This window comes from Maridesulfovibrio zosterae DSM 11974, from assembly GCF_000425265.1.
GTDB classification, from domain to species: domain Bacteria; phylum Desulfobacterota; class Desulfovibrionia; order Desulfovibrionales; family Desulfovibrionaceae; genus Maridesulfovibrio; species Maridesulfovibrio zosterae.
In genome coordinates, this window is the sequence record NZ_KE384342.1 from 815588 (window position 1) to 930930 (window position 115343).

Annotated in this window: 101 protein-coding genes, 1 tRNA gene and 1 riboswitch (2 of these 103 running past the window's edge); of the genes, 41 read left to right on the top strand and 61 right to left on the bottom strand. The window is 40.4% G+C overall.

What is annotated here, in order from left to right; translation table 11 throughout:
* The 3 genes from H589_RS0115370 to H589_RS19915 all read left to right on the top strand — a co-directional run.
* Nucleotides 1–698, top strand: partial view of an ankyrin repeat domain-containing protein gene (locus H589_RS0115370; protein ID WP_027722849.1) — the 3' portion only. 46 nt of this gene lie to the left of the window's left edge; 698 of the gene's 744 nt are visible here — the last part of the coding sequence; its start codon lies off the left edge, out of view; it ends in the stop codon at nt 696–698.
* Between the two features lie 8 nt (nt 699–706).
* Nucleotides 707–958 carry a CopG family ribbon-helix-helix protein gene (locus H589_RS0115375; protein ID WP_027722850.1) on the top strand — a complete coding sequence of 84 codons (252 nt, stop codon included), beginning with the start codon at nt 707–709 and terminating at the stop codon, nt 956–958.
* 81 nt (nt 959–1039) lie between these two features.
* The gene (locus H589_RS19915; RefSeq protein ID WP_051249767.1) at nt 1040–1900 is read left to right on the top strand and encodes a Fic family protein; all 861 of its coding nucleotides are present in this window, start codon (nt 1040–1042) and stop codon (nt 1898–1900) included.
* A gap of 18 nt (nt 1901–1918) precedes the next feature.
* Here H589_RS19915 and H589_RS0115385 read toward each other — a convergent pair whose 3' ends face one another.
* On the bottom strand, nt 1919–3886 hold the full coding sequence (locus H589_RS0115385) for a DUF2075 domain-containing protein (RefSeq protein ID WP_027722851.1): 1968 nt from the start codon (nt 3884–3886) through the stop codon (nt 1919–1921).
* Between the two features lie 83 nt (nt 3887–3969).
* Entirely contained in the window at nt 3970–5076 is a 1107-nt protein-coding gene (locus H589_RS0115390; RefSeq protein WP_027722852.1) for a Fic family protein, read from the bottom strand.
* Between the two features lie 368 nt (nt 5077–5444).
* On the opposite strand from H589_RS0115390, the gene H589_RS0115395 reads away from it, so the two are divergent.
* From H589_RS0115395 to H589_RS19920, 4 genes are all read left to right on the top strand, one after another.
* Nucleotides 5445–5726, top strand: coding sequence for a peptidylprolyl isomerase (locus H589_RS0115395; protein WP_027722853.1), 282 nt, complete (start codon nt 5445–5447; stop codon nt 5724–5726).
* Nucleotides 5727–5876: 150 nt separating this feature from the next.
* The gene (locus tag H589_RS20955) at nt 5877–6041 is read left to right on the top strand and encodes a hypothetical protein (protein ID WP_169433126.1); all 165 of its coding nucleotides are present in this window, start codon (nt 5877–5879) and stop codon (nt 6039–6041) included.
* A gap of 174 nt (nt 6042–6215) precedes the next feature.
* Complete coding sequence (locus H589_RS0115405) at nt 6216–6461, top strand: CopG family ribbon-helix-helix protein (protein WP_027722854.1); 246 nt, start codon at nt 6216–6218, stop codon at nt 6459–6461.
* Entirely contained in the window at nt 6448–6636 is a 189-nt protein-coding gene (locus H589_RS19920; RefSeq protein WP_035076187.1) for a type II toxin-antitoxin system RelE/ParE family toxin, read from the top strand. The genes H589_RS0115405 and H589_RS19920 overlap by 14 nt, the downstream gene beginning before the upstream one ends.
* Here H589_RS19920 and H589_RS0115415 read toward each other — a convergent pair.
* The 3 genes from H589_RS0115415 to H589_RS20825 all read right to left on the bottom strand — a co-directional run bounded on the left by H589_RS0115415 (nt 6633) and on the right by H589_RS20825 (nt 9394).
* On the bottom strand, nt 6633–8411 hold the full coding sequence (locus tag H589_RS0115415; protein ID WP_027722855.1) for a DUF2326 domain-containing protein: 1779 nt from the start codon (nt 8409–8411) through the stop codon (nt 6633–6635). The genes H589_RS19920 and H589_RS0115415 overlap by 4 nt on opposite strands.
* A gap of 226 nt (nt 8412–8637) precedes the next feature.
* Nucleotides 8638–9213 carry an ABC-three component system protein gene (locus H589_RS0115425; protein WP_027722857.1) on the bottom strand — a complete coding sequence of 192 codons (576 nt, stop codon included), beginning with the start codon at nt 9211–9213 and terminating at the stop codon, nt 8638–8640.
* 4 nt (nt 9214–9217) lie between these two features.
* A complete protein-coding gene (locus H589_RS20825; RefSeq protein ID WP_156891753.1) occupies nt 9218–9394 on the bottom strand; it encodes a hypothetical protein in 177 nt (58 codons plus the stop codon).
* Between the two features lie 137 nt (nt 9395–9531).
* Here H589_RS20825 and H589_RS20515 point away from each other — a divergent pair, with 137 nt between their 5' ends.
* Entirely contained in the window at nt 9532–10020 is a 489-nt protein-coding gene (locus H589_RS20515) for a hypothetical protein (protein WP_051249768.1), read from the top strand.
* A gap of 451 nt (nt 10021–10471) precedes the next feature.
* On the opposite strand, the gene H589_RS0115440 is transcribed toward H589_RS20515, so the two are convergent.
* Entirely contained in the window at nt 10472–11503 is a 1032-nt protein-coding gene (locus H589_RS0115440; protein ID WP_027722858.1) for a hypothetical protein, read from the bottom strand.
* A gap of 550 nt (nt 11504–12053) precedes the next feature.
* Here H589_RS0115440 and H589_RS0115445 point away from each other — a divergent pair.
* Nucleotides 12054–12335: a peptidylprolyl isomerase gene (locus H589_RS0115445; protein ID WP_027722859.1), complete on the top strand. Its 282-nt coding sequence runs from the start codon at nt 12054–12056 to the stop codon at nt 12333–12335.
* A gap of 282 nt (nt 12336–12617) precedes the next feature.
* On the opposite strand, the gene H589_RS0115450 is transcribed toward H589_RS0115445, so the two are convergent.
* The 5 genes from H589_RS0115450 to H589_RS0115470 all read right to left on the bottom strand — a co-directional run bounded on the left by H589_RS0115450 (nt 12618) and on the right by H589_RS0115470 (nt 18409).
* A complete protein-coding gene (locus H589_RS0115450) occupies nt 12618–14186 on the bottom strand; it encodes an ABC transporter ATP-binding protein (RefSeq protein WP_027722860.1) in 1569 nt (522 codons plus the stop codon).
* Nucleotides 14183–15013 carry an ABC transporter permease gene (locus H589_RS0115455; protein WP_035076192.1) on the bottom strand — a complete coding sequence of 277 codons (831 nt, stop codon included), beginning with the start codon at nt 15011–15013 and terminating at the stop codon, nt 14183–14185. Before H589_RS0115455 ends, H589_RS0115450 begins: the two co-directional genes overlap by 4 nt.
* A gap of 9 nt (nt 15014–15022) precedes the next feature.
* Nucleotides 15023–15952 carry an ABC transporter permease gene (locus H589_RS0115460; RefSeq protein ID WP_027722862.1) on the bottom strand — a complete coding sequence of 310 codons (930 nt, stop codon included), beginning with the start codon at nt 15950–15952 and terminating at the stop codon, nt 15023–15025.
* A 75-nt stretch (nt 15953–16027) separates the two neighbouring features.
* Nucleotides 16028–17560, bottom strand: a complete 1533-nt coding sequence (locus H589_RS19930) for an ABC transporter substrate-binding protein (protein ID WP_051249769.1) — start codon at nt 17558–17560, stop codon at nt 16028–16030.
* 111 nt (nt 17561–17671) lie between these two features.
* Nucleotides 17672–18409, bottom strand: a complete 738-nt coding sequence (locus H589_RS0115470) for a class I SAM-dependent methyltransferase (protein ID WP_027722863.1) — start codon at nt 18407–18409, stop codon at nt 17672–17674.
* 541 nt (nt 18410–18950) lie between these two features.
* Here H589_RS0115470 and H589_RS0115475 point away from each other — a divergent pair.
* The gene (locus H589_RS0115475) at nt 18951–19754 is read left to right on the top strand and encodes a MerR family transcriptional regulator (RefSeq protein ID WP_027722864.1); all 804 of its coding nucleotides are present in this window, start codon (nt 18951–18953) and stop codon (nt 19752–19754) included.
* 193 nt (nt 19755–19947) lie between these two features.
* On the opposite strand, the gene H589_RS0115480 is transcribed toward H589_RS0115475, so the two are convergent.
* The 7 genes from H589_RS0115480 to H589_RS20520 form a co-directional block, all read right to left on the bottom strand.
* Nucleotides 19948–20493 (bottom strand): hypothetical protein, encoded by a 546-nt coding sequence (locus tag H589_RS0115480; protein WP_027722865.1) that lies wholly within the window; start codon nt 20491–20493, stop codon nt 19948–19950.
* A gap of 221 nt (nt 20494–20714) precedes the next feature.
* Nucleotides 20715–21941 (bottom strand): glycosyltransferase, encoded by a 1227-nt coding sequence (locus H589_RS0115485; protein WP_027722866.1) that lies wholly within the window; start codon nt 21939–21941, stop codon nt 20715–20717.
* Nucleotides 21942–21946: 5 nt separating this feature from the next.
* Nucleotides 21947–23362, bottom strand: a complete 1416-nt coding sequence (locus H589_RS19935; protein ID WP_051249770.1) for an HlyD family type I secretion periplasmic adaptor subunit — start codon at nt 23360–23362, stop codon at nt 21947–21949.
* Nucleotides 23346–25502 (bottom strand): type I secretion system permease/ATPase, encoded by a 2157-nt coding sequence (locus tag H589_RS0115495; RefSeq protein WP_027722867.1) that lies wholly within the window; start codon nt 25500–25502, stop codon nt 23346–23348. Before H589_RS0115495 ends, H589_RS19935 begins: the two co-directional genes overlap by 17 nt.
* Before the next feature lie 97 nt (nt 25503–25599).
* Nucleotides 25600–27636, bottom strand: coding sequence for a calcium-binding protein (locus tag H589_RS0115500; protein ID WP_027722868.1), 2037 nt, complete (start codon nt 27634–27636; stop codon nt 25600–25602).
* 430 nt (nt 27637–28066) lie between these two features.
* The gene (locus H589_RS0115505; RefSeq protein ID WP_027722869.1) at nt 28067–29551 is read right to left on the bottom strand and encodes a calcium-binding protein; all 1485 of its coding nucleotides are present in this window, start codon (nt 29549–29551) and stop codon (nt 28067–28069) included.
* 269 nt (nt 29552–29820) lie between these two features.
* Nucleotides 29821–31542 carry a calcium-binding protein gene (locus H589_RS20520; RefSeq protein WP_051249771.1) on the bottom strand — a complete coding sequence of 574 codons (1722 nt, stop codon included), beginning with the start codon at nt 31540–31542 and terminating at the stop codon, nt 29821–29823.
* 308 nt (nt 31543–31850) lie between these two features.
* Between H589_RS20520 and H589_RS0115515 the strand changes: the two genes are divergently transcribed.
* Both H589_RS0115515 and H589_RS0115520 read left to right on the top strand, forming a co-directional pair.
* Nucleotides 31851–33269, top strand: a complete 1419-nt coding sequence (locus H589_RS0115515) for an NAD-binding protein (RefSeq protein WP_027722870.1) — start codon at nt 31851–31853, stop codon at nt 33267–33269.
* A complete protein-coding gene (locus H589_RS0115520; RefSeq protein WP_245577168.1) occupies nt 33242–34456 on the top strand; it encodes a cation:proton antiporter in 1215 nt (404 codons plus the stop codon). The genes H589_RS0115515 and H589_RS0115520 overlap by 28 nt, the downstream gene beginning before the upstream one ends.
* Before the next feature lie 132 nt (nt 34457–34588).
* Here H589_RS0115520 and H589_RS0115525 read toward each other — a convergent pair whose 3' ends face one another.
* Complete coding sequence (locus tag H589_RS0115525) at nt 34589–35488, bottom strand: LysR family transcriptional regulator (RefSeq protein WP_027722872.1); 900 nt, start codon at nt 35486–35488, stop codon at nt 34589–34591.
* Between the two features lie 288 nt (nt 35489–35776).
* On the opposite strand from H589_RS0115525, the gene H589_RS0115530 reads away from it, so the two are divergent.
* The 5 genes from H589_RS0115530 (at nt 35777) to H589_RS0115550 (ending at nt 41394) form a co-directional block, all read left to right on the top strand.
* The gene (locus H589_RS0115530) at nt 35777–37186 is read left to right on the top strand and encodes an SLC13 family permease (protein ID WP_027722873.1); all 1410 of its coding nucleotides are present in this window, start codon (nt 35777–35779) and stop codon (nt 37184–37186) included.
* Nucleotides 37187–37240: 54 nt separating this feature from the next.
* Nucleotides 37241–37549: a thioredoxin family protein gene (locus tag H589_RS0115535; RefSeq protein ID WP_027722874.1), complete on the top strand. Its 309-nt coding sequence runs from the start codon at nt 37241–37243 to the stop codon at nt 37547–37549.
* Nucleotides 37550–37564: 15 nt separating this feature from the next.
* Nucleotides 37565–39448, top strand: coding sequence for an aryl-sulfate sulfotransferase (locus H589_RS0115540; protein WP_027722875.1), 1884 nt, complete (start codon nt 37565–37567; stop codon nt 39446–39448).
* Between the two features lie 73 nt (nt 39449–39521).
* The gene (locus H589_RS0115545) at nt 39522–40448 is read left to right on the top strand and encodes an NAD(P)/FAD-dependent oxidoreductase (RefSeq protein WP_027722876.1); all 927 of its coding nucleotides are present in this window, start codon (nt 39522–39524) and stop codon (nt 40446–40448) included.
* Between the two features lie 28 nt (nt 40449–40476).
* Nucleotides 40477–41394: a transporter gene (locus H589_RS0115550; protein WP_027722877.1), complete on the top strand. Its 918-nt coding sequence runs from the start codon at nt 40477–40479 to the stop codon at nt 41392–41394.
* A 177-nt stretch (nt 41395–41571) separates the two neighbouring features.
* On the opposite strand, the gene H589_RS0115555 is transcribed toward H589_RS0115550, so the two are convergent.
* Nucleotides 41572–42504: a LysR family transcriptional regulator gene (locus tag H589_RS0115555; RefSeq protein WP_027722878.1), complete on the bottom strand. Its 933-nt coding sequence runs from the start codon at nt 42502–42504 to the stop codon at nt 41572–41574.
* A 419-nt stretch (nt 42505–42923) separates the two neighbouring features.
* Between H589_RS0115555 and H589_RS0115560 the strand changes: the two genes are divergently transcribed.
* Genes H589_RS0115560 through H589_RS0115570 form a run of 3 tightly spaced genes read left to right on the top strand, consistent with a single transcriptional unit; the run spans nt 42924 to nt 45712 of the window.
* Nucleotides 42924–43823 carry a DMT family transporter gene (locus tag H589_RS0115560; RefSeq protein WP_027722879.1) on the top strand — a complete coding sequence of 300 codons (900 nt, stop codon included), beginning with the start codon at nt 42924–42926 and terminating at the stop codon, nt 43821–43823.
* Complete coding sequence (locus H589_RS19945) at nt 43807–44760, top strand: class I SAM-dependent methyltransferase (RefSeq protein ID WP_051249772.1); 954 nt, start codon at nt 43807–43809, stop codon at nt 44758–44760. The genes H589_RS0115560 and H589_RS19945 overlap by 17 nt, the downstream gene beginning before the upstream one ends.
* Nucleotides 44761–44773: 13 nt before the next feature.
* Nucleotides 44774–45712: a PLP-dependent cysteine synthase family protein gene (locus tag H589_RS0115570; RefSeq protein WP_027722880.1), complete on the top strand. Its 939-nt coding sequence runs from the start codon at nt 44774–44776 to the stop codon at nt 45710–45712.
* A 158-nt stretch (nt 45713–45870) separates the two neighbouring features.
* On the opposite strand, the gene H589_RS0115575 is transcribed toward H589_RS0115570, so the two are convergent.
* The 3 genes from H589_RS0115575 to ptsP are packed head-to-tail and all read right to left on the bottom strand — an operon-like array spanning nt 45871 to nt 51053.
* On the bottom strand, nt 45871–47607 hold the full coding sequence (locus H589_RS0115575; RefSeq protein WP_027722881.1) for a PTS fructose-like transporter subunit IIB: 1737 nt from the start codon (nt 47605–47607) through the stop codon (nt 45871–45873).
* 10 nt (nt 47608–47617) lie between these two features.
* On the bottom strand, nt 47618–48568 hold the full coding sequence (pfkB, locus tag H589_RS0115580; protein WP_027722882.1) for a 1-phosphofructokinase: 951 nt from the start codon (nt 48566–48568) through the stop codon (nt 47618–47620).
* Between the two features lie 13 nt (nt 48569–48581).
* Nucleotides 48582–51053 carry a phosphoenolpyruvate--protein phosphotransferase gene (ptsP, locus tag H589_RS0115585; protein ID WP_027722883.1) on the bottom strand — a complete coding sequence of 824 codons (2472 nt, stop codon included), beginning with the start codon at nt 51051–51053 and terminating at the stop codon, nt 48582–48584.
* 297 nt (nt 51054–51350) lie between these two features.
* Here ptsP and H589_RS0115590 point away from each other — a divergent pair, with 297 nt between their 5' ends.
* Nucleotides 51351–52349: a LacI family DNA-binding transcriptional regulator gene (locus H589_RS0115590; protein WP_027722884.1), complete on the top strand. Its 999-nt coding sequence runs from the start codon at nt 51351–51353 to the stop codon at nt 52347–52349.
* A gap of 82 nt (nt 52350–52431) precedes the next feature.
* The gene (locus H589_RS0115595) at nt 52432–52746 is read left to right on the top strand and encodes an NIPSNAP family protein (RefSeq protein ID WP_027722885.1); all 315 of its coding nucleotides are present in this window, start codon (nt 52432–52434) and stop codon (nt 52744–52746) included.
* Nucleotides 52747–52894: 148 nt separating this feature from the next.
* Here H589_RS0115595 and H589_RS0115600 read toward each other — a convergent pair whose 3' ends face one another.
* The 10 genes from H589_RS0115600 to H589_RS0115645 form a co-directional block, all read right to left on the bottom strand.
* A complete protein-coding gene (locus tag H589_RS0115600; protein ID WP_027722886.1) occupies nt 52895–53158 on the bottom strand; it encodes an RNA recognition motif domain-containing protein in 264 nt (87 codons plus the stop codon).
* 465 nt (nt 53159–53623) lie between these two features.
* Complete coding sequence (locus H589_RS20525) at nt 53624–55675, bottom strand: ATP-binding protein (protein WP_051249773.1); 2052 nt, start codon at nt 55673–55675, stop codon at nt 53624–53626.
* 7 nt (nt 55676–55682) lie between these two features.
* Nucleotides 55683–56123 carry a response regulator gene (locus H589_RS0115610; protein ID WP_027722887.1) on the bottom strand — a complete coding sequence of 147 codons (441 nt, stop codon included), beginning with the start codon at nt 56121–56123 and terminating at the stop codon, nt 55683–55685.
* Nucleotides 56113–57609, bottom strand: coding sequence for a sensor histidine kinase (locus H589_RS20530; RefSeq protein ID WP_051249774.1), 1497 nt, complete (start codon nt 57607–57609; stop codon nt 56113–56115). Before H589_RS20530 ends, H589_RS0115610 begins: the two co-directional genes overlap by 11 nt.
* 3 nt (nt 57610–57612) lie before the next feature.
* Nucleotides 57613–58641, bottom strand: coding sequence for an ABC transporter substrate-binding protein (locus tag H589_RS0115620; protein ID WP_027722888.1), 1029 nt, complete (start codon nt 58639–58641; stop codon nt 57613–57615).
* Between the two features lie 167 nt (nt 58642–58808).
* Nucleotides 58809–60767, bottom strand: a complete 1959-nt coding sequence (locus tag H589_RS19960) for an ATP-binding protein (protein ID WP_035076200.1) — start codon at nt 60765–60767, stop codon at nt 58809–58811.
* Between the two features lie 67 nt (nt 60768–60834).
* Nucleotides 60835–61845 carry an HD domain-containing phosphohydrolase gene (locus tag H589_RS19965; protein WP_156891755.1) on the bottom strand — a complete coding sequence of 337 codons (1011 nt, stop codon included), beginning with the start codon at nt 61843–61845 and terminating at the stop codon, nt 60835–60837.
* Nucleotides 61846–61852: 7 nt separating this feature from the next.
* Nucleotides 61853–62992, bottom strand: a complete 1140-nt coding sequence (locus H589_RS0115635) for an HD domain-containing phosphohydrolase (protein ID WP_027722889.1) — start codon at nt 62990–62992, stop codon at nt 61853–61855.
* A gap of 8 nt (nt 62993–63000) precedes the next feature.
* The gene (locus H589_RS0115640; RefSeq protein ID WP_027722890.1) at nt 63001–64245 is read right to left on the bottom strand and encodes a response regulator; all 1245 of its coding nucleotides are present in this window, start codon (nt 64243–64245) and stop codon (nt 63001–63003) included.
* A 314-nt stretch (nt 64246–64559) separates the two neighbouring features.
* A complete protein-coding gene (locus H589_RS0115645) occupies nt 64560–65300 on the bottom strand; it encodes a hypothetical protein (protein ID WP_051249776.1) in 741 nt (246 codons plus the stop codon).
* Nucleotides 65301–65478: 178 nt separating this feature from the next.
* Here H589_RS0115645 and H589_RS0115650 point away from each other — a divergent pair, with 178 nt between their 5' ends.
* Nucleotides 65479–66531, top strand: coding sequence for a lipase family protein (locus H589_RS0115650; protein ID WP_027722892.1), 1053 nt, complete (start codon nt 65479–65481; stop codon nt 66529–66531).
* 68 nt (nt 66532–66599) lie between these two features.
* Here the strand turns inward: H589_RS0115650 and H589_RS0115655 are convergent, their stop codons facing one another.
* From H589_RS0115655 to H589_RS0115700, 10 genes are all read right to left on the bottom strand, one after another.
* Nucleotides 66600–67010, bottom strand: a complete 411-nt coding sequence (locus H589_RS0115655; RefSeq protein ID WP_027722893.1) for a DUF5675 family protein — start codon at nt 67008–67010, stop codon at nt 66600–66602.
* Nucleotides 67011–67246: 236 nt separating this feature from the next.
* On the bottom strand, nt 67247–68686 hold the full coding sequence (locus H589_RS0115660; protein ID WP_027722894.1) for a lipase family protein: 1440 nt from the start codon (nt 68684–68686) through the stop codon (nt 67247–67249).
* 202 nt (nt 68687–68888) lie between these two features.
* Entirely contained in the window at nt 68889–69716 is an 828-nt protein-coding gene (locus tag H589_RS0115665) for a nitroreductase family protein (RefSeq protein ID WP_027722895.1), read from the bottom strand.
* A 65-nt stretch (nt 69717–69781) separates the two neighbouring features.
* Nucleotides 69782–70354: a flavin reductase family protein gene (locus H589_RS0115670; protein WP_027722896.1), complete on the bottom strand. Its 573-nt coding sequence runs from the start codon at nt 70352–70354 to the stop codon at nt 69782–69784.
* Nucleotides 70355–70391: 37 nt separating this feature from the next.
* Nucleotides 70392–70604, bottom strand: coding sequence for a tautomerase family protein (locus H589_RS0115675; protein ID WP_027722897.1), 213 nt, complete (start codon nt 70602–70604; stop codon nt 70392–70394).
* Nucleotides 70595–70921, bottom strand: a complete 327-nt coding sequence (locus H589_RS0115680) for a putative quinol monooxygenase (protein ID WP_027722898.1) — start codon at nt 70919–70921, stop codon at nt 70595–70597. The genes H589_RS0115675 and H589_RS0115680 overlap by 10 nt, the downstream gene beginning before the upstream one ends.
* Nucleotides 70922–71157: 236 nt before the next feature.
* Nucleotides 71158–71808, bottom strand: coding sequence for a response regulator (locus H589_RS0115685; RefSeq protein WP_027722899.1), 651 nt, complete (start codon nt 71806–71808; stop codon nt 71158–71160).
* Nucleotides 71801–73873, bottom strand: a complete 2073-nt coding sequence (locus H589_RS0115690) for a sensor histidine kinase (RefSeq protein ID WP_027722900.1) — start codon at nt 73871–73873, stop codon at nt 71801–71803. The genes H589_RS0115685 and H589_RS0115690 overlap by 8 nt, the downstream gene beginning before the upstream one ends.
* Nucleotides 73874–74174: 301 nt before the next feature.
* The gene (gene ribB / locus H589_RS0115695) at nt 74175–74828 is read right to left on the bottom strand and encodes a 3,4-dihydroxy-2-butanone-4-phosphate synthase (RefSeq protein WP_027722901.1); all 654 of its coding nucleotides are present in this window, start codon (nt 74826–74828) and stop codon (nt 74175–74177) included.
* 110 nt (nt 74829–74938) lie between these two features.
* Nucleotides 74939–75092: riboswitch (FMN riboswitch) on the bottom strand.
* Between the two features lie 129 nt (nt 75093–75221).
* On the bottom strand, nt 75222–75770 hold the full coding sequence (locus H589_RS0115700) for a hypothetical protein (RefSeq protein ID WP_027722902.1): 549 nt from the start codon (nt 75768–75770) through the stop codon (nt 75222–75224).
* A 538-nt stretch (nt 75771–76308) separates the two neighbouring features.
* Between H589_RS0115700 and H589_RS20960 the strand changes: the two genes are divergently transcribed.
* On the top strand, nt 76309–76482 hold the full coding sequence (locus H589_RS20960; RefSeq protein WP_169433127.1) for a hypothetical protein: 174 nt from the start codon (nt 76309–76311) through the stop codon (nt 76480–76482).
* 76 nt (nt 76483–76558) lie between these two features.
* Here H589_RS20960 and H589_RS0115710 read toward each other — a convergent pair whose 3' ends face one another.
* Entirely contained in the window at nt 76559–77977 is a 1419-nt protein-coding gene (locus tag H589_RS0115710) for a dienelactone hydrolase family protein (RefSeq protein WP_027722903.1), read from the bottom strand.
* Between the two features lie 198 nt (nt 77978–78175).
* On the opposite strand from H589_RS0115710, the gene H589_RS0115715 reads away from it, so the two are divergent.
* Nucleotides 78176–78252, top strand: a tRNA-Pro gene (locus H589_RS0115715).
* Nucleotides 78253–78327: 75 nt separating this feature from the next.
* Nucleotides 78328–78804, top strand: coding sequence for a GNAT family N-acetyltransferase (locus tag H589_RS0115720; protein ID WP_027722904.1), 477 nt, complete (start codon nt 78328–78330; stop codon nt 78802–78804).
* Nucleotides 78805–78814: 10 nt separating this feature from the next.
* On the opposite strand, the gene H589_RS0115725 is transcribed toward H589_RS0115720, so the two are convergent.
* Nucleotides 78815–79258: an arsenate reductase ArsC gene (locus tag H589_RS0115725; protein WP_027722905.1), complete on the bottom strand. Its 444-nt coding sequence runs from the start codon at nt 79256–79258 to the stop codon at nt 78815–78817.
* A 318-nt stretch (nt 79259–79576) separates the two neighbouring features.
* Here H589_RS0115725 and rsgA point away from each other — a divergent pair, with 318 nt between their 5' ends.
* Both rsgA and H589_RS0115735 read left to right on the top strand, forming a co-directional pair.
* The gene (gene rsgA, locus H589_RS0115730) at nt 79577–80617 is read left to right on the top strand and encodes a ribosome small subunit-dependent GTPase A (protein WP_027722906.1); all 1041 of its coding nucleotides are present in this window, start codon (nt 79577–79579) and stop codon (nt 80615–80617) included.
* Nucleotides 80618–80784: 167 nt separating this feature from the next.
* Nucleotides 80785–81825, top strand: coding sequence for an IS481 family transposase (locus H589_RS0115735; protein ID WP_027722907.1), 1041 nt, complete (start codon nt 80785–80787; stop codon nt 81823–81825).
* Between the two features lie 66 nt (nt 81826–81891).
* On the opposite strand, the gene H589_RS0115740 is transcribed toward H589_RS0115735, so the two are convergent.
* The 4 genes from H589_RS0115740 to H589_RS0115755 form a co-directional block, all read right to left on the bottom strand.
* Nucleotides 81892–83271, bottom strand: coding sequence for an esterase-like activity of phytase family protein (locus H589_RS0115740; protein ID WP_027722908.1), 1380 nt, complete (start codon nt 83269–83271; stop codon nt 81892–81894).
* Nucleotides 83272–83388: 117 nt separating this feature from the next.
* On the bottom strand, nt 83389–84291 hold the full coding sequence (locus tag H589_RS0115745) for a TIGR01777 family oxidoreductase (RefSeq protein WP_027722909.1): 903 nt from the start codon (nt 84289–84291) through the stop codon (nt 83389–83391).
* Nucleotides 84292–84360: 69 nt separating this feature from the next.
* Nucleotides 84361–86439, bottom strand: coding sequence for a transporter substrate-binding domain-containing protein (locus H589_RS0115750; RefSeq protein ID WP_027722910.1), 2079 nt, complete (start codon nt 86437–86439; stop codon nt 84361–84363).
* A 232-nt stretch (nt 86440–86671) separates the two neighbouring features.
* Complete coding sequence (locus H589_RS0115755; protein WP_027722911.1) at nt 86672–87238, bottom strand: TetR/AcrR family transcriptional regulator; 567 nt, start codon at nt 87236–87238, stop codon at nt 86672–86674.
* Between the two features lie 841 nt (nt 87239–88079).
* On the opposite strand from H589_RS0115755, the gene H589_RS0115765 reads away from it, so the two are divergent.
* Nucleotides 88080–88502, top strand: a complete 423-nt coding sequence (locus H589_RS0115765) for a universal stress protein (RefSeq protein ID WP_027722913.1) — start codon at nt 88080–88082, stop codon at nt 88500–88502.
* Between the two features lie 129 nt (nt 88503–88631).
* Complete coding sequence (locus tag H589_RS0115770; RefSeq protein ID WP_027722914.1) at nt 88632–89546, top strand: DHH family phosphoesterase; 915 nt, start codon at nt 88632–88634, stop codon at nt 89544–89546.
* Between the two features lie 68 nt (nt 89547–89614).
* On the opposite strand, the gene H589_RS0115775 is transcribed toward H589_RS0115770, so the two are convergent.
* Nucleotides 89615–90721, bottom strand: coding sequence for a M20/M25/M40 family metallo-hydrolase (locus tag H589_RS0115775; protein ID WP_027722915.1), 1107 nt, complete (start codon nt 90719–90721; stop codon nt 89615–89617).
* A gap of 253 nt (nt 90722–90974) precedes the next feature.
* Here H589_RS0115775 and H589_RS0115780 point away from each other — a divergent pair, with 253 nt between their 5' ends.
* Entirely contained in the window at nt 90975–91538 is a 564-nt protein-coding gene (locus H589_RS0115780) for a lectin-like protein (RefSeq protein WP_027722916.1), read from the top strand.
* Nucleotides 91539–91624: 86 nt separating this feature from the next.
* Here H589_RS0115780 and H589_RS0115785 read toward each other — a convergent pair whose 3' ends face one another.
* The 6 genes from H589_RS0115785 to H589_RS0115810 all read right to left on the bottom strand — a co-directional run bounded on the left by H589_RS0115785 (nt 91625) and on the right by H589_RS0115810 (nt 97581).
* Nucleotides 91625–91882, bottom strand: coding sequence for a HypC/HybG/HupF family hydrogenase formation chaperone (locus H589_RS0115785; protein ID WP_027722917.1), 258 nt, complete (start codon nt 91880–91882; stop codon nt 91625–91627).
* Between the two features lie 26 nt (nt 91883–91908).
* Nucleotides 91909–92400 carry a HyaD/HybD family hydrogenase maturation endopeptidase gene (locus H589_RS0115790; RefSeq protein WP_027722918.1) on the bottom strand — a complete coding sequence of 164 codons (492 nt, stop codon included), beginning with the start codon at nt 92398–92400 and terminating at the stop codon, nt 91909–91911.
* A 297-nt stretch (nt 92401–92697) separates the two neighbouring features.
* Nucleotides 92698–94407 (bottom strand): nickel-dependent hydrogenase large subunit, encoded by a 1710-nt coding sequence (locus tag H589_RS0115795; RefSeq protein WP_027722919.1) that lies wholly within the window; start codon nt 94405–94407, stop codon nt 92698–92700.
* Between the two features lie 53 nt (nt 94408–94460).
* Nucleotides 94461–95408: a hydrogenase small subunit gene (locus tag H589_RS0115800; RefSeq protein ID WP_027722920.1), complete on the bottom strand. Its 948-nt coding sequence runs from the start codon at nt 95406–95408 to the stop codon at nt 94461–94463.
* Nucleotides 95409–95932: 524 nt separating this feature from the next.
* Entirely contained in the window at nt 95933–96571 is a 639-nt protein-coding gene (gene tmk / locus H589_RS0115805) for a dTMP kinase (protein ID WP_027722921.1), read from the bottom strand.
* Nucleotides 96547–97581, bottom strand: coding sequence for a 3'-5' exoribonuclease YhaM family protein (locus tag H589_RS0115810; protein ID WP_027722922.1), 1035 nt, complete (start codon nt 97579–97581; stop codon nt 96547–96549). The genes tmk and H589_RS0115810 overlap by 25 nt, the downstream gene beginning before the upstream one ends.
* A gap of 158 nt (nt 97582–97739) precedes the next feature.
* Here H589_RS0115810 and surE point away from each other — a divergent pair, with 158 nt between their 5' ends.
* The 6 genes from surE to H589_RS0115840 all read left to right on the top strand — a co-directional run bounded on the left by surE (nt 97740) and on the right by H589_RS0115840 (nt 103825).
* The gene (gene surE / locus H589_RS0115815; protein WP_027722923.1) at nt 97740–98495 is read left to right on the top strand and encodes a 5'/3'-nucleotidase SurE; all 756 of its coding nucleotides are present in this window, start codon (nt 97740–97742) and stop codon (nt 98493–98495) included.
* Nucleotides 98496–98836: 341 nt separating this feature from the next.
* Nucleotides 98837–99760, top strand: a complete 924-nt coding sequence (gene fba, locus H589_RS0115820) for a class II fructose-1,6-bisphosphate aldolase (protein ID WP_027722924.1) — start codon at nt 98837–98839, stop codon at nt 99758–99760.
* A gap of 265 nt (nt 99761–100025) precedes the next feature.
* Nucleotides 100026–101012, top strand: coding sequence for a type I glyceraldehyde-3-phosphate dehydrogenase (gene gap / locus H589_RS0115825; RefSeq protein ID WP_027722925.1), 987 nt, complete (start codon nt 100026–100028; stop codon nt 101010–101012).
* 236 nt (nt 101013–101248) lie between these two features.
* Nucleotides 101249–102061, top strand: a complete 813-nt coding sequence (locus tag H589_RS0115830) for an amino acid ABC transporter permease (RefSeq protein ID WP_027722926.1) — start codon at nt 101249–101251, stop codon at nt 102059–102061.
* Nucleotides 102062–102094: 33 nt separating this feature from the next.
* Nucleotides 102095–102928, top strand: coding sequence for a transporter substrate-binding domain-containing protein (locus H589_RS0115835; protein ID WP_027722927.1), 834 nt, complete (start codon nt 102095–102097; stop codon nt 102926–102928).
* A gap of 9 nt (nt 102929–102937) precedes the next feature.
* Nucleotides 102938–103825, top strand: a complete 888-nt coding sequence (locus H589_RS0115840) for an amino acid ABC transporter permease (RefSeq protein WP_027722928.1) — start codon at nt 102938–102940, stop codon at nt 103823–103825.
* A gap of 8 nt (nt 103826–103833) precedes the next feature.
* Here H589_RS0115840 and H589_RS0115845 read toward each other — a convergent pair whose 3' ends face one another.
* Nucleotides 103834–104547, bottom strand: coding sequence for an HD-GYP domain-containing protein (locus H589_RS0115845; protein ID WP_027722929.1), 714 nt, complete (start codon nt 104545–104547; stop codon nt 103834–103836).
* 270 nt (nt 104548–104817) lie between these two features.
* Between H589_RS0115845 and H589_RS0115850 the strand changes: the two genes are divergently transcribed.
* Nucleotides 104818–107256 carry a methyl-accepting chemotaxis protein gene (locus tag H589_RS0115850; RefSeq protein WP_027722930.1) on the top strand — a complete coding sequence of 813 codons (2439 nt, stop codon included), beginning with the start codon at nt 104818–104820 and terminating at the stop codon, nt 107254–107256.
* An 81-nt stretch (nt 107257–107337) separates the two neighbouring features.
* On the opposite strand, the gene H589_RS0115855 is transcribed toward H589_RS0115850, so the two are convergent.
* On the bottom strand, nt 107338–107973 hold the full coding sequence (locus H589_RS0115855; protein WP_027722931.1) for a lysophospholipid acyltransferase family protein: 636 nt from the start codon (nt 107971–107973) through the stop codon (nt 107338–107340).
* Nucleotides 107974–107986: 13 nt separating this feature from the next.
* Nucleotides 107987–109723, bottom strand: a complete 1737-nt coding sequence (locus tag H589_RS0115860) for an ABC transporter ATP-binding protein (RefSeq protein ID WP_035076395.1) — start codon at nt 109721–109723, stop codon at nt 107987–107989.
* Between the two features lie 211 nt (nt 109724–109934).
* Between H589_RS0115860 and yedF the strand changes: the two genes are divergently transcribed.
* A complete protein-coding gene (gene yedF, locus H589_RS0115865; protein ID WP_027722933.1) occupies nt 109935–110552 on the top strand; it encodes a sulfurtransferase-like selenium metabolism protein YedF in 618 nt (205 codons plus the stop codon).
* 230 nt (nt 110553–110782) lie between these two features.
* On the top strand, nt 110783–111532 hold the full coding sequence (locus tag H589_RS0115870; protein WP_027722934.1) for a pseudouridine synthase: 750 nt from the start codon (nt 110783–110785) through the stop codon (nt 111530–111532).
* 108 nt (nt 111533–111640) lie between these two features.
* On the opposite strand, the gene H589_RS0115875 is transcribed toward H589_RS0115870, so the two are convergent.
* Together H589_RS0115875 and mltA are read right to left on the bottom strand one after the other, a co-directional pair.
* Nucleotides 111641–112396, bottom strand: coding sequence for an MBL fold metallo-hydrolase (locus H589_RS0115875; RefSeq protein ID WP_245577170.1), 756 nt, complete (start codon nt 112394–112396; stop codon nt 111641–111643).
* Nucleotides 112374–113603 (bottom strand): murein transglycosylase A, encoded by a 1230-nt coding sequence (gene mltA, locus H589_RS0115880; protein WP_027722936.1) that lies wholly within the window; start codon nt 113601–113603, stop codon nt 112374–112376. The genes H589_RS0115875 and mltA overlap by 23 nt, the downstream gene beginning before the upstream one ends.
* A gap of 148 nt (nt 113604–113751) precedes the next feature.
* Between mltA and H589_RS0115885 the strand changes: the two genes are divergently transcribed.
* A protein-coding gene (locus H589_RS0115885) for a bifunctional metallophosphatase/5'-nucleotidase (protein WP_027722937.1) crosses the window boundary here: on the top strand, nt 113752–115343 show its 5' portion. The gene runs 40 nt beyond the window's last position; 1592 of the gene's 1632 nt are visible here — the first part of the coding sequence; its start codon is at nt 113752–113754; its stop codon lies beyond the right edge, outside the window.

The following is a 115343-nucleotide window of genomic DNA, read 5'->3' on the forward strand; positions in this document are numbered from 1 at the left end:
ACATTGAAGCCGTATGGGAATGGCTTGAGCATGGCGGCAATCCGCGCCATATCACTGAATACGGAGATTCACTGCTCCATATCGCAGCGTTAAACGATAACACCGATGCCACAAAGCTACTGCTTGATGTCGGTGTAGATCCCAATAACCGTAACGCCGAAGATCTCACCCCCATATGCTACGCGAGCAAGGCTGAAACAATCATCATGCTACATGAATATGGTGCATCGTTAACCGTAGAAGATGGCAATTACGGCCCTCCGCTACACCGTGCGGCCTGCGGTCTGTCCGTGGAAGCAGTAACGACTATGGTCGCTCTTGGTGCTGATATTTATGCCGAACCTTCAGAAGGAGGATTACCGGCAATATACAACAGCTTTCTTTCGGATAACTGCAAAGCAATGTTGCTGGCGTTCATCTCAATGGGCTTCAGTGTTGACGGCATAGAAGGACATCCCTTGCTTCACTATGCTTACGGCAGTGACAGACTTGAAGCGGTCAAGTTACTTCTAAAGCTTGGCGCAGACCCTACCCTCAAAGACGAGAACGGTAGAGACTTTGAAGCCTTTAAGGAAATGGTAAAGGAGCGGCGAAAGGCAGCTAACAGTCAGTCCGTCGAGGCGGAACAAAAAGTTAATCCTTTACTTGAGAAATTGGAAAAGCAATTGAAGATAAATGAGCAGCTTAAACAGGAATAAAAGAATCTATGCAGACGAAACAAATATGTATTTCCAAAGAGATAGCAGATAGATTGGAGGATCTTGCCAGATACACCAATCGCAGTCAGGAAGAACTCATAAACTCTGCAATTGAAAGCTACATTGAAAATGAATTTGCAGAAATTTCCCTCATCCACGAAAGCCTTGCCCAAGCTAATAACGGCGAATTCGCTACAGACTCAGAAGTACAGGACGCTTTCAGCAAATGTGGGATAACGTCAAAATTAACTGAATTTTAATACAGTTTTATTTCAATTTGATCTCCGTTCAAAAAAAGCTACAATCAAGCATCGTTAACGCATAAACACACGGCTCACATTATGTCCCAGAATAAACAAGATATACCTTCAAGCTACATACTTCCTGATTCCGCAGAGCTCACCACCAGCCTTGCCGAAAATGACAGGTTGCAAAAGATTATTGATAAAAAACGCCCGTTGGAAGGTGACCTTTGGGACGTGATCCAGTTTAAGCTGAAAGTAGACTGGACTTACAACTCAAACGCTATTGAAGGCAGCACCTTGAGCCCAAGCGAAACGCTGTTCTTTCTGCGCGAAGGCCTTACCGTGAAGGGCAAACCGCTCAAGGATTTTCTGGACGCCAGAAACCACTCTGAGGCTGTTGATTTACTTCAGGACACCATAAAGGATGAAAGGCCTCTTTCTGTTGGATTTATGAAAGAAATAAACGCCTTGATTCTCAATGGAGTCAGTTACACAGCAGCTCAGACACCCGACGGGCAGAGCACCAAAAAAAAAGCTCATGCCGGGGAATATAAAAAGCATCCGAACCATGTGTTAACACCAAGCGGCGAAATCCATACCTACGTTGAACCGGAGCAGGTTGCCGCTGAAATGGATTATCTTTTTGAGTGGATTGGTGAGCAGGAACAAAAGCAGACACATCCGCTGATTACGGCCGCTATAGCGCACTACAATTTCGTGCGCATCCATCCTTTCGATGATGGGAACGGTCGCGGGGCAAGGCTTCTGATGAACCTAATCCTTATGAAAAACGGGTATCTCCCTGCCGTCATTAACAATGAGAACCGTCAGGATTACATTGAATGCCTGCATCAGGCAGATAAGGGTGAGATGGAGCTTTTCTGCGTATTTGTTTCTCATTCCTTACGGGAAACTCAGGAATCGGTTGTGAATATTTTGGAAGGTAATGGGAAATAAGCTCTATTAACCCCACAGCTAAATATTGGATATGCCACACTTTAGAAGGAAATTGTACATAGGGTCGTAAAACTCAGGAAGCCTGGTTTCATCTTCAGTGCTACCCTCAGGAATGAAAATGACCATTCCTTGCCGTGCTCTGGTCAACAAAACCCTATGCGCATTAAGAAGATATCGCCTACGTATTTCATCGTTTACATTTTGCCACTTGGTTCCACGAAAGTTTTTAAATTCCCAAGCGCCGTTTTTGATTCTTAAACTCGAATCCCAAGCGACACAGGTCCAATCTAACTCAAGACCTTGTATATCAAATTCTGTGGCTGCATCTTCCAAAAAAGCGGCCGAGCGAACATCATTTTTATTATTTAAAAACCATGTCTTAGGATCGATTTGCGATTTAACATGAATGCCGTAAGGCTTTAATCTATATGCTCCTGAGTAAGCAGTTATTCCTAGTCCTTCACTGCCACGAGCTTTTGATTTAAGCCAATTTTTGGCAACCTCAAGATCACGAGTCACTTTAAGTGGATAAACTTCTCTTAATTCTTTATTCAACTCCACAGCAGTCTTCAGATCTAGATCTAATATAGCCTTTACAAATCCAGAAAGTCGCTCAGACCTAAAAGATCTAACTGAAACAGATAAGTGTAAATCTTTTTTGATCTTAAGTTGTTCAATTGAAAGTGCTGAATAGATATTGTCTCCATTTGTATATTCAATCTCGGTAAGCTGGTCAGAAGCATATACATCCCAATGTGGGTATGAATCATGTATTGCTGTAAACCACTCAGGTAGCCCCGCCTCACCTGTGTTTATCTCCTGGCCTCCGCCTATCAGGCAAATGATCGTCGCCCAATCTTCATGTCTATCGAGAACGCTTATTAAAAATTCTGGCTCAGACATTGAGAAATCACGCATATTTCGTTTTTTAGACATGAAAGAACTCGCCTGCTCTTTAGTCCATGCTCTTTGAGCTTCATCAAAAACAGCCACTCGTTCGATTGGAGCTAAATCACTCTGCAAATTATCATCTCGAAAGTGGTGTATATTTTGGATGAATGCTTTAGCTTTTCGACGGGCTTTATCCTTGGTTATCTTTACGCCTGAACATGATGCGACTTCATTTCTTGCAAGAGCTTCCTGCAAAACATCAACTAAAGGTCCATTACCGGACAGAAATACGGCATGCTCACCTTCGTCAACATTATGCCGTTCATTTGCAATGTTAAGTCCGGCGAGAGTCTTGCCTGCACCAGGAACACCTGTAATGAAGCAAATAGATTTCCGCTTTTGAAGTTTAGAGTGCTCAATAATGTCTGAAATTGTATTTGAGGTAGAGGCAAGATTAATAGCACCAGAGTCTGATCTAGAAATTTCCGTTACGCTATGCCCTGTATAAAGAGCTTGTGCAGCTTCGATAATTGTAGGAGTAGGCCTATATACCGAATCTAACCATGCTTCAGAGTCTATTTGACCTATACATTCAACTTTTTTTGATATTTTAGATAAATATTCAGCAATGTTGTTCTTATTCGCCATAATAGGCTGATAAATAGCATCTGGATATTCTTTGAGAATAAACTGTTCTCGAGGTGCTTCTGTTGAAACAACGACCGGAACAATCACGCAATTATGGCTTTGCTCGTGAAAATTTTTCAAATCAACTGAATAGTCTAGTACCTGCTCTATTGCCGACTTCGTATACTTCTTATCGCCAACCTTGAATTCCAGCGCAAAAACGATCCCCTTATAGATAATGACTACATCTATACGTTTTCCCATCCTGGGAATTGCATATTCAAAAGCAATAGAAGCCCCAGAAAAATCTTTTAGCTCACGTTGAAGTATCTCTATCTGAGCTATCCAGGCATTTTTTTGTAAATCTTCTAATGAAAATGTATGGTTCTGAGTTAAATCACCAAGAATTGAAGACGGGGAATCAACAAGGAATTTATCAACTGGCGCAGAATAATAGGCTCTTTTCACAAAATGCTCCTAAATAATTATTATCGGCATCGAGTTAACTAATAGAGTTATTTTATGCAAGATTACAAACGCAAAAGTACCATCTACCCCTCACTCAACCGATAACTGGTACTCCGCCCGCCTCCGGGGTTCTGCACCAGTATTCCGCGTTCCTTCAGATCCTTGATGTCACGCAGGGCTGTATCTGTGGAGCACTTTGCCAGCTTGGCGTACTTTGAAGAGTTCATGTATCCCTTAAAGCTTTCATCAAGCATACGCTCAAGCACGGACCGCTGGCGGTCATTAATCGGCGACTGCTGGGAGATACGTTCCCACAGTTTGGCTTTATGGAGCACATGACTCAGCGTGGATTCGGCATTGATCAGTGCTTCTTTGAGGCAATCCAGAAACCACTCCAGCCATTTGGTGATTTCCGGTGTGCCGCGCTGCTGCCGTTCCAGATGGGAATAGTAATCCTTGCGCTTCATCTCAATCTGCGTGGACATGCTGTAATACCGCTCCGCCGCGCCATCAGCGCGAGCCAAAGCCATATCCGCTATGGTTCGCGCAATACGTCCGTTCCCATCTTCAAAGGGGTGAATGGTTACAAACCACAGGTGAGCTATTCCGGCACGGAGAACCGGATCAGTATCATCTTCGCTCTCGAACCATTCCAGAAATCGAGCCATCTCATCTTCAAGGCGACCAGCATTCGGTGCTTCAAAATGGACTTTCTCACGTCCCATTGGCCCGGAGATAACCTGCATGGCTCCAACTTCCGCAGGTCGCCAATCTGCAACGGTAATCCGTTTAATGCCACTGCGTCCGGTCGGGAAGAGTGCTGCGTGCCAGTCACAGAGCCGATCTTTGGTCAAAGGCTGCGCATATCGCTGTGTGGCATCGAGCATCATTTCAACTATGCCGTCCACATCACGCCCTGCCGGTTTCAGCCCGGCTATATCGATCCCCAGACGCTGGGCAATAGAGGAACGTACCTCCTCTGGATTGAGGAGTTCCCCTTCTATGGCTGATGAATGAACTATGTCATTAGTGAGAGTCTTCAGGCCCGCCTCATTTCTCAAATCAAAGCCCAGATTTCCAATCTTACCGAGCAGTACGCCCTGTCGATGGCGGACGTCTGCCAGCTTGGAAATGAGCTTTTCAGCGTTCCATGAGAAGTTCGGCCAGCCTTGGTGTTCGTGTAGGCGCATTGCTTTTGGCCTTGTTTGCGGTAAATGCTGGTGTTATTCGCCGCAGGTTTTGCGGTGATTGTAAGTTTTATTCAGCGCAAAGACAAGATGGAGTTATGAGCAAGTCGTAAATCTTGCAATTTATCCTGCTGTAGTAACAGTACCTCACTCAACCGATAACCGTTACTCCGCCTGTAATTATCGCAATTAGAAATGCGCATGCTGGTTGAATTCGCGGACCGGATTGATTTGGAAGGTATGTATGTAGTATTTCACCTTGCAGTCCTTGCGTATTCATGCAAGGTCATTTTTTGCGACGCATTAAATCGTAATGGCAAGACGACAAGGTTAATTAAGATTACTATATTAAAACTTACAGGAGTACGTACATGACAAAAGCATCTGCACGCCATCTTTTGGTTAGTGATGAACAGACCTGCCTGGACCTGAAAAAACAAATTCAGGACGGCGCAGACTTTAGTGAACTGGCAAAAAAACACTCCAGCTGTCCTTCCGGTCAGCGCGGTGGCGAACTCGGTGAGTTCCGCCCCGGCCAGATGGTCCCGGAATTTGATACCGTTGTGTTCAATGAAGCCGTTGGCGAAGTTCATGGTCCCGTAAAAACACAGTTCGGTTACCACCTGCTGATCACCGATAGCCGCGAAGACTAAACAACTCTTCACCGTATAATAAATAAAGCCCCGACTTAGTCGGGGCTTTATTTATTTTTTGAGTTACACACTCTCTTCAGCAAAAATATCCTCTATCAACTCACAGGACATCCCGGTCCCAGCAGCATCTACAGGATCAGGGTCGCTTTGATGGCGTTCCTGTCTTCAACCTCCGCAGGCCGCCACTCTGCAACGGTAACCGCGCTAGATGCCAAGCTTCACGCCGAATCAGAATTCGAGAAATATCGCATTGTTCAGGATAGGATTTTTGTTTCTGATTTTGATCGGTTGGTGGGTGATGTTGATAAATCATGATGTTCGTTTTCCCGTATTGCTTTTGCGGTGAATGATGTGGTTATTCGGCACACTCCATGCGGTAAATAAGAGCTTCTTTAAGGTAAAAGGACCACGCTTCACAGGTGAAGAACCCTCTAACCAGCAATTGACTACAATGTATACAATGCCTACATTTTATTAAAGGAGTTAACTATGAGCACCGTTACCGCACGAGTTTCAGATGAAACCGCATCAAGGCTTGATGCCCTTGCTAAGGCTACGAATCGCAACAAGCCCTTTCTTGTTGCCAACACGCTGGAGCGTTTTCTTGAAGAACAGGCATGGCAGATAGCCCAGACGGTTGAAAGTCTTGACCAAGCCGATAGAGGCGAATTCACTACAGCTTCCGAAGTGAAAAAAGCTTTCGGAAAGTGGGAATTAGAGGTTGAAGCTGACTAAAGTCAATTGGACAAAGAACGCAATCAAAGATCTTAATTCTATCCGCCGCTATCTAGCCGAGCAAGCCGACGTAGAACTAATGCAATCCGAGACAAAATGCATATGGGACGGCTGTCAGCGTTTAAAGAAAGGCCCTGAAAGCGGCCGCCCCGGCCGAGTTCCCAGAGGGTGTTAAAATAACGTTTCAAAAAGTAACCCTGTATTATCCTCACGATCATCCAAATCAAGCACGATTTCGTTGTCTTTAAAGTAGTTTTCTCTATTATAGTTGCGTGGAATGTCATCATCCAGCATAGTTAATATAAACTGACAATTAGAGTAAGCTGACAACTCTCGTATTTTTTTTATGTGCTTTTCCTTTAAAGAATCTCCCATAGTATCCCAGACTCCATCATGAGCAACAAACCTAATGTGGTTACGTGTATAATATTTCAAAATCAAAGCTATATCAAAAAAGATGGACAACATCTTTCTATATGAAGTTCCACGCTCAAGCATTACCTTGTCACCTTCTCCATCTTGAAATTCAAAGTCAAAATGCACATTTCCTTTATTGTTAACATTGTAGATCAATTTCACCTTATGCCCTAAAACCTCCCTTGCTAATGAATTAAATATACCTACAAAATCAGCATATTGGGGGGTTCCGACAATTTCCATATTTTTTAATTTGCTAATTTCTCCTTTACGCTTTCTTTTGATTATTTCCTTTTGGATGTCTATTTTTTCTTCATTTATGATTGAACCTAAAAAATCATTTATTGAATCTATTTCATCTTCAATTTCAGCAATTTTCAGTCTTTTTTTCTTATACCTATCAACAACATTTTGTTTTTTAAGCTGATTCAGCAAATTCTTCCGTTCTTCGTCAAGAGCAACAAGTGTCTGGTCCGTATCAACTAGCTGTTTATTCAACTCTTGAATTTGATTTGCAATAAATCCCTGTCTGTCTGACCATATTCGTTTATTGAAATCCATCAAATCAGCATAACTTTTAGCCAAAAAACTAGGGATTGCAACTTCTGCTTCTTTGTAGATCGCATTGATCTCATCTAAATCTACATAGTCAGTATCAGCAGTACGTGACAATTTATCAACATCGAACTGGGTATTGTATCTATGAACATTTAATTTAGAAATTTGTGAATCGTAATCTTTCACAACGGAGCGGCTAATCTTTTCATCTTCATCAAAAAAAGAAACACTACCTATGCTTTGTTCAATTTTATTTTTTTGCTTATGGAGTTCGCTGATCCTTGTTTTAGCATTTTCAACTTCAGGAGAATCATAGACTCCAGTATCTTTCAGTATCTTATTAGTTTTCTGGATCGCTTTTTCTCCTTGATCCAAATTTAATTTTTCCCGAAGCAGTTCTCCATCAAGCCCAACCAAATTTAGTAAAGCTGGCTTCCATGCAATTTCAACTTTTTCATTAAAAATATTGAATGTTTCAGCATAATCATCTTGTGTACGTATGGAGTAAGTCAGTAAAGAACGAAGTGACAGATCTTCCAAAGAATTCAGCTTTAAAATTCGTTTCAATATCTCCCGTGAATTTTCGCTTTTCCTGATAGCTAGTCCGATATTCTCATAAGGCCATTCTTCGATTTCCCTTCCATCAATAAGAACGTCCGTAGCAATAATTGATGCAACAGTTCTACTGGCGACCCCGCGTTTTACCGTGACATAAGTTCCATCTTTTAATTGTATTTCTATATAAAATGTATAATTGTCAAAAAAATTAGAGTTTTTCACAAAGACATGCTTTGAACTGACATCACCAAGTAAGGTAAAATTAATAACATCGAATAAAATTGTTTTACCCAAGTTATGAGAATCTGCGCCTTCTTCACCTTGTCGAGTGCAGGTTCCCATTACAATATTTACGCCTTTATGAAACCTTATTTCTTTAAATGGTCCGCCTTTAGCGTATACTCTGGACAGAATCATTTGGCTAACCTCAACATCTTTCGTTCAGAATCAAAATCAATAGTACCAATTAAGAATAAAAAATTTAAAGTACGTATTTCTAACAACCTCCAAGAATTTTTATATTTTTTCTTAAAATACAAGTCGACATCGCTCATGAACTCACCTTCGGGATTCATCCATTTGATCAAATGTGCACCACACACATATGGCGTCAATTCAAAATTGGAATATCTATTGGCAATAATCATTTCTCACCTATTGAACAGTTCCAGTACATGTGATGAAGAAAGGTTCTAATTTGTCTTCTTTTTCTACCTAATTCAGCTTGAAGGACGTTGAAGATTGTATCGTACGAATAAGCAAGAAAACTGTGAATGTTAGGGAATTTGTCAGAGCGTGCTAAATATTGTAATTGCAGATCCTCGGCAGTAGCATTGTACATTTCTGAGTATTCATTTGAGCGTGGGTCACGAAGAAAATTATCAATATCTTGAAAATATGGAAGGTCTTGCTGGAGGAGCATATGGAAGTATCGCTCGTCCATTTTATTTTTTCTATTTTTTTCGCCCATCTCATCAAAATTATACCCTGATCTTAGTTGAGGGATCGCTGGAACAACGTTCCTAAATGCAACAATTAACTCCTTTAAATCGTGAGGCATAACTTGTATTGGCTCAGGAAATTGAAAAATAGCCGCCCCGATTTGGGTGTTATTATTTCCTTCAATGTCCATATCGAATGTATTGCCACTAACTGGTGCAATCATCGAGTCGACTGACATGTCCCCAATTTTTGGAAGGTTATTTTCAGGCTTGTCCATCTAGCTATCCCATCTGTTTGTTATTGTTTCCTTTGATGGACATTTTTTTAGAAACTTTCGAGTTGATATTGCCACTATTTTTAAAGCTAATTTTAGTATGAATTTTTGCTGCTCCAAACCCTAATATAAAACTAACAATTGAAATAACTGCTGATGCCTTAGTTATTGATTCCCAAAACATAAATATCCTCTCATGGTGTATGAATTATAATTTACGTACTGACTTATCAAGTCCTTACTGATATGTACAGTTTAAATATCCTGCATAGGATAAGTAAATATTTAAATAGTGATGTATATAAACAATGAGGAGAAGTCATGTGTAGCGATTTAGATATTGGCAAAGATTTTTTCCACTTTTTTGCTATGTTTGAGTATGCTTTAAAAACTAATGGATTTTGTCAAACCAACAAAAACAAAATCATTACGGGCGCGGACTGGGAAGGGTTTGCAGCCGCTAATCCGCATCTTTTTGACAACAGGACAAATACTCATACTAAAGAAAGTGTAGACTATTTAATTAATCAGCCACCAAAAAAACAGGCGCTAAGTGAAAAAGGTATGATTAAATGGATAGATCCACCTTTATATAATGATGTGGGTGACCATATTAAAATTACACGTTATATTAGGCAGGTAAGAAATAATTTATTTCATGGCGGTAAATTTAAAGGCAATTATTTTTCAGCACAAGAAAGGAGCAGATACTTGATAAGTCACAGCACCATAATAATGCAGCACGTTATTGCGAATCATTCAGAAATGAATGCGGCATTTGAAGGTGCGGATAACTCTATTCGGTTTTGATAAATTAAATGTAGGCAGTGTCGCACAGACTGCCTATTCCCTCAAATAATATGGAAATTTGAAAAAAACTTCCTCCGGTGAGTACCAACACGAGTACCCCAATTTACACACAAATAAAAACCAACTATTCCATAACTATACACCACCAATTCGATAGCCCCCGCCTCCAGATAAAGCTCATAATTATAACATCTTATATGTTTTAGCTATTAAGAACAGATCAAACTGTCCCAATACTGTCCCATTTTTTTTAAATAGCCCCATTTCTAATGGCCCGCTTCCAGTTGGAAACGGACCTTTGTTTTAAGTTTATCCTGTCCTGAAATAGGTTTACCCAAAAGGCCCCATTTCAGGACAATTCATGCAAATAAAAAAGGGTTTACATCGTATTTGATGTAAACCCTTAATTTTAATTATTTCCGGACGGAACTGTAACGCCGCCTCTGCTATTTTATCTTCGAATAGTTTCTGCCACGTCAAGCAGTCGCTCTCTCACTGTGAACATATAGCGAGCCATCTTTCCACGATGGTCAGCGAACATGGAATCTTCTTTACCTCGCAAGACAACCATAGGGTTGAAGGTACAAATCTTGTTCATGGCCATCATAGCCTCTTCAAGGTTCTGAGTTCCACCCTTGTCCACATTAGTAATTTTCTCAGGATACAGTTCTCTCAGCACGGTGATTACATCACGAAGAACCAACGTCATGCCTTGCGCGAAATACACACGATCATCCAGCTCGGACCACGTTAGAGTCCCTCCCGGTGCGGAGAGCCAACCCAGCGGGACATCAATAAAGTTTTTGGAAAGGATGAAGGTCAACATCTCATAAATCTCGCTGGCCTTAATGTTTACAATAGCACGCACATCGTCCTTCTTCTTGTTGGTCACCTTCATACCAATCAATTTATCAGCGTATTTGTGAACGTTAGCCACGCCATCTTCATACGCTGAATTAGAAGACCTCTCAAAGAACCCCCATATACGAGGACCATAGGTAAAATCTCGCTCACGAGCTTCTTGCATCCACTTATTCTCAGGGTCCATAGAGCCATACTTTGCCATGGTAGTGGAGAAAAACTTCTGCAACAAAGTCGTAGCGGTGAGAACTCCAAGCTTACGATTGACCGCATTATCGAAATGAGATTTGGGAGTCACAAACAGATACTGAGGGGTCCACCCATCAGCCAGCTCGGTCTCCAAACGAGACACAATTGCCAACGCAAGTACCCTGCCCTTCAAAGTTTCAAGCTTTTCCTTGTCCGACTCAGAAGCATTTGGATTATTAAAAGCAGGATCAGCCTTAACTGCTACGATTTCCGAACGAACAGAGGGTGATATCTCAGGCCACTCAGTAGTGGAAAACATATAACCAATGCCCGAAACGGCCCACCAAATACCCCACAATACCAAGGGAATAAAGATAGCCAACACCTTACCACTAGTCGGAACCAACTTATGCAACTTCTGCATAACACTCATAATAACACCTTTTTTTATTTATTATTCATATGATCACTTTTTATTGAATCATGCTACCGAACCTGAATTCAAATCGCACAGATTGTGGTGAATGTAGATTTTATTTATCGCAAGAGCAATGCTTTTGAATTTAAGAAGTTTAGGCAATCCTAACGTACAATACCATATAAGAATTATGAATATATACCAAATCTGTTTTGTCTAGGGGGAATGGTAAATTATCTGTGCAACAACTCAAGCTTAATGCTGAACAAAGTTCAAGAAACACCGCATCATTCAGGATAGTTTTTTGTATCGGATTTTGATCGGTTGGTGGGGGATGTTGATAAATATAAACGATAACTGGGACTCCGCCTGTAGTTCTCGCAATTCGACGTGCGCACGTTGGTTGAATTAGCGGACCGGATTGATCTGGAAGGTATGTATGCAGTATTTCACCTTGCAGTCCTTGCGTATTCATGCAAGGTCATTTTTTGCGACACATTAAATCGTAATGGCAAGACTACAAGGTTAATTAAAATTTTATATTAAAACTTACAGGAGTACGTATATGACAAAAGCATCTGCACGTCATCTTTTGGTTAGTGATGAACAGACCTGTCTGGACCTGAAAAAACAAATTCAGGACGGCGCAGATTTTGGTGAATTAGCCAAAAAACACTCCAGCTGCCCTTCCGGTCAGCGCGGTGGCGATCTCGGTGAGTTCCGCCCCGGCCAGATGGTCCCGGAATTTGATACCGTTGTGTTCAATGAAGCCGTTGGTGAAGTTCATGGCCCCGTAAAAACACAGTTCGGTTACCACCTGCTGATCATCGATAGCCGCGAAGACTAAACAACTCTTCACCGCTATAATAAATAAAGCTCCGACTAAGTCGGGGCTTTATTCTGTCTTGAGTTAAATACTCTCTTCAGCAAAAATATCCTCTATCCACTCACAGGATATCCCGGTCCCAGCAGCATCTGCAGGAGCAGGTTCGCTTTGATGGCGAATTTAATTAGATCTGGATATTCTGCAAGGAAGTGGTAAAGTAACCGCGCTAGATTTCAAGCTTCATGCTGAATTAGAATTCGAGAAATATAGTATTTATTCAGGATAGACTTTTTGTATCTGATTTTAACAAAAAGACGATGCTTTTAATAATTCCATAGTATATTCGCTTTCCGGATCAGTAATAATTTTTTCTACCGGACCGTATTCCACACATCGGCCATTCTTCATCACCATCACTGTATTACAAAGGCCACTGACCAAGGCAATATCGTGAGAAATAAATATCATGCTCATATTACTTTCCCGAACTAAAGAGCGTAAAAGGTCTGCAATCCGCGCCTGAGAAGAAACATCCAGCGCACTGGTAGCCTCGTCACAAATAAGAAGTTCAGGTTCAGCAACCAGAGCGCGCGCTATGGCGGCACGTTGACACTGTCCCCCCGATATTTCCCAAGGGTAACGATCCGCCAACTCCGGTGAAAGTCCAACTCTGTACATCAGTTCGTTGATATACACATCTGCTGCACTTTTTCTTTTACGGTCGGTAAGGTTACGTACAGCATCTCTCATAGTCACGCGAATTCTCTTATTCTGATCAAAAGAGGTAAGCGGAATCTGGAACACCATCTGTGCCCGACTATAAAGAGTGCGCAGACTTCGTCTGTTCATGGCTGTCACTTCTTTGCCTTCGTATCTAATACTCCCCTCATCCGTTTTCTCCAACTGCAGGAGTTGTCTGGAAAGAGTGCTCTTGCCAGATCCAGACTCACCCACAATTCCTAAAACCTCGCCGCGCGAGAGAGTAAAACCGACATCCCGGACGGCTTCTATGGTTCGTTCAGCAATTCTGTAACGCTTTGTTACACTACTCACTTCAAGAAATTCAGAAGAATTATTAAAAACAGGATAGGCCGCCCGCAAACAGGGAACATCAGCTATCAATTTTTTCGTATATGAGTGCTGCGGAGAATCAAGAACCTCTTTAGTGACTCCGCATTCGACAATCTTCCCCCGATGCATGATAGCCACCCGGTCAGCTATATGCGATGCAAGAGAAATATTGTGAGTAACCAAAAGGATTGATGCCCTGCACTCTTCACGTAAAATACGAAATTCCTCTATCACCTGCCTCTGGGTCATAACGTCCAGAGCACTGGTAGGTTCATCAGCAAGGATAAGGGTTGGCTCCATTACCATAGCCATAGCCAAAGCTACACGCTGACACATCCCCCCTGAAAGTTCAAAAGGGCAGCAATCCAGCACTCGATCAGCATCGCCCAGCCCAATTTTTATGAAAGCGGTTCGTATTGCAGCGATAGATTTTTCAGTATCAAACCTTTTATGGCTGCGCATGGTATCCAGAAACTGACTGCGTATCTTCCGTATGGGATTCATGGAAGTAGCAGGATTCTGAAATACTGTGCACAACTTATCACCCAGTAATTTTCTGCGTTCTTCAGCGGATAGCTCAGTCAAATTCTGCCCGTTGAACTCTATCCCCCCGCTGGAAGTCCGTACTCTATTGGAAGGAAGTCCCATTATAGTCTTTAAAACAGTAGACTTACCAGAACCGGATTCACCCACCAACGCAAAAATCTCTCCCGCACCAACATCAAAGGAGATGTTTCGTATGACATCATCCCCATTATATCCAGCACTGAGTTCCTGAAGCTTCAACACGGTACTGTTCATACACGGTCCTCGCCAAGATCTTTAACGTCTATAAGGTCACGCAAAGCGTCACCTAGATAGTTAAATACCATCACAGTTATAACAAGAGCCGCAGCCGGATACATGACCGTCCATGGGGCTGTACGTAACATCCCCCTAGACTCGCTGATCATACTGCCCCACTCTGCCTGAGGAAGCTGAACACCTAGTCCGAGAAAGGAAAGTCCTGCAAAGCCCAGCATGACTGTACCAATCTGGGAAGTTGCAAAAGTGAGAAGTGAATTGAAAATATTTGGCAAAATATATTTTGTCATAATCACGCTGTCACTACAGCCTGAAATTCTGGCGGCCTGAATGAATTCCTCATTTTTCAGCGAAATGACTCTGCTGCGTGCTAAGCGGGCATATGGTGTCCAACTGGCAAATCCCATGGCCAGCATGGCATTCCCCATTCCTCCTCCAAGGATACCGGCAACTGAAATAGCTAAAACCATCTGCGGGAAAGCCATAATACCGTCGATAAAACGCATAACAATCCTATCGGCCGCCCCACTGTAATAGCCGCAAAGAATGCCGACAAAAGCCCCAAAAGCAGCAGTAATGAAAACTAGGCTCAAAGCCGAAAAAACACTGGTCCTGGCACCGTATAGTAATCGAGATAAAACGCAGCGTCCCATAGCATCCGTTCCCATCGGAAAATCCATTCCCGGAGCCTGACGCATACGCAATATATGCGTGGCATAAGGATCATTCGGAGCAAAGTGCTTTGCAAACAAACTTCCTACTATCAAAAAAAGCGCTATGATGAGAAACATCCTCAACCAAAAATCTTTATGTATATTTTTCATATGGAGCTCTCAGCTTTCGGTTACCCGAGGATCAAAATAGCGATAAGCCAGATCGGTCAGCAAATTGATAAGTACATAGAGGATCGCAATATAAACTACGAATCCCTGTATAACCGGATAGTCTCTGGCCGTAATAGCATCCATTACCAGCTTCCCTATTCCGGGCCATTGGAAAATCGCCTCGATAACAACGCTACCGGCAAATAAGTGCCCCACTGCAAAGCCTATAACCGTTAATATGGAAAGCATGGAATTATGCAGTACGTCTTTTACTAAAAGAGTACCGGACATTACACCTCTTGCCTGAGCACCAGTTACATAATTTTGTCCCAGCTCACCAAGTACCTCCGCCCTGATCTGCTTTATAAACTTGCCAATTGTCGGCATGGCAAGAGCAACGGTAGGCAGAATAAGACCCTGAAAACTATTTTTCGCGAGCACTGGAAGCCACTGAAGAAACACGCAAAACAGATAAATCAACAATAGAGCAGCCAAAAATGAAGGGATAGCGTTGGCTAAAAAAGTTAAAAACCTGACAAAATAATCTACAACTGTGTTTCTTTTGACTGCGGTCCAGATTCCAAGAGGGATGGATACAATCAGGGAAAGTGCCAGTGCAGAAACTGCCACCATCGCAGTCTTGCCCATAGCATTCCACATTAACCGGGATACCGGCAGCCCTTTTGAGTATGACTCACCGAGGTCCCCATGCAAAAAAGACCATAGCCAGTTCCCGTACCGCACAAGAAAAGGATCATTTAAGCCCATACTCTCCTGAGTGGCTTTAAGCACTTCCGCGGTTGGAGCTATTCCTTGAGCTATCAACTTCTTCTGTGCCGGATCACCTGAAGCGAGGAACATAAGGGAAAATGTAATGAATGTTATCACTAAAAGTACAGGAACGAGTCTTAATAGACGACTTTGAATATATTTAAGCATAGTAAACCTGCAAGACACAAAAAGGCGTGTGAAAAATAAATCCACACGCCGTTAAAAACATATCAGCTTTATACATCAGTCATTTATTGTAGTATTGGCATTCAGAAAATAGAAACTGATAGGGTTCTTTTCACTGCAATTGGCAACCCCGACTCTCATAACCGTAGTCTTATTAAGAATTGCCAAAAACCCCATAGCTTCATCGTTTATTATCTGCTGCTGGATATCTACGGCAAGTTTCGCACGTCGTGCTGCTACAGGTTCCGAATAAAGCTGCTTCAGAAGATTCTTGGCTCTGGCATTGTTGTATCTGCCAGAGGTATATTTGCCGCCGCCGACTACACGTTCCATGAAGTAATATGGGTCAGCTGAAGGATTAGCTGTCATGCAGTATACGCCGATATCAAAATTCCCATTACTCATATAGGTCCCGTCCGGGTCCTCAGTAACACTCAAATTGGCCTTGATACCGACTTTTCTTAACTGTTCCTGCATAAGAAGAACTATCTTATCAATTGAACGGGCTGCATAGTAAGCAATGTCCAGCTCAATCTCCTTGCCATCTTTGGCATAGTAACCGTTCTCATCAAGAGTATAGCCGAGTTTTTCAATAAGCCTCTTCGCCTGAGCAGGATCAAAACCGTGTTTTGTAATATTACCGTATGCTGTGCCGGTACCATAGGCTCCTACAGTTGGGCTGGCCAGACCGGCGAGGAGGATGCACACATCACTAGTCTTAATGGACATGTTAATTGCAGCACGAAGCTCTTTAGCTGGAAGACGCTCCATGCTTAAATAGTAATAATACAGACGGGAAGCTGGAATTGCGAAAACCTTGTACTTTTCAGGAGAGGCAGAAAATATGCTGAGATCATTGGTTGTGGGACCAATGTATGCATCAATCTCTCCATTCTGAAATGCAAGCGAAAGAGTGTCGGCATCAGCAACGTACAGCCCTTCAACTCCATCAAGATTAACCTTTCCTCCCCAGTAATTATCGTTACGCACAAGTTTGACGGATACACCTGGGTCAAATTTATCTACCTTAAATGGCCCAGTACAGACAGGATCATTATCTATATCTTTTGAAGCATCGAGGTTTATCATCGCCATATAAACGTTACATAGCTCGTTAAGCACTGTAGGCAGAAGCTTAGGGGTGGAAATAGTAAATGTTCTCGCATCCACTACAGCTAAAGACGCTCCCCTAAGCATCTGAGATTTTTCATTTACCTTGCTTGCACGCTCTATACATTTTACTGCCATATCAGCTGTAAGCTTGCTACCGTCTGAAAATTTTACATTGTCCCGTAATTTAATAGTCCAAGTCGCTCCGTCAACTGAAGCTGATTCAGCCAGCCAGGGAACAACAGCGTAACTATCATCAATACGGAACAGGGTCTCGGAAAGCCCCAGCGTAGAAGTATACCAACCGAAAGACCCCTTCTGAGGATCAAGACTGGTGTATGTATTAGCGAATAAATCTCCAATACGAACAACTTTAGGCTGAGCAGCGGACGCGTGGACCGAAGAACAAATCAAAACTGATATCAGCAAAAAAAATACAATCAAGCACCTAGAAAAAATCGTGCTTTTTTTTGAAAGCATCGTGAAATCTCCTTAAATGAAATAGTTTAAATAGATACATGAATCGCGCAGGCGGGTAGCCCATTCTGCACGAAGATATTAAAAACTCTGTGGAAAAGTTTTAAAGAGTAATTATTTGTCTGCATAAACGATGAAAAAAGAGGGACTGCCACTCATCGCAAATGCATAAGGGTTGGCTCCAAAGCACTGCCCGATATCCCATGATGAAATTTCATTGAAACCGGCATGTTGTAACAACTTTTGCACTTCGTTTTTTTTAACCCCCTCATATAGAGGTAAATGCTTCATCATACTGGCATAATGGAGAAAAAAACGTAATGAGATTCTACTATTTATTTGAAATACACTCCTTAGCAGGTTTACTGGTATTTGATAAAACCGTCTCCATGTCTGGTTTTGCCAGAAACCATCTGAAACAATAATGCGCCCCCCAGGCTTTAAAACTCGGTGCCACTCTTTTAGTGCAAGATCAGGATTGGGCAATGTCCATATAAGATTTCTGGATACAACAATGTCAAAGCTGTTATCGGAAAAACCCAGATGTTCCGCATCACCGGTGCGAAAATCTATAGAAAGTTCCATCTCTTCCGCCCTTTTCCGGGCGTTATTAACCATTTCCGGGGAAATATCTAACCCCGTCACGTTAAAACCTGCTCCGGCCAGATAAAAAGCTAGTTGTCCGGGTCCTGTACCTATATCCAATGCATCTTGATTTTGACCGGACTTTGCCAAAGTTTTTATTGTCTTATCCCAGGCCTTTTCCGTTTCGGGGGATTTCTCAATATCCAAAGCATAACTTGAACTTCGCCAATTCCAGTATTTTTCTATTCGTGTCTTCAAACTATCCATTTAAAATTAATCCTTTAAAACTTTAAGTTTCAGTATAAGAGGAATAAAAAAAATAATATTTTGCTATTTCTTAACAAGTTAAGACAAATTTAATAACACAAAACACATATATACACATAAAAAGAAGCTATAAATCACACCAACAAAAATACTATAAACTAATAATTATACAAAATTATAATTCATGCTACCAGATTTATTATTTGACCACAAGTGTCATTATCTCAATGGATTTCACCTCAATATGAGCAGAACTTCCACCATTCTACCTATAAGATGTCGTTAAAAAAGAAAAAAGACTCACGATCTCAATCGTAAATCCTTGTGTCTTGATGAAGAGATGATGCTGTCAGTGCAATGGCTAATACGCGAAAGTAAAACAGCCAATTTACAGGATTTGTACGGATTTAAAATATTTGTTAAAATATAAGTAAATAACGATATTTAACCCCCAATTTAGATTTTGTGCTTTGTTAGGGCATCCAATAATTTTTTATTTTTTGCTTGAGTCTCCATATGGGGGAGACAGTAAGGTGGACCCATGTACAAAATTGGCGAGTTCTCAAAAATTACATGTCTGTCTGTTAAGACACTTCGGCTTTACCACGAAAAGGAACTGATGGTTCCGAGTTATATCGACCCGGATACTTCGTACCGCTATTATTCCAAAGCTGATGTCGAAACGGCACGGACAATCGTGCTTTTAAGGACTATGCGGTTTTCACTTTCCGAAATTCAGCATATTCTTAGGAGTTGCTCAGGTGATACAGATTTAGTGGATATTCTGAAGCAGCGACAAAAAGAAATAGAGATGGAAGTCGGCAAGTTAAAAAGAATATCCGCATCAATTGGGACCATTCTTAAAAGAGAAAAAAAGGCATTTGAAATGAAAGAGTTTGAAATAGGCACAGTGTCAGAAAAATACATTGAGCCGATCCTTGTCATTACCCTACGGTGGAAAGGATCCTATGGAGACACAGGTAAGGCTTTCGGAAAATTATACCGTAAGGCAGGACGATATTCCACTGACCATGCAATGAATCTGTATCACAATGCGGAATACCATGAGATCGCAGATATTGAATCCTGTGTGCCGCTCAAACGTGCGATAGATGGAGGAGACTTCGAAGTGAAACATCTTCCTGAAACCAGATGTCTTTCGATTATTCACAAAGGACCATATGATAAAATCGGGAATTCTTACAAAGCGTTATTTGACTATGCTAATGAACAAAAACTAGCCCCGGTCACTCCTTTTCGCGAACACTATATCAAGGGTCCCGGCATGATAATGACTGGCAACCCTGAAAATTATATCACTGAAATACAAATGCCAATTGAATAGTCTGGTTAAGTGCAGGGCGTACATCGCACCGCGGGATTACAATTTCAAATATGAAACAAGAGTTAACCTACAAGGGTTAGCCTATTTAATTTTATCTATTTTAAATTTCACAAGAATAAGAATGGCAAGCATCGAGCGAAATGATCACTCAGCTCTTGCAGACATGTAAAAGTCTGCAAGAGCTTTTTTTATTTTATCTTTTCATCATTTCGAGAATGAGTCCGGTTCTATCCTGAGTCTGACGAAATTTAACTGCACTAAACTGTATAAAAAGAGAAGCAAGCTTAGTGCCCTCAAGTTTAAGATCAGAAACATTGCCGTTATCCATTGCTTCCTTGTCACTCCAGATTTCGCCGCGATATGGTTTGCCATCAACACTATCGTCATAATTTACGCCGTCAGTATTAAACTGTTTAGCCAACTCAGCACGAATAGCCTGATAGTCTTCCTGTGTGCCGTTTGGGAGATAAAGTTCACAAAATGATTTTCTGAATTTTTTACCCGTTGTCACAATTAATGTCTGTCCATCAGCTTTTTTCTCAAAGACTTTTTCACCAAACGGATTCTGAGGCTTTGCAGAGCTTTCAGTAAATCCCAATTCAACGACAGCTGCATCGCCGGAATTAAGTGAAGCATCGCAAACTGCTGCAGCCTGTTTAAGGATAGATGATGCTGCGAAAACAGGTGTTGCAACAGCAACCAAAGCTAGAAGTAAAGTAAAAATTATAGTTTTTTTCATTAGTTTCTCCAAAATTAAGTTGTTTGGTGTTAGAGGGGTCATCTTATAAATGAAGATGAATTTAAATTACATTAAATTATGACAAAAATAAGTACAGCGATATCGCATAAATAATCGACAAGTCATTATTGAAAGTATGAGAAAAAATCAAGACCATTTAAAATAAATTTGGCTAAAATATAATCCATTTCTAATAAAAATTAGCTCAGACTACAGACTTATTAATCGCGACTACTACACTTAAGCGCACTAAGAATCACAGATTCATGCATTGGCAGAAGCTTACTAAGATCATACTTTTCTAAAACTGTCCTACGTGCATTTTCACGAATTTTACTAAATGATTTTTGCTTGCTCAAAGCCTCAATTACGACCTTAGACAGCTGCTTACTATCCCAGAAATTAAAAAGAAAACCATTTTCACCATGTTTAATAACTTCACGGACAGGAGCTGTGTCAGACCCGACAAGCAAACATCCGCAGCTCATTGCTTCAAGCATAGACCAGGACAGAACAAATGGCGCCGTCAAATAGACATGCACAGAAGATGCTCTCAATAACTTCCGGTATTCATCATATGGTCTGAAACCTATAAAATGAACTCGTGACCTATCTACTGGCACATCTTCAAGCATCAATTCTTTATAAGTTTTCCCGTCCGTGCGTTTCTCACCATATTTTGTGCAGTCTTCCCCCATTAGAACAATATGGCAATTTTTACGCTTATTAAGTATTTCCGGTAGACTTCTAAAAAACTGCGGAAATCCTCTGTATGGCTCTAATCCTCTAGCAACATAAGTCACTATTTCAGAAGCATTAGAGAGATCAATACCTGAAATTACTAACTTCTCAGAACTTTTAGCCGGTGAAAAATAGTCTGTATTTATACCGTCATGCAATACATTGATTTTATGCTTAAATTCAACAGGATATGTCGAGCGCTGCCATTGCGTCGGAGTAATGCCTGCGTTGCAGTCTGAAAGAGCGTTGAGTTGACACAAATTACGAATACGGTTTTGTGCAAAATGCGAAGGAGGACGCTCATTAGCGTCACGCCAAAAAGAATAATCTGCTCCTTTAGTGTAATACCATTCAAAAAAACAAACATATGGAATATCGGGAAATACATCCTTTACAAACAAACTGCTCCCCCATCCAGGATGATCATAAATAATATCCGGTTTGAACCCTTTTTTCTTTAACTCTAGAAGAGCATTTGCATAGGCCTCACTCCTCCACAGTTGCATATTGAATTCCTGCAAGGATGCACTTTCAACAGTTTTTGGAGGGGCAGCCTTGACCATATAATGCTTTACACCAGTTATTTTTATATCACTACGAGTATGCTCTGAAATAAACACAACAGAGTTATCTTTTGATGATGCAAAATATTGAGCAATATGCCTGAACTGGGCCGGAAAATTATGATGAAAAAAGAGAATATTCATATGATCTACCTTTCCCGAAGGCTTTCTGCCTTATACTTCATAAGTGGAGACAGAAAATATGAAATAAGCCTGCGCTTACGAAGAGTAACCTCTGCAGAAGCTCTCATTCCCGGACTTAGTTTAACCTTTTGACCGTTTACCAGAATATAACTCTGCAGCAGTTTAACCCGGCATAGAAAAGTTAAATTTCCATCCTTATCCTGAACAGCATCTTTTGAAACGGATAGTACTTCACCTGGAATAGCCCCGTATTCTGTATAAGGAAAAGCCTCCAGCTTAACTTCAGCATTCTGCCCTTCTTTCACAAATCCGATATCTCTATTTAAGATACTGGCTTCGACCTCAAGGACATCTGAATCTGGAGTCACGACCATAAGTGGTTGAGCTTCTTTAACAACCCCTCCTATAGTATGAACCGAAAGCTGTTGAACCTCTCCTGTCACAGGGGCAGTTAAATGCCTGAGATTCTGCCGCCTTTGTGCTTTTGCCAGACGCTGAAGAATAGTTTCAATAGAATCCTGATTGTCAGCTTTTTTATGGAGTGTATCTCGCCGAAACTCTGACAGAATCTGATTTTTATCATTCTTAAGTTTCTCAATTGTTGACAGACATTCCAATTCTTCCTGTCTGGTAGATTCAAGATCCTGCTCTGCAGAGATCCTCTTTTGTTCCTGAAAAAGCCAATCATGCTCTGAAGCGGATTGTTCTTTATAAAGCTGCTTCATTGCTTCAGTCCGCTTTGTAATAATTTCTAGAACAGACTGTTCCTTTTGTATCTGATGCCTAATATTCACCCGATGGGCCTTATTGGCATTTATTTCACTGTTTATGACAGAGAGCTTGTCTATAATTGATCTTAGTTCATACTCAAAACGGTTGCGATAAAGTTTCTTTAAATTTTCGTTAACCCCTTCAGAAAAAACTAATTCTTCCTGAATTTCTCCACTGTTAGTCCAGCGCTGCAATGCATTTAAAAGAATACTTTCGCAGCGGGCACGGGTTAGTTTCTGATGAAGCTCAGTAAGGTCGGCTTCGTTAAGAGTTGAATCCAGTAGAATTAAAAGATCTCCTTTATTCACATGCTGCCCTTCCTTGACAGCAATTTCTTTAATAACGCCAATCTCTGAGGCCTGAATGACTTTAGCCTTACCACTTGAAATTATTTTTCCTGCAGCAGTTGCCACAACATCAATCTTGCTTAAACTTGACCATACAATAGTAACGACAACAAAAAGAATAATGGTCTTCATAATCATTCTGCCAGTAGGAGAAGGAGGTGTTTCTACGACCTCTAAAGCTCCCGGCAGAAAATCTGTATCCCGGCGGGGCGAAGTTTCAACAACTCGATTAGCCCATTTTTCAATTTTACAATAAGCCCTCAACGGTAGGTGTAAGAGTTTTCCTTTATGCAGCCTGTTCATCTTCCGCTCCTACATCTCTATTTTGATAATCCCACAGTTTCTTATAATACCCGCTCATAGCAAGTAGGTCCTTATGCGTCCCCTGCTCTACAATATGCCCCTTATCCATAACAATAATTCTATCGCAAAGTCGGATTGTAGATAGACGATGAGCAATTATGACAACTGTTCTATTTCTACAAATTGCCTTCATGTTATTCTGAATAATATGCTCAGATTCGTAATCAAGTGCGCTGGTTGCTTCGTCAAGAATCAAAATTCTTGGATTAGTCATCAAAGCCCTTGCAATGGCTATCCGCTGACGCTGTCCACCTGAAAGAGTTGATCCCTGCTCACCAACCATTGTGGAATAGCCTTCTGCCAGTTCAAGGATAAAATCATGAGCTCCAGCTAAATGAGCGGCATGGATAATACGATTCATATCTGTACCGGGATCTGACAATGCAATATTATCTCTTATAGTACGATTGAAAAGTTTACTTTCCTGCAGAACAACTCCCACTTGACGCCTAAGCCATGAGACATCCACTAAATTCAGATCAACTCCATCCACAAGCACTCTTCCTTTTTCAGGAGGATAAAATCTCTGAAGCAGACTTGTAAGTGTACTTTTTCCAGAACCAGAACGCCCGACAATACCGATGGACTCACCCCGGGCAACACTGAGATTAATATTCTCCAGAATAAATGGTCCATCTGGACGATACCTAAAACTTACATTCTCAAAAGTGATATCACCTTGAATCGCAGGCGGATTACTATTTGCAGAAGCTCTTGCTTCAACGGGGCTGTTCAATATATCCCCTAACCTTTCAAGCGAAACACCTGCCTGCTGCAAGTCCTGCCAGACTTTTGCAAGACGCAGAATCGGCCCACTGACACGCTGGGCAAACATATTAAACGCAACCAGCTGCCCTATAGTCAGATCACCTGAAATAACAGCTCGCGCACCAAACCAAAGAACCATCACAGTAGTAAGTTTATTTAAAAACTGAGTTGTCTGTACTGCAAAATTTCCAAGATTATCAGATCTGAATGCAGAACGGACATATGCTGAAATAGTATCTTCCCACCGTCTTTGAAAATGTGGTTCAACTGCCATAGCTTTAACAGTATGGATATCTGAAACTGTCTCGACTAAAAAAGCCTGATTTTCAGCTCCACGTTGAAACTTATCCTCAAGGAATTTACGTAGAATAGGTGTGATGCAAAATGACAGAATTATGTAGAATGGGATAACGCCTGCTACAGCTCCTGTAAGCATGGGAGAATAGCAAAACATCGCTATGAAAAAGACCACAGTGAAGCATAAATCCACAACCAATGTCATGGTAGAACCGGTCAGGAATCTACGTAAATTTTCTAGCTCCCTGACTCTGGCTATGGAATCACCGACCCTGCGGGCATTAAAGTATGCGATCGGCAGCTTTACCATGTGGTTAAAAAGTTTTGCGCCAAGCATCACATCAACCCGGTACGCAGTATGAGAAAACAACCAGGTCCTAAGCCCGCCAAGTATTACTTCAAAAACAGAGACAACAAGTAACCCTAAGGCGAGAACATCCAGTGTAGTCAGTCCCTTATGAACCAAAACTTTATCAACAATAACCTGAAAGAATAAAGGTGTTACCAGTGCGAAAATCTGAAGAAAAAAAGATGCAAGAAGCACTTCACCGAATAATTTTTTATATTTCAATATCGAGGGGATAAACCAGCTGATATTAAACTTCCTTAAACTTTCAGGCAGAATACTTTGCTGGGCGATAAGGATAATCTTGCCACCCCATATCTCCTCCAACTCTTCATAAGTTATAAGTTCCGCACCTGATTTTTCTGGATCTCTGATGAGAATCTTTTTGTCATTGAGTCGTCCTAAAACTCTCCACTTATCATCCTTGCCTAAAAACATAGCGGGTGTAGGGAGTCCTGAAAGCTCATCAAGACTTTTATTCACCGCTTTAGATTTAAGCTTAAGAGATTTGGCCGCGCGAAGAATCTCAATAGTATCCATACACTTACCACGTGAAGGATGTTCATGTCGGACAGCTTCAACGGAAATAGGGATATTATGAAACCGTGCAATGAAGACAAGGCATTCAACCCCTGAATCAAAATCAACCTTTTCAGTCGTATTTTCCATTAGCTTCGCATCACTTTGTGAGAAATTATAGAATAAGGTATAATATACAATCCAAAAAAGGTCCGAAGGATTAACCTTCGGACCTAATACTTACAGCTTACGCCGGTGCTGTGATATCAACGGCAATACTTGCCATCTGATCAGCTGAATATGCGGCATTTAAGGCTTCAAAATAGAAAGTTTCTACACTTTGCGAAGAATACCAGTTTTGAAACTGCATGATGTCCTTATTACCGTTAGCAGCAATAAGCAGATCATTTCCATTTTTATAGATTCCAACGCTTGTGAAATCTTTGATATAAGCAGTGTCATTGCCACCATTGTCATTTTCGATAACCACATCAGTCTGGTTTCCTGTCTGGAAAACATAAATATCATCACCAGATTCACCGACAAGAAAGTCAGTTCCGGCACCACCGTACAAGGCATCATTTCCAGCACCACCCCAAAGAGTATCAGTTCCGGCACCTGCAAGAAGACTATCATCGCCATCAAGACCATACAGACTATCGCTATTTGCGCTGCCTGCAATAGTATCATTAAATGCTGAACCTATAACCTGCTCAATTCCGCTTAAAGTATCACCTTCAGCATCACCACCGGAGCCAGCACCATTGCCAAGGTTAACAAGAATAGCGGCTGAAGAAGCTGAATAATCCGCTGAATCCGTACCTTCGCCGCCAATAAGCTGGTCAGCTCCGGAACCGCCAGCGAAAACATCATTACCATCGCCGCCGTCTAAAACATCATTTCCGCTGCCACCCATAAGCTGATCATTACCGGCTCCGCCAGAGATTGAATCATCTCCGCCATTACCGAGAATAATATTATTTTCGGCATTTCCAGTTATTGTATCAGCATCAATACTGCCAACAACTTGTTCAACGCTGGTAGTATTGACCATGTCGAATACTCCGCTGATAACAACTGCATCTGATCCAGCGCCACCATCGATGAGAGTATCATTATTATCTGCAACGAACAGGTCATTTCCAGCTCCGCCTGACAGTTCATCGGCACCGGCACCACCATAAATTGTATCGTTGCCTAGTCCCCCGGAAAGTGTATCATCACCAGCATTACCGTGGATATAATTATTTTCAGCATTGCCTATAATTGTATCTGCTGAACTTGAACCATATACTTTTTCAACATTGACAGTATTAGCCATGTCAAAGGTTCCGGAGACATAAGCACTATCAGTTCCGGCACCACCGTCGACAAGAGTGTCTTCATTGCCTGCTAAAATTATATCATCGTCATCGCCTGCTGAAATAGAGTCTGCTCCAGCTCCGCCATAAAGAGTGTCACTGCCAGCTCCACCAAAAATAGAATCAACCCCGGCTCCGCCAGAGATACTATCATTACCGGTTCCACCATACAACGTGTCCGCCCCATCTCCACCGTCTATTGTGTCATCTCCTCCAGCACCGGAGATAATATCATCGCCGCCAAAACCCCAGAGATCATTACTATCTTCATTCCCATTAAACGTATCATTACCATTACCACCAGCAATGTTTTCGATACTGATCATAGTCAGCCCCGAAGCATCGCCCTCAACGATTACAGAGTCATTCCCTGTGCCACCATCGATAACAGTATCACTTGAATCAACAATTAAGATATCATCACCGCTACCGCCGTAAAGCTTATCCGCACCAGTTCCACCAATGAGAACATCGTCGCCATTACCGCCGTACAGAGTATCATTACCGGTTTTCCCATTAACATAATCATTGCCATTACCGGCTTTGATTATATCATTTTTAGACCGTTTAGGTCCCTTGTACGGAGAGGCACTTATACTTGTGAATCCAGTATTGGTCTGATGGCCATCCGGAACGGAATCAACATTGATAAAGGTATAGCCTGTTGCATCACCTTCTATATAGCGCCCGACACTGCTTTTATCCTCTATTTCATGGCTCAAGGCATTATAGCCGCTAGAATTTAAGTGTTCAGTGATAAGAAGTGTCTTTGCATAGTCTACGTAACCAGCAGGATTATTGACGTTTCCATCAGTTCCATGCCCGACTAATGCGACATCAGCGAGGGTACTGGAATAAATTCCTCCAGCAGCGCTGGCAGCACTCCCGATTTCATTCGCCTTGTCATAAGGATTTACAGCCACAATAAGTTCTCCTGTTTAAATATTAAAAAAATAGATAAAACAATATCGGATGATGTATCATAATCATTATTATCGTGTAAACGAATAATTATACTTATAACAAATAAATATAACATAACACATATATAAAGGCGTAAAAAAACTCTACAAATAAAAACTTGTAGAGATAATCTAGTTACTTTTATTAATATAATTTAAAAAGAAATGCGTATCAGTAGCCACATATAGTTACAGGAAAATCACATTGCTGTATTGAATACATCTTGCAAGATAGCTAACAGGCTGGGAATTATACAGAAAAAAAATAGCCTCAAAAGTAAATCAAAGCTAACTATAAAAACCATAATATAAAAAAAAGTGAATTTACATATAAAATATCAGAAGACTCTCATACAATTACTATTGTACACCAAATGGACAAGGTCCATTTTTACTTTTCTTTCTTTTCATCACCTTCAGTAGTAGCAAACTCTTCACCAACTTCAGAGTCTATAGAACTACCTATAATATTACCATCTACCCTAAACTTATCGTCACCTGCTCCGCCATAAACTTTACTGTTTTTAACATCGCCCAGAATATTAACTTCATCATCACCTTTTCCTGTATCTAAAAAGCTTTCGATCAAATCTTTGGCTATCTGAACATAGTCATCTCCCTTACCGGTATTGATATAACTTTGCTTAACTGAACCGGTAAATATTACAGAGTCATACCCTGTTCCAGTAGTTAATCTGCTGCTCAAAAAAGATCTTGCTTTAAATGTGTTATTTCCATCTCCCATATCAATTTTACTCAAAAAAACATCACCATCAACAGTAATGGAATCATTACCATCACCGGTATTAATAACACCACTTACATTAGATGCTCTTACAACATCATTGCCTTCTCCGGTATTTAAGTTCGTAAGTAGAGACCGGACTTCAATAACATCATTACCATCACCGGTATTAACTTTACCTCCAACTATCCCGCCTGAAGCAGTTAGAGAGTCATCACCAGCACCGGTATCTATGTTGGAATAGCTGTTAGCACCACCATTAAGATCAACAACATCGTCTCCTTCACCGGTCGTAATAGTTGAGTCTTGCACGCCCTGTATATCAATTGTATCGTTACCATCACCTGTGGAGATGACAGAATCATGAACATACCCAGAAGCACTGATGGTATCATTACCGGCCCCGGAATCGACATTCACTTTAGCGTAGATATTTGTACTGGCAATGGCGATGTTGTCATCTCCGTCTCCACCTTCAACAGATGTATCTTTACTGTTAGAATATCCACGTCCCATAGATTCTACACCGGAATAAGACTCATTAGCCACGACTACAAACGTATCATCTCCGGCTCCGCCAGCTAGATGACTCCCGCTTTTGCCGATAATGAAGTCATCTCCATCTGTTTCATCACCTGTAAAATAATCACTGATATTCAGTGATCCGTCTTCATTTTCATTAATTATAGTATCACGTTGCAACATGAAGTTATATTCCAGCTTCCCATCTGCATCATATACACTAGCCCGAAAACCATAGGCAACCATATCTGATCCACCTTCACCATTTTTAACGAGTGCTTTCGTATGCTGCATAATTTGCTCAACAACAATATTTCTACCGGAGTCTGTCTTAGCGCTGGCAATAGTTTTAAACTCAGCATCATCAGTAATAAATGAAGTAAGTTCATATTTGCCATCATTTTTTTCGGCAAAGTCTAATCTATGTTTGGATAATGACTTTGCATCATTCGAAATACTGAGTTCATCACCCTTATCTGATTTCAAATACTCTTCAATTCCTTCGGCCTTATTGGAATCGACCTTCGCAACATTCTCACTTTTTTTACTAGTAATATCAGTATTTTGACTTGCAATAATATTATTTGTGCTTGAAATAGGTAATGACATACGCCGCTCCAACAAGTGTTAAAATATATTTTAATTAATTTTAAATTCAGCTACTTAAAAATTATTCTTATTTAAACAAGCTATACATTATATCGTCAATACCTATTATATCTTTAGGCATAATTACTCATAAAATATTTTCATCCGTATATAGCAGCAGTCTATAGCTAATACTCTATACAGCCTTTATTCTACCATATAACAAGAAAGAAACCTGAATGAGAGCAATTAAACCCCAAAGCCATAGACTTTGAGGTTTAATTGTATATCTATGCGGCTGGAGTTATATCGACTGCAAAGCTTGCAATCTGGTCTGCGGTGTAAGTGGCATTAACGGCTTCAAAATAAAAATTTTCAACGGAGTGCGATGAATACCAATTTTGAAACTGCATAATGTCCTGATTACTGTTTCCTGCGATTAAAAGATCATTGCCGTTCTTATAAATGCCGACCTCAGTAAAATCTCTTATATAAGCCAAGTCATTTCCACTGTTATCGTTTTCAATGACAACATCCATCTGGTTGCCTTTTTGAAATACATAAATATCATCGCCAGCTTCACCCAAAAGATAATCTGTCCCTGCACCTCCATACAAAGCGTCATTACCAGCCCCGCCCAGCAAAGTATCAACACCACTGCCTGCAATCAGATTGTCATTTCCATCACGTCCATCCAGAAGATTGTCTCCATCACTGCCTGATATAGTGTCATTGAACATCGATCCATTAACATTCTCAAAATTAATCAGAGCATCTCCTTCCGCATCTCCGCCCATACCACCGTTAAGCCCCAGATTTACTAGAACAGCTTCTGAAGAAGTACTGTAGTCTACCCAGTCTATTCCAGCTCCGCCGTTCATATTATCAGCACCGGCTCCGCCGCAGACAGTATCGTTACCGGAGCCACCGAAAATAGTATCTGCACCGGCATCACCTTGAAGCAAGTCATCTCCGTCAAGTCCGGAAATAGTGTCATTGCCAGCTTTTCCGTAAATACTATTATTGTCAGCGTTGCCCATAATCGAATCCGCTTCATCGTCTCCAATTACATACTCAACGTTAACAGTATTAGTCATATTAAATGTTCCATTAACAAATACAGTATCATTACCTGCGCCACCATCTACAAGGACATCATTATCATCAGCATATAATTGATCATCACCATCACCCCCAGACAGGCTATCAAGGCCAGATCCTCCTATCAGAGTATCATTGGCAGCCCCGCCTTGAAGAGTATCATTACCCAGTCCGCCAGAAAGCTGACTTTTGGAATCATTTGACACTAAATTATTATCGCCGTTATCCCCCATAAACTGGAATTCTTCGATACTGATTGTCTGAGTATCTCCAATACTGCTGTTAAAAACGGCTATATCATAACCTTCTCCGCCATCTATAACCGTATCGGAAGTATCAGCAATTAATATATCATCGCCTATCCCACCATAAAGCTTATCTGCTCCCGTTCCCCCATCAACAATATCATTTCCAATTCCACCATATAAAATATCATTTTCTGAGCCCCCTTCCAGAACATCATCTCCAGACTCACCGTACAGCTCATCTTCACCGGTTTTGCCTTTTACATAGTCATTACCACTGCCTGCATAAATAATATCTTTAAATGAACGGTATGGACCTTTAAATACCTTATTCCCAATTTCAACAAAATTACCACTCTCACTGGATTGGTAAGGGTCTTGAGCATCACTGATCCATGAATATCCTACCGAATCACCTTCAATCAGCTCATTCCTACCCTCTACAGTTGATACAACTTTATGTGACTTTGCAGGGTCATAACCATCTGCATCAACATGCTCAGTTACTCTATAGCCATCATAGAGCCCCTCTCTATAAACCCAATCATTGGTAATTCCACGTCCAAGGATGGAAATATCTTCAAGTGTATTACTATACATTCTTGAAGTCGTACTGTTCAACGTCTCACTCTTAATCTCCTCAATCGATTTAGTTTGATCACTCATAATACATCTCCATTTAAATATGTTAAAATAAATATTAGCTAACTTATTTAATATTAATAAACCTGTCTATATGTTTTCAAAACATATATAGTAATAAATATATTCACACGACTCTTCAGGATGTCTTCGATATATCCGCACCGGACTGTAAGTAACGTTGCTATGAACATTTCGTGGAAGCATATTTTTTGTATATTTTCGTGTGGGCGGTTTAAATCTGTTTTACTTAAAGGCAAATATGAGTATAACTTATATAACATTGCCAAGATTTATAACCGAAGCAGGCTGGTACAGCCTATGGGGTAATTATGAAACTTCTGATTTGCGGAGCAGGCAGGACCGCTCAAGAACTGCTCAGGCAGCTTGATGATGATTGGGAGGTCACTCTTATAGACAAGTCGCTGGAAAAACTTGAGACAAGCGCAACCATTTCTACCAAAATCAAAAATATCCATGCGGAAGATGCTACCAGCATGGTCGTTATGGAAGATGTGGATGTAGGCAGTTTTGAATATGTAATCGCTATGACCGGAAATGATCGTAATAACAAGATTATAGCTGAAATGGCCTGCAAAGCAGGAGTCCTGTATGTTTCAGCTTTCATAAATGACTCCGAAACAGCAGCTTCGCTCAGAAAAAATGGAATAAATATTGTTCAACTTGAAAAAATTGCGGCCAATCAATTGTATCACTATCTTCAAGACCCCAGGATGCGAGTTACACCTCTAAACCTCGGTCCGGCTAATATTATTGAGATAAATGCTTCCGAACACCTTACTGTCATCGGCAAGAGAGCGGGTTATCTGCGGCGCAATGGAGTACAGCTGGTGGCCATATTCAGAGACGAAACTCTTTTTTTTCCAAAGCAGGACTCTCTGATCAGATCAGACGACAGGCTGATTATTATAGGTGATACTTTAATTTTCCAGACAGTTTGCAGCCTTCTTGAATGTAGAAATCCTCACTTCCCATTGGCATATGGCCCGGGTTTACTGGTCGTTCTCAATGAAAATGAAGAAATCAAGGACGTTAGGCTTGAAGTGAATGAAGGGCTGTATATTGCGCAACACACACAGATCAGAAATGTAACCCTCTTAAACGCAAAACCAAAAGAAGAATATACTAAGCTACTAAACAACGGATCAACAAATCTTTCCATTGAAGAAATGTCCATGTCTGGAACTATTCCTGAGATGATACGTGCAAGCTGCCGGGAGAGTAACTACGGACTTATTGTGACTGCTCCTTTTGAAGAAGGATTACTGAAGGCTTTTGGAAGGCCGTCGTATGTAAGGCTTGCCCATGAGATAGACAGACCTGTCCTTATTGCTAAGGGATCTGATCCTTATGAACACTTCCTTGTGCCGTTCAATGGGTCGGCTATGTCTGAGCTGGCTGTTGAAGTTGCGGTTGATATTATGCATCAGATGGGAGGCGAAATCTCTATCGCAGTTGTTGAAGAAGCTGAATTCATTACCGGAGATGATACAGGAGAGTGGAAGGACAGAGTTCTAGCCAGAATCAATGAGCTGGGGCATATCTATAAGACCAAATTCAAAGTAATCATCAAAAAGGGAAATCCTGTACGAGAAATTGCAACTCTGAGCGCCGACCATGATCTAATGATTATCGGAAGTACAAATCGTGATAGAGGCCTGCTAACCCCTAATATCGGTGAAAATATTGCGGCATCTTCCATATGTTCGGTGCTGCTGATGGCATTTTAATTATGATTGTAAATCAGGATTACGCTCTTCTCATAATAAGTCTTTCTGCTGCCCTGCTGCCGGGATTGAGCCGGCGCGTGGGACTTCCTTCACCTGTTGCTGAAATCCTTTTCGGAGTATTAATCGGAAAGAGCTTTTTGAATCTTGAGATACAAGGTGAATGGTTCCCTTTTCTTGCGGAGCTAGGGTTTATGGTACTTATGTTTCAGGCCGGAATGGAGATCGATTTTAAGCTGCTGAAGGGACAGGGTAAAAAATCCATTACTTTTCATACCGCACTTTTCGGGCTGACTATCATTTCTGCGTGGTTCTGTACTCTTTTTCTGGATGCGAATACATTCATGATACTGGTTTTATCGACGACCTCGTTAGGACTCGTTATGCCCATATTAAAAGAATCAGGAATACAAAGCTCTAATTTCGGGCAGACAGTGCTAATTGCAGCAACATTTGCTGATTTCTTAACGCTGCTTGGAATCACCTTCTATGTATTATGGAAAGTTAACGGTATCGGACTGCATCTCCTCACTCCGCTTCTACTTTTCTTAGGCTTTGCAGTAATTCTCTGGCTAGCCAGACTCTGGGCATGGTGGAACCCTGAAAAGACTGAAAAACTTCTTTTAACCGAAACTCTTCAGGAACAGGGGGTAAGAGTTTCTCTGGCACTGCTGTTTCTTTTTATCTGCCTTTCCGAAGCGGCTCATCTTGAGCCTGTACTCGGAGCATTTATGGGAGGCTGCATTCTTTCATTTGTGATGAGAAAAAAAGATAATCTGGAATCAAAAATTTCAGTAATCGGTTTCGGATTTCTCATACCCATGTTTTTCATCCATGTGGGCATGGGCTTTGATGTAAATAATATTCTATCGTTGGACAGCCTTATTTTTACCCTTGAACTTTTCATAGCCTCTGTTCTGGTTAAATTTCTACCCTGCCTGATTTTTCCCCTATGGGGTATGAAGCTGTCCGATGGATTAAAAGCTGGCGCACTGCTCTCCTCCAGGCTGAGCCTTATCATTGCCGCAGCAGCAGTTGGACTCAAGGAAGGATTCATCAGTGAACAGGCAAAGGACAGTATCGTTCTGCTGGCTCTTATTACCTGTATGATCGGCCCACTCACTTTCCGTTTTTTATCGACTAGGTTTAGTAGAAGGAAGGGAATCTTCGATCCTGAGAACCAACTATAGGCTATAATTAAAATTAATAATCTAAATTTTTTATTCCAATAAGAAAAACTGTTTCAAGCTTAATATTGCCCCATAAACAACATTTTATATCTGTTATATTTCAAGAAACTTGTTCAAATAACCTTTGTTACCTTAAACGAGCTTATCTCGCCTGAACGGATTATTTTTTATAGAAAATAGCAATTCACTTACTTCTTGAGAAAGAGTTTTTTTATCAAGGTAAGCTAGTCCAAAGTCGGCTATAGGCAAACCTCCATCAACTTTAATTTCTTGGAAAACACCTCTTTCAAGTTCATCCTCAACTGTGAACCTTACTAAAATTGCCCCACCAGTATCCTGCATAACAAACTGCTTAATGACGTCAGCAGTAATATTATCCATGGCAACGTTAGGAATTATATCATGATATTCAAAATACTCATCAATCAGGTAAAGATTACGTTCAGGAAGAATCAGTGGAATAGAAGAAATTTCATGCGGCTGAATTCTTTTTTTACGAACATGTTTAGAATCTTTCAAAACAACCAAAAGCATCTCGTCTGAAAATAAAGGAATCTTTTTTATTTGCGGATGTGCATTTAAGCTTGCAGTAACAATAAAGTCTAATTCACTTGTCTGCAATTTTTTAGTTAGCTGAGGAGTATAATCTAAAACGATTTTCACATTAAGCTTTGGATGCATTTTCTTTATTAGTGCAACCAAATTTGGAAGAATATATTTTCCAAGAATATAGTGTGCGCCTATAACTAATTCACCTTTGTGAGAATTTATAATCTTCTCTATATGCAACTCCAATACTTCTGCTTCATTAAAAACCTTTTTAGCCTGAGCATAAATTTCTTCTGCATCAGGAGTCAGCTTAATATTATTACCTTCACGAACCAGCATCCGAATACCAATCCAGCGTTCCAGTTTTTTAATTTGCATCGTAACGGCTGAGGGAGTCACAAATAGCGCTTCAGCGGCTTTTGATACACTTTTAAATTTGGCTGCAAGATAAAAACAACGCAACTGATTAAGATTTATACGCATTATTTTCCCATAAATTACTATATTATTATTGCTTATAAACTTTCAACTTTCATATTAAATACAATCTTTTTTTCACAATTATATCCAAAAGATATATCTCTCAGGTTCACAAAAAAGATTGTTACAAATTCCACAATCAAAGAAGCGGATTAAGTTTAATTTAAAACTAATTCATTTTAATTACCTTGTACACCCCCGTCAAAGTAGGCATTAATCCTTTTATTCACAATGTGCCATAAATTTATAAGCACCGATAGAAACTTACTTTAAACTATACGGAGGAATCATATGAGTACTGCCTCACCACCGAGCGAAACACCATTATCACAAAAAATAGGCTGGATTCTATCCTTTGTGATACCGGCTCTTATACTTGTAACAGTTCATGGAGACGGATTAACCCGTGAAATGGTAATATTTATGGCGATTACATCCTGGGCTGTAATCTGCTGGGCGACAGAAATTCTACCTGCGCCTATGGTAGGTATAATCCTTCCGACTTTATATTTTGCCACTAAAGTTGCGCCGCCTCAAGTTGCCCTTGGGAAAGCATTCACAACTGTAATTCCATGGGCGATTATCGGTGCTCTGCTTATCGGTCTTATGGCGTACAAAACAGGTCTTGCAAAACGTCTTGTCTTAAAATGTATGGTCTTAACCGGTTCTTCATATTATGGGCTGTTCTTCGCTCTGTTTATAAGCGGTATGCTTTTAACCATACTCGTCCCTTCCGGAACAGCAAAGAGTACAATTATGCTAGCTCTCGGAGTTGGTGCTTGTGATGCTTTGAACTTAAAGAAAGGGTCACGAGAATCAACAGCCGTCTTGTTTGCTGCTTTCCTATCAGTATGCGCTCCTCGTTTCGGGCTTCTTACAGGCTCGCTTGAGAATCTGGCCGTAACCAGACTTATGTCATCCGTCACCGGTGTCTCAATAAGCTATGCTGATTATGCTATCCAGAACTTCATTCCTGCGACTATTTATTGCGCTCTTTCAATGTGCCTGCTTCTGTTTATGGTTAAAGGAAAAGGCAAACTAAAAAAGGAATTATTACTTGCGCAATATGAAGAAATGGGGCCGATCTCCCAGGGTGAGTGGATATCCGCATTTATAGCTGTTAGTGCTGTAGTTCTTGCTGCAACTCAAAAATTACACGGCATTCCGATTTTATACCTATTCATGGCATTTGGAATTCCTGCTTTTATTCCCAAATACAGAATCCTGGATCAAAAAGACTTCAACACTCTTGCATTTCCAATGCTTTTCTTCATTACGGGATCTTTATCAATCGGGTTCGTTGCAGGACATATAGGTATAGGTAAATGGTTGTGTTCACTCCTGCTTCCGGTAGCTCAATCCATGGAAAGTGTTTTCGGACTTTCTACACTTGCCTATTCTTTCGGTGCTATTTTTAACTTCATTCTTACCCCGTTGTCTGCTCAGGCTCTTATGACGGTTCCTCTTTCGGAACTGGCTGTATCTCTGCATGTGCAGCCTTATCCTATTGTCTATAGTTTCCTTTATGGAACGGATCAGTACATCTTTGCATACGAATTCGCTTTGCTCCTTTTCTTCTGTTCCACAGGTCATCTGCGTCTTCGTTATGCCATGAAAGTTTTAGCCTTCAGAATGCTTGCCTTCCCAATATTTCTGGGAACTATCGCAGTACCGTACTGGACACTGATCGGAATCGTTTAATAAAAATACAATAAACTATAACATATATTTATTTAATTAATCAGGAGGTTTAAAATGATCCAAGAAATCAACACTGAAGAGTATGATGCTCTCGATGCTTCAGGCCCTATGCTGGTAGAATTCTACTCTAAAAGCTGCGGCCCATGCAAAATGCTGGCATTCGTGCTCAAAGACATCGACAAGATGAAACCGGAATTTAAAATCTACACAATTGATTACGACGAAAATCAGGAACTCAAAGAACGCCTTGGAGTTAAGGGATTTCCCTCCATGCTGTTCATGAAGGACGGCAAAGAAGTCAGTCGTTTAGCCGGACTTAAGCAGAAGCCGGTAATAGTAAAAGAAATTGAAGCAATCGCATAAATTGGAGAAATTATTATGAGCAATCGAATTACTTACACCTGTGAAGACCATTTGATTACCCAGCAGACAACAGCTGAGGAAGCATTTCTGGCAGATTTTGAAAAGAGTGAATACACTCTGGATAATCCGCTCGTAGTTAAAAATCCTTACCTGATTAACCCATTGTGCGCTCTTGTAATGTTTACAACACCAAAGGACGCCACTCCAACCGTGACAGTTCACGGCAAACGTATACAGCGTGAAGATCTCAGCCATACTTTCGCTTCCGGCACTGTGCACAAGCTGCCAATTCTCGGTCTTTACGAAGACTTTGACAACAAAGTCGAAATAAAACTTTGCGACGGTTCCAGTACTACACTTACTATCAAGACCGAAAAACTTCCCGCAAGAGTTAGCCGTTGTAGGCAGATTTCTACTTCCATAGATTACCTCAAAGACGATCTTATGTTTCTGAGTACTGCAGGTAAAAACAGCCCTGCAGCATATGACTACAAAGGCAACATCCGTTGGATGCTGACCGTTAACACTATGTTTGATTTGAAACGGGCTGCAAACGGCAACCTGCTCACAGGCTCCCCGCGTTTCTGCCATATGCCATATAATGCAACAGGTCTCGTCGAGATCGATATGATGGGTAAAATTTACAAAGAATATCGCATTCCCGGTAACTATCACCATGATCAGCTGGAAATGGAAGACGGAAATCTTTTGATTTTAACTCAGGATCTACATTCCGAAACAGTGGAAGATCAATGCGTACTTGTAGACCGCAAAACCGGTGAAATCCTTAAAACATGGGATTTTAAAGACGTACTGCCACAGGACGTTGCAGGCTCCGGCTCTCAGGATGCTCATGACTGGTTCCATAACAATGCTGTCTGGTATGACAAAAAAACTAACAGTTTGACTTTATCTGGACGTCATCAGGATGCCGTCATCAACATTGATTATGATTCAGGAAAACTCAATTGGATTGTTGGTGATCCTGAAGGCTGGCCTCAGGAAATGGTTGATAAGTACTTCTTTACCCCAGTTGGTGATGTAGAAAACTTTGACTGGCAGTATGAGCAGCACGCTTGTCTCATAACTCCTTCCGGTGATGTAATGTGCTTTGACAACGGCCAGTATCGTGCCAAATCTTCTGAAAATTATATCAAAAACGCTGAAAATTTTTCTCGCGGCGTTCGCTATCGCATTGATACCGATAAGATGGAAATAGAACAGGTATGGCAGTACGGTAAAGAACGTGGACCTGAATTCTTTTCCCCGTATATTTGTAATGTAGAATACTACAATGAAGGTCACTACATGATCCATTCAGGCGGAATCGGTTATGAAAACGGACTGCCTTCAGATTCATTACCGGCTTTTCTTGATAAAAAAGACCCAAATGTTGAATTGCGTTCCGTTACTGTAGAAGAGAAAAATGGTGTTGTCCTTTACGAAATGGAAACCGAAGGCAATTTCTACCGTGCTGAAAAACTGCCTCTGTACCACGATGGTGACAACGTTACCTTCGGCCCCGGACAGCTTCTCGGTAAACTGGATGTTACTCCAACATTTGATACTGATCCTGAAGTAGAAGAAATCGATGATCTGCCCAATTCTTGGCACAATATCATTATCGAAGAAGATGAAGACCGTTTTGTTTTTCATGGCAAATTTGAACGTGGCACTCTGGCAATGCTCTGCCTTGAAGGCTCTGAATCTAATTGCAACTACTTCATCAATACTGCAGCTACTCGTCATCTTGCAATGTGCTCCGGTACTTTCTTAGAAGACGACGACCGCGATGTGAAATTGAATGTAAGTAAAGAAGGGCTAAAAGGACGCTATACCTTAAAGCTCATCATCAACGATAAGAAATACCATCTGGGTGTTTCCATCTACGCAGGCTAGTTAACGTCCCAACACATCCGCAGCAGATATCATTCTGCTGCGGTTTTTTTATTCAAATTTATAAGGAGTAATCATGAAAATTTATGATGTTCTTATTATCGGTGCCGGTCCCGCCGGAATGACTGCAGCAATATATGCAATCCGTGCCAACATGTCTGTTCTTATGATTGATAGACTGTCTCCCGGCGGTCAGATGATCAACACCAATGAGATAGAAAACTATACTGGTTCCGGCGTCGTCAATGGTGCTGAACTTAGCATGCAGATGTTTGAACATACTCAGAATCTGGGCGTGGAATTTGATTACAAAACAGTTTTGGACATTGTCGATAACGGCGAGACTAAAACAGTTATCTGCGAAGAAGACGACGCACGTTTTGAGACAAAAACTGTCATCCTCGCAACAGGAACTGTTCCCAGAAGACTCAACGTACCGGGAGAAGACAACTTTGCAGGCACCGGAGTCAGCTGGTGTGCCATCTGCGACGGTGCACAGTATCGCGATAAAGATGTTGTCGTAATCGGCGGCGGAAACTCCGCAGTAGAAGAGTCTATTTATCTCGCAGGCATTACTTCTTCACTAACCATTGTCACCATGTTTGACCTGACTGCTGATCCTAAAGCTTGTGACCAGCTTCGCGCTATGGAAAACGTCACCATCTATCCTTATCAGGACATTATCGAATTCACAGGTGACGGAGCTCTGGATGGAGTTAAATTCAAATCAACTAAAGAAGATGCAACAGAACGCCACGTGAAGTGCGACGGTGTATTTGAGTATATAGGTCTGATGCCTACCTCTGATAGTTTTAAGCATTTGGGAATTCTTAACGATTTCGGTTTCATCGATGTTGATGACGAAATGCGCACCTCAGTGAAAGGCATTTACGGTGCAGGCGACATCACAAGCAAAAAACTACGCCAAATTATTACCGCCTGCTCTGATGGTGCTATCGCCGCCAACAGTGCCGCTAAATATGTCGAAAGTTTAAAAGGATAATCCTACTAAACCCAAAATGGAGTATATGATGAAGTGGATGAAGGTTCAGCTGCTTATCGCGCTGATGATACTATGTTGTGGTGTAACTGTTTATGCTGAAGAAAATTACCCGGTCGCATGGGGGCCAGCAAGTACTACGTTTGGACCATGCGGTTTGTCCATGCCAACAGGAAAACTTGCTGTTGGTGGCAATATCTTTTTTGGGGACAGTAATGGTTTATGGAAACATAGTAAGCGCATCAATGGTAATACTAAAGCTACAAAGCTGAATGAAGTTTTCAAACTTCGTTATGGTATATGGGATGGCCTGGATGCCCGTATTGCAATACCTGTATATAATGTTCATATGGAAAAGACCAATACTTCGAATCATGATTTGTATGGTGTTGGCGATATGAGCCTTCTCCTGCATCAACGTCTCTTGAATCAGAAAGCTGGAGACCCGTTTTCCCTGGCAATTGACTTTGGCCCCATTTTACCTACAGGAACAGTAAGTGAACATTCATCAAATGTAGCTGGTAACTCTGCATGGGGTGTTATGGGCGGAATCGGCGCCACATATTTTCTCTATGCAAACCGTTTTGATACTGAAGTAAACTATGCTACTTTTTCAGAGGGTGGTCACGACTACCAGAAAGGGGACAGGTTTCGCTGGAATCTGGCTTACGCTTATGCTCTTAATGAGAACTGGGACATAGGACTCGAATCAAGTATGGAAATTTATGCTGAATCTGAGCAAAACGGATTAATGCTGAAAGACTCATCATTGGAGTGGTATGCTGGGCCTAAAGTTGCCTATAAATATAAACCGTGGGGAACTTTTGCAGGGCTTACATTCAAAGCTCCAGTCGAACGCTGGTATCAGGGAACAAAAGCCTGTTCCGATGATTACAGAGTTGAATTCAAGTTAATTAAAACTTTTGATCTGGCGGCTCTCTTCAAGTAACCTGAAATTTTGCATCAATAATCTAGAGAAAGCCGGTTCGTATGGATCGGCTTTCTCTATTGGGGATAAGATCATAACTATACAGCAATAATTATCATACGCTCTAAAAGTTACTGCTACCCTTCATTTACTAACACTGTTTTCACAGCGCATAGAAGCCACTTGCCAGACAACGAATTATATAGCTGCTACAGACTCTAATGAATTTGCTGTTACTGGTTCTAATTCTTTCTGTGGTTCAAGATCCTTTTGAATGTATGAGATAAAATCATTTTGAATGTACGAAATAAGATCCTTTAATGCAGAAGAAAGTTTTGATGCCTTTGGGGTCACAAGAGTCAGTTCCGAGTATCCAAGGTCTGGCAATGATGACAGTGAATGTACCGGAAGGTTTCCAATCACTGATTCAGGTAACCCTACAAGACCAACCTTACTCAAAACGCCTGCCTCTACTGTGGCGATGTCAGGACTTGAAAAGACTGCTTTCCATGGGATTTTTTCCCGGTCCAGAGCCTGAATAATCTGTTCTCTGTAAGCACAACCTTCTGGGAATAGGATAAGCGGAACAACACCATTATTATGGAAGACAATGTCTGGTGATCCAACCCATTTCAACCTCTCCTTTCTTAATGGATCACCCACACGATTATTGGGTGGTTGCCGAATAAGAGCTATATCGATCATGCGAGACTTCATATTGCTCAATAGCTGTGTTGAGTCTCCACTAGACATATCCAAAGTAATTTTAGGAAAATGGATAGAAAAGTGTGTAAGTAACCGAGAAATATAGCTCGGAGCAATATCGTTGACAATTCCTAAACGTATTGAAGTCAATTTTCCTGTAACAATCGTCTTTTTTACAACAGTATCATGCAAGCTTAATAATTCATTTCCTGATAAAGATAACTCCTTCCCTGCTTTTGTAACGCCCAGCAGTCTACCCTGCTTCCTAGATAAAAGCTTCACTCCCAGAGAAGATTCCAGTTTGCTTAATTGCCTGCTGACTGCAGATTGAGTCAAACACAACTTTTGACTGGCACGGGCAAAACCTTCACATTCAACGATAGTTAGAAAAGTACGCAATAAGCCAATATTTAGATCAGTTCTCATTAGATAAATCTCCGCTTGCGAGAAATAGTCTTCCGCATTCTACTAAACATTATAATGACTAGGTTTAAAAGCGTTATCATTTCAAATATCAAAAGTAAAAGCACAAGTTTTCTTATCTTAAATCATAAAACCTAAATACGACAACTATTTAGTAAACCTATAACAATAGGCTGAACTATTTAATTGCTCCTCTGCGTATCGACTCAATTTCGAAATATCCTCAATTTATGTCAAAACGATAAGTATAACTATTTTTAGCCAATACATACATTCAATATTCCAAATTTGTTGTGCAAGTGCAAAAAAAGTAATTTTGCAACGGCAATTAAATTATGTAGATAAATATCCAACAAAAATACCACTTCTAATTATCAATAAAGTGAATTTTAAACTGATTCCATTTATAGAGATGTAAATACATGACGAAAATTAATATGACCTACTTTTGGATAATGACAAGTATTGTTTTCAGTATACTTTGGAGCTCGGCTTTTATCGCAGGAAAAATTGCAATCAGGAATTGTCCTCCACTACTGTTGCTTGGCATCCGCTTTTTTATTGCAGGAATAATACTACTTATTATCGCAAAAATACTCGGTTATGAAGATCTTTTTTGTATCAGGAACATATATAAAATAACACTGCTCGGAATATTAAATAACGTACTGTATCTGGGATTGGTATTTATAGGACTTAAAAATGTATCGGCCTCAGTCGTAGTCGTATTGGTATCTTTAACTCCAATAATCACCACGATGTTCTCTGTTTTATTTTTAATAGAGAAAATAACCCCGCTAGCTGTAGTTGGACTAATACTAGGACTTGTCGGGACAGCCATCATAGCAGTGTATGACAGCAATGTTTACTTTGACATGAATGGTTTAATTCTAATTCTACTTGGAGTCTCTGCCTTTTCTTTAGGAACAATTTTATTCAATAAATTAGAGCTAAATAATTATCCATTATTGTACCTTGTTGCATACCAATCAATAATCGGATCTGTTCCATTATTTATAATGTCATATTTCATTGAGGACTTTTCACTGCTTCATTTAAATGCACAACTTATCTTCAGCATATCATATCTTGTTTTTGTTGTATCAATAGGTGCGACAATATTATGGTTCCATATTTTAAGAAAACTAGACCCATCACTAGCATCATCTGTTCATTACCTGAATCCAATATTTGGATCTATTCTGGCAGTTATATTTCTTGGCGAAAAAATTCATCACTACTTCATATTAGGATTGATGATGATACTAACCGGTATATTTCTTATACAAACTAATAGGAGGCATAATGCAAACAACAATTAACACGAAGTCAATGATCTGCACTAAAGAAGTTCTTAACAATGTTAATGATGAATTAACAATCGCTTTAACAGACTATTCGTATTCCCCAAAGAGCTCTGACTGGAAAAAGGACTGGGTGCACTCTGTAGCGGCCCCTGCTTTTAAGGAATTCAAAAATAAAAATTATGATATTAATTCATTTTGCACAATTGGAACGGGGGCTGGTCTCGATGCAATCGCAGCCATTGAGATACTTACTCCGTCAGAAGTAACTATCACCGACATACATAACGAAGTAGTTTCTACGGCACTTAGCAATATTAAATTAAATTTGAAGGATAATACAGATGTAAAAATCACCGGATATACTGGTGATTTAATGAGTCCATTCACAGAATCAGATTTAAAATTTGATCTTATATACGAAAATCTTCCAAATATTCCTGCAACAGATACGGATTTTATATTCACCAGCCAGAATAGTTCAAGTTTTATCAAAGAAAGACAGGGTATCCCTTTCATTGCAAAGCAACTTTTATTGGAGTCACATTACTCTTTGCTGATTTCAGCCCGTAAACATTTAACTAAAAATGGAAAAATCTTATGCTCCATTGGAGGTAGATGTTCACTTGCAGGTATTTGCGCAATGTTCATCCGGGCAAATTATTGGCCTAAGATATTAACTTACAACTGGAAAATCCAATCTGAACCCGATGAAGTTATTGGAGGCTATTCAGCCAGCCAGAAAGCTGGTTATGGCCCATTTTATTTTTATCCGGTCGAGGCGCTGGAAAAGACATTCTCTTCTGTACAAAGATCTGATGAGCATGCTCAAGCATATCAACTGGAGAATTGTTTGAGCAAATATGCAATTACCCCGCATGAAGCCATGAAAAGAAGTAACGCAGGGCAGGAAATAGGTCATACTGTCGTGGTTATTGAGGCTAGTCCAATTTAATAGGAGATTCGAAATGTTCAGTCTAAACAGTGCCATAGGCAATACGCCACTTATTGAATTAAAGAATTTAACCGGTATCAGCAATATACGAATTTATGCAAAACTTGAATTCCTTAATCCTGGTGGAAGTGTAAAGGATAGAATGGTCTCTTACATTTTAAATGAGTATGAAAAATCTGGCAAATTACAACGAGGCGGAGTGATTGTCGAAAACACATCGGGTAATACAGGAGCGGCCTTGGCTATGCTTGCAGTTCCCAAAGGGTATCGTGTTATCCTTACAATGCCGGACAAAGTCAGCCGAGAAAAACAGGAAACATTGAAAGCATTAGGTGCTGAAGTCATTGTATGTCCTACATCTGCTTCTCCAGGTTCACCGGAACATTATGTTCAAAAAGCCAGGGATATTGCCAGTACAACAGACAATGCAGTAATGTTAAATCAATATGATAACAGATTAAATGTAGAAGCACACTATAATAGTACAGGTCCTGAGATATGGAATACATTGAGAGGTAATATTGATTATTTTGTTGCAGCCGGTAGTACAGGAGGAACGATTTCTGGGGTTGGTAAATTTTTAAAGGAAATGGACCCTAAGATTAAAGTTGTTATGCCTGATCCTATTGGCTCAATATATTATGAATATTTCAATACAGGAACTTATTCGCAAGAATCTATTTCTACATATCAGGTTGAAGGCATTGGAGAAGATCATATTGCAAAATGCATGGATTTTTCTATAGTCGATTCAATGATGCAGTTCACAGATGATATGGCTTTTTCTGCTACACGGCTGCTTGCTAGAAAAGAAGGAATCTTCGCGGGAGGAAGTTCAGGAGCTAATATTTGGGGATGTCTGGAGTTGATGAATTCATTAGAGCATCCCGCGAATATCGTCACTATTTTGCCCGATAGCGGTGTGAAATATTTATCAAAAATATTCAGTTAAAAAACTTGCTAATTTTAAACTTTAAAAGTCCCACCATTTTTACAAATGGTGGGACTTGAGTTTTTTACAAATTAAACAAAGCCCTTCACAGTACTGTGAAGGGCTTTGTTTTAGTATTCAAAGACTATATATTTTAATAAGTTGCAAAATATACAGATTTATATCTGCTCTACTACATCCACAGGCTTCTTGGCTACAAACAGAGCCACTGCGGTTATAACTGTTCCGGCCACAATAGCTATGGCATAAGGGAGCAAGCCTGTAACAGCATTCGGTATGGGCAATACAAAGATACCGCCGTGAGGGACCATCAAAGTACATTTCATAACCATGGAAATGGCTCCAGTAACCGCAGAACCTAACATTATGCAAGGAATTACCCTGAACGGATCACGGGCGGCAAATGGGATAGCCCCTTCAGTGATAAAAGAGATACCAAGTACAAAGGCAGCCTTACTCGCCTCATGTTCATCTTCAGTGAAACGATTTTTAAAAAGAGTAGCTGCCAAAGCGAGTCCCAACGGAGGCGTCATTCCTGCTGCCATGACTGCTGCCATCGGACCGTAAATCTTAGCGGAAAGGAGCCCCACGGCAAAAGTATATGCGGCTTTATTAACAGGACCGCCCATATCAAAAGCCATCATAGCACCTAAAAGAAGTCCCAGAGTCAGGGCGCTGGTTCCCTGCAAACTCTGCAGCCATTCGGAGAGAGCTGTCAGTGCAATCTTAACCGGCGGTCCTATGACATAAATCATCATCAGACCGACGACCAATGTAGACAGAAACGGTAAAATTAAAACAGGCTTGAGCCCTTGAAGATTCATGGGCAGTTTAATTTTATCATTGAGAAATTTAGTCAGATATCCGGCCATGAATCCTGCAACGATACCACCGAGAAATCCCGCTCCGACATTAGTGGCAAGCAGTCCTCCGACTAATCCGGGAGTAATCCCCGGACGCTGTGCAATTGAATAGGCAATAAATGCACCAAGCACCGGAACAAAAAGAGAAAAAGCTCCAGCCCCGCCTATCTGCATCAAAGCCCAGCCGAAGGTTCCCTCCATGTCCCCAGCGTAAATTCCGCCGAAAGCAAAAGCCAGGGCAATCAAAAGCCCTCCAGCGACAACAACAGGAAGCATATAGGAAACACCTGTCATCAAGTGTCTATATGGTCCGGTGCGGGCAGCTGAACGTTCTTTCTTCAAATCTCCAACCTGATCGACAAGCTCCTTTTTGCCAGTCGGAACAGCAAGAAGTGAAGACTTAATAACCTGCACTCCATCTCGCAAAGCATCTTTAGTGCCTGTTTCATAAAGAGGTTTTCCGGCAAAACGCTTTAGATCTACAAAGGCATCTGCAGCTATGACCACAGCATCAGCACGTTCTATGTCTTCTGCGGTTAAAACATTCTTTGCCCCGACAGACCCTTGAGTTTCGATCTTAACTTCATAACCAAGCGCTTCACCGGCTTTGCGAAGAGCTTCAGCAGCCATAAATGTGTGCGCTATACCGGTCGGACAAGAAGTTACCCCGACAATAAATTTATGTTTTGTCTCTGGAGCCGCAGCTTTTTTTTCTGCTAAAAATTCTTCTGATTCATTTAGAGCTGTCTCTATAACTTTTTTAGTATTACGAATTGCTTCACTTGTAGACACAGCATACATTGCCATACCCTGAAAGCGTGCAGGATCAACATGGATATCCGCCGCAATAATAACCACTTCAGCCGCATCAATCACTTCCTGCGACAGAACATCCTTTGCGCCCTCAGCACCCTGAGTTTCAACCTCAACTTGATGCCCCATGCTTTCGCCGACTTTCTTCAAAGCCTCAGCAGCCATGATTGTGTGAGCCACTCCGGTGGGACACGCAGTAACAGCTATAATTCTAGACATGTAAACCCCCTCAAAAGCTGATTGTTTCAATCACTACCTGTTCTTCCAATTCCTTTGCAATTTCAATATCTTCTAGACTCGGTCCAGCCTGAGCCACTGTGGCAGCCGACAATGAAGTTGCCAGACAGGCCCGCTCCCTGAGAGACAACTCAAGTGCCATTCCTGCCACCATCCCTCCTATCATGGCATCTCCTGCTCCAACGGTACTGACCGCATTTATTGTTGGAGGCTTTGCAAAAAACTCTTCCTCCTGACTGATAAACAAAGCCCCCTGCGAACCGAGAGAAACAACAACCGTATCTATGCCGGACCGATTCATGCGCCGAGCTTCATTCACAAGCTCTTCCTTTTTTTTCAAAGGACGCCCGACAAGTTCCGAAAGTTCAGCATCATTTGGTTTTACTAAACATGGAACCGCCACAATTGCACTGCTAAGTGCCGGACCGCTGGTATCCACAACGGCTTTTGCTCCGCAAGACTTAATTACATTGACCAACTGTCCCACTGCCGCGGGAGAAACTGTTGCAGGCAGACTGCCTCCAATGACTACAATAGAAGACTCGTCAGCCAAATTATCAACTGTTTGCATTAACTTATCAACATGCCCTGCATCAGGTGACAGCCCCGGAAAATTGATATCAGTTGTAGCGCCAGAGTCAGGATCAAGAACCTTAACACCGATACGTGTTTCACCAGGAACACGGACAAATTCATCTTTGAGGCCCTTGCTGCTGAACAACTTCTCAAAAATAAGGGCATTATCCGCACCTAAAAAACCAGTGACGGTCACCGGCAGATCAAATTTACGCAGCAGAACAGCAATATTAACACCCTTTCCCGCCGCATCAGTCTGATAACCGGCAACACGGTTGACCTTTCCGGCTGTAAAATCAGGAACCTGACAAGCCAGATCAATAGCCGGATTCATAGTCACCGTTATAATATGCTTGAACTTTGACATTATTTGCTCCAACTCATGACAGACTAAGTGCTCTAACCTGCTTATTGTCACGACAGCTCAAAGCTTTTTGCGCCAATTCACGAGCCTGTTTCATGCTGATTGAGCGTATACGGGCTTTGACTGCGGCAATACTTGGAACAACCATACTCAGCTCCTTAACTCCCAAACCGGCCAAAATAGTCGCGCCAAGGGGTTCTCCGGCCAGTCCACCACAGACTCCTGTCCAGATTCCAGCTTCATCAGAAGCCTTCACGACCTGATCAATCATACGTAATACCGCTGGATGCAGACTGTCGGCCTTTGCTGCAAGAGTTGGATGAACCCGATCAATAGCCATTACATATTGAGTCAGGTCATTTGTTCCTATAGAGAAAAAGTCCACAACCTGCGCAAATTCGCGAGCCATGGAAACTACAGATGGAACCTCAACCATGATTCCTATTTCAAGAGCCTCAGCACCAACTTCAATGCGGGCTTTCTCAGCCAGACGTTTTGCAGCTTCCAATTCATCCAGGGTTGCAATCATGGGAAACATGATACGGATAGGGCCATATTTGGAAGCCCTGAAAATAGCCCTAAGCTGGACAAGGAAAAATTCAGGTCTATTGAGACACAAACGGATACCACGTTCACCAAGGAAAGGATTGTCTTCCGGAGGCAGATCCAGATATGCAACGGCCTTGTCTCCGCCTATGTCCAAAGTGCGTATTATAATTGGAAGCCCGTTAAGCGCTTCAACCATGGTTTTATAACTCTGGAACTGCTCTTCTTCATCAGGAGGGGTATCGCGTTCGAGAAAAAGAAATTCGGTACGCATCAACCCGACACCTTCCCCGCCAGCGTTTACAGCATTTTCAGCCTCACTGACTCTGCCGATATTGGCGACAACCTCAATGCGCTCACCATCTGTTGTCAGGGCTGGTTCATAGCGGGCGCGATATTCTTCATTACGCAATTCTTCTAATTCAAGCTTAGCAGCATCCGCTGTTTCAATATCTGAAGGACTGGGTTCTAGATATAAATTACCGGAATCGCCATCAATGATGGCAATAGTGTCATCAACAATTTCAAGAATACTTGGGCCGGCTGCAACAATGGCTGGAATTCCCAGAGAACGGGCAATTATCGCAGAGTGTGAAGTAGGACCACCACCGGAGGTACAAAACCCAAGAATAAGAGAAGGATCAAGTTGAGCTGTATCTGATGGAGTAAGGTCTTCGGCAAGAAGAATGACAGGCCTACTCGGGGTAAATGGCTGATCCTGTACAACTCCGGCAAGATGCCGTAACACACGCCGCCCGACATCCCGAAGATCCATAGCTCGAGCTGCAAGAAGTTCATCATCATGCTGCTCAAGTATATGTACACGATCATCTATTACCTGACGCCATGCATATCCTGCACTTTTTCCATTTCGGATAAGAGCTTCAGTTTCAACAAGAATTTCCGGATCATCAAGAAACGCCTCGTGGGCTCGGAAGATTGCGGCTCTAGGCTCACCTGATTTAGCCCGAACTTCGTTATACAGGTGACGGAGGTTAAGACGGGCCGCAGCAATAGCATGAGCTAGTTCTGATGATTCATGCTTCGGGTCCTTGGCTATAGCCTCTACCACTATCCGGCTATGAGTATATTGATGCACAGGACCTGTAGCCAGCCCGGGGGAAGCGGTACAGCCGGGAATAGTCTGCTTAACATCCTGAGGTCTCCATCCATGCTCAATCCGGGGAATAGCAGCTTCTTCAGATTCTTCACCCAGCCCTTCATCCACAGCCTCTTTTAGAGTAGCAAGGGCAAGACTGGCATCATCACCTTTTGCATGAATCCTCATGGTCTTTCCACCGGATATTCCAAGCTTAAGCAGTGAAGCAAGACTTTTGCCATTGCCGGACCGTCCATCGAATTCGACCTGAATCTCAGAATCATACTTCTTGGCAATATCAACAAAAAAAGTAGCAGGACGAGCATGCAGTCCATGCTCTCCCATTATTGTAACATCAATTGAAACGTCAAAATCAGAAACATCCAGTGTAGGAGCAGGTCTACTTACTGACCTTGATTCTCCACTCAGAACACGGACAATTTCAGCAGGATCTTTTGTTATTGCAAGACGGCTGGTAGTTTGCTCATCATCCAACACATGAGTCAGGTTGGTCAGAATTTCAATATGTTCATCTGATCTTGCTGCAATACCGACAACAATATGAACCGTTTCGCCAGGATTCCAGATCACTCCTTCCGGAACTTGAAGAATTGCCACACCTGTTTTTAAAATCTTATCCCTGTTTTCCGGCAGCCCATGCGGAATAGAGATTCCATTACCTAAAAAAGTATTAGCAACAGCTTCTCTGCGCTTCATACTGTCAATATATTCAGGCTCAATAAAGCCCTCACGGACGAGGATCTTTCCGACCTGCTCAATGGCTTCCAACTTTCCTGATGCTTTTGCACCTAAATTAACGTTATTTTCATTCAGATTAACCATGGACTGCCTCCCAAGTAATTTTTCTTTCTTGAAAACTTTATGTAATCGATTACATCGTGAACTAAAAAAAATGTTATAAAGCAATACACATAGTGCTCACAAATATTTAGATCCAGTATAATCGTTTCTAAAAAACTGTAAACAAAAAAGTTATTTTTTCACAATATAGAACGTAACTATTTAATTATAAACAAATTAAACACACGTACACCATGCAACTAATTCTAGGCCATCCTTATTGAAATATAATCTGAAAACGATTACATTAGAGCATAACAGGTGATAATAAGGAGAGTTATGAAACTTAAGGATATCGCTGAAGCTGCCGGAGTTTCAACGGCTACTGTTTCCAGAGTTTTAAATGGAAAAGTTAACGTGCGTCCAGAAGTTCGGGAAAAAGTGCTGGAAGTAGTCGCACGGACAAATTACAAACCTGACCGTGCTGCTCAAAGGTTGCGCTCTCGGAAATCTACGTACATAGGCTTGATCGTTGCTGACATTCAAAGTCCTTTTTTTGCTTCAGTAGCCCGAGCCGTTGAAGATGTTGCACAAAAAAACAACTATAATGTCATCCTCTGCAACACTGATGAAAATCATGACAAAGAACGTATGTATCTGGAAATGATGCAAAATGAAAATGCCGCAGGAGTAATACTTGCGCCGACATTGCGTCTGTCTGAAAATTTTGCGCTAACTAAATCATACTCTTTGCCTATCGTAGTAATCGACCGTCAGGTTCAGGGGCATTCGGTGGATATGGTTCTCATCGACAACAGACAGGCCGCACTTGAGTTGACCAGACATATTCTTTCTCAGGGGTATAAACGCATAGCTGCACTATTTGGTAACAATAGCGCAACAGGCCAGCAGCGGCAGAGTGGATTTAAAGAGGCCCTGCATGAAGCAGAAATTCCAGAAAATGATATTTTGATCAAAAACTTACCCGCCAAGGAACATGCTGCACATAAAGCTGTGAGCGAACTGCTCGAACTTCCTGATCCTCCGGATGCTGTCATTACCAGCAATGGACTTCTAGGAGCTGGTGCTTTCAGGGCCATTCGTGACAAAGAACTTGCTGTACCGGAAAAGGTGGCTTTCGCCAGCTTTGATGAATCCGCATGGACTGAAATGACACGCCCGGCAATTACTGTAGTCGAACAACCTACATACGCAATAGGACAAACGGCCTGCGAGATGCTCATTAAACGCATAATTGATCCTAAGCGCCCCATACGTAAAGTGGTCCTCGACAGCAAATTGATTATCCGTCAATCCTGCGGTGCAGGAGCTGTTTAGTATTTAGTCACACTAAACAGATGTCTCTATTCCACTTAAAAACTAACTTTCAAATGTGTAATATACGAGGACTATTAAAACTATGTATTTTGAAATGCGGACATATACAATACGCCCGGGTATGCTTGCTTCATATATGAAACTTTTTGAGGATGTTGGACTGCCCGTTCTAAAAAAATATGCGGAACTGGTAGGATACTGGTATACGGATATAGGGGAATTGAACCAGGTCGTTCATATATGGCGTTATGAAAGTTTAGATCAGAGAACTATAAATCGCAAAAAACTTTATGCAGACAATGACTGGCAAAACTATTTTCTGCCTGAAGCGCTGCAAATGCTGGAAAAGCAGGAAAATAAAATTATGCATGCAGCAAGCTTCTCGCCAATCAAATAAAGTATACGGATGAGTACCAATCTGTCTTTGCAATAGTATTAAGTAAATTACAGAAATGAGCTGGCTAGGTCAGAATAGACAATAAAAAAACGCCCGCCTCTCGTGAGAGTGACGGGCGCAAGTGCTATTACAGCTTATATCCGAAAAACTACCAACGTGGGCGTTCTTCTCTAGGCTTAGCTTCGTTAACCTTAAGGTTACGTCCGCCGAAATCTTTACCATCAAGAGCGTCGATAGCTTCGAGAGCTCCGTTATCGTCCATTTCTACGAAACCGAAGCCACGAGGACGACCTGTTTCACGATCTTCGATAAGTTTAACAGAGAAAACTTCACCGAAAGCTTCGAAAGCGGAACGTACTTCTTCTTCAGTAGAGGACCAGGAAAGATTACCAACATAAATATTCTTAGACATCAAAAAAACTCCAAAAAGTGAAAATGTATAATGCGCCCGTGCACAAAAAAAAAGGGGCCACGTACAAGTTGCGTACTAGGCTCCTCGATAGACTTGTTCAAATTAAACCAGCGCAGGTCACAGTGGGACCGTGCCTTCACGGGTACGGCTGGCGTTAAAGAGTAAGTCCATCTTTTCGAGAACAAAGTCAAGCACTATTATAAAAAAACATACCTTTTATTTAATATTTTATAAAAAACAATCGACAAAACAGGTGAATATCCCCTAGAGATTAGCATATAACACACTAAAATATTAATAAATTATGTGAATCAACTTTTCTATACTTCAATTCATTTTATTATTTCTAAAATTCAATAGCCATATTACAAATTTTATCAAACTGATCACTTTTTTTGAATGGCACAAAAAAACCTCATCGCCCAAATAAGAGTGATGAGGCTTTATAGCCGCGTAGGTTATACTTTAGTTAGATCTATATGTCTTCTGAGAATCATCAACAGGTATACGGATAATACATGTAGTACCGACCCCTTTTTTACTTGTGATTGTTATAGCACCATTATGCTTGGTAACAATAATAGAATAACTGATCGAAAGTCCCTGCCCGGTACCTTTACCGACTTCCTTTGTAGTATAAAATGGATCAAAAATCCTCGGCAGCACATCAGGATCAATCCCCGCTCCGTTATCATGAATATTAATTTGCGCCCATCCATCAACATACTTTGTCTGCAGAGTAATAATGCCCTTTTCCTTATTGGCAATATGATCAGTACTCTGCTTATGGCTGATTGCATGTGCTGCATTAACAATAACATTCAAAAAGACCTGATTAATATCGTTAATAAAACATGGCACTAATGGCATAGATTCATCAAAATCAGTTTTTAATTCCGCATGATATTTCCACTCATTCCTACAGACAATTGCAGTACTCTCTAAAGCATCATGAATATTAACAAGCTGTTTTGAATCCTGCCCGGGATGAGTAAAACGCTTCATTGCCTTAACTATTTCCGAAATGCGACCTATACCTTCCTGTGATTGCGTTACAGCTATCGGAATTTCTGCTAAAATATAATCAAGATCAATATCTTCAATATTATCTTTAAGTTCTTTGTATTCTCGCGCCAAGCAATCTTTTAAATCTGTTTTATCAAATATATTTTTATAAGAATTTATAATGGATACAACCTGTGAAATCGAATCATTGATAAACTTTAAATTATCATTGATGTACTGGGCCGGAGTATTAATTTCATGAGCAATTCCTGCAGCCAACTGTCCGATACTTTCCATTTTCACGGCATGAGCCAGTTGCTGCTCAATATTTTTACGCTCGGTTATATCGAATAGAATCTTAATAAAATATGACTGTGAACCTATTTTCATTGGTAACACTGTTTTGTCTATAGGGATGATAGAATCATCACTACGCAACAAATAAAACTCATTATTTTCAACGATATCATCGGTAGTTAAACATGCATACCCATCATACAGATAAGGCTTTGAGCAAATATACTGGCGAAAATCATTTCCGATCAACTCATCTATGGGCATCCCAATCATTTGACCGGCCAGAACATTGGCTTTTACAATCTCAAATGTTTCAGTGTCTACGTATAAAACAGCCGCTTTAATACCATCTAGAATATCCAGTAACAACTGATGCTTTTTTAATAATTCCTGCTCACTTTTCTTTCTTTCAGTTATATCCATCGTCATTGAGAAAAAACCACAGACAAGGCCGTTATGAGCAACATAAGGAACATATGAAGTAAATAAAAATATGGGCGTGTTATCCGAAAGTTGATATTCTTTTTCAAACGAGACCTTAGTGCCGGACATGACCATATTAACACGCTGCATCATATCTGCATCGTCTTCTTCAGACAAAAGCTCCCGGTAAGTATCCCCTACAACTTCATCACGATATTTTCCAAACATCTGAGCATAAGGAACATTCACAAATTTATAGCGCAATTCATTATTAACAAAAGATATCATTGCCGGTACATTATCTGCTACTAACTTTAATAATAATTGGCTCTCAATAAGATCTTTAGTCCTTTTATGTACCAGAACCTCGAGTTGATCTTTTCTTTTAGCTAACTCTACTGAGGCTTCCTTACGGTATACGGCATAGCGTATAGTCCTATCAATAAGCGGTCCGCTCAGTTCTGATTTTATCAAATAGTCTTGAGCACCACTCCGTACAGCTTTAACTGCCAAATCACGCAAATCGATCATCGTGAGCACAATAATCGGTATATTATTGTTTTCGCGATATAACTTATCAAATGTTTCGTAGCCATCTGAATCAGGAAGATTCAAATCCAGCAAAACTGCACTTACAGGCCTCTCCCTGCATATTTTCAAAGCTTTGGATAGAGTATCACAACTGATTATCTCCATATGATCTTCTTCCACATCAAGCATATAATCCAGCAGAAGCTGGCGATCATCTGGATTATCCTCAACATGCAAAATCAATAAGAGATTGTCACTCATAATAACCTCAATCGTGCGGAAGCTTCACCACTGTGAACCAGAAGCTTTCAATGGCTTGAACAACCTTTATAAATTGATCAAAATCTACAGGCTTGGTGATGTAGCAGTTAACGAAGTCCTTATATGCCCGGTCAATGTCCTCTGGAGCATCAGATGTTGTAAGTACAACGATAGGTATACTTCTCAAATTTTCATCGGCCTTAATTTCTTTAAGAACCTCACGACCATCCTTACGTGGCAGATTAAGATCAAGAAGTATGATATCCGGACGAATTGCATCCGAATAAGCCCCTTGCTTAAGTAAAAATTCCATTGCTCCGACACCGTCTTCTACTACATACAGCTTACAATGAACCTTTCCGTCTTTTAGAGCTTCTTTTGCAAGGATTATATCATCAGGATTGTCTTCCACCATTAAAATCTGAATAGGGCGAACCTTACTTACCATTATTTACCTCACCGGTATTAAGCGTAAAATAAAATATTGTCCCCTGATCAGGAATACTATCAAACCAGATTCTGCCACCGTGCCGTTCTACAATACGCTGGCAGATCGAAAGTCCAATTCCTGTTCCTTCATAACTTCCTCTAGAATGCAGGCGCTGGAATAATTTAAACACTTTCTCTCCATATTCCTTCTCAATTCCTATCCCGTTATCCTGCACTGAAAACACCCATTGATTCTCTTTCTTAAGAGCAGAAACAGATATGCGAGGCTGCTCTCCTTCCCGTTGAAACTTAATGCCATTCGAAATCAGATTCTGAAACAACTGGGTCAACTGAATGTAATCGCCATGTAATTCGGGCAAACCATTTTGAACAATAACGGCGTCTCTTTCCTCTATCATGTGCTCAAGGTTTTCCAGCGCACTCTCTAAAACATCATCACCACTGATATCTTCAAACGGATTAGCCTGTGTATTCAACCTGGAGTATTGCAAAAGAGCCCTTATCAAAGAACGCATACGCTCGGCTCCGTTCACAGCACCATCCATAAAACGTTTACCGTCTTCATCAAATTTATCCCCGTATCTTCTGGAGAGTAACTGCATATAACTTACAATAATTCTAAGCGGCTCCTGCAAATCATGTGATGCAACATAAGCAAACTGTTCCAATTGCTCATTTGAACTTTTCAGCTTGTATGACTCAGACAACAATGCTTCTTGCGTCTTTTCTTTCTCAGCTATTTCAACTTTCAGTTTACTCTGATTAATTTCAATATTTTCAGTCATTAAGTTGAAACTTTCCCGTAATGCGAACAATTCATTTTTCGCTGAGAAATCAGGAACACGGTAAGTGATATCTCCACTTGCAATAGCATTTGTAGCTTCGTAAAGCAGCGAGACAGGCTTAATAACAGCCCGCTGAAGGTAATATGCCATGGTGCAGAGAACTGTAATCAATAATACAGCAAAACCTATCAATAAAAGTAAAAGCTTCTCAAAGGATGCCGTCATTGCATCTGCCCACATATTTTTCGCGCTATGCAGGCTTCTTAATAACATGAGACTGTTAATGAAAAATTGAACACTTATATTTTCAAATGTTTCTATTTTACTATCACCTGTCTGCTCTTTTCTTACTTTGATTATATTATCTAGTATCTTTCTGGATATTGATAATTTAGAAATAATATCATCAAGATATCTATCTCCGATAGGAGTATTAAGGAGCCGGGCCTTTTCACAAAAGATTAATGTAGTATCAAAACGCTTTTCAATCTGCTCAAATGCTCTTTCCCTCTTCAAACTTACCAGTTCTGTAAACAAAGTGGAAATTTCAGTACAGTTGATCTCTATTTCGTTACCGTATTGAGCAAGCCGGGAATACAAATGATGCTCTTGTACACTTTCCCATACAAAACCTGCAGCAATCAGCAGAACAACTGCTAAAGCAGTATTCAGAATACGGATTGAGGAAGAAATCTTCATAAATTACCTCAACAACCCGATACGTTCAGGATCAATTTTATCTAAAAAGGACGGTGCAAGTATATCCTCAATATCATGTTTCTGCTGATCTTTTACAAACCCGCCTTCAATTGCCCATGTTGAGATCTCCTCCAGATTAATCTGGACCGCATGATCAAGCCTTACCTGAGGTTTAATACGTTTCCAGGTTTCTGTAAGCTCGGCAGGATCTACCTTAAGAGCATTAGCTACAATCGAAAATGACAGCTCAGGATTATCAAAATAAAATTGCTCTGCTCTAAGCATAGCCTTCAAAAATTTTTCAATAATACTAGGATGTTTAGCTGCAAATGCTCTTGTCGTTATTACTAGTTCAGAACTCATATAAATTCCTCGCTCAGAAAAAACTATTGCATTATCTCCAAGCAACTCCTTCGCATTTCCAACATATGGCTCCCGCATAGAAAAAGCATCAATCTTACCCTGTATAAGACTAGGTGTCAGTTCTTCAGCGCGCATATATACCATCTCAAACTGTTTAATATTGTTCAGCAAATGGAATAAATGCCAATAAAAATGGACTGCTGAAGATTTTTGTGTACCGATACGCTTTCCATTAAGATCACGAACTTCGCTGATACCAGCATCCCGTCTCGCAATTACTTTCTGTACAGAATCAGAAGTGCTGATGGAAGATAGAACGCCCAGATCATGGTGTTCAAAAGAACTGAAAGCGATTGGAACTTCTGCAGAATTAATAATATCGACTTCACCAGCCAGAAGTCCGTCTTGTAACGCACGTTTTCCGGTAGGATACGTTGTCATAGATAAATCAAGCCCCTCTTTATTGAAAAAGCCTTGATCCAGAGCAATAAAAATCAGTGCTCCTGTTGCCTGCAGGGCCACACCAAGACGCAGAGTAGAGTTGTGAAGAGACCGAGATTTAGATTGAAAACGCTGCTCACACCCTGGCAAAAGTGTGGCAAAAAGAACACACACTAAGAAAATTAATGACAGCCGAGTAAACTTGATTAGTAGCCTTTCAAAATACATAGTTTTACTCCTAAACAAATGTACCCTGTGGAGTTCCCCCTGCTAAACCGGACACCCTGTTCATTCTCCCCAAAACATTTATGGTAAGAATCATGATATCATTATTTAACACTTAAGAGAAAAGAAAAAGTCTATTAAATATATCAGCAACTAGCAAAAAATTCTTTTCAAATATCATTTAAAGGCAAACTAATAATAACGTCTGTACCTATTCCAACAGAACTCTTCACTGTTATAGTTCCATTATGATCGTCTATAATCCGGTGAGTGATAGCAAGCCCTTGCCCTACGCCCTTTCCTGGATCTTTTGTTGAATAGAACGGCTCGAATATTTTCTTCAAACTGTCCTCTGGAATTCCAGCACCTGTATCATGAAACACTATCTGAAGCTTCTCATCATCTTTATACGTTTCTACGGATATCAGCCCCTTGGAAATATCACCGGATGCCTTCTGCTGATCAGCAATAGCATCAACCGAATTAGTGATAAGCGAAACGAACACATCCAATATTTCCTGTGAAATGCATTTTATTTCAGGAAGGTCCGCAGCAAAATTGAGATTTAAATCCGCAACAGGTTCCCAGTAGACTTTAGTTTTTTTTATCGCTTCATTCATCAGATTATTGATATCAACGGCCTCAGGCATCACCTCAGCTGTACCGGCAAGCCTTCGAACTGAATTTATAATATCAGTAATACGCTGTATCCCCTGCATATTTTCGTTAAGAGCTTGATCGGCCTCTTTAAGCAACAAACCTGACTCTAATCCCTCAAGAGCAGATTCCAACTTTGTCACTTCATCAGTATAGCCCCCATCTGCCTTAATCTTAGAAATTAAAGGGGATAACGCCTCTTCAACGTCTTTGACCTCATCAATAACTGTCTGGAAAAATGACATATTAGCCTTTATGTACTGCGCAGGTGTATTAATTTCATGAGCAACGCCTCCGGCAAGCAACCCCAAAGAACTAAGACGCTGCTGACGAAAAACTTCTTTCTCCATATCTTTAATCCTTGTTACATCGGCTATAACAGCTATAAGTCCTATGCAATTTCCTTTATCGTCATGCAGCATTCTAGGAGAAAAAAGCACATTTATCTTTCCATAATTTTTCTTGATAAGTTCTAATTCAAACGACCTCATCTCTTTAAATTTCTTTTCACGTAGTATACTGGTGAAACTGTCCGCATTCTTGTCTGAAATTAATTTTTTAAAATGCTTCCCTGTAATCTCCTGAGCAGTATAGCCGAGCAGAGTTCCCATTGGCTTGCTGCAAAAAATAATTTCACCTTCACAATTCATGATCACAGTTCCTTCAGTCATCGTTTCCACAAGTGCCTGATACCTTCTCTGACTGGCTCTACTCGATAATTCCGCTGATTTAAGTTTGCCCATTCCCCAAATTATCAAACAACCCAATAGCCAACCCAAAAACAAAACAGCTTCCTGAAAAATACAATCTTTCCTGCCATGCACATACAAAGGTTCAAGAGGAAGTGAAGCACTGATACCTCCACGCAAATCACCGACTTTATACCCTTGCTCTGCATGGCATTTAAGACAGGCTTTCTCTGTTAACAATGGAACCATTAGTCTCAGATATGGAACACCTTTTATATCTTCAATTGAATTAATCTCGACAGATTTTGATTCCATTTTCTTCAAAGTATCAGCTTCCCATGAATCTGGTTTGTTTGCAGGACGTATTGGATTGAGACTTGTAAGATGAGCGATAATACCAGAAGTGTAGGAGCCCATTTCGTGAACCTGACGGTTCATGTAGGAAGGATTTATTTTTGTAAGCTTGAGCCCTGATAACGTCTCAACATCTCTATTTTTAATATGAAGGTACTTATTGGGTTTAAGTTGGTCACTTATTTCGCCATACACTCCGCCATGCATAGCATTCCACCTTCGATAAATAATATCCTGCTCAACACTGGATCGGAGATTTATCAAAGCAGAATTGATCATTCTTTGATTCACCAGTTCAAGACTCCAGAATAAAATCAACACGGCAAAAAGAGTCCAGACGATAAGTACTGTCCCAAATAAAAACTTATATTTCAAATTATCAGGCTTTTTTTCAAAAAGGATTTCATCCTGAGCAGTAATTTTTGCCATGCGAACCATCCTATACTTCTCGTAGATAAAATTGTTCTATTAAAATACTCGACTTAAAAAATATAGTTTATTTGATATAATGTTCAGAGATTTGCCCCTCATGAATCAGTTTAATTCCAACCTCGGCACATTGGGCATCAAGACTTACTCCTTTTTCTTTATCAAGAATATTCAAAATTTTATCTATACCAAGTGACCTGCGGTAAGGTCTGTCAGTTAAAACAGCGTCAATATAATCTGCCACAGCTATTATTTTTGATTCATGCAACAGTTCATCCCCCTTCAAACCATATGGATAACCGGAACCGTCTATCCTTTCATGATGCTCTAATATGATACGCCTGATCGGCCACTGTGTTTCCATTGTTTTAAAAATTTCTGCCCCGACTAACGGATGCGTCTTTATTATTGAAAATTCAGCTTCACTGAGTTTTCCGGGCTTATTAAGAATCCCTGATGGCACAGCGATCTTCCCAATATCGTGTACAAGGGCAGCCAGACGCAAGCCTTCAATAACATTTTCATCAAATCCAATCTTTGAAGCAATCGTTACAGAAATATCTGCTGTACGGTCCATATGGCCTGCAGTATAGGGATCTCTGATTTCTACCAGACGGGTAAAGGCTTTCAAAGTCCCCTGCAAACCTTCCTTAATACGTAAAAGACCGACTAATTCACGTGAATCCTGTACCATTTGGTACTGCTTTATTCCGGAAGTAACGGCTGCAGTTAAATTATCAGGCGAACAGGGTTTGGTCAGAAATCTAAAAATGTCACCTTGATTTACTGCATCCATGGCGATTTCCAAATCAGCATAACCGGTAAGCACCATCCTGACTGTATCAGGATAAAGTTCACGAACCTTCGATAACAACTCTATCCCGTTCATCTCCGGCATTTTAATGTCAGAGATGATAACCTTAACATGAGGCTCACTTCCAAGAACATCAAGTGCTGCTTTACCACCCAGAGCTGTTAAAATCTTAAATTTTGAATGCAGAATCCGCCGATAACTACTTAGCACATTGGGTTCATCATCAACAAAAAGGATTAAATCGTTTGAGTAATTGTTTTCCATTTCAACCTTAACCTGGCACAAGTACGCAAATTGGTTCAGCTACACCGACCTTCTCCACGAATAAGACAATACGGTCAATTTTATCCTTATCAAGTTCAAGACTTTTACGTAAAAGAAGAGCTCCCTCATTTGAAGTAACGTCTTTATAAAGAATCATGCCCGGATAAAGCTCCTTGATATTCAAATCTTTTATTTCATACCGGGCCTCGACTCCCAGCATCCCCTCTATATAATAAAGTAATTCAGGATCATACACTTCAACCTGTTCTTCCAGCTTAGCAAATGCACTCCTTGGATTACCTACAATATTCAGCCACATGTCGTAATCGAGAGCCAAACGCAAAATCCTTCCGCCAAGAGGTATATCTTCTCCACTAATCCCATCACGCGGTGTTCCGGAACCATCGAACCCTTTCAACTGATAAGAAATTATTTCTGCAATGCTTCCAAGCCTTGGCAACTTAGAAACCAGACTTTTAGCTACTACAGGATGCATCTCAAAAATTTCTATCTGCTCAGGAGTCAAAACATCACCTTCTAACAATGAATCCAAAATTCCAGATGGAAGTATCAACGTTCCCAACTGTGACAGCATTGTTGCAATGTCATATTTCCATAAATCCTTAGCACCTTTTTTAGTGGCTAAATAGCGCACATACCGCCTGACTCTGTTAATTCTCTCCCCAGCCTCAGGTGTTACTAATGACGTAATCTCGGTAAGAAGCTCTACGCTCTTCTTAAGTGTCTGCTCAAGCAGGACTCTCTTTCCGGTAACAAGATCATACTGATAAACAGCATCCTTAATGTTATTTAACAAAGCATCTTTATCGCACGGCTTAGTCAAGAAACGAAAAACATGACCATCATTTACAGCACTTATTGCATTAGTCAGATCAGCATACCCTGTAAGAATCATTCGGACCGTTTCAGGACTTCTGCTTTTAACTGCAGTTAAAAATTCAATTCCATTCATACCGGGCATTTTGTAATCCGAAATAACCACCGAGAAAGGCTTCTTAGGATCAATACAGCTAAGTGCTGATGCAGGGCCAGTCTCAGTATGAATATCGTAATACTTTCGCAATTGCCTTTTCAATGAAGAAAGAACATTAGGTTCATCATCGACAAGTAAGATTCTCGGCTTCATCAAAACTCCTAACGAGATAAATTTTCAATCATATCAAGACTCAGGGCATTGAAATTTTCAACACCTTCCCAGTTATCAGCAATATGATATATCCATTCTTCAAGCTTTTTATTTCCGGCAGAGTTCAACAGTTTAGGATTAAACTGCCGCCTGTAACTTTTATTAAAAATGATGCATTGATGCTCAATCATATTAGCAACGGAGACAAACATGGGTACACTAAAATCATACTGATCATGACTATGATGCTCTCCTATGCCGTGTACAACATCTACAGGCATACCCCATAACCCCATGAGATATGCTCCAAGCTGGGCATGTGTTGTTCCAAAAACGGCCAACTCTCCCTCATAAATGGTCTTTTGATCTGCGGACACTATATGCAAAACATTCTCATACTTATCTGGAAAATTACTGACTAAAATCAATTTTCCAACATCATGAAGTAATCCTGCCATTCGTACATCACTGACTTTTTCTCTTTCAACATTTTCATATTCAGCAATAATTCTACTTATATTTGAAACCCGGAAACTGTGATCCCACAGCATCTGCAAAGAAAAATCAGGTAGTGATGTATTATTATACATTGAAAAAATATGTGACCCCAGTATCAACGTCTTGATAGTATCCAGACCAAGCATGTTAATAGCTTGAAATATTGATGATATATGTGAAGAAAGACCAAAATATGGTGAATTTATCAGCTTAAGAATTTTAGCAACCAAACCGATATCCTTACATATTAACTCTGAGATCTTTTTAATGGACGGTTCTGGAACATTGAGTTCATCCTCTATTGCTCTGAATACATCAGGAAGTACCGGCAGAGCATTTATCTCAGTCACCAGCAACTGCATATTCTGATCAGTCAAAATACAACGGGACTCAAGTGCTCCCTCAATCCTCTCTATTAATTTTCCGGCTTCACAGGGTTTGGAAATATACTGATGAACAGCTTTAATACTACGCACAACTTCATCAAGTCCAACCTGTCCCGACAACGCAATGCGTATTGTCGATGGATAACAATTTTTAATTCTATTTAGCAGTTCAGCTCCATCCATGCCAGGCATAAGAATATCAGACACGACTACATCAAATTCCTTTTTACCTAATAACTCAAAAGCCTTCTCCCCGGACTCTTCAAAAAACATATCCCATTCTGTACGCTTACTCCTAAGCATGCGCCTGATTGCAGCTAAAACATTAGGTTCGTCGTCTACGAATAAAACTCGTATCTTACGCTTCATTATCTTCCTCATTATACTTATAAATTCTTAGCTTGAAAAACTGTACGCTATTTTCGATAATCATCTATATAATCAAACGCCATTACTCAGCGAAACTTCCAGTCAATAAATTCATTACCTATTACTAGTTCAAATCCACACAAAACTTACAATTCATATTTTATAGTGATTAAGTAAGAACATAGCTTCTAAATTTTAAAATTTAAAAGCTACGTTTGATCATATATCATATGCAGATTTACCGAAAGATAAAAAATATTATAAAGAATTAAATAAGGAAATCTCTGATAGTTAGAACTAATCTATATACACCATCAAAGTTGATAACGTGAAGGTCGAAATAGCCAGACACAAAGAAGTACTGCCGGTATTCCGATCAATCCGAACGTCCATTGCGGTCCGCTGACATAAGCCATAACTCTGATACCGCTTCCCCATAGAAACAGTAGAAATGTACTTAAAATCAGAATTGACCACTTCAGGTAAATGTTATCCGGTGCAAATAAAAATTGCAGTCGAGGCAGACAACGGCTGAAGAAGAACCAAAGGCCTAGGGTAAGACAAACCGAACCGATAATAAAAATCCACCATGGTGAAATATTCATGCCGACATCAAAATTACCCAGATCACCATGACCGGAAAAAGCCCGCATATACACATACGCAATAAGTTCCATAAAATTAGTAATGGAAAGCCAGTAGGCAGCGTGAAAGATCCATTTTCTTTTAAACAGCCAGTCCCCGCACATAAGCCAAATGGCACAGACAAGCAAAAAAGTATGCATAATGATTGGAGCAATTCCAATAACAGCGCCATTAAATCCACGCCCCTGCGAAAAGATCTTAGTATATTCTACCCCTTCATCCCATCCCGTCATAGTTATAGGATTACCCCATACAATATCTACAGGACTTTTAACTTCCCCCAGTAACCACGCTGTTGTTCTGTGGGTAAATTCATGAATGACAACAATGCATGACTGCAAAACAAGAAAAGTTATGATTGCAATCAGAAGATAATTGGCTGTCCGCAAAATATTTATTTTAGTACTCATTATTTATAAATACCTTACGCAGGAAATAAGTCAATTTCAGAAAAGTATTATATGCGTTTGCATAAACAGTTCAATCAGGCTGCCAATTAAATTGGACTCAAGGTTGCTCCTTTCTTTTAGTGATGTTATTTGTTTTATAATTACAACAATGGCGGCAAAAAAAACCGGAGGACTAATAATGGAATCATATTTCACACACCAAAGCCTGATCAAGGCTCCCCCTATAAAACGTGCTGCTTATTCAGATCGCACAGCATGGATGATGGCAGAACTATCAAGGCTTGTTTATGAAAGGTTGCCTAATGAACAAGAGCTAGAAAATCTCCTTGATATAATTTTTACATGCATCAAAAAAAACAAACCCAGAAATGAAACCTTAACTCATATAAACGACCTTGCAAAACAGGCCAATTCACCACAGGAAAGCATCACTGAGAAAATTTTGGACTCTGTTAATTACAAATTAATAAATTCGCATGCTGTACTTGGTACTGAAGTAATGGTTGTTGACATCCCTGCGGACATATCCTGCAATTTTCCGGGAATGTTCGTCATAGTTTTCAGGGGAACAGAAACTGACTCCATAAAAGACATAAAAACCGATATCTCAGCTCAACTTATACCTGCCCCCGGAGGAGGGAAAATACATAGCGGTTTTCTAGCCGCGTACCAGAAAGTAGAAGATGACCTGATTCAGGAAATTGAAAAAGCAGGAGATAAACCCATATATATAACGGGCCATTCACTGGGCGGGGCCTTGGCAATGATTGCAACTAAATATCTGGCAGGAGACAGTATAGGCGCAACTTACACTTTCGGAGCTCCAAGAGTTGCAGATGACGCTTTCTATGAGGGTATTAAAACGCCGGTATACAGAGTGGTCAACAGTGCTGACGGCGTTGCCAGACTTCCATTCGGAGCAGGATTTTCAATATTTTTATCCGGTATCAGATATATTCCAATAAATGGAACAAAAAGACTATCTGAATTCCTGAGAAAACACATCGAAGGATACACGCATTACGGCCACTTAGTGATGCTAACTGACATTTCATCTACGAAGTCAGGCACTAAAAGCGGGTTAAAAGTTCTGCACAGCCCAAATGTATTCGGCGTTGTAAACCGGATTTTACCCCGTATGATCATGACATTGGGTAAAGCTGCTGCTGCAGACCATAAGATGGCTGGATATTGTGAAAAACTTGCCCAATATGCTAAAACAAGAATCTAAATAAAATCCTCCCCTTTCAAAATCATGAAACGGGAGGATTTTTTATCAACATAAAACTGGAAATAAAATTAATTATAATCTATTGAGCTTACATAGATTTTGGAGCCACCGGCGCCTTCCATTATCTCCATGAACTTATCAAATGCGACCCGACTGTCCAGCACAGCCCTTTTACCATGTAACCATCCAATCTTAGAACCAGTCAAAGGACAGCCTTCAGTATCATCAACAGTGTTACCAATATGAATACGAACATAAGAACGCCCAGGTACATTTTTAATAGTCCATAACTCCCGACTCTTACTTGGAGAATATTCAAGTTCCAAAGGATATTCACCTGCTGGAATACATGAAATATCAGACTCATTTTCCCGCCATGGCTCTTCCAGAACCCAGCAGACAATTTCTCCATCAACCAGCAAAGAACCTATTGTTACGTTTTCTGTCTGTTCAATTCGTTTAATCTCTACAATTTTCATAAAAACTCCTTTTTAATTTATGGATAGAATTTAATCTCCAATTTTGATCATTGTAGAATTAAAAATAGACCTGAAGAGGGTTGACTATGTCCTGAAAAAAGATTTCTGAGACAAAAATCCCTCTCACAGTTTTATTGCTGAAGAGGGATAATAATTAGTAACGAGTCAGAATAGATGAATACGAATAGACATAGACAGAACCTCATAAACTATAGTCCGACAAATCAGTATATTATCTAGTCCGTAGGAGGAACGTCCTTACCTGATGTTTTCTCTTTCTTGAAATTGTGCTTTCCATCAGCAAGTGGAGTAAGACCAAAAGTATTTTCATCCACATGTCTGGTTAGTTCTACATCAACCAGCAAGGTTTGATTCGGCTTCAATATGTCATCAAATGCAAAACCTGTGGAACGGAACTCTGCAATACTATAATGAGAAAAACCTTCGTCCGGTCTGGCCGCAATTCTTATTCCTATTTTACCGTCAGGAACTCTTTTCAGCTCGGAATAATTAACATAATAGGTTAATATATTTGGACTAATAATATTTTTCTGATGGTCTTCATGAAAACCTTTTGGCAAACCATCCGGGTTGAAATCATCCCCAGCAAGTAACAGCATATCAAAATCATTTACTGGATTTCCGCGATCGTCAGTAACGCGAAAAACAAGCATGGAATACTGATCCTTTACCTTTGTATCAGCATCCTGAACCTGTTTCGATATTGCCTTAAAATTATCATCCACAGTATCATACGCAGTAAGATCTGTAACTTTAAGGCACTTTAATATATTTCCAACAACAGGTTTATCAGCATAATTTGATTCAGTTACACTACGCATAATTCCTATAGTTTCACCAGAATGACTGGCATCTTTGACGACACAAAAAGGAGTCTTTGGAGAATTTACAAAACTTCCCCCTACAACTTCAAGCTTCGTAATACTTTTAGCCTCATGAAAAAAACTTCTGCCAGTATCACCTATAATATTATTAACATTCTGCCGCAAACGCACATAACCGTAATTCATATTTGCACCGGCTAAGCGCACAACTCCATCTGAGCCCTTTTCCACCAGATATGAATTCACAAAATCATAAATTTTCTCATCAATAGTCTGCCCAGATAAAACAAATGAATATAAGCCATTCGCAGCAAAATTATAATTTAACCATGCAGTATTCAAATCCCACTGCTGAGCACTACCTAGTTCGAGCCAGTTTAAAACGCCAGTACCCGGCTCTACACCACTGAATATGGCTTTAAGGCGGCCAAGCTTGCTCTTACCCAGCTGAGCCAAAGCTGAACCGTGATTTGCAGGAGCGAGCATGACCAGATGCTTGAGAGGTGTTTCACTCATTTTATTTTTTAATCCATAGAAAAGATGCGCCCACAGTCTTATCACCGGACCTCCGGTTGAGTGAGTTATGCAGGCGAAAGGAGCATTTTCATCAGCACTTACTTTCTTCATCGCATCTTTACGCGCTACATCAAAAGCACGCGCAATATCATCAAGAGTAACCTCATCATGGAAACTTATATATTTGCCCAGAAAAATATGCTGAACATTAATATCAAGACCATCAGCAGTTGCGGCGGTAACCACAGCCTCTGGAAGATCTCCGTATGTCTCCTGATCCGTAACACTCCAGCCATGTACAAATAAAAGATTCATAGTTCCCCCAACAGGTTTAAAATAAATGATTTTAATAATCATTTATTTTGTATACTATAAATATCAATACAACAATGAATATAATTTTTTATCTGACTAGTACGTAACCTGATATACATAAGTATAATATCTTTACATAAAAAAACTCCTGCCCATAAGTATTGGACAGGAGTTTTTTAAACAACATTTATGATATTATTGATTATTTCCAGACAACACGGTTAACATTAGCACGACCACGTTCAACTGTGCGCTGATACTTTACAGCCGGTTTACCAAGCAGCATGACATGACCTACCAAATGATTTTCAGGGATACCAAGCTTGCTGCGCAATTCCGGATAAACACCGTCAATTGCCCATTTAAGAATTCCATTCCATAATGTACCCAGCTTCATAGACTGAGCCATCAGCTCAAAATAAGACAAGAAAATGTGAGTATCGACAACGGGACATGGAGAATCAGCAGGAGCGCTGGCCACAACAAAATGAGGCGCTCCCCTAAATATAATATCTAGGCCGTTTTCTTCACGTACAGTATACGCCAGCTTCAGATAATCCATTTTGAAATTATCATCAAACTGTCCACTTTTTACAGACTCGCCAATAAGCCTGTACACTTCTTCACCGAATGCTTTTGTAGACTCCAGATCGTCCATAAGTGTTATGAATACATCTTGTGAATTTACACCAGTCGGAGCATGCCAGCATACATCTAAAAGAGTTTTGATATCTTCGTCATCAACATTTTCATTTTTATAGTTACGGACTGAACGGCGGCCTTTAATTAAAGTCGCCATCTTTTCCGGCTCAGGAAAGTTACCCTTAAGCGCAGTGGAATCTTCAGGAGATTTGCCCAAAATTGATATTGCAGCGGTAGGACAGACGGTCAGGCATTGCTGACATTTGATGCATTTATTTTCATCTGCCATTCTTGGATATTCATCCAATTCGATTGCAGCAAATGGACAACACTTAGTGCATAGACCGCATTGTACACAAAGATCTTCATTCACATTAAAATTAATCATATCAACTACCCGTAATATTTTAGTTTTAGAGCAGAAACAGACTTATTATATACTAAAAACCATGACTAGCCGAGAAAGTGTTTTCCTGCTTTAAATCCGTTTGCTACAAATTCACCAACGCCATGATAATTTCGCTCGGATGGGACATAAACTAGGGGATCACCCTTACCGACCAAAGGCATTCCCTTTTCATTAAGAATTCCTTCATCAGCCTTGATTCCAACAATCTCACCCACAAATTGGGTATGAAGACCTATTTCAAGTGTGTGAATAACTTTGCACTCAAAAACAAGTGGGAACTCTTCAACATATGGAGCGTCCACAACATCAGAACGAGTGGGAGTTAAACCGGACACAGCAAATTTATCAGTATCCTTGCCACTGGCCATTCCAAAATAGTCGGCCTCTTCAACATATTTTGCAGAAGGAACAGACACAGTGTAAGCACCACGTTCCATAATTGATCCATAAGTGTAAGTTGCCTTGCGTAAAGAAACTGTAAGGCAGGGAGGCGTTGAACAACAAATTCCGCCCCAGGCTATGGTCATAACATTTGGCTTACCATCTACGTCATAACTTCCCACACACCATGTAGGAGTTGGAAAAGCAATAGTTCCGGGATTAATTGATTTTTTCATTGTAAATTCCTTTTAAAAATTAATAATATTTAAATGATTATTTAATAGCGTCTGCAATATGGCGGGCTTTAATTTTACCAATATATTCACCACCGATACCTATATTCGTATCTTCGTACTCTTGCAAGATTACGGTAAATGACTGAATCGGAATACCACTTATTGCACTCGCCGTTGCTGAAAGTTTATTAATCATTTCTAATTTCGTTTTCTCATCCATTTTACCAGACGCATAAGTAATTACCGGCATTTATCTTCTCCTGATTTTTCAAGCACAGACCAATATGTAAACTCCGGTTTCTCTTCAAGCATTGCGGCGACTGCATCCTGTGCTTTCCGCATCACGGCGCTATCAATATGAAGACGAAATGATGCTTCAGAAGTAAAATGACCGTACATCATAAAAATTAAAGGATTCTCCTTATCCTGATGCAGGCTATAAAGAATCACCCCTTCCTGACCATCACAATCCCGTACAGTCTGCCTGAGAACATCCCTTAATACATTTTCAAAGCCTGTTCTGGCCTTAAAGTGTACACTTATTACATATAGATCCCTGCACTGCATTTTTTAGCCTTTATGCCTTTCCGAATATTCCCTCAATATTTAGCTGTCGTCAGCCTCAACCACCAATTTATGAGTTTATAACTCTAAAAACATATAAGTTACATCAGCAATAAGTTTGAATATATGCAGAGAACTTATCATTTTTTAATATGAAAAAAATACAACATTTATCGTATACACAAAAAAAAGGAAAGACCTCAACTGTCTTTCCCTTTAAATATTAATCACCAACAGGACTATAAAGATGCTATTCCCTCGCGCAAAGCGTATAAAGTTGCTTCAACCCTGTTTGCTAAATGCAATTTAGATAAAATACTTGTCATATGTGTTCGTATTGTTGCTTCACTGACAAATAATTCTGCTGCTATTGCCTTATTACTTTTACCTTTAGCTACCAGCTGCAATGTCTCAACTTCACGCGGAGTGAGAGGATCAGGTGTCGGTTCTGCATTTTCAGAGGGATGAGAAAGTTCTGAAAGCACTTTACGGGCGATATCAGGAGCAAGTGAAGGTTCACCGCGATGCACACGGCGAATAGCTTCAAGAAGTTCATCCGGGGTTGAATCTTTGAGCAGATACCCCATTGCACCAGACTTAATCGCAGGAAAAAGTTTATCATCAGTTGCAAAACTGGTCAGGGCTATCACCCGCCCGCCAAGTTTACGGTCACGAATTTCACGAATCGCCTGAATCCCGTCCATAACAGGCATAAGCATATCCATCAAAATTATATCTGGGGAAAACTGTGCTGTAAATTCAACAGCTTCCTGACCGTTGGCGGCTTCTCCTACGACATCAATATCATCAAAACTGCTAAGAAAACTGCGTACACCAATTCGCACGATATCATGGTCATCGACCAGCAGAACCCTAATTGTATCACTCATTATTTCCTCCCTGCTGCGCAGGATCATCATATACATCAACCTTGACAATTGTGCCCTTATTAACAGTACTGCTTATCTCAAGTTCCGCGTTGATACGTGCGGCTCTTTCACGGATTCCGCGAAGCCCCATTCCGCCTGTTGGCAGAGTTGCATGATCAAACCCATGCCCGTCATCAATAATCTGAATACAGGTATGACCGGCGGCAAAAACTACCTTTACAATTACAGCTCCGGCCTTTGAATGCTTAGTGGAATTATTAAGAGCTTCAATAGCGATTCGAAAAACTTCTTCTTCTACGCGTAAAGGCAGCCTTCTTTCATCCCCATCCACCAGCAGCTCGGCACTTACCCCGGACCTGACCTCAACGGAATTAAGCCTTGCCTGCAATGCACCGACTAATCCCTCGCTTTCCAGTTCGGGAGGATGAAGATCAAAAATGAGCGAACGCATATCCCGCATAGCCTGCTGCGCCATGCCTTGCAGAGCTTTAAGCTGTTCGACAGCTATAGATTCTTTACCGGACTCAAGTGAACGTACCGCAGCATCGGAACAGAAAGTTATTGCATACAAAGCCTGAGTAACCGAATCATGAAGTTCACGGGCAAGTCTACGCCGCTCGTCCTGTACAACAAGCTTTTCACTCTGCTCAAACAAACGACTGTTACGTATAGCAAGCACTGCCTGTGCGGCAAACATTTCCATGATACGTTTATCAAGATGATCAAAACCACCAGGCTTATTATAAACCAGTAACAGTCCTAATTTTTTATCGCCTTCACGCAAAGGAACGGCTATGAGAGTACGGACTGTATTGCTGCATTCTCCTGCAGATATCTCACTCTGGGCATCACGAACAATTTTAGTTTCACCATGCTGAAAAACGTCCCCATAGTATGATGAACTTATTTCAAAAAATTCTTTTGGGGGCTGAGAATTACCTGCGCCATATACACAGTGCAGGTTATCTCCTTCTGAAATTAGAATCGAGCTGCCCTCTCCGCTTACAATTTCACGGGCTTCATCCGCAATAAGAGTCAGAACTTCACCGTTTTTACCTTCTGGACTTTGCAGCAGAATATTTGCAACACGCCGAAGACTCTCACTTTCCTTTAATTGACATCTGGTTTGTCTAGCCGTGGAAGCACTTTCAATTGCCACAGCAACAGCGTTTAGAATTCCATCAATAAGTTCTGTTGTTGCATCATCAAAAGTAAATCCTTTTCTGCCAGAGGAAACAAAGGCAACTCCGACTGTTTTATCACCATTACTGATTGGAAACAGCGAAACACTACCGGATCGCACTGCCTCAGGCAGAATATCAGCAAAAGACGAACTGGCTCTATTAACGGCGCAAAAGCCGTAACTTTCACCATTAACTCCAGTCAGAACATTACCTGATGGACACAGACGAAGACCACGTAATGCACTCTGACATTCATCTGAAGCATAACCAAATCCGGCACTTGGGGCTAAGCCACCAGTTTCAGAATTAACAAGAAAAATAGTACAGCAGCCATCATCTACTGTTCCGGCAAGAACTTCGGCAAGTTTTTCAAGCACCTCATCGGGATCAAGAGCGCTGGTAACAGTTCGTGAAGCCTCAAGAAGTAACTTGTTACGTACATGCTCGGTATTAAGCCGTGAAAGCAGCATTGCTGAATAGCGGTCCGTGGTCATAGCCAGAAATGAAAGAAAAAAACTTTCCAATTCTTCCAGAAATATAATGTATTCTTCCGTACTCGCACAATATTTACGGAAAAGACTTATAATCACAGACTTTCCAAGTAATATACCTTCAACGACATCACGAATACCTAATCCGCGATCAAGCTTAATATGGGCACACTCAGAAAGATAATCGGCAAAAGGACTGTAACTGCCCTGATTAAAGCAATCTAAATAAACTTCTGCAGAGCACTTAGCAATATTCAAAACATCTTCAGAAGCTAAAGCAGCATACCAGCGCGGCTGATGCTCAACTAAAAGCTTGGCATAGACTCTTGCGAACTCATCCATATCTTGTGAAAAGGATTGTCCTATCTTTTTTAATTTTTCATTCTTCATTAATAATATATCCCGACTATTCATGCAGATTAATCCGCATAGATCAGTGTAAAACTCAATTCTTAATTTCATATTAGCATAGTTAAAAAATAGCTCTATCATATAAATATATGAGTTTTGGCAAGATAACACACCACAGAAGATCCTTGGCAACACACTCTCTAAGCCTTGCGCAAATAAAAAAACAGACCTGCTGAAATCCAGCAGGTCTGTTTTATAATGTCGGTGTTGATTCAAATTTGCCGGTTTGAATCAGAGGTTAAAAGGTCTACTCGGAAAAGCTATTTGACTGAAGTATACACTAAGATGCTTTCTGTGCAAACTGAATTCTGTAGTTAATTATATCATCTACGGTTAACACAGGCATATCGTGTTTTTTACCTAATTCGATGATTTCCGGCAGTCGGGCCATTGTCCCGTCAGGATTGGTAACTTCACAGAGCACTCCGCAAGGATTAAGTCCTGCAAGTGTCATCATATCAACTGTTGCTTCAGTATGACCTTCTCTTTCCAAAACGCCTCCGGGTCTTGCACGGAGAGGGAAAACATGGCCGGGTCTATGAAGATCTGATGGTTTAGCATCATCTTGAATCGCTGCTTTAACAGTTGTAACGCGATCAGCAGCCGAAACTCCGGTTGTAACGCCTTCAGCAGCTTCAATTGTTACAGTAAAACTTGTCTGATACCGGCTGGAATTATCCTCAACCATCATAGGCAGCCCGAGTTGTTCTACTTTCTCTTCAGTGAGGCATAAGCAAACGATACCGCTACATTCGCGGATCAGCATTGCCATCTGTTTGTCAGTGAGTTTTTCAGCAGAAAAGATGAGATCGCCTTCATTCTCGCGATTCTCATTGTCAGTGACCAGCACTCCACGACCTTCTTTTAAAGCCTGAAGTCCTTTCTCAACCCTTTCAACGGGATTACCAAACTGTGATAATAAATTCTGATTCATGGTAGTTCTCCATATAAATTAGATACCAGAATCAGGGCGATAGAATAGACAGCTGCTCATAATAAAACAGCCTCGCTTTTAGACAGGATGTCTTTAGCGGGAATGTACTGCCTTACTCTCTTCATTCCGGACTTTAACCGTCGGCTCCGGAATCACACCGAATCTGCTGACCCTTTCTCACCAATTGAAAAAGGCGCTCGCGGGCTGTCTTCATGCTGAAGAATCACCGCCGGTGGGGAATTTCACCCCGCCCTGAGAATAAACAAGTTTTTTCTACTGAAAAATAGACCCCTAAGTCAAGAGTATTTAGTGAAGTTTTGCACAATATCCAAAAAAAGTCCCTGTTTCAATTGAAACAGGGACTTTCCTATATTTTAACTTACTGGATATTACTTAGAAGCTGTCAGCAAAAAGCTTTTCAATGGCCTTTCTTCCTGAGTCTTCGAGGAAGCGTGTTCCGGTAGCAGTAAAATGTCTGTGAGTAATTTTAGGATCTTCGCACTTATTCCATGCATCTTTTTCCCAACAAAACCAGCAATCGTTATCCTGTGAAAATACATACAGAGGTTTATTGCATATTTTTGCAAATTCAGCCCCCCACCCGGTACCACCCTTTACAGTACCGTCTTCAAGTATATTACCAATGATGAAGATTTCATGTCCGCTGTTTATCTGCCAGCAGATGGACTGCAAAACCTTACGAAAAATAGGCGCGCGAGTGAAACTGCGATTCATGAGCTTCGAAACATAGGTAAGACTCACGTCTTTACTTTCAAGTTCCTTCTCAGTCAGCACACGAAGACCGCGTTTACGCGCATTCTGGTGTCCCTCAAAGCTGTAGTTGACTTCCTGAAGGCCGTACTTCTCAGCATTCACTCCGAACTCGCTTTCAGTGCCGGAAGCGCCGCCACTATATAAAATGAACTCTTTAGGATTACTCATTTCTTCCTCCAGTGTTGAGCTTGTGTAAGATTGGAAAATTGACTGATACCCAAAAAAGATAAAGTCCACAATCAGGAATTCACGGTTAAACTACGATTTTCACCTGAATCAAGCCATACGACAAAATCCAGAACTTTTCTACAGAAAACAATAAATTACACAGGATAAAAGACGTTTAGAAAAAATAATGTATAAAAGACCTACTACCAGTAGTAGTTTGAACAAAATTCATTTTATATACGTATTTTACAAATAAACAATCACAAGATTGTATATCTTATTATTTTATTCTGATGATTTTTCAATGCACAAATATAAAAAGATACAATAAAAATATATTATATTTCATGAAACAACTAGTATGCATCTATGATGGCGGTATTTTCAGTTTAAGTGCAACATGAATGTAAGTTTGTGCTTTTTTTCTCATAAATGAGTTGTAGACAACGCTCAAAAATTGTGTATTATAGTTTTGTTGATTCGGGCTGGAAAATCTCAAAACGAAAGTAGCCACGGCAAAACCGTACAGGAGGTTTTTATGAATAAAAGCATTACTATCGGAGAAAACTCTGAAGCATTGACCAAAATGGAAAAAAACGATCCTCACAAATATCGTTCAATCAGCAAAAATATTGCTGCCATGGTCAAATCTCTAGATGAACAAGAAAAGAATAATTCTTCTGACTCAAAAGAAGAAGACGCCCAAGTCTAACAAGACTTAATTCAAGAGTCACTGACTCAATCCAAAACACAGCAGTTACACCGCAACTAATCAATCTGCGTCTGACTTACTGAGAATCAAGCCAGGCGGATATACTGCTGACAAAATCGCCGGATAACGCATCTACCCATTTAAGGTCTGTCCCCGTCTCATCTGACGCAGGAGAGGTTTCATCCAGTATTTTCAACTGGTGAGGGACAGACTGGAATCCGGTTAGCATTACAGGTACCATTACCTTCCAGTCAACATTGATATTTCTGAATCCGATAAATGTCGGGACTTTATCAGGAATTACAGACGCAACCCTTTCCGGATAAAGACTCCCTGCCGGGCTGTCTATTGTCAAAATGACAAATCCAAAAGACCCTGCATGCTTAGGTATGCGGGGTATTCTTTTTTGTTGGTAACCACGAATCCAAAGCCCTATATGCAACGAATCAACCTTAGCCAAACCGGAAAGACGCTTATAGGCTTTTTTAACGGCAGACTCAGTAAGGCTATCTACAACAAGAACGACCACTCCTTTTCCGCTTAAATGACGAGCAACTTCTGCAAACTGGTCACAGGGAATTCTAGCACCGACCATAGCCATTATTACAGCAGGATATCTACCATCTTTAGAGGGAATAAAAAGATTATCAGTGGAACCAGCATTCTTATCAGCAACATCAACGCGACCTTTCACCGGATATTCAGCACATTCACTCTCTGGTAACCACATGAACCGATGTATCCAATGTTCATCACCGGGAAGAAACACAATTGAACCTGCGACAGGTTCATCCTCATTAAACGATGGGCCATAAGTATATATAAAATCGCCATATCCAGCCTTCTTGAGTTTACGTATAAGCCCGGTTTTTCTATCATGCAATATAAGCCGACCATGCTCCTGTCGCGCATCAATGATGACAACCTGCCGCCCTTTTGCAGTTTCATAATGTCCTCTGAAATCATCTTCACCAAATCCATAAGCCGCAATGCTGTCCATTGAACGGCTTTCTGAACCACGTTTCAAGGCAATAGTGGAATTACCAATTGTGACTTCCTTACCCTGCCGCAAAACAATGGCTTTATCTGACACAGACCTACCAATAGGCAGACTGCGGCCAGCTGTGCTCGGCCTTGCTTTTATAGAATGATTTTTTTCAGGTTTAATTTGAGATATTACTGCTGAATTCTTTTTAGATTGCGAAATGCTGTTTTTACTTTCAGCTGCATGTTTGATTGGATTTATCTTAGAACTAATCTTTTTGCTGATTTGAACATCATCACTATTCTTTTTAGGTAGATGCTTTTTTGGTGTGAAAGGCTTTAACGCAGGCTTTTCAGGAGTAATCTTTTTCTTTGAAAGAATACTCTCATCTATAATATCTATATCAAGGCAATATCCACCGCTATCCAATCTAGATAGTGGCATATTTAAAATTATGATCACGATAACTGCGTGCATAACAAGAGAAATTATGGCAGCCAGATATTTCAAAACTCCTCCTGAATAATATCATTCATACTATTCCTGAATGGATAATTTTTCAATAAAGAGTATTTTTTTATTTTATTACAAGATGATATAGTTTTAAAAAAAGACCGACTGAATCATTACTCAATGGATATAGATAAAATAAATCCATTTTTAAGTTGACAGATTTGTGTAATACACATAGAAACCTCTCACTTGAGTCGGGATGTAGCGCAGCCTGGGAGCGCACTTGAATGGGGTTCAAGGGGTCGAAGGTTCAAATCCTTTCATCCCGACCACAAGAAGGAACCCCAAAAGGCCACTGAGCAATCAGTGGCCTTTTATTTTTCTATAAATCGAATATTTTTTAGCAGATGATAATAAGAAAAGCAGAGCACAAAGATGTAAATCAGATTGTTCATATTTTTCATGAAACAATTCATCAAATTAATTGCGAACACTATTCACCTGAACAAATTCAAGCATGGTCACCGGATTATCCAGAATCAGAAAAATGGTATCAAAAAAGGATACAGGCTCAAACAACATTTATTGCTGAGAAAAATAGTATAATACTCGGTTTTGGAGAATTTGAGTCAAATGGACATTTGGATTGTTTATACTGCCATAATGAATACATTCGACAGGGAATTGGTTCTGCCCTGCTCAAGAGAATTGAAAAAGAAGCCTTTATGCTCGGGATGAAAACAATTTATACAGAGTCAAGCATTACAGCACTGCCTTTTTTTGAAGCACATGACTTTACTATCAGCAAGGAACAATATGTACTCAGGGCTGGAATAATGCTTAAAAATTTCAAAATGGAAAAGATACTGACTTCTTGCAAATAATTATTACTGGCTAAAATAAAACTTCAGGCAATCTTTCCACAAAAGCTTTAATTTCATCACGCACAGCACGAAAACAGTCCAATTGTTCTTCCTCGGATACTCCTTTTGCAGCTAATGCCGCAGCCATTTTCGGAGGATCATCAAATCCGACATGAACAACCTTACTGCCACCCGGGAAAAAAGGACATGTCTCATGGGCATGGTCACAGACCGTTACGACAATATCTATAGGGATGTCTTTAAAGTCATCAATATGAGTAGAAGAATGCGCGGAGATATCAACTCCGGCTTCAGCCATAACTTTGACAGCACTAGGATTCAGCCCATGAGTTTCAATTCCTGCTGAATAAACCGTAATGAGATCGTTTTTAAGAAATTTTGTCCACCCTTCAGCCATTTGACTACGACATGAATTACCAGTGCACAAAAACAATATTTTTAATTTTTTATCCATTCCAACCTGCGCTAACACTCTTATTAATTAAAAAATTCAAAACCGCACAAATTATCATGCTTACATATTTTTACAACTAATAGATGACTATGAAAGTAAACACTTTCGGTCAAGTATACGAAATCAAAAGTAACAGGATTGTGACTTTGCTGTCTGTTAAGCTCAAAATTTTCTTCAGTATTACAGGTAAATAAATTGGTAATAAAATATCTGTTTGCACAGAGACATAAAAACTTCCTTGCCTGTTAACTATTTGTACAGTATAGTTAAAAGATAAGATAACCTTCATAATAGCTCATTATTTTTACTGAGGATTAATTGAGTAACAAACAATATTCACTGGAAGAACTCGGCTGGAAAAAGACTTTTAAAGATCAGCTGAGTACGAAAGAAGAAGAAATTTTTCTCCCGGCCAGAGTCACCATGACTCACAAAGGTCACGTAGTAGTTTCAACAGGTGACTCAGAGCATCTATTAAAAATTGCTGAAAAAGGGATTGGCAGCCTCAATCAACAACCTACAGTCGGAGACTGGCTGCTACTTGATAAAAACTCTATCGTTCCGGAAAGACTTCTTGAACGTACAAGCCTGCTGCAACGAATGGCGCCGGGACAAGAAGTAAAACTCCAACCCATTGCCGCCAATATCGATACTCTTTTTATTGTTTCATCCTGCAATTCAGAATTTAATTTAAATCGTATTGAAAGATATATATGCCTTGCCCTTGAGGCTGGGGTAAATTTTGTTCTGGTCCTTACAAAAGAAGATCTGACCGAAGAAGCCCAAAAATATCGCAAGAAAGCAAAAAAACTTTTTGAAGATATCGAAACAATTACTATCAACGGCAAGGACCATGAAAGCGTGCAAAAGCTGCACAAATGGTTCGAAAAAGGTGAAACAGTTGTTCTTTTAGGGTCTTCAGGTGTCGGCAAGACAACTCTTCTAAATACGATTAACGGCACTACAAAAGAAAAGACCGGCTCAATCCGTGAATCAGATGAAAAGGGACGACATACAACCACAACAAGATCCTTACACGTTATGCCGTCAGGGGCTTTACTGATCGATGTTCCTGGAATCAGAGAATTACAACTGCACGACTGTCAGGCGGGAATAAATAGAGCTTTTGCCGAAATTGTCGAAGCTGAAGACATGTGCAGGTTTTCAGATTGCAGCCACCAACAGGAACCGGGATGTGCTGTACGAGATGCACTTGAGCAAGGTACACTTGATCAAAGACGACTGGATAATTACTTGAAACTAAAAGAAGAAGCAGAAAAAAATACCGATAATATTGCGGAAAAACAAAAACGGAAATCAGGGAAAAAAAATAAATACTCCCGTAAATGGAAGAAATAGTTTTAATTAAAAGGCCGTCCAGCTGGGCGGCCTTTTAAATTATTTAAGAATCATCTGTATTAGTTCCGACTTGATCTGACATTTCCTCTTGAAATAGAAGAGGTTCTCCTTTTTGATGGAAATACTAACGAACCATCAAATAGGGCACCACGCCCAAGGAGAACCACATGTCTAGTTTCAACCAAAACATCATAAAACACAAGATAGGCCTGCTGAATCTGGCAGAAGAACTTGGTAACGTTTCCAGAGCCTGCAAGCTGATGGGCTTTTCTCGGGACACTTTTTACCGCTATCAGTCAGCCAAGGAAGAAGGCGGAGTCGAGGCTCTTTTTGATAAGTCTCGTCGTAAACCCAACCTGAAGAATAGGGTAGATCAGGCAATCGAAAACGCAGTTGTGGTTTACGCAACTGACTTTCCTGCTCATGGACAAACAAGAGCCAGTAACGAGCTAAGAAAATTGGGTGTTTTTGTCTCGCCGTCCGGCATTAGATCCATCTGGCTACGGCACAATCTTCATAATTTTAAACTCCGCCTGAAGGCTTTGGAAAAAATCTCAGCCGAACAAGGAATAGTCCTTACTGAAGCGCAGGTTCAGGCCCTTGAGAAGAAAAAAGATGATGATCTGGCCTGCGGTGAAATCGAAACCGCCCATCCTGGCTATCTTGGCAGCCAAGATACTTTCTACGTCGGCACAATTAAAGGCGTTGGGCGTATTTACCAGCAGACTTTCGTGGATACGTATTCCAAGTGGGCTGCTGCAAAGCTCTACACGACCAAAACGCCAATCACAGCTGCCGATATGCTCAACGACAAAGTTGTTCCATTCTTTGCGGAGCAGGATATGGGGATTCTGCGCATTCTCACAGACAGAGGGACAGAATATTGCGGCAACCTTGAAACACACGATTATCAGCTGTTTCTTGGCATTTGTGGCATTGAGCACACAAAGACCAAAGCTCGTCATCCACAAACCAACGGTATTTGCGAACGTTTTCATAAAACGATTCTGGATGAATTTTACAAGGTCACATTTAGGCGTAAGATTTACGCTTCACTGGACGAATTGCAGGCTGATCTTGATATCTGGATTGATGAATACAACACGCAACGTTCTCATCAGGGAAAAATGTGTTGCGGTCGAACACCAATGACAACTATGCTGGATGGAAAAGGACTCTGGAACGACAAGGTCCAAAGTTTAAACTAAACTGACAATTTCGGTCCCATCAGAAAGGCGGACTGTCAGATCAAGTATGAACCACTACAAATCATCCTAATACTGACTAATCTTCTTAGGTAGCTTGATCAGCCAGAATCCGGCCTTTTCATCTGTTTTTTGTAGTTTAAAGGAAGTATTAACTTCCTGCCCACTGTATTTCAGTTTATTCTCATCAATAACGTATTTTGTGGCTTTCTTTACAACTTTACCATTCTTATCTTTTACAGGATCAACAGTAACAGACTTGAATCCGAAATCATTGTCAGAACACACGGCAATTGTCTGCATATCCGGTAGAAGAGCGAGCCCTTCGGCTTTACTAGGCTTCCAGCCAAGCTCACGCAGACTGACAATTTTTTTCTTAGTGGCCATTTTTATTCCAAGTGAATCAAGTTCCTGTGCTCCTGCAACTGCTTCAAGTTCTTTACCGTCAGCTGTTTTCCTACCAGTAAGATCAGTAGCATCTTCAATATCAATCAGATAAACAATATTGCGCAGACCATCCTTACCTTTGCCCTGCTCTATGATAAGAAATTCTGTATCGCTCACAGCCTGCAGGTCACCGATTTTAACATCTTTACATTTGTTATAAGATTCAACATCCACAGGATAAGCAAACATCTTTGTTTCTCCTGTTTCAGGATCAAGCAGGACTAAACGGGTAAACGGAGCTTTACTATTGGAAACATCACCATCAATGTCACAAATGGACTGTACTGCTCCTAGTACTGTATTCGATGGAGTTACAGCTATTCCTTCCATACCTCTGTTCGGCTGTCTCTTTCCTACAATAGTAGGCAACCCGTTGCCGGGAGCGTACTTTTTCAGTAAACGCCCTGTATTAGCATCCATTTTAGCTATAAAAGGTCCATATTCATCACAAATCCATAGATTACCATCTTTGGCATCAATGGCAATTCCTTCTGTATCCAACCCCTCGCGATCATAACTTAAAACTTTGTAGGAATCAGAAAGCGGAATCTCACCAGTTGATCCTACAGTCCCCGGAGGGATAGGACGTCCGGATATCTTATTTCCTTTAAAGTCCCTAATATCAATAATGCTGCGGAGAGTTATTTCACCATTTTTCAATCCCAAAGCTCCATATGAAGGAGTATACTCTGGAGCTGGAAAAACCTTTGATGATACTTTCTTACCATCAACCAGAACCTTTGGACTGCCAGCATTGGGTCCGCGATCGCTAATAGCGTAGAAAAAAAGGGTTCCATCCTTTCCTTTACCGATATAAGTCATTCCAGAACCAATTCCAATTGGAAAACCGTCATTAAATTCGGCAGAGAATTTTCCAGAATATGGAACATTATACTTTTGCGGAGTATCTATTTCATATTTTTGAATCTTAAATTCAGACGCAGCTGCAGTTCCTACACTCATCGCTAAAACAACACCAGTCGCTATTAATTTTTTAAACATTTCTAGCATAGCCTCCTTTTTTTTAATAAATAAGGCTACATCATAGAACTAGTTCATAAATCACAAACCGGTTACAAATGAGTCATAAATATAACTATTGTCATAAAATTAAGAAAATTAATTCAGCAAACTCATTAAAGCATCTTCAATATCCAGGTAATTAAAATGAAATCCGGCTGCTATTAACTTTTCCGGTAAAACAAACTGCCCGCAGAGCAAAACTTCTTCAGCCATCTGGCCGAGCATCAACTTAATGATAAATCCAGGAACACGTATTCGCACAGGCTTACCAATAACTCTGGCAAGAGTATTATTAAACTTGTTTGACGTTACAGGATTTATTGAGCTTAAATTAAAGACACCCTTGCATGTATGATTCTCAATCAAAAAGATTATTGCTCTGACTTCATCATCGATATGAATCCATGAAACTCCCTGATGGCCATCACCAAGGTAGCTGCCAAGTCCGAATTTAAAAGGTGGAACCATTTTAGAAAGCGCTCCGCCACGCCCCAGAACCATAGCAGTTCGAATAATACACCTGCGGACAGCATGATTTTCTACTGGAAGAGTCGATTCCTCCCACTTACGAGCCACCTCTGAAAGAAATGATGGAACCTGATCTGAACTTTCATCAACAGGCTCAGCACCGCGAGGCCCGTAGTAGCCAATTGCTGAACCTTGAATCAAAACTTTCGGTTTTTTATCAGCTTTGGCAATAGCTTCACAGACAGCCTGCCCGGCAAGTAATCGGCTGCTTTCAATAGATTTCTTTTTAGACTCAGACCATCTGCCCGAAGCAATACCTTCACCAGCAAGATTCACTATAGCTGTAGCACCGTCAGCATATTCCTGCCATCCCGAAGAGCTTTTGCCATCCCAAACAACATTGCGAACACCGGAAATTTTAGAAGGCCTGCTTGATCTTGTCAGTGACACAACCTGATATCCTTTAGACACCAATTGTATACTTAAATTTCTGCCTATAAAACCTGTTCCACCCAGAATAACTACTCTCATAACTCCTCCCACAAGAATCATTAACGCTGACCAAGTTCATATTCCTGATCTATTATAAACCTATAGTTCTCAATCAAAAGTAGTCGGAAGCTTAATTATAAAACGTGTCCAATGGCCAAGCATTGATTCAACCTCAAATGTTCCTTTATGGTGATCTGTAATAATAAAATATGAAACTGAAAGTCCAAGCCCCGTTCCTTTCCCTACATCTTTCGTAGTATAAAACGGTTCAAAAATTCTTTTCTGAGTATCTTCGTCCATACCTGGACCATTGTCTTCAATTTCTATGCGAACCATCTGACTAGCACGTCTTACCCTCAAAATAAAACGAGCTCCTACAGTGCTATATACTTTCCCGCTCATTGCTTCAGCGGCATTTCTAAAAATATTCAAAAAAACCTGCTGAATCTCATTTTCTTCACAGTAAACAGGAGGAATACCTGGTTCATATTCCCTTATTATTTCAATCCTTTTAAAATCATACTCTTTTTTCAAGTCATAATCGCTGGATGCCAGTTCAAGTGTACGGTCAAGGACAGCAGCGATATCCTGTCTATTAAAAACGTTGTCGCTTTTACGACTGAAACTAAGCATATTCATAACAATTTTAGCAGCACGGTTACCGGATTCAAGGATCCCGTTCAACATTCTGGTAATTCCTCTCTCATGCATATACGTCTGAATTACGTCAATTGAGGTGCCACATTCTTCAGCCATATTTATATTCTTTACCAGATCAACGGATGTCCTTCTTTGAATATTTTGCGCATGCCCTACGATAACAGCCAAAGGGTTATTAATCTCATGTGCCATGCCTGCTGCAAGTCCACCTATAGAAACCATTTTTTCACTTTGCATAACCATCTGTTCAAAATTTAGCCGCTCAGTAATATCATCAATCCTAATTACGGCTCCTTCAATATTATTTACAACGAGAGGATAAATTGTCATATCCTGATACACAGTTCGATTATTTCCATAACCGCGAAGCTTAGAATCGATCTGTTTTTTACCGGTCTTGAGAGCCTCCCGAACCAAATCAATTTCAAAGGCAAGCTGCGGCACAGCTAAATCAAGCGGAAACCCTATAACATCTCTATGCTCTGATTCATAAACGCGTGCAGCTTCCCTGTTCCAGTGGGTTATATTACAATTATTATCCACCCCTATTAGTACAGAAGGCATTGAATCAATTACACTTGCCAGATATCCTTGAGCCTTTTTCAATTCCTCTTCTGCTCGATTCCTTTCGTGTAATTCCAAGGTGAGCTCTTTTGTCTTCTGCTTAACCGACTTTCGGAGCATCCATGTCCAGATTATAAACCCAACCAGAAAGAGAATTACCGGAATCAGAACGAGTACAACATAATAAATTATTTCTCTGAAATTATTCCTGCGCTCATGAATCCCAAACCACTTTTTGTAAATTTCATCATATTCTCCCGTCTTCTTTATGAGATTAAGACCCTCATTTAATTGACCAAGTAATTTAATATCATCCTTTCTGACGGCAAAACAATACTCCCCAAACCCAAATCCAGAACCAACCGACTTAATATTTGTCAATCCATCACGTTTTAATTGAAAAATAGTTTGAAGCTTACCTAGCAACGCAGCATCATGTTCGCGGGAAGCAAGAAGCAGCATGGCTTCACCTTGCGAGTCTACTGCTACTATTTTAGCCTGAGTAAAATTTTTTAACGCATACTCGTGCATTATATCACTTTTCTGCACGATGATCTCGCTATGAACCAAATCTTCTAATTGCTTAATATTTGAATCAGCATGCACAAAAATTGAATGAGAAAGAATGTTATGAGGAATCGAAAAATCAAAAAAAGAAGATCTCTCTTCTGACTTAACCATGCCTGTAACCACATCACATTTTCCACTCTTCAAATCGGAGACAACATTGCTCCAGTTTCGCAAATTTATTTTGATGTCGAGAGCTTCAGCTTTGGCTACAGCCCTGATAATATCGATATTAAACCCGGAAGGAATTCCATTATCTAAAAACTCATACGGAGGATAATCATAATCACCTTCGACTATGATCAGGCGGGCAAAAGAATGGGCAGGAAACAAACTAAAAAGCAGGATCACGGATAAAATAAAACCAAAATGCATATACCGTAATTCTAACTTCATATATTAAATACCTTCATTTTAATAACTACTTATAAGACATCGGTACACTGACACAGCAATTCAACTAAGTTCTTATCCTTATTAATTAAAACACTTTTTATACAAGCTGTCCAGATAGCTTCAAAAACAAAACCACAACCTTTACATATTTTTGTAGCTAAAATTTATGTAAAAAAAAGGTCCTGAAACAAATTCATGTTTCAGGACCTGAAAATTTAAAAATAAATCAACTCTATTTGAGAGCCCTCATAATAAAATTCAGAGCTTCTTCATAAAGTTTTGGAGGACTATAAGGAGTCAACAGTTTAGTTCTGACTGCTCCAACAAGATTACAAAGAACGACAGAAGAAGTTTCAGGCACAGGAACACTCGGTATTGAGCCATCGCGAACACCACGTGCCACACAATTTTCCAACAATACAGGAATCTGGGCAAACTTATGGACCATAGCATCTCGGTCTGCACCTGTCTTTAAATCACTAAATGGTGAACACCTGATCAACACCAGAAAGTCTTCGTTTGGATCGATAGAGAACTCAAGATAACGACGGGCAAATCTAACTACAGCATCATAACCATTCTCAGCCTGCACAATCTCATCCTGCAATGCCAGACTCAACCTTTCCGCTACATCAAAACCAGCTGCGCGAAAAAGCTTTTCCTTATTTCCGTAATGATGAGAAAGCAACCCTACAGCAACGCCAGCACGATCTGCAATTTTCTTAAAAGTTGTTCCGCTGTAGCCTAATTCTCCAAACAATTCCTTAGCAGATTTTAAAACAGTATCCTTTTTGGTCATGTGCGCACTCTTTAATTTCAGCTATAAAATATTTCATTACAATACAGTTTATTACGTAAAACACTTGTAAAGGTCAACACGCAAAGGTGATCACAATCCATCATAAATCAACCTTCAATCACAGTGAAATAGAATAAACAACCAAACAATACCCCCTAAAAGCACAAAAGCCCCTCCAATCGGAGGGGCCTTTGTTTTTTAAGGAATGGAAACGGAAGGTGGTTTTACTAATCTGATCTATGAAAAAAGATATATAAAGTTGCGGCTTAATACACCGGTTTTTTCCATATAGACCATCGTTGAAGTCCATAAACACGAAGGAGAGATGCGGGCTTCTCCCAAATGTTGCGCCGAAGTGATTCTCACAAAAAGGTGCTGTCATGAATGGTTATTCAACTATTCTTATTGATGCTGTTCAAACTTGATCTTACAGACCCCTACAGTCTTCCGGTCAAGGAACCATACTACTATAAAAATAAAACAAACTACTTTTTTGTGGACATCTACTCCGATCTCCTTTCAGAGCGACATCAACTGGATATAGTATCTACGTTCAGTTTTTACTTCTGTCAACACTTTAAAACACTTTTTTGGACCAAACTAAACTTTTAAAATTAACTACCTGTTTTATATATATTTTTATTTTAAAATAAACGTAATTTTTATGCATTAATTCAATGTTTTTAAGCTGAAATATTCTACATCACAACACTGATCAAGCATTCAATAAATAAATTAAACCGGATGTTTCAATATTTATCTTTACCGCAAAATTCCATATGATTGTTGCAGCAAATGCAAGGTTCACGTAAGGTAAATTCAACAAAAGAAGGAGAAAAACATGATCTTCACAAAAATATTGATCCCTGTTGACGACTCAAGACACTCTGAAAATGCAATTAGTTACGGTTCTGAGCTGGCAGAAATTTCAGGAGCTAAAGTAATCATTATTCATTGTCATCGTCCTGTCCCCACAGGATTGGGAGACCCCAATTTTCAAAAAGCTATAGACCATGAAACTCGCGAATCATATGCGATCCTTGAAAAGCATACAGCTGTATTAAAAGCTAAAAATATAGAATTTGATGAAAAGATTATTGGTGGATCAATAGCAAAATCAATTAAAACAGTAGCCGAAACAGAAGGATGTGATCTCATAGTAATGGGGTCAAAAGGCAAATCAGATCTTGAAGGACTGGTTGTAGGCAGCGTCACACACAAAGTTCTGCATATTGCCCCCTGCCCGGTCCTTGTAATTAAATAATTGAGAATTTATATATATCTGATGTATAGTTAACTTTGAAATGCAATTGTCATTGTACTATTTTTCATTTAATTTATTTTATAAGTTTTAATAAAGTTTAATTATATTCTCAAATTTATGGAGAAGTTCATGAGGCTTTTGACTCGATCTGACTTTGACGGCTTAGCCTGTGCTGTTTTGCTTACAGACGTAGGGATCATGGATAACTGGATGTTCGTACATCCCAAAGATGTTCAAGACGGAAGGTATCCAGGTGACCCCAATGACATCGTTGCCAACGTCCCTTACATTGAAGGTTGTGGATACTGGTTTGACCACCACTCAAGTGAAGAGGAACGGTTGGGAATAGATTTTAATTTTAAAGGAATGTCTAAAAGTGCTAAAAGTGCTGCCAGAGTTATTTGGGAATATTTCGGCGGTAACAGTCATTTCGGTGATAAATTTGATGAGATGCTGCACTATGTAGATAAAGTCGATAGCGGAGATTTGACGGCAGAAGAGATTGAAAACCCTAAAGGATGGGTACTGCTAGGCTTCATAATGGACCCCCGCACAGGACTTGGACGGTACAGACATTTCAATGTAAGCAATTACCAACTCATGGAAAACCTTATTGAATACTGCAGAAATATGGAAATCCAAGAGATTCTGACCCTTCCAGATGTAAAGGAACGTGTTGAGCTATACTTTGCACGTGATAAACAGTTTCGGGAAATGCTTAAAGAGCGAGTTGAATTATTCGGAAATGTCGCAATACTGGACCTTAGGGAACAGGAAGAAATTTACCCCGGAAACCGTTTCACCCTCTACTCAATGTACCCGAAATGTAATATCAGCATTCAGATCATATGGGGTAAAATGAAACAAAACACTGTTTTCTCAGTAGGACACAGTATCATTAACCGCACAAGTAATATTGATGTTGGAAGCGTTATGCTTAAATTCGGAGGAGGCGGACATAAACAGGTCGGAACCTGCCAAGTTCCCCACGACGAAGTAGATGCAGTACTGGGACAAATGGTTGCATCATTTATGGAAAACTAATAATTTTTAAGTTACAGAAAAAGCCTGCTGAAATGCAGGCTTTTTCTGGCAGCGGACTTAACAAGACTTTAACTTTTCATCGTCTCAGCAACAAGACGGGTGCAATCTGTTAAAGATTTAATTTTAATAAACTCATCAATAGTATGGACTTTTGACATCCCTATGCCCAAAGTCAACACGCTATATCCTTTACCATAAAGGACATTCCCGTCACTTCCTCCTCCGGTAGCCACCCTGCTGGATTCAAGACCTATTTTTTTGCAGCATTCTTCGACCTTACAAAGCAAAGGACTATCAGCAGCAACATGAAGTGCAGGATAAGAAATATCATATTTAAATTCATATTCACCACCAACCTTTTGAACAGCATCAGAACAACACCTTTCCATGTGCTGAAGTTGTGTAGACAAAGACTCATCTAGTGTCGAGCGCGCTTCTGCCGTAAGCACAGTTCTGTCTGCAACAATATTTGTTACTGTTCCACCCTCGATATGTCCTAAGTTGGCGGTTGTATTCTTGTCTATTCGCAGCAGACTCATATTGGAAACAGCCTCCGCTGCAATCTGGATAGCACTTATTCCATCTTCAGGTACTATTCCGGCATGGGCTGACTTACCAGTAAACGTCATCTCAATACGTGCTTTTGCAGGGGCTTCAACAACTAAACTGCCGACATGTCCTCCAGAATCAAGAACCAAAACATTTTTAGCAGGAAGCAGGCTCGAATCCATATATTTTGCGCCATACATACCGGACTCTTCACAAATAGAAAACATTAAATATATATCAGGATGTAAAATAGACTCTTCTTCAATATGTGTTATGGCTTCGATCATGACTGCAATTCCGGCTTTATCATCGCTGCCTAGAACAGTATCACCTGCACTGCGCACAACATCACCATCAATCACAGGCTCAACACCTAAACATGGCTGCACGCAATCCATATGAGCAGAAAAAGCTATTGGATCACCACTTCCTGTTGCTGGAATACGCACAAAAACATTTCCAGTATTACCTCCGCAATTATCCCCTGCATTGTCTCTATTAACTTCATACCCTCTATCTTTCATCATTTCATATAAACAATCTGCCATCCCTTTCTCTTTTAAAGAGGGGCTATCGATCTTCACCAACTCAAAAAAAAGACTCAAAATTCTATCTTTATTAATCATATTATCTCCATATATTTTAAACAAAAAATATCATTTAACACGCTGATTGAACAGATTAAATTTTACCCAAAACGACCATGAATGAAATCTGTAGATAAAAACAATAAAAAATAACATTCAAACTTTGTAAAAATTAAATTAAAAAAAAACTTACATTAAAAATCAAGTAAAATAATTTTATACTTGATTGATAGGAAGTAAGTACATATATATAGAGTATAAAGATGGATTAAAATATCCTGGGGAGGATAAAATGAAAAAAACATTAGTAGTAGTCACATCGGCAATACTTGTAATTATACTTACAATTCCGGCTGTTGCATCAAATTTTGTTTTAGGGAATTCACAATACACATTGGTAAAATCCAGCGGAATAAGCTGGGACGATGCAAAAAATGAAGCAGCAGCCAGAGGAGGTCATCTGGTGACCATAACCTCTCCAACTGAGAATGACTACATTAAGAACACAGTACTTAACGGTCAGGAAAAGGCTTATTGGCTGGGAGGAGTTCAATCTGGCGATCAAAATAAGAAAACTCCTTTAAGTAACTGGAGCTGGATCACCGGTGAGGATTTTACTTTCACCGACTGGTATCCGAGTGAACCGAATAATGCCGGTAATAAAAATGAAATCCACATGAGCGCCGATTCAAGATACGGTTTTCAGTGGAATGATGAAGGTGCAGCTGTTAAACAACAAATACGTGGATATATTATAGAAACACCAACAGCTCCAACACCTATCCCAGGCGCTGTCTGGATTCTCGGAACCAGCCTTGCTGCTCTTTTCGGATTTAAGCGTAAGTTCAAGAAGTAAAACTTACCTCATTAAAACAAAATAAAAGCCCCGGATTCAAGCTTGAAGCATGAATCCGGGGCTTTCTTATGACAATGAAAAATTATTTAAAAATTACACGCTTCAGGTTCAGTCCCATCGGCCAATTTGACCATATCTCTTAATATTTTAAGTGTTTCTTCAGCTTCTTTGGGATCAAGTTTGCGTAATGCGAATCCGGCATGAACTATCAAAAAATCACCGACCTCGACTTCATCAGCCATAAGCATCAATGAAGCATCGAGAAAAGTTTCACCTTCTCCCACCCGGCAACGGGCTATTTGATTGTCAATGGATTCGATTTCAACAGGAATAGCTAAACACATAGAAACACCTCTTAATTTGCTATTGATTAAGCCCGCTTTTCAAAACTGCCACCGGCAGCTGTAACTTCTTCAAGCACTTTTTCCATCATAAATGGAAGACGTGCCATAGTAACATCAGAAACATCATCATGCATGGTCTGGTAATCCTTAGGTTCAACACCTATAACCACACATTCAGGACGTCGATCACACAGTTCACACAAAACCATTGTATCAAGAAGATCAGTCTGATGCATTGAATCTTTAAAAGCAAGACTCCTACGCAAATCCTCTCCTGTCAAGCGATAAACCGAGCCGGGTTCATCATTGCCAAGCACAGCATCAACAACGATCAAAATATCACATTCCATCATGGGTCCCATCAACTTGGTCCCCAACGTCCCACCGTCCATCAGCTCAACATTTGAAGAAAAAGAATATTCCTTTTCAAGCTCCATAACGACCTTAACACCGATGCCTTCATCCGTAAAAAGGATGTTTCCTACACCAAGTACCAAAATCTTCTTCTCATCCGTCATTAAAGATGCCTCCGGCGGCTTTTTGGGACACTACGAAATCCTGATGAAATAAGCTTTCACAAATTTTTATTAAAAGGACTCTGCTTACCTGATCGTGTCCGGTTTAATCAAAAAAACAACCAGCATTATATGCCTAACCAACTAGAATATTTATTATCTAAAAACATCTACGTAAAGAAACTTAAATGAGAATTCCCAATTCAGCAAGTGTCAATTCGCATTTTGAATGGCTTAAATAATAAAAAACGGGAACCCGGTGAACCCGGATTCCCGCCTATAAGTCTTCAGTTCAAGTTATTACATAATCTTGAATTTGTGAACTTCGTTAGTCTTTGCATCAATAACGTGTACACCACATGCGATACAAGGATCGTATGAATGGACAGTACGCAGAATTTCAACAGGACGTTTAGCATCAGCAATAGGAGTACCCATGAGGGCTTCTTCAACTGCAGACATTTTATTCTGGTTACAACGGGGGCCGAGGTTCCATGTTGAAGGCACAACAAGCTGGAAGTTCTCGATTTTGCCACCTTTGATTTTAATCCAGTGAGACAGACCACCACGAGGTGCGCCAACAAATCCAACGCCTTCTGCTTCATCAGGCATTTCCCAATCTACTGCGAGATCAGTATTTCCGGAAGCAATGTTGTCTTCAAGGTTGTTAACCCAGTCAGCAATCTTGTTACCAACAACGAGTGTTTCAATACCACGAGCTGCAGTACGACCCAAAGTTGAGAAAAGAGCTTCAGGACCAACACCGAGAGTGTCTAAAACAGACTTTACAACAGGTGTGAAATCTTTTTGTCCTCTAGCAAAAGCGGTGAGAACATGAGCCAGCGGACCTACTTCCATGGACTCACCTTTATAGCGGGGAGCTTTCATCCATGAGTAGCGGTCACGGTCTTCATAATTTGTGTACTGAGGATCGGTTTCACCTTCATACGGATGCAGGGAAGATTCACCTTTGTACCAGCTATGTTTGATGTCTTCTTTAATGGCATCAGGATTGAAATCCATTACATTGCTGAGATCTCTGTTCATGATAACACCCTGAGGGATGAAACGACTGTTGATGTCGGTTTCTTTTTCAGGGAATTCACCAAAACTGAGGAAGTTATGTGTTCCACCGATTCCAGCCCAGTCTTTGTAATAAGAAGCAACCATAAGCAGATCAGGAATATAACACTCTTTAACGAAAGCAAGTGTTTCGTTATAAAGATCTTTATACTGCTGAATGCGTTCTTTGCTCAAAGAATCGTAGCAGGTTACGCCGCCGACGATTGTGAACTGGGTGTGGGGGTTCTTTGCACCGAATACAGCCATTGCACGTGCAGCCTTAACCTGAAGATGAAGACCTTCAAGGTAGTGAGCAGTAGCAATAAGGTTTTCTTCAGGCTTCAGATAGTATGCATCGTGTCCACCAAGGAAATATGCATTGGTGAAAATACCAAGCTGGCCGGAATCAACAAAAGCTTTCAGTTTAGTCTGAACTGCTTTAAGATCTTCAGGCTTGGTAACACGTTCTGACTGACTGTTGGCAATTGCAGCAGCTTTAACAGGATCAGCCTGCAATGCGCTTACTACATCTACCCAGTCCAGAGCATGCAGATGATAGAAATGAACAATATGGTCATGCAGATACTGAGATGCCATCACCAGATTACGGATGATACGGGCATTTTCAGGCAGATGTTTATCAACACCTACAGCGTTATCAACAGCGCGGGTAGAAGCAAGAGCATGCACGTAAGTACAAACACCGCATGAACGCTGGGTAAAATGCTGAGCATCTCTGGGGTCACGTCCTTTCAGGATGATTTCCAGACCACGGAAGAGCTGTGCACTACTCCAGACATTGCTTACTTTGCCGTTTTCCACTTCAACTTCGATTTTGAGGTGTCCCTCAATACGGGTAAGCGGATCGACAATTACCGGACCGGTATATTTTTTATCGAAAGGGGTAGCCATTACAGCTGGTCCCGTTTTAGTCCTGCAAGAAGACATATACAATCCTCCAAAATAGAAAGTTAGTTCAATAGACTATAACCCAAGTATAACTAGCTTTGCTCGTAGAACGGGCTCATTTCATCCCAGAAATCCGGCTCACTACAGCCAATACAGGGATGGCCAGCTTCGACAGGCCAGTTGGTCTGATTAAACTTGACTTTAGGACAGTTATTGTAGGTGTCTGGTCCTTTACAACCCAGCTCGTAGAGACAATATCCTTTTTTAGCTTCTTCAGATGCAAAGGAAGGTGCAAATTCATCAGCTTCAAAGTGTACAAGTCTCGGACAGTTGTCATGTACGGATTCACCGTAAAAGAGAGAAGGACGGCCATCACTATCGAGTTCGGGAACCCCCTTAGTCAGATAGTGAACAACAGTTCCAACGAAGTTGAACGGGTTGGTAGGACAACCTGGTAGATTAACAGTAGTCACTCCGCCAAGAGCTTTGGAAACACTCACAGCTTTAGACGGATTTGGTGCTGCTGCCTGAACACCACCATAAGAAGAACAGGTACCGATACAGATAGTAGCTTTTGCACCAGGTACGATTTCTTTTACGATATCCAGCATTGATTTGCCGGCGACCTTACCCCAGGCACCATCTTCGATTGTAGGAACAGCACCTTCAACAACGCAGATATAGCCTTCAGGGGAATGAACTGCTTCATGCAGAGCTTCCTCAGCTTTATGACCTGCTGCTGCCATGATTGTTTCATGGTAGTCGAGAGAAATAGTGTCAAGAATCAAAGCATCAATGTACGGAGAAACAGTACGAAGAACAGCTTCTGAGCAGCCGGTACATTCAGCTGCATGCAGATAAACAACAGAAGGACGCCTCTTCTGGGTGAGAGCTTCCGCTACAGTTGGCGCAAAAGCGGGTCCCATACCCATAACAGCGGCAGTTGTTGCGCAGAACTTCATGAAGTCACGGCGTGATACGCCATTCTGCTCAAGGCGTTTTTCCGCTCCATCCTTTCCGAGTCCCACAGAGAATTTCATAAAAACCTCCATCCTCTAATTAAAGATCAGTGGGCCTAACCCCCTGGCATCCAGATTTTCGATCCGATGCCTGAAACATATCTGGCACCAAAACCCGAATGCATACAAATTTTATTTAACAATAACTGTTGTACTCAAAATATAAACACTCTTGCTATTACATTTGTCATACAGTGGCTAATGTATTGAAAAATCTAATTACTCTTAAACCATTTTACTATGATAGCGTCAACCCCAAATGGTGAATTATTGATTTGAATGGCTTATTTATGGACATATAGAAAAAAACAACACCAAATCACACGAATTTCGAATTCTTACTACATTGCGATACACAAATTATAAAAACATTATCATCGTCCACTAAAGACTTAGCTATTTAATAACATAATTGCCATTCTACTGAAAATTTAATTAATAAAATATCCTGAATAAATAAAAAAAAGCGCAATCCCAAAAGGATTGCGCTTACAAAAAAACCAAAATTATCAATATGTTAAACTTTAAAAAAATTTTAACATTATTTATCTATTTTTTAGGACCTCAACTGTTTTTGCTTTAATCTGCTCAAAAATTTCATCTGGAGTCTGTGCAGCGTCGACCACAAAGAAACGTTCATGGTTAAGAGCAGCCCAAGTCAGATAACCTTCACGTACACGGTTGTGAAATTCCAAAGATTCTGCCTCGAAACGCCCTTCCTCCTGCATTTTGTTCTCTTGCAAGTTGCGGGTCATAGCACGTTTAAGTCCCATCTCCGGATCAATATCAAGCAAAATAGTCAAATCAGGCCAGCAACCGGAAACAGCAACATCGTTTAATTCACGCAGCAACTTTGGATCAAGACCTCTTCCATAGCCCTGATACACAATTGTTGAGTCTGCAAAACGATCAGAAATAATAACTTTTCCAGCTTCAATTGCCGGACGGATTGTCTGGCTGACATGCTGCGCGCGATCAGCCAGATACAGAAAGAGTTCACTTTCACCTGTAAGGTCAGTGCTATCCATATTAAGTAAAATTTTGCGTAATTCCTTACCTATACGACTCCCACCGGGTTCCAGGGTAACATCAACAGTGTGACCTGCCCCTTCTAGAAAAGCCTTAATAAGCTTAATCTGAGTAGTCTTTCCGGTTCCTTCTATCCCCTCAAAGGTAATGAACATTGAGCCTCCGTTTTTTTTATATCGCACTTGCTTGACGGGTTATCCGGAGATTTTTCCGGCTTATACAGATATCGGTCTAAAAATCTCTGGTAAGGAGTCCAATTTGAACCGGAACCTTCCAGTTTATCCAGTTCTGCAAAAATGGTATTCATTTTCGCATCAATATTATCTGCAAAATGTAAAATAAAGGCCTCAGGAGTCTTAGGCCGTTTTGGTGCACCATATTCATATTCCCCATGATGAGAAAGAATCAAATGCTTTAAATGAAGTTTAAGTTTACTGTCCAAATCCTTTGCTTTTTGCAGAAAAGGTTCAAGAACTTCTACTCCAATATAAATGTGCCCTAACAGCCGTCCCTCATCTGTATAGTCATTGGTAAGCCCACCGGACAACTCCCAAGCCTTACCAATATCATGAAAAATTGCAGCCGCAAGAACAATCTGGCGATCCACATCTGGATAGTTATCACAAATAGACATACATAGCTTAGCAACAGTCAAAGTATGCTCAAGCAGACCTCCTACATACGCATGGTGTACTGTCTTGGCTCCAGTTGCTGTCAACAGCCTGTCATAAACTTCTTCATCTCTCAACACCTTACGGCAGAACTTCTTCCACGGCAGATGAACCATGTGCTCTGCTATCAGATAGTCCAACTCCTGCATCATTTCTTCAGGTTTTTCAGGACTGGAGGGAAGAAATTCAGTGATGTCAAACTGATTATGCTCAGGATTTAAAATTTCAAAAACCTCAACAGTAAGTTGCGGTTTATCTCTGTAAGAACCAACCATTCCTCCGGCAACAACAAACATTCCTGATTCAATAGTTTGAAATGATTGACTTAACGGGCTCCAGATTTTAGCTTCAACCGTACCGGAATTGTCCTGCAAACGCAGATTCCAGAACGGACCATTACGGGATTCACGGAGCTGAGCATCCCCCACGAGGAAAAGATCTCTGACCCTTTCCCCGTTTATAAAGTCTTTAATATATGTAGTTTTTTGCGACACTTCTTGCTATTCCTAAATTGCTTTGATACCTCGCCCCTAGGCGTTCGCATTTTTAATTAACCAATGGCGTTTTACAACCGCCCGGAATTTGTATTCATAGTCAAACCATCGGAAGCCTGTCCAATTTTTTTTGGCCTTTTCTTCCTTGGAGAACAAAATTGAATATACTTTTAACAAATGATGACGGAATTCAAGCCGTCGGACTCAGAGCGCTTTACCATGCCCTGAAAAGGTCCGGAATGAATGTTCAAGTTGTAGCCCCGGTTGCAGAGCAATCTGCTGTGGGTCACGCTGTATCATTATCATCACCCCTTCGAGTAAAAAAATTTGAAGAGGACGGCTTCACAGGTCTAGGTGTTTACGGAACACCGGTGGACTGCGTCAAGCTCGGATTAACCACTTTGCTGGAAGAAAAACCGGATATTGTTGTCTCCGGTATCAATAGCGGAGCTAACGTCGGTGTGGACATTTTGTATTCTGGTACGGTTTCAGCTGCAACAGAAGGAGCCCTAATGGGCTTTCCCGCACTGGCTGTATCATATGATAATTTTAATCCGAATGAGCTTACAGATCAAGGCGATTACTGCGCGGATCTGCTCACCCAAATACCGTGGTCCAGCCTAGGTGAAAAAACAGTTGTTAATCTGAATTTTCCGGCAATGCCTGTAAAAGAAACCAAAGGGCTTAAAATATGCCGGCATACACGTGTCTCCTGGCAGGACTGGTATGATGTGCGCAAAGACCCGCGAGGCAGAGAGTACTACTGGCTTGACGGAGTTATGCCTAAAGAAAAAATCAGCTCAGGAACTGACAGAGATCTGCTGACCAAAGGACATATTACTATGACTCCTTTGCACTTTGATTTCACAGATCGTGAAGCAATTGTTACTCTTGAAAAGAGTTTCAACTTATAGCTCATATACAATTTATTATGTATGTGGACATTTAGTTTCTATATAGTGTATAAAGGCAATATTAGAACAAAATTAGAAAAGTTATATCTGACTGTGGATTGATCAAAAATTCAGGATATTTTGTTTAGTCCATTTAACTTTCAGAGAACCTTCCAAGGTAGTTATTTATTTTGGCTATCAGGACGGGTCAAACATATAAATTAAGTACATGTGTGTATCTCCTGAAACATGATGCAGTTATCACTCTGCTCATGGTTTTAACGAGCCTGACACATTGAACTTTATTTTTGACCGCCTGTAAAATGTTTTTCAACAGACACTTATTCCATCAGGAGGAGTAAATGCCACTCGTTTCGCCTAAAGAAATGTTTGAAGGGGCCTATGACGGCGGTTATGCCATTGGTGCATTCAATGTAAACAATATGGAAATCATTCAGGGAATTATGGAAGCAGGTAGCGAAGAAAATGCTCCCCTGATTCTTCAGGTTTCCGCTGGTGCCCGTAAGTATGCAGGTCAGGGATACATCATGAAATTGATGGAAGCCGCTCTGCTTGAAACAGACCTGCCTGTTGTACTTCATCTCGACCATGGCGCAAACTTTGAAATTTGCAAAGAAGTTATTGACGGAGGTTTTACCTCTGTAATGATCGACGGTTCGCACCTTCCATTTGACGAGAATATCGCTCTCACACAGCAGGTTGTTGCTTACGCTCACGACAAAGGCGTCTGGGTTGAAGCAGAGCTTGGTCGTTTAGCCGGAGTCGAAGAAGATGTTGTTTCTGATGAACATATTTACACAGACCCAGATCAGGCTGTAGAATTTGTAGAACGCACAGGTTGTGACTCCCTTGCAATCGCAATAGGAACCAGCCACGGTGCATATAAATTTAAAGGTGAAGCAAAACTTGATTTTGATCGTCTGGACAAGATTGCATCTCTGATACCTAAATTCCCCATTGTTTTACATGGCGCTTCAAGCGTTGTTCAAGAATATGTTGTCATGGCTAACAATTTCGGAGCAGATATTGGAGGCGCAAAAGGTGTTCCCGAAGACCTGCTTCGTAAAGCCGCATCTAAAGCTGTCTGCAAAATCAATATTGACACAGACATTCGTCTCGCAATGACTGCCGTTATCCGTAAGTTTCTGGTTGAAAACCCTGCTGCTTTCGACCCCAGAGGCTACCTCGGAGAATCACGCAAGGCAGTAAAAGAGATGGTCCGCCATAAAATAACCAAAGTGCTGGGCTGCTCAAACAAAGCGTAATTACATAAAGCCGCCTACCAGGAAATAGGCGGCTTTATTTGTTTATAATCAACAAGGGATCTGCATCTGGAATAAGATGTATAAATGGGAAGATTGTCTCTAATACCGAAAATCGCCGAACTGCTTCTACCTGCATCGCACACTTACCCAGGAAATAAGTCTGCTTTGTATCAGGTATCAGCCTAGATTTTCACACTCCCCTCCCCCTTAAAGTCAGCCAAGACTTCTGAGGGAGATTCAAGAGACAAAAAATGGAGAATATTACATGGCCATAAAAGTTGGTATTAATGGATTCGGAAGGATCGGACGCTACTTGGTTCGGTTGATTCATGACAGTAAGGACTTTGATCTTGTCGCAATCAATGCCCGTGCCTCCAATGAAGACCTTGCTCTTCTTTTCAAACACGATTCAGTTCACGGAACATTCAAAGCAGATGTAAAGGCAACTGAAAACGGCTTTTCCGTCAACGGCAAGGAAATCAAAGTTACCCGCTGTGCTCCCGGAGAATGGAAATGGGCAGAACTTGGCTGCACCATGGTTGCAGAAACAACCGGTAAATTCCGTGACCGCGACAGCTGCGAAAAGCACATCGCCTGCGGTGCTAAAAAAGTTATCATCAGCTCCCCCGGCATTAATGCTGACGCAACAGTAGTTATGGGTGTTAACGATGGGGAACTAACCCATAAGCACAACATCATTTCCGGTGCATCATGTACTACCAACTGTCTTGCACCGGTTGCCAAAGTCATCAACGATGAATTCGGCCTTGAACGCGGACTGATGACCACAATTCATGCGTACACTATGAGTCAGCGTGTTCTTGACGGCTCACACAAAGATATCCGTCGGGGCAGAGCATGCGGCGTCAACATGGTCCCCACAACAACCGGTGCGGCTAAAGCTGTCACTATGGTCATCCCTGAACTGGAGGGTAAGCTGGACGGCATGTCCATCCGTGTTCCAACACCGAATGTTTCACTGGTAGACCTTACCTGCGATCTAGGACGTAAAACAACAAAAGAAGAAGTAAATGCAGTTCTTGCCAAAGCTGCAAATGAACACATGGGCTATACGGAAATGCCGCTGGTTTCCACCGATTATATAGGTGATACACATGGCGGAGTTGTTGACGGTCCCTTGACAGATGTTATGGAAGGCAAAATGCTGAAACTGATCATCTGGTATGACAATGAAGCCAGTTTTACAAACCAGCTTGTACGCCTCATGGCTAAAGTTGCTACTTTTATGTAACAAATCTGCTCAAGAATTCAAAATCCCTCTCTGGTATTTTTTTCAGAGAGGGATTTTTATTATATACCTTTTATATTTACTGCTGACACACCCAACTACACAAATTTACGACATTAATCTGATGCATGGGAACGTTAGTCAGTCAATAGTAAAAAATATTCATGAAATATGCCTTTGGCAAAACCTCCCAATAACCAAGTAGATTTGTTTTCAATTAAATAGTAACTATCTAAGATATGCTACAGAACAAAACTTCGTTTTATAAAAAAAACGCAAGAAATAAATTTATCCTAGACAGTCTGTTATTTGCCATACTCTTAATTCTGTTCAGCATCTTTTTATATAATGGAACAGAAGAGCTAGGCTATAACTGGCAATGGTTCAGGGTTCCTGATTTCATTTTTTCTTTTAAGGACAAAACATTCATCCCCGGACCACTTTTAAAAGGGCTAGGTGTAACTCTTGAAATTTCAGCTTTAAGTTTTATACTAACCTTTGTAATCGGGCTTGGAACAGCTGTTTTACGCTTATCAAATTCTTTTGTCGGAAATATTATAGCCCGCATCTATCTGGAGACTATCCGCAACACTCCGCTGCTCATTCAGCTGTTCTTCATATATTTTGTTATCGCCCCTATACTGAATATCAACGGTTTCTGGTCAGCGGTAATTGCGCTCAGTCTATTTGAAGGAGCCTACGCATCTGAAATTTTCAGGTCAGGTATTACTTCCATTGATAAAGGGCAATGGGAGGCTGCATTCAGTCTTGGTGGAAATAAGAGTTTTGCCTATATAAACGTGATTCTTCCCCAAGCCATTCCCCGCATAGCTCCACCACTGGCAGGACAGGCAATATCACTGGTAAAAGATTCTGCCCTTGTGAGTACTGTTGCCATTTATGACCTGACCATGCAGGGGCAATCAATAATTTCTGAAACCTTTATGACTTTTGAAATATGGTTTACTGTTGCAGCCATATATCTTTCTATTACTCTGCTGCTATCTTGGACTCTGGACAATATGGCCCAAAAATTCAAGAGCAGATGGTAACCTTAACCGTACAGAATATATCTGGAGGTAAAAATGACTTTGTGGAGAACTGTAAACATAGGAATTGCTGCTGTAATTATGATAGTAGGACTCTCTTCTGCGGTCTGGGCCGGAGATGCCAGACTTGAGCTGTCTAAAGACAGCACTCTTGAAACTGTTCTGAAACATAAAACTCTGCGTGTTGGATTTTCCACCTTTAAACCCTGGGCAATGAAAGACAAGGATGGACAATTTATTGGTTTTGAAATTGACGTAGCCAAACGTCTTGCCTCAGAAATGGGTGTTGAAGTCCGCTTTATTCCCACTAAATGGGATGGAATCATCCCGGCCCTGCTGACCGGCAAATTTGATATAATCATCGGTGGAATGGGCATTACACCACAACGTAATCTGAAAGTTAATTTTTCTGATCCTTACGAGTTCACAGGAATGGCGATTGTTGCCAACAAAGCCGTTGCACCAGACAAAAGCTCGCTTAAAGAATTCAATATGGCTTCAACAAAAGTTTCGGTACGTCTTGGTACAACTGCTGAAAAAGCAGCTAAAAACTTCCTTCCTAAAGCCGATATCCGTAAATTCAGTGATGAGGCAGCTTCGATTCAAGAACTTCTTAATGGTAAGGTTGCATGCTTAATTGCTTCCAATCCGCTACCTGCCAATCTGGTTAAGAAATATCCTGAAAAACTTTATCTTCCACTTCAGTCTGATTTTACTCAGGAACCGATTGGATTTGCTGTTCGCAAAGGCGACCCGGACTTCCTGAACTTCCTGAACAACTGGATCAAAGTAACCAATGCACAGGGCTGGCTTGAAGCACGATTCAATTACTGGTTCAAAACCGATGATTGGAAATCTCTCGTAGAGTAATTGTAATTCATGCCAAATAATTCCAAGAGGATTACCTCCCTTGATGTGCTGCTTCTGGCAGCCATCTCGGGAGGATTGATCTGGTTTGCCTATCATATTGTAACCCAGCTTAATTACAGCTGGGACTGGTCAGCTGCGCCCGGATATATTGCAAGATTCGATAAAAGCTCACAGCAGTGGAAAGCAGGTCTGTTGCTGCAGGGCTTGATTGTTACTCTGCGTCTTTCAATATGGTCTGTTTTTTCAGCACTTATAATCGGAACGATCATGGGAATATGGCGCACCAGCCCACGTCCTCTGCTAAGAATGATCTCAGGTTCATACGTTGGATTAATTAGAAATATTCCACCGCTGGTCCTGATTTTCATCTTTTATTTTTTTCTTGGTGATCAAATTATGCGGGCAACTGGTATCACTGAACTTTCATACAGCTTAAACGACAAAACTTCGCCAGTACTCAATGTCCTGTTCGGCTCAGTTGAACAACTTCCAGCCTTTTTATCAGGTGTAATTACAATGTCACTTTTCGAAGGGGCATACATTACAGAAATAATACGCGCAGGAATTGAATCTATAGAAGAGGAGCAATGGGAGGCTTCAGCAGCACTTGGATTTAACAGACGCAATCAGCTCATTCATATTATCCTTCCACAGGCTTTTTCGCGTTGTTTGCCCCCTCTTGCCGGACAATTCATTTCTACGATTAAAGATTCTTCGATTGTTTCAATTATTTCAATACAGGAACTGACATTTGCAGGACAGGAATTAATGTCAGCAACCTATAAAACTTTCGAAATATGGACAGTTGTTATTTTTTTATATTTTGCGCTGACATTCCCCTGTTCCATCGCTGTTCGGGCACTCGAGAAGAAAATGAATAAACAAAAGAATCTATGATTTGCTAATTAGATGGACATACTTTGAAGCTCGTTATCGATCCCGGACAACATAAAATCATCAGACACTAATTCCCCACAACTATAATATGATTCTATCCGATCAGCTATTTTCAGAAACTCTTTCACAACTATCGGATCAAATTGAGAATTAGCACAATTAGCTATTTCAGCTATTATGTCAGAAAATGGCATGGCCGTACGATAAGGACGATCCCGAGCCATAGCCGATAAAGTGTCTGCAACTGCAATAATTCTTGCCTCAAGAGGAATAGCTTTACCTTTTAGTCCATGAGGATATCCATTTCCATCATATCTTTCATGATGATGTAAAATAGTATCTGCAATAATATTTAATCCTGAAACGGAAGCCATAGGAGCAACAATCTGTGCCCCCATCTCAGGATGCTTCTTAATTATTTCATACTCTTCAATTGTAAGACGTCCTGTCTTCTTTAAAATGGAATCAGGAATACCTATTTTACCAATATCATGTAAATGCCCTGCAATATGAATAAGCTCACAACATTCATTATCAAGCCCCATCTGCACACCAATTGCCTGCGATACAACAGCAACTTCTTCTGAATGAGAACAAGTATAGTGATCTTTGGCATCAATAGCATTACCAAGGGACTCTGCAAACTGATGTATTGTTAAATTTATTTTATTCTTCTCAGATATTTTAGAACTGGTATCTATTACTTTTAAAATATTCTTCATTTGCTTCACTTCATTTTAATTATAATTATATCGCTGAACAACATATTGACCGACTACTGAATATGACAATCATTGTCAACTGAAACGGCTGTCATAAATTTTTGCAAACTGCTGAACAAAAGTAACACCTAAAATTAAGTTTAACCTATAAATATTCTTAAATGTATGTAATTTACAACTAAATTAACCATACTGTAACATCTATGACACTTGTCCATAACAGCACTGACCATAAGTATGCTTCAGCAAACGCTGAGGAGGAAAATCGGCATGTCGCTTAAATTAAAAATGATCACTTTCTGTGTAGCTATAGGACTTATCCCGCTAATTGTCGTTGGTGTACTTAGTGTAGGAATGGCCTCAAAAGCCTTATCAGAACAGGCCTTCGGACAACTTGAATCTGTCCGTGACTCAAAAAAGAAGAATGTTGATGATCTCGTATCTAAATGGTTTCAAGAAATAGAACTCTTTTCCAATGTAAAAGAAGTATATAATGCAGTAGGAGTCCTTGGCGAATATAGTCTTGAAAATGAAATTTCAGGTAAACCTCTTGATGTTGCATCTGCTGAATACCTCGAAGCGCATCATTATGTATCTCCCCCCTTTATACCTTTTGTAAAAAATCTTGGATATGATGACGCAATTCTAATAAATGATTACGGACGTGTTCTTTTTACACTTAAAAAAGAAAACGATCTTGGCGCAGATCTAAAAAATGGACAATATAAGAATTCAAATCTGGCCCATGCTTTTCGAGAAGCTGTAAAGGGCAAGATTGTTTTTGCAGACTTCGAACCATATGCTCCTATGGATGGAACTCCTGTAGCCTTTATTGCGGCTCCGGTCCATTCACACGCAGGAGATATCCAGGGTGTAGTCGCACTTCGCATTCCCCTTAATGAAATCAACTCAATAATGACATTACGCTCAGGCATGGGAGAAACCGGCGAATCCTACCTTGTAGGACCAGACTTTCATATGCGTTCTGATTCTGAACTTGACCCGCGATACCATACAGTTAAATCATCTTTCGCATATCCAGCAAAAGGTGAAATAAAATCTGAAGCAGTTAAGGCAGGTCTTAGCGGAAAATCAGGATCAGCCATTATAAAAAATAACGATAAAATTAATCGCTTAATGGCTTATTCTCCGATCAAAATTGGCACATCAACATGGGTTCTTATCTCCGAAATCAATAAGGATGAAGCCTTTGCAGCAGTTGCAAAATTGAAAACCACAGCCTTGATAATCTCTCTCGTGACAGCATTAATCGTAATTCTCTCAACAATATTCTTTCTAAATAAAGCCTTAATAACTCCCTTAAAAAACATTGAAAAATTTGTAACCTCAATCACTGCAGGAGACTTTAAAAGCAGTCTTGAAGGTAAGTATAAAAGTGAAATTAAAAAACTGGCTGACGGAATTCAGCTGATGGTTGCCGAGCTGAAAAACAAACTGGGGTTTTCTCAAGGAATGCTCGACGGTATGACTGTACCCTGCCTGATATCTGATACAGACAAAAACATCACATATCTGAATCAGCCTCTTTGTGACCTGCTTGAAAGCGGCAGATCGTGCCAGAACTGGGTAGGCCGCCCTGTAAAAGAACTTTTACAGGCTCCTATAGGTGAAAAAGGTATTATTTCCAGATGCCTTGAAAACAAAGAGCCAGTTGTAAATATAGAAAGAAGATGGACCACAAAAAAAAATAACTACCGTGATGTACGTATTGATGCAGCCCCGCTCTATGATCTAGATAATGAATTAATCGGAGGTTTTGCAATTATAGTCGATCTGAGTGACATGAAAACAAAAGAAGATCAGATAAATGAACAGCATAAAGTCATGATTGAGATAACTGAAAAGGCCAAAATAATATCAAGCTACCTGACTAAAGGAGCTTCTGAGATAGAAACGCAGGTCGATCAGGTTTCATCCAATACAGATAAACAATTTGATCGTATTGAATATTCCTCGCAGGCAATCACTGAAATGAACCAGACTCTTCTAAACTCAGCAGAGAATGCTGAGAATGCCGCAACACAAGCCCAGAACACTCAGCTGCAAGCTGAGGATGGTCTGGTAACCATGACTGAGACAAGTGTGGCAATCAACCAACTGCAATCCCTTTCAGATATTGTAAAAGAGAATATGCATACCCTTGGTGAACAAAGTGTCTCAATAGGAGGCATCATCGGCGTTATCAATGATATTGCCGACCAGACAAACCTGCTAGCCCTCAATGCAGCGATTGAAGCAGCCCGTGCAGGCGAAAAAGGCCGAGGATTTGCGGTTGTAGCTGATGAAGTACGCAAACTTGCTGAAAAGACAGTACAATCAACAAAGGAAGTTGAGATAGCAATCAAAAATATTCAAAAATCTGCCAGCTCAAATATTGAGAACACAGATATGACAGTTGAAGCTGTACAACACGCCAGTACACTGGTCGGCAAATCGGTTGATGCTTTCAAGAAAATTTCCGGTATGTCTGACAACACAGCAACTGAAATTCAAAGAATTGCACAGGCAACTGACCAGCAATCAGAAGCACACAGCCAAATTCACAAGAGCGTAGAAGACCTGAAAATGCTGGCCAGTGATACCAGAATGGATATGAGGGAGTCAGCAAAATCAATTACCAGCCTATCCAGAACAGCTCAGGAACTGGAAAAACTGATTGAAAGACTCAGCACTGCCGCTGGAATATAACCAGCTTAAAAGGAACAAACAAAAACCGCCCTGCTCAAAAAAGAACAGGGCGGTTTTTGATTTCTTAAAAAAGTAAATAAATTATTTACCTAATTTATTCATAATTCCCTCAAGACGAAGAGTTTCACTTTCCAGAATATCACCTTTAAGCTTTTGATCTGTAATATCAAAAGGATCTCCCAGGTAGACCTTGCACGGACGGAAAGGTTTTGGCAGCTCAAATTTATCCCATGATTTATTGAACACGATTGGATTTGAAGGATAAGCACGGGCAGGAATGATGCATGCGCCATTCTTTTGCGCTATAGCCAGAATTCCGGGTTTAATCTTATGACGAGGTCCCTTAGGACCATCAATTGTTATAGCCCCGACCTTCCCATGTTCACGCATAATCCTCGCAATATCCAGCATAGCTTTAAGACCACCACGCGTTGATGATCCTCGAGCTACTTCATACCCGATACGCTCAAGAACCTCAGTGATAACCTGCCCATCTTTACTGTCGCTGGCCATGGTTACAAGTGAAAGTCTTTTTCTATATCCAAACCCGATCAAGCTGAACAGTTCATTATGCCATAGCGCAAGCATGACAGGCCTTTTGCTATCCATTGCACGGATAAAATTATCATAGCCTTCAACTTCAAAAGGTATAGACCGCACCCACCAGCGAAATAAAGAAGCAATAGCAGGTGATAATTTTACAGGATCAATCTTCATCTTGTTTACTATACTAATGGTTATCTTGGAACTGCATATTGTAAAGCTTCAAGTATAATGGAGAAGTTTCAAGCAATTCTTTATGTGTGCCCTTGGCAACAATTTTACCACTTTCCATGACCACGATCACGTCCGCAGAAAGAACTGTTGAAAGTCTATGAGCGATAACAATGCTGGTTCTGTCTTTCATAAGATTCTCTAAGGCCAGCTGCACAATGCGTTCAGCTTCAGTATCAAGAGCACTGGTTGCTTCATCAAGAATCAACAATGGCGGATTCTTAAGCAATGCCCGTGCAATTGTAAGTCTCTGCTTCTGTCCGCCGGAAAGTCTGACACCTCTTTCTCCAACGAGAGTATCATAACCTTCAGGAAGAGACTCAATAAATTCATGAGCAAATGCTGTCTGTGCAGCGTCTATGACTTCCTCTAAAGGAGCATTCTGGCTGACATATGAAATATTATCACGGACACTTGCGTTAAAAAGAAAAGTATCCTGCGAAACCATTCCTATATTTAACCGCAGTGACTTGAGAGAATACTCATCAACAGGCTTATCATTGATTTTAATTTCACCCTTCTGGCACTCATAAAAACGTGGAATAAGGTTTACCAGAGTAGTCTTACCAGATCCGCTTGGACCTACAATGGCAATTTTCTGCCCCGTCACAACATCAAGATTAATATTATCAAGAACTGGATGTTCCGAAGAAGGATATTTAAAAGTAAGATTCTTGATCTCAAGCCTCTTGAACGATTCATCTAAAGAAACATCCCCTCCTGTTTCAACTGTGATATCAGGGGAGTCTAAAATCTCAAAAACTCTTTCAGCTCCGGCAAAAGCACGCTGAATAGTAAGGTTGGATGTGTTAATTTTCTTGATAGGCTCATACAGCATTATCAAAGCTGCAATAAAAGAAAAGAATGTTCCCGGTGTAGATTTCCCTTCAATGACCTGCATACCCCCGTACCAAAGTACAAGGCCGATACCGAGAGCTCCTACAATTTCCATGATTCTGGAAGATAGTTCGCTGTGTAAAACCTGCTTGATAGCAATATATACCAGACGACGATTCTCGTCTTCAAATTTTCCAGCTTCAACCTTTTCATTGGAAAAAGCTTTAATAACTTTAACACCGCTGAAAGCTTCTTGAAGCTGGGCATTAATGTCAGAAATTTTAACCTGATTTTTACGTCCCAGCTTGCGAAGTTTTCTACCGAAATAAAAGAAAGGAAAGATTGCCAGCGGCAAAACCAGAACAGCAAAAAAAGCAAGGTATGGATCACGATAAAAAACAAGCCCGATCAGACCGATAATGGTAACCACCTCGCGAATCATCATGATAAACGAAGGTAGACTTTGCCTGATTTCAGTAACATCATTCAGAATTCTGGACATGAGCATACCGACCTGACTTTCTTCAAAAAAGTTCATAGGTAGGCAGATGATCTTTTCAAAAAGATCATTTCTAAGTCTTTCCAGAACTAAAAGTCCAGTTGTATTCATCAAGTAAGACTGCAAAAATCTGAATACACCCTTAATGAGCATGACAGCGACAAAGGCAATAGGCACTATCATCAATGCTTGGCGATCTTTATTGATAAAGATATCATCCATTGCCGGCTGAATCAGATAAGCTGTAGCCGCTGTAGCTGCGGCAACAACTCCCATAGAAACAAAAGCAATAATAACCTTGAATTTATACGGAAGAAAATACGACAAACACCTTTTAACAAGCTGCTTGTTTTTCATGTAGCTATATTTTTCGCCTTTGGGCAAGATATACTCCTTTTTATGACTAAATGCCGATTGCGATATTTCCTTACTTGGCATTTGCTTTCATCGCAAGTACCGTTTTTTTGCGATTTAATTTTTTAATCGTTTACCCATAAAAAGATAAGTTTTATCAATTTGACCGCTATATCTCCATATGGTTCAAATAATTTCAGGAGGACATAACAAAATGTCAGTTAAATTAGAATGCCAAGGTCTCCCCTGTCCACAGCCGGTTATTAAGTGCAAAAATGCCATTGAATCAGATAACCCTGAACGAATTGAAGCAATTGTTGACAATGAAGCCGCAAAAGAAAACGTCTCCCGCTTTATCGCAACAAAAGGTTACACTGTCACTGTTGAGCAAAGCGATGCCCTATTTACAATAATAGGAGAAAAAAACAACTCTGAATATCCTGTCGAATGCGAAGAGTGTTCTATCATGACCGATGAAGAACTCTCTAAAATAAGCAGCAAAACTCTAGTCTTCCTTAACAACGAATTTATAGGTTCTGGCGATGATGAACTGGGCGCAAAACTTATGTTTAATTTTATAGCCACCCTGCCTGAGCTGGGCGAAACGCTTTGGCGAATAGTGATGGTCAACAGCGCAGTTAAACTCGCGACTGAAAACCATATCTGCCTTGAAAAACTAAAAGAACTTAAAGCAAACGGAGTATCGATCCTCGTTTGCGGAACATGTCTTGACCATTTTAATATGCTTAGTAAAAAACAAGTCGGCGAGACAACAAATATGCTCGATGTTGTTACATCACTCCAACTTGCCAGCAAAGTAATTAAAGCTTAGTTAGATAATGTCTCCAATGTCTGGGAAGGGAAAACTTTTGATAAAGTTTCTCCTTTCCAGACTTTAGCTTTTAAAAAGTTATGATCATTTTACGTCTGATATCGTTCAGTAAAGCCTACATTTGGTAGGCTTATTCTTAGTGCAGCATAAATAAGTAATTATAATGATTATTAAAAGTTAAAAAAAATGATTAAAAGTGAGACACCCTCAACTAACTACTATGAGTGAAAATGACTGAAAGAAAAAGTATAAGATTAAATAAATTTATTGCCGCGGCCGGATTAGCATCAAGGCGCGGAGCTGATGAACTTGTGCAGCAGGGAAAAGTTAAAATCAACGGCGAAGTTGCCGACTCGCCCGGCATTCAAGTTGATCCTGAAACCGATCAGGTTGAAGTAAGCGGCAAGCTTATTGAAAACGATTTAGAATCCAATGAAACATATATATTGCTGCATAAAACCATTGAAACGGTAACAACAGCAAAAGATCCCCAAGGCCGCAAGACTGTTCTTGATTTACTTCCTCCTGAAATTGTAAAAAAACGCGTTTTTCCAGTAGGTAGACTTGATTTCTATTCTGAGGGATTACTTATGCTCACAACAGATGGAGAACTGTGCAACCGCATGACCCATCCCAAATGGCACCTTCCTAAAGTCTATCATGTTACCATCAGAGGAAAACTTTCTGAGCGCGAAATGTCTATAATGCATACCGGTATGTTCCTTGAAGAAGGAGAACTTCTTGCTCCTGTTGAAATAAAAAATATTTCGGTAATAGGAGAGACTGCAAAATATGAAATGATTCTGCATCAGGGACTTAACCGCCAGATAAGAAGAATGTTTAAAGAATTCAAAAAAACAATTCTGAGACTCAAAAGAGTTAAACAGGGAAGAATTGAACTGGGCGATTTAAAACCAGGAAAATGGCGTGAACTGACAGACAAAGAATTAACTACTCTGAAAAAAGATCTTAAAATGTAATAAAAAGGGAGACCTGACCACCAGTCAAAGTCTCCCTCTTTTTATATTCAGCTCTATAATTGAACCATTTTATTTTCTGTGAAAACGGAAAAAATCATGATGCTTGAATCAAATATCAACGTCAAAATATGAATTATCCCCTGCCCGTCTATAGGTAAAACATTTATCTGTAGATATTCCTAATTTTTCATGAATACCTTCAAGCCACTTTGTTCTGCCTAATGCATGGGCCGGTACAAAAACCTGCGGGTTAACCGTTTGGACAAACTCCGGGCCTCCTGCAAGATTATCAAGACGTCTGTCAACATTTGAAAACGTAATATGCACATTCTTCGAAGCTATCACACTGACAGCTTCTCTAAAGAAATTACGGGTAAAATTACGCTCAGCACTGCTCGCCGTATTCCAGTCCCAGCTAGCTAAATCGCCGCCATTGTATACTTTCAGCCCCTCTTCAGTCGTGAACAAAAAAGCAACACCAAGATCGTTGGACATAAGAGTTTCGATTTGAAGGCCAGCATATTTGTACACCGTATCAGGTTCAACAATGAAAGAATTGCTGCTTTTTATATTCGGATACATTTCTTCAATATCGTCAGATATTATTGCATTAAGCGATTTGGCACTGCTGCAAAGTTCTGCATAATCAGGCGCAAAATGATCTAAATGACTATGGCTGAAAAACGCAATTACATTGCGTCCGGCAATTGTCTTCTGTAAAGCCTCAACAGCTTTTGTCGGCCTGAATCTTTCTGCGGGAATATCAAAGACATAACAGGTATTCCCGGCATCAAGAACAAAACAATTATGAAAAATATGAGTAATACAGACTCTCATAAATTTATTGAGCCTGTTTTTCTTCAAGATATTTTCTGCTTACCGGAAAATATATATGTGACCATGAATTCAAATGTCCGGCAAGGAACTCAGCATCAGGTCCTGAGCCGCAAAAAAGGTCAACACGGGTCCCTTTAATTGCTCCACCACGATCCTGTGCCATTACAATCTTGGCCATAGGTTCTTTTGTGTCAGCATCAGCAACAGGCAGACGGGTTGTAAGCATAGCCAGAGCGCCACTTGGCAGAACTTTTGTATCGGTGGCAATACTTGCCATAGGAGTAAGCGGAGCAGCCATTGAACCGAAAGGACCGTCATCATCCAGTCTGAAAAAAACATAGCTTGGATTTGTGCTTAACAACTCTTCCACCAACTGAGGATTCTGTGACAGAAATTCTCTAATCTTCTGCATACTCATACCTTCTTTAGGAAGAAGTCCCCGCTGAATAAGGATTTTACCTAAAGAAACGTATTTCAACCCATTCTTACCAGCATAGAGAATATGCTTTACACTACCATCTGGCAAAATAAGCCGACCTGATCCTTGAATCTGAAGAATAAACACATCGACCAAATCCTTAACCCAGGCAACTTCAAGCCCGCGCCCCTGAAGCGCACCTTTGAAATCAATCTCATCACGATCATAATAGGGAACAATAGTGTCACCATCTACACGAAAAAGTAACTTCTGACCTTTCCAGCGATGATGAAAATCCCCAAGATCAATCTTCTTTAAATCAGCAGGAACACTGTAAAGCGGATAAGGAAAACGAGGATCAGGGGTTAAAGATGCCTCCAGATAAGGTTCATAGTAACCAGTCAATAAAGTGCGGGGAGACAAAGCATACCACACGAAATTTTCTTCCAACAGCTCAGGTTCTGTATCAAGTTTTGGCAGGATATTTAGAAAGTCTTCATTTGTACGCCGCAGCATATCCCATGTAATTTCAAATTTTCCATACTTTGCAGCAATCCCATTCTCTGATTTTCGAGACAGATATTTAATGTTGTGCATGATGCCTTTTTCAAGATCCATCCACGAAAAGTCCGGTCCAGCCTGAGTATATAAACGATTTATGAGTCCCTGAACCTCAGGAGAATCTATCTTATAATATCCGGTTGCAGGACTGATTTGAGGGCTATCACTTATTAGTGAACAACTGGAAAGAAACAAAGAAAGAAAAAGCAAAATTACAATAAAATAATTACTTAACGTACTATTTCTATATAACATTTATACAGGCTCCGAATATGATATATTATTCTTACTGGGTAGAATTTTTTTTAAAACTGACATATTAAAAAGTACATAGTATTATATTATTGCCCGCTATCATAATGAAATATATTTTACTCAAATCATAAAACAGCAGAGACTATCTATGCGCATCCTCATCATAGCACTAAGCATGATCACAATATTCCTATCAGCAACCGAGAGTTTTGCCTCCAGATGGGATCTGGTACTTTTGACCACTTCAGGTCTTAACGGTCAATTAATGCCCGACAAGGATGAAAATAACAAAAGCAATGCAGGCATGGTACGGACTTTCGGAGGATTTGCAAGAATTCAGTCAGTATTTAAATCATATAGAAACAAATTTCCAAACAAAACAATTACTGTCGCAACAGGCGATGATCTCATGGGAGAATCCCTGACCAACGAACAGGGAAAAACTGTATTCGGTACAATGAACATGATGGGCTTTGATGTCTCTACCCTTGGTAATCATGAGTTTGACCGAGGCTCTAAATTTCTGGTCAAATGTCTTGAAATAAAAGAATTCCCTACCGTTGTAAGCAATCTTGAAATAACACCAAGCAGCAGGCTCCATAAATTTATCAAGAAGGATCTGATTATTAAAAAAAATTTCCTGAAAGTAGGCTTTCTGGGGATGATTCTGCCACAATTAAATATGATATCAAATCCCGGTACTGGAATTTCTGTAACCCCTGATTTAATTAAGACAGCTCGTGACGCAGCTATAAAATTGAAACATAGCGGCAAGGTTGATATCATCGTTTTACTTAGCCATCTAAGTATTGAAGACCAAAAAAAAATACTCGAATCTGTTCCAGAAATTGACATCATATGCGGAGGACAAAGCCACGTAGATACTCTCCCGGGACAGGAAGTCATTGCCAGAGATTCTCAAACCGCGGGACTGATGGTTCAATGCGGAAGCCATGGGCGATTTGTCGGCGTACTAAAATTAAAAATAGTCGAAGGTATGATAGATAAACACGAATGGACAATGATTCCAATTGCCGACCAAACTGAAGCTGATAAAAAAATAGAAACATATATCAACTCACATGCAGTAAAATCAGAAATCTCTAAGCCCCTTGCAACAACCCCGATAATTCTGGATTCCAGAGCAAGCTTTATACGTACACAGGAAGCCCCTGTAGGAAAACTAATAAGTTCAATAATGCGTGACAAGTTTAAAACCGACATTGCATTTCAAAATAGTGGAGGGATACGCGGCAATAAAATAATAGCTAAAGGGGCTATCAGCGGAAAAGATATAACAACCATGTTTCCCTTCGGCAATACAATCACAATTTTAAAAGTAAAAGGTTCAACGATTAAGCAAATACTTGAAAGATCGGTTCATAAGCTCCCAGATCCTTTAGGAACTTTTTTACAGACAACAGGTCTTAGATATGTGCTCGATTTAAATGGGACTGCTCAGGAATTGGAAATTAACAGTATAGGGAAAGCAATACGAATTAAGAGACCAGGAAACCGCATTTCAAAGATTGAAATAATGGGCAAGGATGGTTCCTTTTACCCACTGAAACCTGAACATAAATATTCAATAACCACCAACTCCTTCCTTGCCAAAGGCGGTGACGGTTATTTGATGCTTGGCAAAGTCGCAGGCAAAGTTGAAACATTTATTAAAGTACGGGACGTAATTAAATTTGGATTAATGGACATGAAAACTGTAAAAATTGATTTGAGTCCTTC

Coding starts and splice junctions, on each gene's coding strand:
- H589_RS0115375 (WP_027722850.1), top strand. CDS start 707: ATGCAGACGAAACAAATATGTATTTCCAAAGAGATAGCAGATAGATTG.
- H589_RS19915 (WP_051249767.1), top strand. CDS start 1,040: ATGTCCCAGAATAAACAAGATATACCTTCAAGCTACATACTTCCTGAT.
- H589_RS0115390 (WP_027722852.1), bottom strand. CDS start 5,076: ATGCGCCTACACGAACACCAAGGCTGGCCGAACTTCTCATGGAACGCT.
- H589_RS0115395 (WP_027722853.1), top strand. CDS start 5,445: ATGACAAAAGCATCTGCACGCCATCTTTTGGTTAGTGATGAACAGACC.
- H589_RS20955 (WP_169433126.1), top strand. CDS start 5,877: ATGGCGTTCCTGTCTTCAACCTCCGCAGGCCGCCACTCTGCAACGGTA.
- H589_RS0115405 (WP_027722854.1), top strand. CDS start 6,216: ATGAGCACCGTTACCGCACGAGTTTCAGATGAAACCGCATCAAGGCTT.
- H589_RS0115415 (WP_027722855.1), bottom strand. CDS start 8,411: ATGATTCTGTCCAGAGTATACGCTAAAGGCGGACCATTTAAAGAAATA.
- H589_RS0115425 (WP_027722857.1), bottom strand. CDS start 9,213: ATGGACAAGCCTGAAAATAACCTTCCAAAAATTGGGGACATGTCAGTC.
- H589_RS20825 (WP_156891753.1), bottom strand. CDS start 9,394: ATGTTTTGGGAATCAATAACTAAGGCATCAGCAGTTATTTCAATTGTT.
- H589_RS20515 (WP_051249768.1), top strand. CDS start 9,532: ATGTGTAGCGATTTAGATATTGGCAAAGATTTTTTCCACTTTTTTGCT.
- H589_RS0115440 (WP_027722858.1), bottom strand. CDS start 11,503: ATGAGTGTTATGCAGAAGTTGCATAAGTTGGTTCCGACTAGTGGTAAG.
- H589_RS0115445 (WP_027722859.1), top strand. CDS start 12,054: ATGACAAAAGCATCTGCACGTCATCTTTTGGTTAGTGATGAACAGACC.
- H589_RS0115450 (WP_027722860.1), bottom strand. CDS start 14,186: ATGAACAGTACCGTGTTGAAGCTTCAGGAACTCAGTGCTGGATATAAT.
- H589_RS0115455 (WP_035076192.1), bottom strand. CDS start 15,013: ATGAAAAATATACATAAAGATTTTTGGTTGAGGATGTTTCTCATCATA.
- H589_RS0115460 (WP_027722862.1), bottom strand. CDS start 15,952: ATGCTTAAATATATTCAAAGTCGTCTATTAAGACTCGTTCCTGTACTT.
- H589_RS19930 (WP_051249769.1), bottom strand. CDS start 17,560: ATGCTTTCAAAAAAAAGCACGATTTTTTCTAGGTGCTTGATTGTATTT.
- H589_RS0115470 (WP_027722863.1), bottom strand. CDS start 18,409: ATGGATAGTTTGAAGACACGAATAGAAAAATACTGGAATTGGCGAAGT.
- H589_RS0115475 (WP_027722864.1), top strand. CDS start 18,951: ATGTACAAAATTGGCGAGTTCTCAAAAATTACATGTCTGTCTGTTAAG.
- H589_RS0115480 (WP_027722865.1), bottom strand. CDS start 20,493: ATGAAAAAAACTATAATTTTTACTTTACTTCTAGCTTTGGTTGCTGTT.
- H589_RS0115485 (WP_027722866.1), bottom strand. CDS start 21,941: ATGAATATTCTCTTTTTTCATCATAATTTTCCGGCCCAGTTCAGGCAT.
- H589_RS19935 (WP_051249770.1), bottom strand. CDS start 23,362: ATGAACAGGCTGCATAAAGGAAAACTCTTACACCTACCGTTGAGGGCT.
- H589_RS0115495 (WP_027722867.1), bottom strand. CDS start 25,502: ATGGAAAATACGACTGAAAAGGTTGATTTTGATTCAGGGGTTGAATGC.
- H589_RS0115505 (WP_027722869.1), bottom strand. CDS start 29,551: ATGTCATTACCTATTTCAAGCACAAATAATATTATTGCAAGTCAAAAT.
- H589_RS20520 (WP_051249771.1), bottom strand. CDS start 31,542: ATGAGTGATCAAACTAAATCGATTGAGGAGATTAAGAGTGAGACGTTG.
- H589_RS0115515 (WP_027722870.1), top strand. CDS start 31,851: ATGAAACTTCTGATTTGCGGAGCAGGCAGGACCGCTCAAGAACTGCTC.
- H589_RS0115520 (WP_245577168.1), top strand. CDS start 33,242: ATGTTCGGTGCTGCTGATGGCATTTTAATTATGATTGTAAATCAGGAT.
- H589_RS0115525 (WP_027722872.1), bottom strand. CDS start 35,488: ATGCGTATAAATCTTAATCAGTTGCGTTGTTTTTATCTTGCAGCCAAA.
- H589_RS0115530 (WP_027722873.1), top strand. CDS start 35,777: ATGAGTACTGCCTCACCACCGAGCGAAACACCATTATCACAAAAAATA.
- H589_RS0115535 (WP_027722874.1), top strand. CDS start 37,241: ATGATCCAAGAAATCAACACTGAAGAGTATGATGCTCTCGATGCTTCA.
- H589_RS0115540 (WP_027722875.1), top strand. CDS start 37,565: ATGAGCAATCGAATTACTTACACCTGTGAAGACCATTTGATTACCCAG.
- H589_RS0115545 (WP_027722876.1), top strand. CDS start 39,522: ATGAAAATTTATGATGTTCTTATTATCGGTGCCGGTCCCGCCGGAATG.
- H589_RS0115550 (WP_027722877.1), top strand. CDS start 40,477: ATGAAGTGGATGAAGGTTCAGCTGCTTATCGCGCTGATGATACTATGT.
- H589_RS0115555 (WP_027722878.1), bottom strand. CDS start 42,504: ATGAGAACTGATCTAAATATTGGCTTATTGCGTACTTTTCTAACTATC.
- H589_RS0115560 (WP_027722879.1), top strand. CDS start 42,924: ATGACGAAAATTAATATGACCTACTTTTGGATAATGACAAGTATTGTT.
- H589_RS19945 (WP_051249772.1), top strand. CDS start 43,807: ATGCAAACAACAATTAACACGAAGTCAATGATCTGCACTAAAGAAGTT.
- H589_RS0115570 (WP_027722880.1), top strand. CDS start 44,774: ATGTTCAGTCTAAACAGTGCCATAGGCAATACGCCACTTATTGAATTA.
- H589_RS0115575 (WP_027722881.1), bottom strand. CDS start 47,607: ATGTCTAGAATTATAGCTGTTACTGCGTGTCCCACCGGAGTGGCTCAC.
- pfkB (WP_027722882.1), bottom strand. CDS start 48,568: ATGTCAAAGTTCAAGCATATTATAACGGTGACTATGAATCCGGCTATT.
- ptsP (WP_027722883.1), bottom strand. CDS start 51,053: ATGGTTAATCTGAATGAAAATAACGTTAATTTAGGTGCAAAAGCATCA.
- H589_RS0115590 (WP_027722884.1), top strand. CDS start 51,351: ATGAAACTTAAGGATATCGCTGAAGCTGCCGGAGTTTCAACGGCTACT.
- H589_RS0115595 (WP_027722885.1), top strand. CDS start 52,432: ATGTATTTTGAAATGCGGACATATACAATACGCCCGGGTATGCTTGCT.
- H589_RS0115600 (WP_027722886.1), bottom strand. CDS start 53,158: ATGTCTAAGAATATTTATGTTGGTAATCTTTCCTGGTCCTCTACTGAA.
- H589_RS20525 (WP_051249773.1), bottom strand. CDS start 55,675: ATGAGTGACAATCTCTTATTGATTTTGCATGTTGAGGATAATCCAGAT.
- H589_RS0115610 (WP_027722887.1), bottom strand. CDS start 56,123: ATGGTAAGTAAGGTTCGCCCTATTCAGATTTTAATGGTGGAAGACAAT.
- H589_RS20530 (WP_051249774.1), bottom strand. CDS start 57,609: ATGAAGATTTCTTCCTCAATCCGTATTCTGAATACTGCTTTAGCAGTT.
- H589_RS0115620 (WP_027722888.1), bottom strand. CDS start 58,641: ATGTATTTTGAAAGGCTACTAATCAAGTTTACTCGGCTGTCATTAATT.
- H589_RS19960 (WP_035076200.1), bottom strand. CDS start 60,767: ATGGCAAAAATTACTGCTCAGGATGAAATCCTTTTTGAAAAAAAGCCT.
- H589_RS19965 (WP_156891755.1), bottom strand. CDS start 61,845: ATGGAAAACAATTACTCAAACGATTTAATCCTTTTTGTTGATGATGAA.
- H589_RS0115635 (WP_027722889.1), bottom strand. CDS start 62,992: ATGAAGCCGAGAATCTTACTTGTCGATGATGAACCTAATGTTCTTTCT.
- H589_RS0115640 (WP_027722890.1), bottom strand. CDS start 64,245: ATGAAGCGTAAGATACGAGTTTTATTCGTAGACGACGAACCTAATGTT.
- H589_RS0115645 (WP_051249776.1), bottom strand. CDS start 65,300: ATGAGTACTAAAATAAATATTTTGCGGACAGCCAATTATCTTCTGATT.
- H589_RS0115650 (WP_027722892.1), top strand. CDS start 65,479: ATGGAATCATATTTCACACACCAAAGCCTGATCAAGGCTCCCCCTATA.
- H589_RS0115655 (WP_027722893.1), bottom strand. CDS start 67,010: ATGAAAATTGTAGAGATTAAACGAATTGAACAGACAGAAAACGTAACA.
- H589_RS0115660 (WP_027722894.1), bottom strand. CDS start 68,686: ATGAATCTTTTATTTGTACATGGCTGGAGTGTTACGGATCAGGAGACA.
- H589_RS0115665 (WP_027722895.1), bottom strand. CDS start 69,716: ATGATTAATTTTAATGTGAATGAAGATCTTTGTGTACAATGCGGTCTA.
- H589_RS0115670 (WP_027722896.1), bottom strand. CDS start 70,354: ATGAAAAAATCAATTAATCCCGGAACTATTGCTTTTCCAACTCCTACA.
- H589_RS0115675 (WP_027722897.1), bottom strand. CDS start 70,604: ATGCCGGTAATTACTTATGCGTCTGGTAAAATGGATGAGAAAACGAAA.
- H589_RS0115680 (WP_027722898.1), bottom strand. CDS start 70,921: ATGCAGTGCAGGGATCTATATGTAATAAGTGTACACTTTAAGGCCAGA.
- H589_RS0115685 (WP_027722899.1), bottom strand. CDS start 71,808: ATGAGTGATACAATTAGGGTTCTGCTGGTCGATGACCATGATATCGTG.
- H589_RS0115690 (WP_027722900.1), bottom strand. CDS start 73,873: ATGAAGAATGAAAAATTAAAAAAGATAGGACAATCCTTTTCACAAGAT.
- ribB (WP_027722901.1), bottom strand. CDS start 74,828: ATGAATCAGAATTTATTATCACAGTTTGGTAATCCCGTTGAAAGGGTT.
- H589_RS0115700 (WP_027722902.1), bottom strand. CDS start 75,770: ATGAGTAATCCTAAAGAGTTCATTTTATATAGTGGCGGCGCTTCCGGC.
- H589_RS20960 (WP_169433127.1), top strand. CDS start 76,309: ATGAATAAAAGCATTACTATCGGAGAAAACTCTGAAGCATTGACCAAA.
- H589_RS0115720 (WP_027722904.1), top strand. CDS start 78,328: ATGATAATAAGAAAAGCAGAGCACAAAGATGTAAATCAGATTGTTCAT.
- H589_RS0115725 (WP_027722905.1), bottom strand. CDS start 79,258: ATGGATAAAAAATTAAAAATATTGTTTTTGTGCACTGGTAATTCATGT.
- H589_RS0115735 (WP_027722907.1), top strand. CDS start 80,785: ATGTCTAGTTTCAACCAAAACATCATAAAACACAAGATAGGCCTGCTG.
- H589_RS0115740 (WP_027722908.1), bottom strand. CDS start 83,271: ATGTTTAAAAAATTAATAGCGACTGGTGTTGTTTTAGCGATGAGTGTA.
- H589_RS0115745 (WP_027722909.1), bottom strand. CDS start 84,291: ATGAGAGTAGTTATTCTGGGTGGAACAGGTTTTATAGGCAGAAATTTA.
- H589_RS0115750 (WP_027722910.1), bottom strand. CDS start 86,439: ATGAAGTTAGAATTACGGTATATGCATTTTGGTTTTATTTTATCCGTG.
- H589_RS0115755 (WP_027722911.1), bottom strand. CDS start 87,238: ATGACCAAAAAGGATACTGTTTTAAAATCTGCTAAGGAATTGTTTGGA.
- H589_RS0115765 (WP_027722913.1), top strand. CDS start 88,080: ATGATCTTCACAAAAATATTGATCCCTGTTGACGACTCAAGACACTCT.
- H589_RS0115770 (WP_027722914.1), top strand. CDS start 88,632: ATGAGGCTTTTGACTCGATCTGACTTTGACGGCTTAGCCTGTGCTGTT.
- H589_RS0115775 (WP_027722915.1), bottom strand. CDS start 90,721: ATGATTAATAAAGATAGAATTTTGAGTCTTTTTTTTGAGTTGGTGAAG.
- H589_RS0115780 (WP_027722916.1), top strand. CDS start 90,975: ATGAAAAAAACATTAGTAGTAGTCACATCGGCAATACTTGTAATTATA.
- H589_RS0115785 (WP_027722917.1), bottom strand. CDS start 91,882: ATGTGTTTAGCTATTCCTGTTGAAATCGAATCCATTGACAATCAAATA.
- H589_RS0115790 (WP_027722918.1), bottom strand. CDS start 92,400: ATGACGGATGAGAAGAAGATTTTGGTACTTGGTGTAGGAAACATCCTT.
- H589_RS0115795 (WP_027722919.1), bottom strand. CDS start 94,407: ATGTCTTCTTGCAGGACTAAAACGGGACCAGCTGTAATGGCTACCCCT.
- H589_RS0115800 (WP_027722920.1), bottom strand. CDS start 95,408: ATGAAATTCTCTGTGGGACTCGGAAAGGATGGAGCGGAAAAACGCCTT.
- tmk (WP_027722921.1), bottom strand. CDS start 96,571: ATGTTCATTACCTTTGAGGGGATAGAAGGAACCGGAAAGACTACTCAG.
- fba (WP_027722924.1), top strand. CDS start 98,837: ATGCCACTCGTTTCGCCTAAAGAAATGTTTGAAGGGGCCTATGACGGC.
- gap (WP_027722925.1), top strand. CDS start 100,026: ATGGCCATAAAAGTTGGTATTAATGGATTCGGAAGGATCGGACGCTAC.
- H589_RS0115830 (WP_027722926.1), top strand. CDS start 101,249: ATGCTACAGAACAAAACTTCGTTTTATAAAAAAAACGCAAGAAATAAA.
- H589_RS0115835 (WP_027722927.1), top strand. CDS start 102,095: ATGACTTTGTGGAGAACTGTAAACATAGGAATTGCTGCTGTAATTATG.
- H589_RS0115840 (WP_027722928.1), top strand. CDS start 102,938: ATGCCAAATAATTCCAAGAGGATTACCTCCCTTGATGTGCTGCTTCTG.
- H589_RS0115845 (WP_027722929.1), bottom strand. CDS start 104,547: ATGAAGAATATTTTAAAAGTAATAGATACCAGTTCTAAAATATCTGAG.
- H589_RS0115850 (WP_027722930.1), top strand. CDS start 104,818: ATGTCGCTTAAATTAAAAATGATCACTTTCTGTGTAGCTATAGGACTT.
- H589_RS0115855 (WP_027722931.1), bottom strand. CDS start 107,973: ATGAAGATTGATCCTGTAAAATTATCACCTGCTATTGCTTCTTTATTT.
- H589_RS0115860 (WP_035076395.1), bottom strand. CDS start 109,723: ATGAAAAACAAGCAGCTTGTTAAAAGGTGTTTGTCGTATTTTCTTCCG.
- yedF (WP_027722933.1), top strand. CDS start 109,935: ATGTCAGTTAAATTAGAATGCCAAGGTCTCCCCTGTCCACAGCCGGTT.
- H589_RS0115870 (WP_027722934.1), top strand. CDS start 110,783: ATGACTGAAAGAAAAAGTATAAGATTAAATAAATTTATTGCCGCGGCC.
- mltA (WP_027722936.1), bottom strand. CDS start 113,603: ATGTTATATAGAAATAGTACGTTAAGTAATTATTTTATTGTAATTTTG.